The sequence below is a fragment of the Micromonospora sp. NPDC047738 genome, assembly GCF_040642675.1.
In the GTDB taxonomy this organism is placed as follows: Bacteria; Actinomycetota; Actinomycetes; order Mycobacteriales; family Micromonosporaceae; genus Micromonospora.
Genome location: NZ_JBEYSO010000007.1, coordinates 57,028 through 157,400 on the forward strand (window position 1 = coordinate 57,028; position 100,373 = coordinate 157,400).

The 100,373-nt window shown below is 72.7% G+C and carries 105 protein-coding genes, 2 tRNA genes and 1 pseudogene (1 of these 108 running past the window's edge); 68 read left to right on the plus strand and 40 right to left on the minus strand.

Translation table 11 applies throughout. The annotated features are described in order from the left end of the window. On the plus strand, positions 1–137 hold the end of the coding sequence (locus tag ABZ783_RS13725; protein WP_357437291.1) for an SDR family NAD(P)-dependent oxidoreductase. It extends 754 nt beyond the left edge of the window; only the last 137 of its 891 coding nucleotides appear in the window; its start codon lies off the left edge, out of view; its stop codon occupies positions 135–137. Positions 138–140: 3 nt separating this feature from the next. On the opposite strand, the gene ABZ783_RS13730 is transcribed toward ABZ783_RS13725, so the two are convergent. Continuing rightward, positions 141–554 (minus strand): DUF4190 domain-containing protein, encoded by a 414-nt coding sequence (locus ABZ783_RS13730; RefSeq protein WP_357437294.1) that lies wholly within the window; start codon positions 552–554, stop codon positions 141–143. A gap of 180 nt (positions 555–734) precedes the next feature. Here ABZ783_RS13730 and ABZ783_RS13735 point away from each other — a divergent pair, with 180 nt between their 5' ends. Further along, the gene (locus tag ABZ783_RS13735; RefSeq protein WP_357437296.1) at positions 735–1,931 is read left to right on the plus strand and encodes an acyl-CoA dehydrogenase family protein; all 1,197 of its coding nucleotides are present in this window, start codon (positions 735–737) and stop codon (positions 1,929–1,931) included. Between the two features lie 12 nt (positions 1,932–1,943). On the opposite strand, the gene ABZ783_RS13740 is transcribed toward ABZ783_RS13735, so the two are convergent. Together ABZ783_RS13740 and ABZ783_RS13745 are read right to left on the minus strand one after the other, a co-directional pair. Next, on the minus strand, positions 1,944–2,696 hold the full coding sequence (locus ABZ783_RS13740) for a hypothetical protein (protein ID WP_357437298.1): 753 nt from the start codon (positions 2,694–2,696) through the stop codon (positions 1,944–1,946). A 106-nt stretch (positions 2,697–2,802) separates the two neighbouring features. After that, complete coding sequence (locus ABZ783_RS13745) at positions 2,803–3,429, minus strand: hypothetical protein (protein WP_357437300.1); 627 nt, start codon at positions 3,427–3,429, stop codon at positions 2,803–2,805. A gap of 127 nt (positions 3,430–3,556) precedes the next feature. Between ABZ783_RS13745 and ABZ783_RS13750 the strand changes: the two genes are divergently transcribed. After that, positions 3,557–4,204 carry a TetR family transcriptional regulator C-terminal domain-containing protein gene (locus tag ABZ783_RS13750; protein ID WP_357437303.1) on the plus strand — a complete coding sequence of 216 codons (648 nt, stop codon included), beginning with the start codon at positions 3,557–3,559 and terminating at the stop codon, positions 4,202–4,204. Positions 4,205–4,213: 9 nt separating this feature from the next. Here ABZ783_RS13750 and ABZ783_RS13755 read toward each other — a convergent pair whose 3' ends face one another. Together ABZ783_RS13755 and ABZ783_RS13760 are read right to left on the minus strand one after the other, a co-directional pair. After that, complete coding sequence (locus ABZ783_RS13755) at positions 4,214–4,621, minus strand: CoA-binding protein (protein ID WP_357437305.1); 408 nt, start codon at positions 4,619–4,621, stop codon at positions 4,214–4,216. Between the two features lie 85 nt (positions 4,622–4,706). Further along, positions 4,707–6,770: an intein-containing Rv2578c family radical SAM protein gene (locus ABZ783_RS13760; RefSeq protein WP_357437308.1), complete on the minus strand. Its 2,064-nt coding sequence runs from the start codon at positions 6,768–6,770 to the stop codon at positions 4,707–4,709. 92 nt (positions 6,771–6,862) lie between these two features. Between ABZ783_RS13760 and ABZ783_RS13765 the strand changes: the two genes are divergently transcribed. Then, entirely contained in the window at positions 6,863–7,243 is a 381-nt protein-coding gene (locus ABZ783_RS13765) for a DUF393 domain-containing protein (RefSeq protein ID WP_073840033.1), read from the plus strand. An 81-nt stretch (positions 7,244–7,324) separates the two neighbouring features. Here the strand turns inward: ABZ783_RS13765 and ABZ783_RS13770 are convergent, their stop codons facing one another. The 6 genes from ABZ783_RS13770 to ABZ783_RS13795 form a co-directional block, all read right to left on the minus strand. Then, positions 7,325–8,065: a cellulose binding domain-containing protein gene (locus ABZ783_RS13770; protein WP_357437310.1), complete on the minus strand. Its 741-nt coding sequence runs from the start codon at positions 8,063–8,065 to the stop codon at positions 7,325–7,327. 62 nt (positions 8,066–8,127) lie between these two features. Beyond that, positions 8,128–8,508 (minus strand): DUF742 domain-containing protein, encoded by a 381-nt coding sequence (locus ABZ783_RS13775; RefSeq protein WP_357437313.1) that lies wholly within the window; start codon positions 8,506–8,508, stop codon positions 8,128–8,130. After that, positions 8,486–8,911, minus strand: coding sequence for a roadblock/LC7 domain-containing protein (locus ABZ783_RS13780; protein WP_357437315.1), 426 nt, complete (start codon positions 8,909–8,911; stop codon positions 8,486–8,488). The genes ABZ783_RS13775 and ABZ783_RS13780 overlap by 23 nt, the downstream gene beginning before the upstream one ends. A 17-nt stretch (positions 8,912–8,928) precedes the next feature. After that, complete coding sequence (locus tag ABZ783_RS13785; RefSeq protein WP_357437317.1) at positions 8,929–10,980, minus strand: ATP-binding protein; 2,052 nt, start codon at positions 10,978–10,980, stop codon at positions 8,929–8,931. Next, a complete protein-coding gene (locus tag ABZ783_RS13790; RefSeq protein WP_357437319.1) occupies positions 10,977–13,547 on the minus strand; it encodes a LuxR C-terminal-related transcriptional regulator in 2,571 nt (856 codons plus the stop codon). Before ABZ783_RS13790 ends, ABZ783_RS13785 begins: the two co-directional genes overlap by 4 nt. A gap of 8 nt (positions 13,548–13,555) precedes the next feature. Continuing rightward, positions 13,556–14,815 (minus strand): Hsp70 family protein, encoded by a 1,260-nt coding sequence (locus tag ABZ783_RS13795; RefSeq protein ID WP_357437322.1) that lies wholly within the window; start codon positions 14,813–14,815, stop codon positions 13,556–13,558. 291 nt (positions 14,816–15,106) lie between these two features. Between ABZ783_RS13795 and ABZ783_RS13800 the strand changes: the two genes are divergently transcribed. From ABZ783_RS13800 to ABZ783_RS13810, 3 genes are all read left to right on the plus strand, one after another. Further along, positions 15,107–16,069 (plus strand): IniB N-terminal domain-containing protein, encoded by a 963-nt coding sequence (locus tag ABZ783_RS13800; RefSeq protein ID WP_357437324.1) that lies wholly within the window; start codon positions 15,107–15,109, stop codon positions 16,067–16,069. Between the two features lie 106 nt (positions 16,070–16,175). Further along, complete coding sequence (locus ABZ783_RS13805; protein ID WP_357437327.1) at positions 16,176–18,035, plus strand: dynamin family protein; 1,860 nt, start codon at positions 16,176–16,178, stop codon at positions 18,033–18,035. Next, entirely contained in the window at positions 18,032–19,498 is a 1,467-nt protein-coding gene (locus ABZ783_RS13810) for a dynamin family protein (RefSeq protein ID WP_357437330.1), read from the plus strand. The genes ABZ783_RS13805 and ABZ783_RS13810 overlap by 4 nt, the downstream gene beginning before the upstream one ends. Here the strand turns inward: ABZ783_RS13810 and ABZ783_RS13815 are convergent. From ABZ783_RS13815 to trxA, 3 genes are all read right to left on the minus strand, one after another. After that, complete coding sequence (locus tag ABZ783_RS13815; protein ID WP_357437333.1) at positions 19,412–20,314, minus strand: MFS transporter permease; 903 nt, start codon at positions 20,312–20,314, stop codon at positions 19,412–19,414. The two genes, ABZ783_RS13810 and ABZ783_RS13815, sit on opposite strands and share 87 nt — an antisense overlap. After that, positions 20,311–20,751, minus strand: coding sequence for a hypothetical protein (locus ABZ783_RS13820; RefSeq protein ID WP_357437335.1), 441 nt, complete (start codon positions 20,749–20,751; stop codon positions 20,311–20,313). Before ABZ783_RS13820 ends, ABZ783_RS13815 begins: the two co-directional genes overlap by 4 nt. A gap of 159 nt (positions 20,752–20,910) precedes the next feature. After that, positions 20,911–21,273: a thioredoxin gene (trxA, locus tag ABZ783_RS13825; protein ID WP_357437338.1), complete on the minus strand. Its 363-nt coding sequence runs from the start codon at positions 21,271–21,273 to the stop codon at positions 20,911–20,913. 545 nt (positions 21,274–21,818) lie between these two features. On the opposite strand from trxA, the gene ABZ783_RS13830 reads away from it, so the two are divergent. The 11 genes from ABZ783_RS13830 (at position 21,819) to ABZ783_RS13880 (ending at position 30,287) form a co-directional block, all read left to right on the plus strand. Next, complete coding sequence (locus ABZ783_RS13830) at positions 21,819–22,334, plus strand: MaoC family dehydratase (protein WP_073840021.1); 516 nt, start codon at positions 21,819–21,821, stop codon at positions 22,332–22,334. Positions 22,335–22,509: 175 nt separating this feature from the next. After that, positions 22,510–23,001, plus strand: a complete 492-nt coding sequence (locus tag ABZ783_RS13835) for a hypothetical protein (protein WP_357437341.1) — start codon at positions 22,510–22,512, stop codon at positions 22,999–23,001. Between the two features lie 49 nt (positions 23,002–23,050). After that, positions 23,051–23,674, plus strand: coding sequence for an RNA methyltransferase (locus ABZ783_RS13840; protein ID WP_357437343.1), 624 nt, complete (start codon positions 23,051–23,053; stop codon positions 23,672–23,674). 74 nt (positions 23,675–23,748) lie between these two features. Then, positions 23,749–24,435 carry a DUF6758 family protein gene (locus tag ABZ783_RS13845; protein ID WP_357437882.1) on the plus strand — a complete coding sequence of 229 codons (687 nt, stop codon included), beginning with the start codon at positions 23,749–23,751 and terminating at the stop codon, positions 24,433–24,435. 114 nt (positions 24,436–24,549) lie between these two features. After that, positions 24,550–24,708, plus strand: coding sequence for a hypothetical protein (locus ABZ783_RS13850; RefSeq protein ID WP_007455302.1), 159 nt, complete (start codon positions 24,550–24,552; stop codon positions 24,706–24,708). 6 nt (positions 24,709–24,714) lie between these two features. Then, positions 24,715–25,590 (plus strand): PH domain-containing protein, encoded by an 876-nt coding sequence (locus ABZ783_RS13855; protein ID WP_357437346.1) that lies wholly within the window; start codon positions 24,715–24,717, stop codon positions 25,588–25,590. Positions 25,591–25,694: 104 nt separating this feature from the next. Then, positions 25,695–26,387, plus strand: coding sequence for a SigE family RNA polymerase sigma factor (locus ABZ783_RS13860; RefSeq protein WP_357437348.1), 693 nt, complete (start codon positions 25,695–25,697; stop codon positions 26,385–26,387). A 67-nt stretch (positions 26,388–26,454) separates the two neighbouring features. Continuing rightward, complete coding sequence (locus tag ABZ783_RS13865; RefSeq protein ID WP_357437351.1) at positions 26,455–27,723, plus strand: hypothetical protein; 1,269 nt, start codon at positions 26,455–26,457, stop codon at positions 27,721–27,723. 55 nt (positions 27,724–27,778) lie between these two features. After that, a complete protein-coding gene (locus ABZ783_RS13870; protein WP_357437353.1) occupies positions 27,779–28,645 on the plus strand; it encodes a PHP domain-containing protein in 867 nt (288 codons plus the stop codon). 31 nt (positions 28,646–28,676) lie between these two features. Then, on the plus strand, positions 28,677–29,291 hold the full coding sequence (locus tag ABZ783_RS13875) for a MarC family protein (RefSeq protein WP_357437356.1): 615 nt from the start codon (positions 28,677–28,679) through the stop codon (positions 29,289–29,291). Positions 29,292–29,459: 168 nt separating this feature from the next. Then, complete coding sequence (locus ABZ783_RS13880) at positions 29,460–30,287, plus strand: PD-(D/E)XK nuclease family protein (protein WP_357437884.1); 828 nt, start codon at positions 29,460–29,462, stop codon at positions 30,285–30,287. A 35-nt stretch (positions 30,288–30,322) separates the two neighbouring features. On the opposite strand, the gene map is transcribed toward ABZ783_RS13880, so the two are convergent. After that, positions 30,323–31,105 carry a type I methionyl aminopeptidase gene (map, locus tag ABZ783_RS13885; protein ID WP_357437358.1) on the minus strand — a complete coding sequence of 261 codons (783 nt, stop codon included), beginning with the start codon at positions 31,103–31,105 and terminating at the stop codon, positions 30,323–30,325. A gap of 66 nt (positions 31,106–31,171) precedes the next feature. On the opposite strand from map, the gene ABZ783_RS13890 reads away from it, so the two are divergent. Beyond that, a complete protein-coding gene (locus tag ABZ783_RS13890) occupies positions 31,172–31,474 on the plus strand; it encodes a helix-turn-helix transcriptional regulator (protein ID WP_357437361.1) in 303 nt (100 codons plus the stop codon). A 129-nt stretch (positions 31,475–31,603) separates the two neighbouring features. Here ABZ783_RS13890 and ABZ783_RS13895 read toward each other — a convergent pair whose 3' ends face one another. Next, the gene (locus tag ABZ783_RS13895) at positions 31,604–32,458 is read right to left on the minus strand and encodes an oxygenase MpaB family protein (RefSeq protein WP_357437364.1); all 855 of its coding nucleotides are present in this window, start codon (positions 32,456–32,458) and stop codon (positions 31,604–31,606) included. A gap of 93 nt (positions 32,459–32,551) precedes the next feature. Further along, entirely contained in the window at positions 32,552–32,980 is a 429-nt protein-coding gene (locus ABZ783_RS13900; protein WP_357437366.1) for a Fur family transcriptional regulator, read from the minus strand. A gap of 205 nt (positions 32,981–33,185) precedes the next feature. On the opposite strand from ABZ783_RS13900, the gene ABZ783_RS13905 reads away from it, so the two are divergent. The 3 genes from ABZ783_RS13905 (at position 33,186) to ABZ783_RS13915 (ending at position 34,498) form a co-directional block, all read left to right on the plus strand. Next, entirely contained in the window at positions 33,186–33,668 is a 483-nt protein-coding gene (locus ABZ783_RS13905; protein WP_357437368.1) for a DUF2231 domain-containing protein, read from the plus strand. Between the two features lie 133 nt (positions 33,669–33,801). Continuing rightward, a complete protein-coding gene (locus tag ABZ783_RS13910; protein WP_357437371.1) occupies positions 33,802–34,116 on the plus strand; it encodes a hypothetical protein in 315 nt (104 codons plus the stop codon). 220 nt (positions 34,117–34,336) lie between these two features. After that, positions 34,337–34,498 (plus strand): hypothetical protein, encoded by a 162-nt coding sequence (locus ABZ783_RS13915; RefSeq protein ID WP_357437373.1) that lies wholly within the window; start codon positions 34,337–34,339, stop codon positions 34,496–34,498. Between the two features lie 52 nt (positions 34,499–34,550). Here the strand turns inward: ABZ783_RS13915 and ABZ783_RS13920 are convergent, their stop codons facing one another. Continuing rightward, a complete protein-coding gene (locus tag ABZ783_RS13920; protein WP_357437375.1) occupies positions 34,551–35,048 on the minus strand; it encodes a flagellar biosynthesis protein FlgA in 498 nt (165 codons plus the stop codon). 294 nt (positions 35,049–35,342) lie between these two features. Between ABZ783_RS13920 and ABZ783_RS13925 the strand changes: the two genes are divergently transcribed. Beyond that, positions 35,343–35,501 (plus strand): hypothetical protein, encoded by a 159-nt coding sequence (locus ABZ783_RS13925; protein ID WP_357437919.1) that lies wholly within the window; start codon positions 35,343–35,345, stop codon positions 35,499–35,501. A gap of 14 nt (positions 35,502–35,515) precedes the next feature. Here ABZ783_RS13925 and ABZ783_RS13930 read toward each other — a convergent pair. Beyond that, a pseudogene (locus ABZ783_RS13930) lies at positions 35,516–35,722 on the minus strand (FmdB family zinc ribbon protein); the annotation flags it as partial. A 31-nt stretch (positions 35,723–35,753) separates the two neighbouring features. Beyond that, complete coding sequence (locus tag ABZ783_RS13935) at positions 35,754–36,383, minus strand: 5-formyltetrahydrofolate cyclo-ligase (protein ID WP_357437378.1); 630 nt, start codon at positions 36,381–36,383, stop codon at positions 35,754–35,756. A gap of 83 nt (positions 36,384–36,466) precedes the next feature. Between ABZ783_RS13935 and ABZ783_RS13940 the strand changes: the two genes are divergently transcribed. The 7 genes from ABZ783_RS13940 to ABZ783_RS13970 all read left to right on the plus strand — a co-directional run bounded on the left by ABZ783_RS13940 (position 36,467) and on the right by ABZ783_RS13970 (position 43,698). Then, positions 36,467–38,680: a diguanylate cyclase gene (locus ABZ783_RS13940; RefSeq protein WP_357437381.1), complete on the plus strand. Its 2,214-nt coding sequence runs from the start codon at positions 36,467–36,469 to the stop codon at positions 38,678–38,680. A 9-nt stretch (positions 38,681–38,689) separates the two neighbouring features. Beyond that, the gene (locus ABZ783_RS13945) at positions 38,690–39,682 is read left to right on the plus strand and encodes a UTP--glucose-1-phosphate uridylyltransferase (RefSeq protein ID WP_357437384.1); all 993 of its coding nucleotides are present in this window, start codon (positions 38,690–38,692) and stop codon (positions 39,680–39,682) included. Next, a complete protein-coding gene (glp, locus tag ABZ783_RS13950; RefSeq protein WP_357437387.1) occupies positions 39,679–40,992 on the plus strand; it encodes a gephyrin-like molybdotransferase Glp in 1,314 nt (437 codons plus the stop codon). Before ABZ783_RS13945 ends, glp begins: the two co-directional genes overlap by 4 nt. Before the next feature lie 52 nt (positions 40,993–41,044). Next, entirely contained in the window at positions 41,045–41,689 is a 645-nt protein-coding gene (locus ABZ783_RS13955) for a GNAT family protein (RefSeq protein ID WP_357437389.1), read from the plus strand. 180 nt (positions 41,690–41,869) lie between these two features. Next, positions 41,870–42,664, plus strand: a complete 795-nt coding sequence (locus ABZ783_RS13960; protein ID WP_357437887.1) for a hypothetical protein — start codon at positions 41,870–41,872, stop codon at positions 42,662–42,664. Positions 42,665–42,888: 224 nt separating this feature from the next. Beyond that, positions 42,889–43,446 carry a dihydrofolate reductase family protein gene (locus tag ABZ783_RS13965; protein WP_357437392.1) on the plus strand — a complete coding sequence of 186 codons (558 nt, stop codon included), beginning with the start codon at positions 42,889–42,891 and terminating at the stop codon, positions 43,444–43,446. A gap of 178 nt (positions 43,447–43,624) precedes the next feature. After that, positions 43,625–43,698 (plus strand) — tRNA-Ala (locus ABZ783_RS13970). Between the two features lie 227 nt (positions 43,699–43,925). Here ABZ783_RS13970 and ABZ783_RS13975 read toward each other — a convergent pair. Further along, on the minus strand, positions 43,926–44,141 hold the full coding sequence (locus ABZ783_RS13975; protein ID WP_357437396.1) for a GntR family transcriptional regulator: 216 nt from the start codon (positions 44,139–44,141) through the stop codon (positions 43,926–43,928). Between the two features lie 179 nt (positions 44,142–44,320). Here ABZ783_RS13975 and ABZ783_RS13980 point away from each other — a divergent pair, with 179 nt between their 5' ends. The 5 genes from ABZ783_RS13980 (at position 44,321) to ABZ783_RS14000 (ending at position 46,546) form a co-directional block, all read left to right on the plus strand. Then, the gene (locus ABZ783_RS13980; RefSeq protein ID WP_357437398.1) at positions 44,321–44,761 is read left to right on the plus strand and encodes a hypothetical protein; all 441 of its coding nucleotides are present in this window, start codon (positions 44,321–44,323) and stop codon (positions 44,759–44,761) included. Beyond that, positions 44,758–44,976: a hypothetical protein gene (locus tag ABZ783_RS13985; RefSeq protein WP_357437400.1), complete on the plus strand. Its 219-nt coding sequence runs from the start codon at positions 44,758–44,760 to the stop codon at positions 44,974–44,976. The genes ABZ783_RS13980 and ABZ783_RS13985 overlap by 4 nt, the downstream gene beginning before the upstream one ends. Further along, positions 44,973–45,146 carry a hypothetical protein gene (locus ABZ783_RS13990; RefSeq protein WP_357437402.1) on the plus strand — a complete coding sequence of 58 codons (174 nt, stop codon included), beginning with the start codon at positions 44,973–44,975 and terminating at the stop codon, positions 45,144–45,146. The genes ABZ783_RS13985 and ABZ783_RS13990 overlap by 4 nt, the downstream gene beginning before the upstream one ends. A gap of 87 nt (positions 45,147–45,233) precedes the next feature. Further along, entirely contained in the window at positions 45,234–45,776 is a 543-nt protein-coding gene (locus ABZ783_RS13995) for a DUF4396 domain-containing protein (RefSeq protein WP_357437405.1), read from the plus strand. A 131-nt stretch (positions 45,777–45,907) separates the two neighbouring features. Next, entirely contained in the window at positions 45,908–46,546 is a 639-nt protein-coding gene (locus ABZ783_RS14000; RefSeq protein WP_357437408.1) for a GNAT family N-acetyltransferase, read from the plus strand. Here ABZ783_RS14000 and ABZ783_RS14005 read toward each other — a convergent pair. Then, complete coding sequence (locus ABZ783_RS14005) at positions 46,512–47,450, minus strand: aminoglycoside phosphotransferase family protein (protein ID WP_357437411.1); 939 nt, start codon at positions 47,448–47,450, stop codon at positions 46,512–46,514. The two genes, ABZ783_RS14000 and ABZ783_RS14005, sit on opposite strands and share 35 nt — an antisense overlap. Positions 47,451–47,490: 40 nt before the next feature. Beyond that, positions 47,491–48,132: a hypothetical protein gene (locus ABZ783_RS14010; RefSeq protein ID WP_357437414.1), complete on the minus strand. Its 642-nt coding sequence runs from the start codon at positions 48,130–48,132 to the stop codon at positions 47,491–47,493. A 986-nt stretch (positions 48,133–49,118) separates the two neighbouring features. Here ABZ783_RS14010 and ABZ783_RS14015 point away from each other — a divergent pair. After that, positions 49,119–49,301: a hypothetical protein gene (locus ABZ783_RS14015; protein ID WP_357437417.1), complete on the plus strand. Its 183-nt coding sequence runs from the start codon at positions 49,119–49,121 to the stop codon at positions 49,299–49,301. A 91-nt stretch (positions 49,302–49,392) separates the two neighbouring features. Continuing rightward, positions 49,393–50,037, plus strand: coding sequence for a hypothetical protein (locus tag ABZ783_RS14020; RefSeq protein ID WP_357437419.1), 645 nt, complete (start codon positions 49,393–49,395; stop codon positions 50,035–50,037). A 167-nt stretch (positions 50,038–50,204) separates the two neighbouring features. On the opposite strand, the gene ABZ783_RS14025 is transcribed toward ABZ783_RS14020, so the two are convergent. Genes ABZ783_RS14025 through ABZ783_RS14035 form a run of 3 tightly spaced genes read right to left on the minus strand, consistent with a single transcriptional unit; the run spans position 50,205 to position 51,940 of the window. Next, a complete protein-coding gene (locus tag ABZ783_RS14025; RefSeq protein ID WP_357437421.1) occupies positions 50,205–50,486 on the minus strand; it encodes a GNAT family N-acetyltransferase in 282 nt (93 codons plus the stop codon). Beyond that, positions 50,453–50,998, minus strand: a complete 546-nt coding sequence (locus ABZ783_RS14030; protein WP_357437424.1) for a hypothetical protein — start codon at positions 50,996–50,998, stop codon at positions 50,453–50,455. Before ABZ783_RS14030 ends, ABZ783_RS14025 begins: the two co-directional genes overlap by 34 nt. 54 nt (positions 50,999–51,052) lie before the next feature. Beyond that, positions 51,053–51,940, minus strand: a complete 888-nt coding sequence (locus ABZ783_RS14035) for a LysR family transcriptional regulator (RefSeq protein WP_357437427.1) — start codon at positions 51,938–51,940, stop codon at positions 51,053–51,055. Positions 51,941–52,010: 70 nt separating this feature from the next. On the opposite strand from ABZ783_RS14035, the gene ABZ783_RS14040 reads away from it, so the two are divergent. Beyond that, positions 52,011–52,889 (plus strand): dihydrodipicolinate synthase family protein, encoded by an 879-nt coding sequence (locus ABZ783_RS14040; RefSeq protein ID WP_357437430.1) that lies wholly within the window; start codon positions 52,011–52,013, stop codon positions 52,887–52,889. Positions 52,890–53,057: 168 nt separating this feature from the next. Here ABZ783_RS14040 and ABZ783_RS14045 read toward each other — a convergent pair whose 3' ends face one another. After that, the gene (locus tag ABZ783_RS14045) at positions 53,058–54,092 is read right to left on the minus strand and encodes a DUF4352 domain-containing protein (RefSeq protein ID WP_357437433.1); all 1,035 of its coding nucleotides are present in this window, start codon (positions 54,090–54,092) and stop codon (positions 53,058–53,060) included. A 75-nt stretch (positions 54,093–54,167) separates the two neighbouring features. Further along, complete coding sequence (locus tag ABZ783_RS14050; RefSeq protein ID WP_357437436.1) at positions 54,168–54,824, minus strand: 4'-phosphopantetheinyl transferase superfamily protein; 657 nt, start codon at positions 54,822–54,824, stop codon at positions 54,168–54,170. A 189-nt stretch (positions 54,825–55,013) separates the two neighbouring features. On the opposite strand from ABZ783_RS14050, the gene ABZ783_RS14055 reads away from it, so the two are divergent. Further along, positions 55,014–55,283 (plus strand): hypothetical protein, encoded by a 270-nt coding sequence (locus ABZ783_RS14055; RefSeq protein ID WP_357437439.1) that lies wholly within the window; start codon positions 55,014–55,016, stop codon positions 55,281–55,283. Between the two features lie 54 nt (positions 55,284–55,337). Here ABZ783_RS14055 and ABZ783_RS14060 read toward each other — a convergent pair whose 3' ends face one another. From ABZ783_RS14060 to ABZ783_RS14070, 3 genes are all read right to left on the minus strand, one after another. Continuing rightward, positions 55,338–56,111, minus strand: a complete 774-nt coding sequence (locus tag ABZ783_RS14060; RefSeq protein WP_357437442.1) for a peptidase — start codon at positions 56,109–56,111, stop codon at positions 55,338–55,340. A gap of 2 nt (positions 56,112–56,113) precedes the next feature. Next, positions 56,114–57,391 (minus strand): VWA domain-containing protein, encoded by a 1,278-nt coding sequence (locus ABZ783_RS14065; RefSeq protein ID WP_357437444.1) that lies wholly within the window; start codon positions 57,389–57,391, stop codon positions 56,114–56,116. A gap of 556 nt (positions 57,392–57,947) precedes the next feature. Beyond that, positions 57,948–59,657, minus strand: a complete 1,710-nt coding sequence (locus ABZ783_RS14070) for a phospholipid carrier-dependent glycosyltransferase (protein WP_357437447.1) — start codon at positions 59,655–59,657, stop codon at positions 57,948–57,950. A gap of 83 nt (positions 59,658–59,740) precedes the next feature. On the opposite strand from ABZ783_RS14070, the gene rsmI reads away from it, so the two are divergent. Together rsmI and metG are read left to right on the plus strand one after the other, a co-directional pair. Continuing rightward, positions 59,741–60,589, plus strand: coding sequence for a 16S rRNA (cytidine(1402)-2'-O)-methyltransferase (gene rsmI / locus ABZ783_RS14075; protein ID WP_357437450.1), 849 nt, complete (start codon positions 59,741–59,743; stop codon positions 60,587–60,589). A gap of 83 nt (positions 60,590–60,672) precedes the next feature. Next, a complete protein-coding gene (gene metG, locus ABZ783_RS14080) occupies positions 60,673–62,475 on the plus strand; it encodes a methionine--tRNA ligase (RefSeq protein WP_357437452.1) in 1,803 nt (600 codons plus the stop codon). 59 nt (positions 62,476–62,534) lie between these two features. Here metG and ABZ783_RS14085 read toward each other — a convergent pair whose 3' ends face one another. Then, positions 62,535–63,386, minus strand: coding sequence for an alpha/beta hydrolase (locus ABZ783_RS14085; protein ID WP_357437455.1), 852 nt, complete (start codon positions 63,384–63,386; stop codon positions 62,535–62,537). 58 nt (positions 63,387–63,444) lie between these two features. Further along, complete coding sequence (locus ABZ783_RS14090) at positions 63,445–64,683, minus strand: hypothetical protein (protein WP_357437457.1); 1,239 nt, start codon at positions 64,681–64,683, stop codon at positions 63,445–63,447. A 158-nt stretch (positions 64,684–64,841) separates the two neighbouring features. Here ABZ783_RS14090 and ABZ783_RS14095 point away from each other — a divergent pair, with 158 nt between their 5' ends. The 6 genes from ABZ783_RS14095 (at position 64,842) to ABZ783_RS14120 (ending at position 70,999) form a co-directional block, all read left to right on the plus strand. Beyond that, positions 64,842–65,750 carry a TatD family hydrolase gene (locus ABZ783_RS14095; protein ID WP_357437459.1) on the plus strand — a complete coding sequence of 303 codons (909 nt, stop codon included), beginning with the start codon at positions 64,842–64,844 and terminating at the stop codon, positions 65,748–65,750. 67 nt (positions 65,751–65,817) lie between these two features. Next, positions 65,818–66,687 carry a 16S rRNA (adenine(1518)-N(6)/adenine(1519)-N(6))-dimethyltransferase RsmA gene (rsmA, locus tag ABZ783_RS14100; protein ID WP_357437461.1) on the plus strand — a complete coding sequence of 290 codons (870 nt, stop codon included), beginning with the start codon at positions 65,818–65,820 and terminating at the stop codon, positions 66,685–66,687. Positions 66,688–66,771: 84 nt separating this feature from the next. After that, entirely contained in the window at positions 66,772–67,725 is a 954-nt protein-coding gene (locus tag ABZ783_RS14105; RefSeq protein WP_357437463.1) for a 4-(cytidine 5'-diphospho)-2-C-methyl-D-erythritol kinase, read from the plus strand. A gap of 338 nt (positions 67,726–68,063) precedes the next feature. Next, a complete protein-coding gene (locus ABZ783_RS14110; RefSeq protein WP_357437465.1) occupies positions 68,064–69,863 on the plus strand; it encodes an ABC-F family ATP-binding cassette domain-containing protein in 1,800 nt (599 codons plus the stop codon). Positions 69,864–69,956: 93 nt separating this feature from the next. Then, positions 69,957–70,412, plus strand: coding sequence for a DUF4383 domain-containing protein (locus ABZ783_RS14115; RefSeq protein ID WP_357437467.1), 456 nt, complete (start codon positions 69,957–69,959; stop codon positions 70,410–70,412). A gap of 113 nt (positions 70,413–70,525) precedes the next feature. Further along, positions 70,526–70,999: a DUF4383 domain-containing protein gene (locus tag ABZ783_RS14120; protein WP_357437469.1), complete on the plus strand. Its 474-nt coding sequence runs from the start codon at positions 70,526–70,528 to the stop codon at positions 70,997–70,999. A gap of 12 nt (positions 71,000–71,011) precedes the next feature. On the opposite strand, the gene ABZ783_RS14125 is transcribed toward ABZ783_RS14120, so the two are convergent. Together ABZ783_RS14125 and ABZ783_RS14130 are read right to left on the minus strand one after the other, a co-directional pair. After that, a complete protein-coding gene (locus tag ABZ783_RS14125; protein WP_357437890.1) occupies positions 71,012–71,698 on the minus strand; it encodes a TetR/AcrR family transcriptional regulator in 687 nt (228 codons plus the stop codon). Positions 71,699–71,887: 189 nt separating this feature from the next. Next, the gene (locus tag ABZ783_RS14130; RefSeq protein ID WP_357437471.1) at positions 71,888–72,868 is read right to left on the minus strand and encodes an acyl-CoA desaturase; all 981 of its coding nucleotides are present in this window, start codon (positions 72,866–72,868) and stop codon (positions 71,888–71,890) included. Between the two features lie 121 nt (positions 72,869–72,989). On the opposite strand from ABZ783_RS14130, the gene ABZ783_RS14135 reads away from it, so the two are divergent. The 10 genes from ABZ783_RS14135 to cysN all read left to right on the plus strand — a co-directional run bounded on the left by ABZ783_RS14135 (position 72,990) and on the right by cysN (position 82,545). Beyond that, a complete protein-coding gene (locus ABZ783_RS14135) occupies positions 72,990–73,841 on the plus strand; it encodes a helix-turn-helix domain-containing protein (protein WP_357437473.1) in 852 nt (283 codons plus the stop codon). Between the two features lie 53 nt (positions 73,842–73,894). Next, positions 73,895–74,764, plus strand: a complete 870-nt coding sequence (locus ABZ783_RS14140) for a helix-turn-helix domain-containing protein (RefSeq protein ID WP_357437475.1) — start codon at positions 73,895–73,897, stop codon at positions 74,762–74,764. A gap of 15 nt (positions 74,765–74,779) precedes the next feature. Continuing rightward, positions 74,780–74,851, plus strand: a tRNA-Gln gene (locus ABZ783_RS14145). Between the two features lie 104 nt (positions 74,852–74,955). Then, positions 74,956–76,482 carry a bifunctional UDP-N-acetylglucosamine diphosphorylase/glucosamine-1-phosphate N-acetyltransferase GlmU gene (gene glmU, locus ABZ783_RS14150; RefSeq protein WP_357437477.1) on the plus strand — a complete coding sequence of 509 codons (1,527 nt, stop codon included), beginning with the start codon at positions 74,956–74,958 and terminating at the stop codon, positions 76,480–76,482. Between the two features lie 53 nt (positions 76,483–76,535). Next, positions 76,536–77,516 (plus strand): ribose-phosphate diphosphokinase, encoded by a 981-nt coding sequence (locus ABZ783_RS14155; protein ID WP_357437479.1) that lies wholly within the window; start codon positions 76,536–76,538, stop codon positions 77,514–77,516. Positions 77,517–77,813: 297 nt separating this feature from the next. Continuing rightward, entirely contained in the window at positions 77,814–78,512 is a 699-nt protein-coding gene (locus tag ABZ783_RS14160) for a 50S ribosomal protein L25/general stress protein Ctc (RefSeq protein WP_357437481.1), read from the plus strand. 219 nt (positions 78,513–78,731) lie between these two features. After that, positions 78,732–79,322, plus strand: a complete 591-nt coding sequence (gene pth, locus ABZ783_RS14165) for an aminoacyl-tRNA hydrolase (protein WP_357437484.1) — start codon at positions 78,732–78,734, stop codon at positions 79,320–79,322. 92 nt (positions 79,323–79,414) lie between these two features. Then, positions 79,415–80,248: a 3'(2'),5'-bisphosphate nucleotidase CysQ gene (locus ABZ783_RS14170; protein ID WP_357437487.1), complete on the plus strand. Its 834-nt coding sequence runs from the start codon at positions 79,415–79,417 to the stop codon at positions 80,246–80,248. Between the two features lie 75 nt (positions 80,249–80,323). Next, positions 80,324–81,235 carry a sulfate adenylyltransferase subunit CysD gene (gene cysD, locus ABZ783_RS14175; RefSeq protein WP_357437490.1) on the plus strand — a complete coding sequence of 304 codons (912 nt, stop codon included), beginning with the start codon at positions 80,324–80,326 and terminating at the stop codon, positions 81,233–81,235. Next, positions 81,235–82,545 (plus strand): sulfate adenylyltransferase subunit CysN, encoded by a 1,311-nt coding sequence (cysN, locus tag ABZ783_RS14180; protein WP_357437493.1) that lies wholly within the window; start codon positions 81,235–81,237, stop codon positions 82,543–82,545. Before cysD ends, cysN begins: the two co-directional genes overlap by 1 nt. A gap of 50 nt (positions 82,546–82,595) precedes the next feature. On the opposite strand, the gene ABZ783_RS14185 is transcribed toward cysN, so the two are convergent. The 3 genes from ABZ783_RS14185 to galE are packed head-to-tail and all read right to left on the minus strand — an operon-like array spanning position 82,596 to position 84,869. Further along, the gene (locus tag ABZ783_RS14185) at positions 82,596–82,730 is read right to left on the minus strand and encodes a hypothetical protein (RefSeq protein WP_357437496.1); all 135 of its coding nucleotides are present in this window, start codon (positions 82,728–82,730) and stop codon (positions 82,596–82,598) included. A gap of 19 nt (positions 82,731–82,749) precedes the next feature. Then, on the minus strand, positions 82,750–83,943 hold the full coding sequence (gene galK / locus ABZ783_RS14190; protein WP_357437499.1) for a galactokinase: 1,194 nt from the start codon (positions 83,941–83,943) through the stop codon (positions 82,750–82,752). Beyond that, positions 83,940–84,869: a UDP-glucose 4-epimerase GalE gene (gene galE / locus ABZ783_RS14195; protein ID WP_241825708.1), complete on the minus strand. Its 930-nt coding sequence runs from the start codon at positions 84,867–84,869 to the stop codon at positions 83,940–83,942. Before galE ends, galK begins: the two co-directional genes overlap by 4 nt. A 226-nt stretch (positions 84,870–85,095) precedes the next feature. Here galE and ABZ783_RS14200 point away from each other — a divergent pair, with 226 nt between their 5' ends. The 6 genes from ABZ783_RS14200 (at position 85,096) to ABZ783_RS14225 (ending at position 89,715) form a co-directional block, all read left to right on the plus strand. Beyond that, positions 85,096–86,106: a hemolysin family protein gene (locus tag ABZ783_RS14200; protein ID WP_357437502.1), complete on the plus strand. Its 1,011-nt coding sequence runs from the start codon at positions 85,096–85,098 to the stop codon at positions 86,104–86,106. Between the two features lie 33 nt (positions 86,107–86,139). Continuing rightward, positions 86,140–87,165: a tryptophan--tRNA ligase gene (trpS, locus tag ABZ783_RS14205; protein WP_357437504.1), complete on the plus strand. Its 1,026-nt coding sequence runs from the start codon at positions 86,140–86,142 to the stop codon at positions 87,163–87,165. A gap of 60 nt (positions 87,166–87,225) precedes the next feature. Beyond that, positions 87,226–87,771 (plus strand): 2'-5' RNA ligase family protein, encoded by a 546-nt coding sequence (locus tag ABZ783_RS14210; protein ID WP_357437507.1) that lies wholly within the window; start codon positions 87,226–87,228, stop codon positions 87,769–87,771. A 53-nt stretch (positions 87,772–87,824) separates the two neighbouring features. Continuing rightward, the gene (locus ABZ783_RS14215; protein WP_357437510.1) at positions 87,825–88,760 is read left to right on the plus strand and encodes a YhjD/YihY/BrkB family envelope integrity protein; all 936 of its coding nucleotides are present in this window, start codon (positions 87,825–87,827) and stop codon (positions 88,758–88,760) included. A 1-nt stretch (position 88,761) separates the two neighbouring features. Then, entirely contained in the window at positions 88,762–89,130 is a 369-nt protein-coding gene (locus tag ABZ783_RS14220) for a GntR family transcriptional regulator (protein WP_357437513.1), read from the plus strand. Between the two features lie 141 nt (positions 89,131–89,271). Then, positions 89,272–89,715 carry a hypothetical protein gene (locus tag ABZ783_RS14225; RefSeq protein ID WP_073839946.1) on the plus strand — a complete coding sequence of 148 codons (444 nt, stop codon included), beginning with the start codon at positions 89,272–89,274 and terminating at the stop codon, positions 89,713–89,715. A 171-nt stretch (positions 89,716–89,886) separates the two neighbouring features. Here the strand turns inward: ABZ783_RS14225 and ABZ783_RS14230 are convergent, their stop codons facing one another. Both ABZ783_RS14230 and ABZ783_RS14235 read right to left on the minus strand, forming a co-directional pair. Beyond that, positions 89,887–91,521: a glycoside hydrolase family 13 protein gene (locus tag ABZ783_RS14230; protein WP_357437516.1), complete on the minus strand. Its 1,635-nt coding sequence runs from the start codon at positions 91,519–91,521 to the stop codon at positions 89,887–89,889. A gap of 347 nt (positions 91,522–91,868) precedes the next feature. Beyond that, positions 91,869–92,954: a LacI family DNA-binding transcriptional regulator gene (locus tag ABZ783_RS14235; protein WP_357437520.1), complete on the minus strand. Its 1,086-nt coding sequence runs from the start codon at positions 92,952–92,954 to the stop codon at positions 91,869–91,871. 197 nt (positions 92,955–93,151) lie between these two features. Between ABZ783_RS14235 and ABZ783_RS14240 the strand changes: the two genes are divergently transcribed. From ABZ783_RS14240 to ABZ783_RS14260, 5 genes are all read left to right on the plus strand, one after another. After that, the gene (locus ABZ783_RS14240) at positions 93,152–94,402 is read left to right on the plus strand and encodes a maltose ABC transporter substrate-binding protein (RefSeq protein WP_357437523.1); all 1,251 of its coding nucleotides are present in this window, start codon (positions 93,152–93,154) and stop codon (positions 94,400–94,402) included. Continuing rightward, complete coding sequence (locus ABZ783_RS14245) at positions 94,402–96,042, plus strand: ABC transporter permease subunit (protein WP_357437525.1); 1,641 nt, start codon at positions 94,402–94,404, stop codon at positions 96,040–96,042. The genes ABZ783_RS14240 and ABZ783_RS14245 overlap by 1 nt, the downstream gene beginning before the upstream one ends. Beyond that, positions 96,039–96,950 carry a sugar ABC transporter permease gene (locus tag ABZ783_RS14250; protein WP_357437529.1) on the plus strand — a complete coding sequence of 304 codons (912 nt, stop codon included), beginning with the start codon at positions 96,039–96,041 and terminating at the stop codon, positions 96,948–96,950. The genes ABZ783_RS14245 and ABZ783_RS14250 overlap by 4 nt, the downstream gene beginning before the upstream one ends. A 141-nt stretch (positions 96,951–97,091) precedes the next feature. Then, the gene (locus ABZ783_RS14255) at positions 97,092–98,906 is read left to right on the plus strand and encodes a glycoside hydrolase family 13 protein (protein ID WP_357437531.1); all 1,815 of its coding nucleotides are present in this window, start codon (positions 97,092–97,094) and stop codon (positions 98,904–98,906) included. 193 nt (positions 98,907–99,099) lie between these two features. After that, positions 99,100–100,373, plus strand: a 1,274-nt coding sequence (locus ABZ783_RS14260) for a hypothetical protein (protein WP_357437534.1), incomplete at its 3' end; no start/stop codon positions are given.

A 100,373-nucleotide genomic window follows, 5' to 3' on the forward strand; every position in this document is an offset into this window, starting at 1 on the left:
CGGTCGGGCGCCCCGGCACGCCGGACGAGGTGGCCGCGGCGATCGCCTTCCTCTGCTCGCCGGCCGCCTCGTACATCACCGGGCAGATGCTGGTGGTCGACGGCGGCAACAGTGTCCGGGAGGCGCAGTTCCGCTGACCGTCAGCGGTAGCTGCCGTTGTCGGAGTTGGCCCAGATGGCCAGGCCGATCCAGCCGCAGCAGACGAGCAGCCCGAGCGCGGTGAAGATGTAGCTGAGGATCAGCCCCCAGGTGGCGAGCTGGTCGCCCTCCTCACCGGTCTGCCGGATCTGCCGCTTGGCGAGGTGACCGAGGACGATCCCGGCCGGTGCGAAGACGAAGGCGAAGACCAGCGACAGGATGGCGAGCACGTTGGGCCCGCCGCCGCGCGGTCGAGGCCCCTGCCCGGGCGGCCCGTACTGGCCGTACGGGGGCTGTGGGGCGTACGGCGGCTGCTGGCCCCACGGTGGCTGCTGCGGGTGCCCGTACGGCTGGCCGTAGGCCGGCGGCTCGTACGGCGACGGCGGCTGGTCCGGCTCACCGGGTGGTTGGCTCACGCCCGCTCGCCCCCTCCGTCGCAGGTCAACGACCCCTCTCTCTTGCGGACGCTACCCGCAGCGGTGAACCTTTTCACAGCGGTTGTGTGGACTGGTCACCTTGGCTCCGCCGGTCGCGGGACCGATACTGACCGAGCGTTCAGTTACCCACGAGTAATGCGCCGATCCCCGGAGGCTGAGATGGCCCGACTCGCCCAGACGCCCGGCCTGACCGACGTGCAGCGGTCGATCCTGGAGACCGTCCGGGAGTTCGCCGACAAGGAGATCATCCCGCACGCCCAGCGGCTGGAGCACGCCGACGAGTACCCCACCGACATCCTCGACGGGATGCGCGAGATGGGCCTCTTCGGCCTCACCATCGCCGAGGAGTACGGCGGCCTGGGTGAGTCTCTGCTGACCTACGCCCTGGTGGTCGAGGAACTGTCCCGGGGCTGGATGTCGATCTCCGGCATCGTCAACACCCACTTCATCGTGGCGTACCTGATCTCGCAGCACGGCTCGGCGGAGCAGCAGGCCCGGCTGCTGCCCCGGATGGCCACCGGCGAGGTGCGCGGCGCCTTCTCCATGTCCGAGCCGGAGTGCGGCTCGGACGTCTCGGCGATCAAGTCGAAGGCGGTCCGCGACGGCGACCACTTCGTCCTCAACGGCCAGAAGATGTGGCTGACCAACGGGGCGTACTCGTCGGTGGTGGCCACCCTGGTCAAGACCGACACCGGGGCCGACTCGGTGTACGGCAACATGAGCACCTTCCTGCTGGAGAAGGAGCCCGGATTCGGCGAGACGGCGCCGGGCCTGACCATTCCCGGCAAGATCGACAAGATGGGCTACAAGGGCGTCGAGACCACCGAGATGGTGCTCGACGGCGTCAGCGTCCCCGCCTCCGCCGTGCTCGGCGGCGAGACGAAGGTCGGCCGGGGCTTCTACCAGATGATGGACGGCATCGAGGTGGGCCGGGTCAACGTGGCCGCCCGCGCCTGCGGAATCTCCATCCGCGCCTTCGAGTTGGCCGTCGCGTACGCCCAGCAGCGCCGCACCTTCGGCCAGCCGCTGGCCCGGCACCAGGCCATCGCCTTCAAGCTCGCCGAGATGGGTACGAAGATCGAGGCGGCGCACGCCCTCATGGTCAACGCCGCCCGGCTCAAGGACGCCGGCCAGCGCAACGACGTCGAGGCCGGCATGGCCAAGCTGCTCGCCTCGGAATACTGCGCCGAGGTCGTCCAGGAGGCGTTCCGCATCCACGGCGGCTACGGCTACTCCAAGGAGTACGAGATCGAGCGGCTGATGCGGGAGGCCCCGTTCCTGCTCATCGGCGAGGGCACCTCGGAGATCCAGAAGACCATCATCTCCCGGGGCCTGCTCAAGGAGTACAGGCTCTGACCGGCGCCCCGGTCACCCGCCGGCCGGCTCCACGGCCGGCTCCGGTGCGGTGACCGGCAACCCCACCGCCAACATCTCCGGCCGGGTCCGGAAGTGCTCGATCGCGGCGACCAGCCGCTCCTCGGGCACCGCCGTGTCCCGGCCACCCACCACCGGCGCCGGCTCCAGCGAGACCCACCTCGCCGGCCGCAGCCGCACCCCGTCCACCCTGCCGTCCTGCTTGTGCGGGATGACCCGGTCGATGTTCGTCCATCCGTACGTCCGGCGGCCGTGCCGGATGCCGCTCGCGGTGAGCGCCAGCCGCCCGGTGAACCGGACCTCCTCGTGGACCGTCCGCCCGATCCAGGCGGCGACGCCGACCGCGAGCAGCGGCCGCAGGGGCACGCCCCACCACGACTCCTCGGGGAGCGTGCCGATCAGTCCCACCCCGAGCGCCGCCGTCGCAATCGTCTCGGTCACCAGGTCGGCCCAGCCGGCGAGGGACCGCCGCGCCACCAGGCCGGGCTCCACCGAGCGCCGGCCCGCCACCCGTGATCGCCACACCAGGCGGCCGTCGCGCCGGGGCCACCACCGCTGCGTCAACCACCGTGCACCCAGGAGCAGCCAGACGAAACAGCTGAGGTCGAAGTCGTCGCGGGGCGGCACCCGGAGCAGCCCGGCCGCGACCGGCACCGCCACCGCCGCTGCGGCGCCGAGGGCGAGCAGCCGGCGTGTCCAGAGGCCGTCGCCGGGCGAGGGCAGCCGGCCGCGCAGGGGGAGGGGCACCAGCGCAGGGTACGGACCCTCCGCCACCCTGAGCAGCACCCGCCCGTGCGCCGCGACCAGCCGGGACGCAGGCGGTCGCTCTGCCGGACAGCGGTGGTGAGTGGGGTCAGCCGTTGGCACCGGGCAGCCGTACCGCCAGGTGCTCGCGGGCCCGGGCGACCAGGGCGGCCGGGTCGTCGGCGTAGAGGCGGATCTCGTGCACCGGCCCGCTCGGGCCCTTCGGCAGCCGGACCGAGAGCGGCTCGCGTAGCACGACGTCGACGCTGGTCTGGCTGCCGACGCCGATGTTCAGGATCGTCCCCGCATCCGACTGCTCGAGCTGGACGGCGCGGCTGGACGGCAGCGACCGGTAGCGGTGCTCGACCCGGGCCACGGCCGACCAGGGCACCACGAAGTCGACCGAGATGCCGTTGCGGAGCCGCAGCCCCGCCGGGCCGACGACGTGCGGATGGATCCGCAGGCTGGCGAAGAGACCGAACATCCAGAGCAGTCCCCAGATGCCGAGCACGAGCGCGGTGTGCCGGACCGACGGCCACGGGACGGTGTGCCGGAGGATCAGGTCGAAGATCGGGATCTCGATCGCGGAGAGCACGATGAAGGCGACGAGGATCGGCTGCACCACGCCGACGTAGCTGAACGCCGCCGCCCCGGCCTCCAGCGCGGGGGGCCGCCGGAGCAGCCAGCGGGCGAGGCTGAGCCACATCCCCACCTCGTACGCGAGCACGCGACGCACTAACGCGACCGAAGGACTCTGCTTCCGCACGGCTCACCCGCCCTTCACTTCTTTTTGCATTGCAGTTGCAACGTAATCGGTTGACCGGCGGCGTGTCAATGCAGTCGCACTGTGAAAGCATGGGGGAATGCCGAAGCGGGTTGATCACGGGGAGCGGCGGAAGCTGATCGCCGACGCGCTGATGCGGGTGGCCGCGGAACGCGGGCTGGAGGCGGTCAGCCTGCGCCACGTGGCGGCGGAGGCCGGCGTCTCCTCCGGGATGGTGCAGCACTACTTCCGCACCAAGGACGAGATGATGACCTTCGCCCTGTCGGTGGTGCGTGACCGCAGCGAAGCCCGGGTGACCCGAGCCGTCGCCGCACTGGGGGACGAGCCGTCCCCGCGTACGCTGCTCCGGACCATGCTGGCCGAGCTGCTGCCGCTCGACGAGGCGCGCCGGGCGGACGGCCGGGTGGCGCTGGCGTTCCTGGCCTACACCGCGGTACGCCCCGCCGTCGCCGCCGGGCTGCATCAGGATTCGGCCGAGCTGCTGGCCTTCATCGCCGGGCAGATTCGCACCGCGCAGGCCGCCGGCGCGACGCACGTCGACCCGGACCGGGCCGCGGTGGCGCTGCTCGCCGTCATGGAAGGGCTGGGCGTCTACCTGCTCGGCGGGCACTACCCGCCGGAGACGGCGCTCGCCGCGCTGGACGCCCAGTTGGACCTGCTTTTCGGCCCCGAGCCTGCGGCACAGCGTGGCCGTGCGGCGCCGCCCCGGCGCTCGCCGGCGCCCTGACCTGGCTGGTCAGCTGAGCCGGGTCAGCCCCGCCGCGGCCCGCTCCACGATGAGGCAGCGGTCCTCGACGTAGTCGATCCCGGCCTCCTCGGCGATCCGCCGCGCCTCCGCCGATACGATCCCGAGCTGCAACCAGACCGCCGGTGCGCCGACCGCCACCGCCTGCCGGACCACGTCGACCGCGTCCGCCGCGGGACGGAACACGTCGACCAGGTCGACCGGGTGCGGGATGTCGGCCAGCGATGGGTACGCCTTCTCGCCGAAGAGTTCGTCCACCGTCGGGTTCACCGGGATGATCCGCCAGCCGTACTGCTGCATCTCGGCCGGTACCTGGTGTGCGGCCTTGTGCGGGTCGCGAGAGGCGCCCACGACGGCGATCACGGCGGAGTCGGCGAGGATCTGCTGGGCTGAGCGCACCACGCGAGCCTAACCCTGTCGTTCCGTGGTCGCCGGCTTGTCGGAGTCGTAGTCGACTCTTGCCCGCGTGGGTGGCCGGATACATCTAGAGCAGCGTCAACTGCTCCGCCGGGGGCGGTGGTGGCTCGGGCGACCGGCGGTTGTCGCCCCGCTCGCCCCGGTGCAGTCCGTGCCGGCGGGACGCGATCCGGACCCGCGCGGTCAGCTCCCGCTGATACGCCTGCGGCGCGTACGCGCCCGCCCGGTAGAGCTGGCGGTAGCGGGGGACCAGATGGGGGAACTCCCGGGCCAGCCAGTGCGCGTACCACTCCCGGGCACCGGGGCGCAGGTGCAGGGCGAGCGGCGTCACGCTGGTCGCCCCGGCCGCGGCGATCGCCGACACGGTCGCCTCGATCGACTCGTCGTCGTCGCTGAGCCCCGGCAGGATCGGTGCCATCAGCACCCCCACCTCGAACCCGGCGTCGGTGAGCTGCCGGACGGCGTCCAGCCGGCGGCGGGGGCTGGGCGTGCCCGGCTCGACCGCGCGCCACAGCGCCTCGTCGACGAAGCCCACCGAGTAGGAGAGCCCGACCCGGGTGACCTCGGCGGCCTGGCGGAGCAGCGGCAGGTCCCGCAGGATCAGGGTGCCCTTGGTCAGGATGGAGAACGGGTTCGCGAAGTCGCGCAGCGCCTCGATGATCGGCGGCATCAGCCGATAGCGCCCCTCGGCCCGCTGGTAGCAGTCCACGTTGGTGCCCATCGCGACGTGCGCGCCGCGCCAGCGCGGGGCGGCCAGTTCGCGCCGGACCAGCTCGCCGGCGTTGACCTTGACGATCACCTTCCGGTCGAAGTCCGCCCCGGCGTCGAGGTCTAGGTAGGTGTGGGTGTTACGGGCGAAGCAGTTGTGGCTGACCACGCCGTTGGCAATGAAGTCGCCGGTGCCCGTGGTGATGTCCCACAGCGGCAGCTCCAGCCCGAGGTCCTCGATGCTCACCACCCGCAGCGCCGCCTGGCACTTGAGCGCCGCCCCCTCGATGGAACGCTTGCGGGTGATGGCCGGGTCGGTCAGGTGGAAGAAGCGCAGCCGGGCGGTGAGACCGCCGGTCAGTCGGATCTGCCGCACCCGGTTCGGCAGGCCCGGATCCTCGAGCACCCAGGTGAACCCGAAGTGGTTCAGGGCGGCCCCGGTCGCCGCGAGGATCCGGTCGTCGCCGTTGCTGATCCGGAAGATGCCCCTGCTGCAACTGCCCTCGGCGTCGAAGATGCCGGCGAGAAAGCCCAGCCGCCAGTCGTCACCGGGAGCGTCCGGCCACCGGATCAGCTCCGTGATGGCCTCGACGTCGCGCCGCTTCGACGTCCGGATGGCGGTTATCGCCCGCCGGGTTGCACTGGCAGGGGCGAAGGAGAAGCGATTGGTCTCGACGCCCGCGTCGGTCAGGAATCGCTGCGTGCGGTCCAGCGCCTCGCCGTCGACGAGGGCCAACCGGAATTGGTGCACCGTCCCATAGGCGTACGAGTGGGCACCGAGGTGGGCGCCACCCCGCACCACTCCGCAGAGGTAGCCCCGGCGGTAGTCGGCCGAGGGCTTCGGCGGGGTCGCGAAGCGGCCGGTGCCGATCAGGCGGTTGTTGGTGGTCAGGTAGGGACGTTGCCCAGCACCGTTCATCGCGCCCGTCACGTACTTCCAGCCCCGGTCGGACAGGAAGCGATGGTCCCCGCTGGCGACCAGCGTGGTGCCGTCCGCCAGCGTGATCCGGTGGGCCCGCTTCACCGTCGACCACTTGTCAAGGACGGTGGTGACCACGTATCGCCGGTAGGCGCCCCGCCGCTCGGTGCCGTAGATCCGGTCGCCCGGCTCCAGTTCGCTGATCGGCCTTGTGCGGCCGTCCGCCATCAGGATCGGAGTGTCGCCAGCCATGCAGTAGACACACGCATGACTGCATCCCCGGTATGGGTTGATCGTCCACTCGAACGGCACGCGGGACGCGCCGGGCACCCGGTTGATGATCGACTTTGCCTGCACCTCGTAGAAGGTCATCCCGGCGAAGCCGGGGGTGTCGAAGGTGCGGGCAACCGCGCCGGGCAGCGCCAGCGGCAGGGGTGGAGTCGCTGGCGCTGCCCGACCAGGGACCTCCTCGTCCGGGGGAGCGGAAAGGTTGTCCCAGCGCACAGCCACTATTCGAACACGTGTACGAGGAGAGCGCAAGTGACTCGCCGGACACCGGGGCCCGAACCCGAGGCGGCGGGTGCAGGATGGAAGGCATGGAGACGTCGACCTTCGTCTACGACGGCGACTGCGCGTTCTGCACCCGCTGCGCGGAGTTCATCGAGCGCCGGATACCGACCCGCGCGCGGGTGCTGCCGTGGCAGTTCGCCGACCTCGCCGCGCTCGGGCTGACCGAGGCGGAGTGCGAGGAGGCGGTCCAGTGGGTCGGCGCCGACGGCGTACGCGCCGCGGGGCCGGACGCCATCGCCCGGCTGCTCGGGGAGAGCGGCCCGCTGTGGCGGATCGCCGGGGCCGGCCTGCGGTTCCCCCCGGTCCGGGCCGCCGCCTGGCCGGCGTACCGCTGGGTGGCCCGCAACCGCCACCGGTTGCCCGGCGGCACCGCGGCCTGCGCCGTGCCGTCCGCCAACCGGCCCTGACCGCGTCGCCGAGCCTCCCGCCGACCACCGCTCGTGCGCCCGCCGCCGGGCCGACCCGCCCGCCGGCTCCGGGCCGGCCGGTCAGCTCGGCAGACCGGTGCAGGCGGCACCGTCGATGGTGCACGTCCTGGGGGTGGCGCTGATCGCCGCGCCGCTCACCCGGAACGTCACCCGGACCGAGCCGCGGCCGGGCACCGTCGCGGTGCTCCCGTCCGGGGTGAACGTCCACGCCGCGCCGTCCCGGCTGGCCCGGGCCCCGGTGACGGAGCCGACCTCGAGCGACTCCCGGGGCAGCACGATGACGAGTTGCCAGTCCGGCGCCCCGGCCGTACCCGGGTTGGTGATCGTCACCGCGGCGCCGTAGCTGAGCAGAGCGTTGTCCTCGACGGCGAAGTCGGCGCGCAGCGCGGCCGGTGCGGGTGGCGGCGTGGTGGGCGCCGACGGTGCGCCGGCCGGCGGCGGGGCGGCCGGCGGCGCGGCGGTCGGTGCGGTGGTCGCGGAGTGCGTGGACGCCCGGGGTGTGGCGCTGGCCGACTCGGGTTGCCGGCCCGGCGTCCCGGTGGCCAGCGCCTCGGGCACCACCAGGTCCGGTGGCGGCTCGACGGCCACCGGGGTCAGCCGATCCGGCGTACGCAGCACCGTGACGGCCGCGTACGCCGTCGCCAGCAGCACCCCCAGTGCGGCGACGCCGGCCACCTGGGCGAGCCGCGACCCGTTCCCCCGGCCGGCGAGGGCGCGTCGCGCGGCCCGGGCTGTGGCGACGATCCCGTCCAACAGAATGATCGCCGTGGTCCGCCGTGGCTGGGACGGTGGTGCCGGCACTGGACCTTTCCCCCTTCAGATCGTCCGACGGACCGGCGTCCGCGCCCTCCGGTCCCGGCGGGTCAGAGCGCGCGGAGCCCGGCGAGAATCGCCTCAAGCAGTTCCATGGACGGTCGCCCGGACAGCGTCGGCGGCTCGTGCATCTCGATCAGCCCGGTCCCCAACAGATCACCGAGCAGCACCCGGACGGTACCCAACGGCAGGTCCAGTGCGGCAGCCACCTCCGCCACCGACAGTGGACGCTGGCACCGCTCGAGGATCCGGGCCTGCTCGGGAAACAGTTGCACGGCGGCGGGAACCGCCGGTCGGGCCACCACCAGGGAGATGACGTCGAGCTGGCCGTGGTCGGACGTGGTCCGCCCGCGCGTCATCGTGTACGGGCGAGCCACCGGTCCGGCCTCGTCGTCGTACCACGCCTCGTCATGGTCCCCAGTGGTCCGCACCGCTGTCCCCGCCTGTCGCCACCCGGGCCGGCTCAAGGTAGACCGGCAGGTCCCGCTCGGCCTGCGCCGCGAAGAGCGCCACCTCGTACGCCATGTCGCCGACATCGGCGTCACCGCCCATCCGGACGGTGAGGATGGCCCCGCCGCGGGTGGTGGCGATGAACACGAACGCGCGGGACATCTGCATGACGACCTGCCGCAGCGTGCCGGTGGCGCACACCCGGGTGACGGCCTGGCCCAACGCGTACAGGCCGCTGACCACGCTGGAGAGCTGCTCGGCCACCTCGTCCGACACGGCACGGGACCGGGCGAGCAGCAGCCCGTCGGGGGAGAGGACGACGGCGAACTCGGCGCCGGGCACCCGGTCGACCAGGCCGTCCAGGGCGACTGTCAGGCTGTCCATGGTGACCACTGGAGGTGTCATCTCGTCCTCTCGCTGCGTTCCCCGAACGGGATCCCGGCGGTGTCGGGGCCGGTGGCACCGGGTGCGGGCCGGCTCGCCCCGGGGCGGCGGACCCGCGTCGGCAGCCCGCCGCCGTCGGCGCCCTCCGGCGAGGTCCGTGGGTGCGGGAGGCCGCCCGCCGCCCGGTGCCCTGTCCCGGCAAGCCTGCCATCCTCGGGCCCGGCCCCGGTGACCAGCCCGACCGGAAGCACTACGACGGCCGCGGTCCCGCCGCGGGGGCCGGGACGGAGCGAGACCCGGGCGCCGCAGCGGGCGGCGAGCAGGGCGGCGACGTACAGCCCGGCCCGTCCGGTGGGCGGGCCGTCCGGTGGCGGCTGGGCCAGCAGTTCGTTCGCGTCGGCCAGCCCGGCGGCGGTGAGGCCGGGCCCGTCGTCGACGATCACCACGGAGCAGCCCTGCGGGCCGGGCTCACCGGCGACCCGTACGGTGGCGTGCTCCGGCGAGCAGGCCAGCCCGTTCTCGATCAGCTCGGCCAGCAGGTGGACGACGTCCGTGACGGCGGCCCCGGCGAGCGACCACGGCCAGTGCGGTGCGACCAGGACCCGGTGGTAGTCCGGCACCTCGGCGACCGCCCCGCGTACCACGTCGAGCAGCGGCACCGGTCGTCGCCAGCGGCGGGCCGGGGTCGCGCCGGCGAGGGTGACCACCTTCTCCACGTTGCGCCTGATCCGGGTGGCGAGATGGTCGAGCCGGAACAGATCGGCGGTCTCCTCCGCCGCGCGCTCGCGCCGTTCCATCGTGTCGAGCAGGTCGAGCTGGTCGCGCAGCAGGGCCTGGTTGCGCTGGGTGAGCCGCAGGAGCAGTTCCCGGGTGGCCGCTTCAGGCCCCGGGGCGCGCCGGTTGGCGGCACCCGGTCCCGGCCCGCCGTACTGGCCGGCCGGGCGGGCGTCGGGGGGCCCGGCGGCGACCGGCGGCAGCTGGATGGTCGGGGCGTCGGCGAGGCGGAGCCCGCCCGGCCGGTCGTCCAGCCCCGTGATGAGCCGGCGTACCGTGCCGGGCCAGCCGAGAAGTACCACGAGCACCGCGACGAGCCCGAGCCCCACCACCGCGCCGGTCCGCGCGACCACCAGTGCCGCGCCCGGCGCGGCCCGCTCGGCGCTGCTGTGCGCGGTGGCGATCACCAGCTCGCGTAGACCGCTCAGCGCCGGGTCGACCGCGGCCCGCCAGCTCTGCGCGCTGATCCCGGTCGTGGCGCCGGCCTCCGCCGTCCGCAGCAGCCGGTCCTCGAGTGCGAGCAGACCGGCGAACCGGGGGCCCTCCACCAGCCGTCGGTGCTGGTCCCGCCCGGTGGCCGGCAGCTGCGCGGCGGCCGTCGTGCGGGCGTACCGCTGGGTGGCCACCAGCTCGGCCAGGTGGTGCCGCTCGTCGGCGCTGAGCCGACCGCCGGTCAGGGCGGCGGTGAGCAGGGTGTCCTCCCGGGCGAGCAGTTCCCGGGCGCGGGCCAGCGCGATCACCGCCCGGGTCTCGTCGGCCAGCGCGCCCTCGCGCCCGCCCCACTCCGGGCCGTACACGGCGAAGGCGGCATCTACCAGCTGGTCGTAGCCGGCGACCGCGCCGACCCGGTCGAGCCGCCCGGCGTCCACCTCGGACCGGAGCGCGGCCAGCCCGGCCATCCGGTGGACGAGCTCGCCGGCCCGGCCCTGGACCGCGTCAGCGGTGAGCAGCCGCAGGTCGTGGCCTTCGGTGAACGCGTGCACCGGGGCGGCGGCGCGGTCGGTCCGATCGCGCGCCCCGGCCAGATCGGCGCGGGCCCGGCCGGCCCCGGCCAGCGCCTCGGCGGTGAGCCGGCGCTCGGCCTGCAGGTTGAGGATCAGCAGGTCGGTGGGCTGGCCGAGGGTTTCCGCCAGGACCCGGACCCGGACCAGCTCGGCCGCGTCCCGGCCGGTCAGGAACGCCGCGTACGCCCAGAGGGTCAGCAGCACCGCCGCCAGCGCGGCGAGCTTGAGCCGGATCCGCCTGTCACCGGGCTGCCGGGCGCCCTGCTCCGTCCGGTCCACCGGGTGGCTCACCGGGCGGACCGTTCCGGCCATGGCTGCCGGCCGGCGGTGCTCGACCGGTCCGCGACGACGGTGCGTAGCAGCGCAAGCAGCTCCGCCCGGTTGGCGCAGTTCAGCCGGGTCCGCATCCGCGCCACGTGGTGCTCCACCGTCTTGGCGGAGATGAAGAGCCGGTCGCCGATCTCCCGGTAGGTCAGGCCGGCCAGCACCAGCTCGGCCACCTCGTGCTCCCGGTCGCTGAGCCGGTGCTGCGCGGGGCCGGTGACAGCGTCGGCGACCGCGGCCCGGCCGTCGCCCGATGCGGGCGGCTGGCCGCCCCGGGGCGTGGTGGGCCGGCCCTGGAGCACCCGGGCGCACTCCAGCAGGCTGGTCATCGCCCGCCGGTCGGAGGTGCGGATCGCGGCCTGCCCGGCGAGGCGGGCGGCGTCCCAGCACAGTCCGGCGTCGTACAGCCCGCGGGCGGCGGCCTCCACCCGCACCGGGTCGACCACGCCACGGAGCACCTCGACCCAGCTCGCGGCGGCGGCGGCGACCACCGCGGCGTACCGGCTGTGGTCGGCTGCGGCGAGCAGAGCGGCGACGTGCTCGTCGGCGACCACCGGCTCCTCGGTCAGGATCGCGGCGTGCAGCCCGGTCCAGTGCAGCGGGGCGCTCCACAGTGCCGGGCCGCCGAGCCGGTCCAGCAGCGACCACGCCTCCCGCAGGTACGGCTCCAGCCGGGCCAGGTCGCCCAACCGGGCGCCCACGACTGCGAGTTCGCCGAGCGGCAGCAGCGTGAACAGGTCGACGGGGTGTCGGACCACCGCCTCCAGCGCGGGTACCCAGCCCTGGTGGAGCGCCCCGAGGTCGCTGTTGCGCCGGGCGATGCCCAGCCGGAGCGCGCTGGCCAGGAGCAGGTCGCGGGACTCCAGCGGGCGCTGGTCGGCGGCCACCGCCGCGAGGCACTCGGCCGCGGCGGCCGTGTGGCCCCGGACCATCAGGATCCAGGCCTGCAACAGCCGGTGGCGGCGGGCCATGAGCGGGCCCCCGATGCCGGTCGCGACGGCCCGGTCCAGCACTCCTTCGGCGATGTCCAGCTCGGCGCAGTGGATCGCGGTCAGCGCGGCGAGCGCGGCCGGACTGTCCGGCAGAAGCACCGCCCGCCCGTCCGGTTCCAGCAGCGCGGCGGCCTGCACGAGAGTGGACAGGGCGGTGGTCGGCGGGCCGGTGAGGCTCTCCCGTACCCCCTCGGCCATCAGCCGGGCGGCGCTGGCGTGCAGGGTGGGCGGTCCGCCGGCCCGGTCGTCGCCGGGTCCGTCCCCGGCGGCGGTCGGGCGGCCGACGGCCAGCGCGCCGACGGCGGCGAACGCGGCGGCCGAGGGGCTGCCCGACCACCGGTACAGCTCGACGCTGCGGCTCACCTGGCCGCGGTGGGCGAGCGCCGTCGCGGCCACCGTCGCCGCCGCCACCCGCTCTTCCGGAGCGGCCGTCGCGAGCAGCCGGTCCGCCAGCCGCAGGGCGGCGTCCAGGTCGCCGGCGAGCGCCGCGGCGAGCGCCTGCTGGGCGCCGGCCGGCAGCCCCGCCGCCGTGGCCGCCGCGAACAGCTCGGCCGCGAGTGTGGGCTCCCCGCTGAGCGCCTCCTCGGCCGCGGCCCGCAGCGCCGGGGCCGGGCAGTCGCCGAGTACGCCGGCCGCGCGCAGCGACAGGACCAGCGGGAGCACCGCGGCACCGCGGCCGAGCTGCAGTTCGGTGAGCCGGCGCCAGACCGCGGTGCGTTCGGTGGCCGGGCTGAGCGCGATGACGGCTCGCCGTACGAGCGGCGAGAGTCGGCCGTCGGCGCCGAGCAGGCCGGCGGCCCGGGTGGCGGTGACCAGCTCGTCCACCGCCTCGGGCGGCCGATCGAGCAGCACGCCGAGCAGGTCCACCGGGAGCGGTACGCCGGCGGCGAGGGCCAGCAGCAGTCGCCGGATGTCGGGCGGCAGCTCCTCCAGGTCCGGCCCGAACTGGAGGACGGCCGGCCGGGGCGGCTCGGCCGAGACGGTGACCGGTTCCTCCTGCCCGCGCAGCCCGCGGACCAGCCGCTCGACGTCGCGCGGGACGCCGCCGGTCTGCGCGTGCACGAAGGCGACCAGATCGCTCCGCCGGCCCAGTTCGGGCACGCCGGCGAGGTACGCGCCGGTCTGCTCGGGGGTGAACGGGGTGAGCGCGACCTGCTGCCCGTCCCGCTTCACCGCGTCGGCCAGGTCGGCGAGCGCCGCCGACCGGGGCCACGGGCGGTAGCCGACCAGCAGCCGGTGCCGGCGGGCGTCCACCAGTCGGCGCAGCGTCTCCAGCCGCGCGTCGTCGAGCAGGTGCGCGTCGTCGACCAGCAGCACCGCCTCGGGGTCGACCTGGCCGGCCGGGCTCGGGACGCCCTCCAGCACGGTGACCCCGGCTCGCTGGTGGGCCCGCGCCAGCTCGGTGAGCAGGGCGGTCTTGCCGTGGCCGCCGGGACCGGTCACGCCGACGGCGAGCGGCGTACCCAGGTCCGCCGCGACCGCCCCGAGCAGGGCCGTCGAACTCTTGCCCAGCACGAGCCGGGCCTCCGCCACGCTACTCATGATCATGGTCATCCTTCGCGTCCCCGGCCCCGGGCCAGCGCCAGGCGGGACGGCTTCGGCAGGTTCAGCGGGGCGATCCGGATCGGCGGGCGGGGTGGTGGCTCGCCGTGGGGGGCATGATGCGGCTCGCTGTGCCGCGCCGGGACGCCCGCCGTCCCGGCGCCGCTGACCGGCGTGGACGGGGGCGCCGGCACCGGCCGGCGGCGCGGGGACACCACCTGGCAGGCGGCGAGGGCCGCCCCGGTGGCGGCGGTCAGCTGGGGATCCGGCTCCACCTCGACGGGGACCGGAAAGGCCGCGGCGAGCAGCTCGCGGACCAGCGGGATCCGGGCGGAGCCACCGGCGAGGAGGACCCCGTCGAGCTGCGCGGGGGTCAGGCCGGCGGAGTGTACGGTCCGCACCAGCAGGTCGACGGTCGCCCGCACCGCCGGTCGGATCAGGTCCTCGAACTGCGTCCGGGTCACCGGCACCCGGACCGGTCCCGTCGGCAGGGCCAGCATGACGTCGGTCGCCGTACCGACGGTCAGCTCCCGCTTGACCCGGTCGCACTCGCGTAGCAGCCCGTGCGGCGTCGGGTGGGTCTCCCGGCGGGCCGTGCCCGTGAAATCCCGGCCGAGCACGGCACGGACGTGCTCGGCGAGCGCCTCGTCGAAGTCGGTGCCGCCGAGGGGGTCCAGGCCCTGGGGAAGGCCGAACGCCTCGTAGGTGCCCTGCGGGTTGCGGCGGACCAGCGCCGCCTCGAAGGTGCTGCCGCCCAGCGCGTAGACCGCGGCGGTGGTGCCCGGGAAGCCGCGTGCCGCGTGGTTCTCGGCGACCGTGACCGGGTGCGGGAGCAGCGTCACGTTGCGCAGGTCGAGGTGCCACAGCGCCCGGCGCAGCAGGTCGCGCCGGTGCGAGCCCCACCCGGCGGGGTGGCTGAGCACGACCGCCTCGGCGAACCCGCCCTCCCGGGCCGCGACCCGCTCCACCACCCACGCCGCCAGCTCCGCGATCAGGTTCTCCGGCGGGCACGGCTCGCCGCCGAGCAGCAGGGGCACGTCGTCGCCGATCCGGCGGACGAAGTCCCGGGTGGTGCGGGCGGGGTCGTCGACGGCGGGCTGGCCGACTGTGAGCGACCCGTCCGGCGACAGGTGCAGCACCGACGGTACGACGGGTTCCCCGGCGTCCAGCGCGACCACCTCAGGTCGGGCCCAGGTCTCATTCCGCCGTCGGGCGACTGCCGCGACTGTGCTGGTGCTTCCGATGTCCATCCCGAGGACGTACGGCATGTGTTTCTTCCTCCACCGTGAGTGGCCCTGGCGACGGTGTCGGTAACCGTGGCGACCCACCCCCGGCGAGCCCCGTGGGCTCCTACTTTCGTACCAGAGATCGCTTCCGTCCCGGTACCCTAACTCTGGCCGGCCCGGCTCCCCCTCTCCCCCTAACGAACGAGGGGGGGAAGGCCCTAATCCGCTCCCGGCCGGTTTCGGGTCGCTCCCCGATGACCACAGCGGCCCCCGCTCATAGCGTCACTGTGGAAGCACGACGGTGCTGACGCTACGTTCGAGGAGAACTCCCCCATGGATTCGCAACAGAGCCTGCACGTCAACTCGCAGCAGTCGGTGGACTCGTCCCAGACGCTGCACGACTTCGTGCTCAACCTGCTCACCGACCCGGACGCCCGGTCGGCCTTCGACCTCGACCCGGAGGGTGCGCTGCAGGCCGCGGGGCTCACCGACGTCACCGCCGCCGACGTGCAGGACGTGGTGCCGCTGGTGGTCGACTACGCCGCCCCCGGGGCGGGCCTCGCGCCGCTGGCGCCGGTGGCCGGGCAGCTCGGGCTCGACCCGCTGGCGAGCGACGCCACCGACGTGGTCGGCCAGCTCGCGGCCGCGCCGCAGCAGATCAGCGTCAACAGCACGTACGCCGGGGTGGACGTCTCGGCGGGTGCGCTGGGCGCCATCGCGGTCGACCCGGCCGGCCTGTACGCCGGGGCGGCCGTGCTGCCGGGGATCGGGCTGGGCGTCGGGCCGGGCGGCCTCGCGACCGACCTGACCGGGGCGCACGACGTCGCGCACACCCTCGACTCCGACGTGGTGGGCGCGGTGGACACCGCCGTCGACCCGGTCGTCGGGGACCTCGCCGGTACGGCGGGCGACCCGCTCGGCACCGCCACGGGCACCGGTGTGCTGCCCGGCGACGGCGCGCTCGGCGGTGACCTGGGCGTCCTCTCCGGCGCGCACGCCCAGGTCAACGGCGTGGTCGGTTCGCTCGGCGTCGACCACACCCTGGGCGGGCTCGGCCTCGGTGACGGCGCGGGCGGGGTCGTCCCGCCGGTCCACGTGCCGGCCACCGTGGACGGCGTCACGCAGCAGGTGAACGGCACGCTGTCCGGCGTCACCGGCACGGTCAACGGGGTTTCCGGCACGGTCGGCGGCCTCACCGCCGGGGTGACCGGTGACTCCGGGGCTCACGGCAGCGCCACCGTCCACGGCGACGTGCACGCCTCCTCCGACGGCGGTCTGCTGGGCGGTCTGCTCTGACGGAGGGCCCCCGAACAGGAGCGGAAGGCCGGCTCGCCGGCCTTCCGCTCCTGTGTTGGTTCGGGCCCCTCTTGATAATTGAGCCGAAATCCGCACACTTGGTGCGGTGATCGCGGCGATCTGGCTGGACGTACTCGACGAGATCGCCCGTACGTGCAGCGCACACGGGCGAGGTGACCTGCTCCAGACGGTGCGGCAGAAGCGGGTCCAACTGCTGGACCCCAGGTTGCGGGTGCTCATCATCGGCGAGTCGCACCAGGGCAAGAGCCAGCTGATCAACGCCATCATCAACGCGCCGGCCTGCCCGGTCGGCGACGGCCGCACCACCGTGCTGCCGACCGTGGTGCAGCACGCCGAGGTGCCGTCGGCCGCCGTGGTCCAGGCCCCGCCGGCGACCCCGGGCCGGTCCGCCGGCAGCGCGGTCCCGGTGACCACCGAGCGGATCCCGGTACCGCTGGACAAGGTCGCCGCGGGAGTTGCCGGCACGCTCGGCCGTCGGGCCGGCGGCGGTCCGGCGCATGTCGAGATCGGACTGCCCCGGGCCCTGCTCGGCACCGGACTGGTGCTGGTGGACACACCCGGCACCGACGAGGTCGCCGCGCTCGGCGCGGCCGGCCCGACCGCCGCGCCGGCCTGGGCGGACACCGTCCTGCTGGTCTCCGATTCCACCCGGGAACTCTCGGCCGGCGAGCTGACCATGCTGCTGCACCTGGCCCGGTCGCACCCGAACGTGGTGGTGGTGCAGACCAAGACCGATCTCGTACCGGACTGGCGCGCGGTCGCCGAGCGCAACCGGCAGCACCTGGCCGACGCGGGTGTGCCGGCGCCGGTCATCCCGGTCTCGGCGGTCCTGCGGCTGCGTGCGGCCGTCGTCGACGATCGGGAACTCAACGCCGAGTCCGGCTTCCCCGTGCTGATCGCCCGGTTGCAGCGGGACCTTGCCGGCAAGTCCGACCGCCTGGCCCGGGCCGCGGTCGGCGTGATCGCCCGGACCGTGGTGGAGCAGCTCGCCGCACCGCTGCGGGCCGAGTTGGCGAGCCAGGAGGCCGAGGAGCAGTCCGGTCCGATCTCCCGGCTGCACGCGGCCCAGCGCGAGGTCGACGAGCTGCGTCGCTGCTCGATGAGGTGGCAGAACACGCTCGCCGACGAGATGGCCGACCTGCTGTCCGACATCGAGTACGACCTGCGCGACCGGACCCGGCAGATCCTGCGCCAGGTCGAGGAGGCGTTCGACGAGGCCGACCCGCTGGTCGGCTGGGACGCCTTCCAGGAGTGGCTGGAGCGCAGCCTGGTGGAGGCGGCGGAGGCGAACCACGAGTGGCTGGTCCAGCGCTGCGACTGGGCCGCCCGCCGGGTGGCCGACACCTTCGCCCGGTACGGCGGTGACGTGCTGCCGCCGTGGTCCCTGGCGGCACCACCGGACCTCGCTGACCGGCTGCCGGAGATCGAACGGCCGCAGATCGACCGCTTCACCCCGAGCCAGAAGCTGATCACCGGCATGCGCGGCTCGTACGGCGGCCTGCTGATGGTTGGTCTCGCGACGACGCTGGCCGGGATGCCGATGATCAATCCGCTCTCGATCGGCGTCGGTGCCCTGTTCGGCGGCAAGAGCATCCACGACGAGAGTCGACAGCTGCTCCGCCGCCGCCAGGCGACCGTCAAGACGGCGATCCAGCGGCACGTCGACGACTTCTTCGTCCGGGTGACCAAGGAGCGCCGGGACGGTGCCCGGCAGGTGCAGCGGATGCTGCGGGACCACTTCAGCGCGCTCACCGAGGAGCTGCAGGAGGCCATCATCCGGTCGTTCCGCAGCGCCAAGCAGGCCGCCGACACCGACGCGGCCGCCCGCGACCAGCGGCAGCGCGAGATCCGGCTGAAGATGACCCGGCTGGCCACGCTCTTCGAGCAGGCCCAGCAGTTGACCGGCGGGCGGCCCGCCCCGGCGTCGCTGGGGCCTCGGGCATGACCGTCGGGCTGCGGCTGGACGAGGCGGTGTGGGGGCTGCTGAACCAGGCCCTCCAGCTCTACGGTGACGACCCGCGGGCGGTCGACCATCTCCGGCACCAGCTGGCCAGGCTGGAGGAACCGCTGCGGATCGCGGTCGTCGGCCCGTGGCGGTCCGGCAAGTCGACGCTGCTGAACGCGATCATGGGCGAGGAGGTCGCGCCGGTCGACGGCGTGGACGGCAGCACGGTCTTCACCTGGTACGAGGACGGACCGCAGCCGAGCGCCACCGCGTACTCGACCAGCCATCCGCCGCAGGAGCTGGCGATCGCCAAGTCGGCCACCGGGATGCGGGTGGACCTCGTCGGCTGGCGGGCGGGCGAGCTGCGGGACATCGTGGTGCAGTGGCCGACCCGGACCCTGCGCCAGGTGACGCTGATCGACACGCCGGCCACCGGCCTCGACGAGCAGGGCCGGGCGCCGGTGATGGAGCGCGTGCTGCGGGACGCGGACGCGGTGCTGTACCTGACCCGCGACGGCCGCGAGAGCGACCTGCGGGCGCTGGAGACCAGCCGGGAGAGTGCCGTCGGGCAGGCCGCCGCCGTGAACGTCGTGATGGTGCTGTCCCGGGTGGACGAGACCGGCGGCGGGCGGATCGACGGGCTGCTCACCGCCCGCCAGCTCGCCCGGCGGCAGCAGCGCGACCCGCGGGTGAACGCGCTCTGCGTGCAGGTCGTCCCGTGCAGCGGCCTGCTCGGCCTGGCCGGTCGGATCCTCAGCGAGTCGGACTACGCCGTGCTCGCGGCGCTGGCCCGGGTGGCTCGTCCGGAGCTGGACCCGCACCTGCTCTCCGCCGACCGCTTCGTCCGCGGCGAGCTGCCGATCCGGCTGGACCCGGGGGTACGCGCCGCGCTGCTGGACCGGCTCGGGCTCTTCGGGCTCCGGCTGGCCACCACGCTGGTCCGTACCGGCTGCGACAGCCGGGCGAAGCTCTCCGCCGAGCTGATCCGGCGTAGCGGCCTGACCGAGCTGCGCGAGTCGATGGCCCGCTCCCTCATCGACCGCCGGGACACGCTCAAGGCGCGCTCGGCGCTGGCCGCCGTGGAGGCGCTGCTGCGGGCCGAGCCCGTCCGGGGCGCGGACGAGCTGCTCGGCCGGGTCGAGCAGATCCTCGCCGGGGCGCACGAGTTCCGTGAGCTGCGCCTGCTCGCCGCGCTGCGCACCAACCGGCTCGGCTTCGACACCGAGCTGGCGGCCGAGGCGCAGCGGCTGGTCGGCGGCGACGGGGTCGGGCTGGCGGCCCGGCTCGGCGTCGAGCACGACGCGACCGTGCAGCGGCTCTGGGAGGTCGCCGCCGAGGCGCAGTGGCGGTGGCGGAAACGCGCGGAGGACCCGCTGCTACGACTGGGCCAGCGGCGCGGCGCTCAGGTCGTCGTCCGTAGCTGCGAGGGGATGATCGCCGAGCTGGCTGAGGGGGGCCGGTGACCGCCGGCGGCGCAGCAGGCTGAGCGGGCGGACCCGCTCCAGCGGCAGGAAGCTGGTCATCGCCACCAGGTGCGGCGCGAACGAGATGGTGATCGTCGCGATGGTCACCAGGTGGAACGAGTAGAAGAAGCCGACCACGGCCAGCCGCCACCGCTGCGGCAGCACGAAGACCAGCGGGCTGAGCAGCTCGAAGGCGAGGATGCCGAACTGGGCGACGATCAGCAGGTGCGGCACCTGGGCGATCAGGTCGGCCAGGTCGGTGCCGCGTCGGATGATCGCCCGGGCCAGCACCGAGCCGGTCGCCCAGTCGAGGCCGCCGAAGCGGAACTTGGCCCAGGCGGCCAGGAAGTACGTGCAGATCACCGCGATCTGGGTGACCCGCAGCGCCCAGCCGCCCGCCTGGGTACGCGTGGGGTCGCCGTGCCGGGCCCGGCCGGCGGTGGGCAGGGCGGCCAGCGCGACGAGGAGCCCGAACCGGTCGTGGTCGACCTTGCCGTAGCTCATCGCCACGATCATCCACTCGAAGTAGAGGGCGAAGACCGTCCAGCCGAGCAGGCGCGGCGCCCGCCCGGTCGCGGCGAGCAGGGAGACCACCAGCAGCACCCAGAAGATCACGCCGACCAGGGCCGGGGTGGGGGTGGGCAGCGGGAGCAGCCGGCCGATCAGCAGCGGCTGGTAGAGGTCGTCGGGCACGTCGACGCGCGTGCGTACCCAGGGGGTGAAGACGACCAGGTCGGCGGCGACGAAGAGGTAGACGAGGGTCCGGAAGGCGGCGACCCGGCCGCGCGGGACCGCCTCGGTCAGCCAGCGGGTCACGGGTTGGCCTGCCAGCGGACGGCGGTCTGGTCGGTCCAGCGGCCGGTCGGGCGGCCGCCCTGGATGTCGTACCAGCGGATCACGATGCGGACCTCGACCACCGCGGGGGCGGCCGGGTGCCGCTCGGCGTACGCGTCGGCGACCCGGCGCAGCAGACTCGGGTCGGCGGCGTAGCGGTCCTGCTGGCCCTCGATCTCGGCGCGGCGGATGCCCGTGGCGTCCTGGCCGAGCGGGACCACCGCGCCGGTGCGGTCGACCCCCTCGACCCGGGTGTCCGGGGCGGGTGCGTCCGGCGGGTCGGAGGTGGAGTACATCCGGAACGGCCCGAACGGAAAGTCGTCGTCGGTGCCCCGGACGGTGCCGGCGAGGAGCAGCGCCAACCCGAGCACGGTGGCGCCCAGCCGGACGGCGCTGCCGCGGGTGGTCAAGGTCTCCATCGGCTGGTCACGATACGGGACCGGACCCTCCCGGGGCCTCCATCCGTCGTCCAGTCCTCGCTGGCCGTGTCGCTGCCTGTCGTACCCGCTCTAGGGCGTGTGACGGCGACGGCCGGGCCCCGGGAGCGGGACCCGGCCGTCGCCGGAGTCAGCGGTGGGTCAGTGCTTGTGCTCGGCCATCTGCTTGCGGACCTCGTCCATGTCCAGCTTCTCGACCTGCTCGATCAGGTTCTCCAAGGCGGACTCCGGCAGTGCGCCCGGCTGGGCGAAGACGATCACGCCGTCCTTGATCGCCATCACCGTGGGGATCGAGCGGATGTTGAACTTGGCGCCGAGCTCCGGCTGCGCCTCGGTGTCGACCTTGCCGAAGACGATGTCCGGGTGCTTCTCGGACGAGCGCTCGTAGACGGGGGCGAAGCGCTTGCACGGACCGCACCAGTCTGCCCAGAAGTCGAGCAGGACGATGCCGTCGCTCTCGGTCACCTCGTCGAAGTTGGCTGTGGTCAGCTCAACCGTTGCCATTGCACTCTCCGATCAGCGCGGATTGCCTACGTCCGGTGGAACCAGGGCGGACGTCCTTCCATTCCCGTGACGTACGCGACGAAACGCAGCGCAGTGCCTCGGTGACCCTGGGGGTATCGAACCGAATCTCTTCCATCGGGCGTGCGGATCGCAAGTGCACGTCGCATTTGCGTGACCACGCGTGATGGGAGCGCTTCCAAAGGAATCGACGCGATCGAGCTTCGCAGATCAGCAATTTGCCGCTTGACAAGGAGCTATCCGACGTGCAGAGATCGCTTCCGGAGCGTACGTCGGTCACGCACGGTGTTGTTACAAAAAGGTAAATGTGACCTCCATCTCTGTCGGCGCGGCATTGCCGTACGGCAGAATCTTGGGCATCAGAGCGTGGGCGGCGGGTGCCGGGGAGGGCCCCGCCGCTCATTGCGTCTCCCCCCGGGCGGAGCCCGGTGTGACATTTCCTCGCCGCCAGCGCCCCTGTCGCCGCCTTAACAAGCGGTAAGGCATGCTGTGCCGAACTCCATCGCCGCCCGTCGAAGGGGACAAGGATGCAGTTCGGCCGCTACTACGAGGAGTTCGAGGTCGGTGCGGTCTACCGGCACTGGCCGGGCAAGACGGTCACCGAATACGACGACCACCTCTTCTGCCTGCTCACCATGAACCACCATCCGCTGCACCTGGACGCCCACTACGCGGAGTCGGCGACCCAGTTCAAGCGGAACGTGGTGGTCGGCAACTACATCTACTCGCTGCTGCTGGGCATGTCGGTGCCGGACGTCAGCGGCAAGGCGATCGCCAACCTGGAGATCGAGTCGCTGCGGCACGTCGCCCCGACCTTCCACGGCGACACCATCTACGGCGAGACCACGGTGCTGGACAAGCGGGAGTCCTCCTCGAAGCCGGACCGCGGCGTGGTCGCGGTGGAGACCCGGGGCTACAACCAGGACGGCACCCTGGTCTGCGTCTTCCGCCGCAAGGTCATGGTCCCCAAGAAGGAGTACGCAGCCGCGGCCGTGCCCGAGGGCGTCGATCCGGAGCGGCCCAGCTTCCCTGAGCCGCGCTGACCTGCCGACGTATGGCGCGAAGGACCCCTTTCCGATCCGTGGGGAAGGGGTCCTTTTCCCGTTCCGGGGCATATGCTGGCGCCGGAGGTCCCCCGATGAGCGAGCGCAGCGAGCGAATCATTTGGCTCAGCGCGTCGGTGCCTCATGGTGCCGCGGAGCGGAGCGGAGCAGCGGCATGAGGCCCTCCGTCGCCGGAGAGCCCCCCTCCTCCGGACGTCGGGTCGCCCCGCTGACCACCGCCGTCTACTCCACGGCGGAGTGGGACCTGTTGACCGACCTGCCGGGTCGGGTCCTCGTCGCCGCCGCCTCGCCCGGGCCCGGACGCCCGCCGCGCGGGGTCGCCGCCGGGCTCGCCGGCCTGGACGCCGTGGCCGCCGGCCGGGCCTTCGACAGCGACCTGGTCCGGGCCGTGGTCTCCGCGATCTACGCCCGCCACGACGGTGCCGCCGACCGCGACGAACGCCTCACCGACCTGGTCGACCTGCTCGCCGCCTGCCGGGCCGCGGTCCGGGTGCTCCGGCGGCGCGCCGATCCCGCCGACGGGGCGGCCTACCGGCAGTGGGTGGAGTCCGTCGCGGCCCGGGTCTGCCGGGCCGGGGACGCCGGGGCGAGCCCCGCCGACCGGCGCTTCCTCGACCGGCTCGCCGGCGCGCTCGACCTGCGCTGACCGGGGTCACCGGCGGCGCGGCCGGTCCGGGCCGTACGCTCTGGAAACCGTGACCGACGACCAGCTCGACGTGGGTGTGGGGCCGTGGCCCGGCGACCCGCCGGACGACCCGCGGTACGACCCGGAGCTGCTCGCCGAGGGCGACCGGCGCAACGTGGTGGACCGCTACCGCTACTGGCGGCGGGAGGCCGTGGTGGCCGACCTGGACCGGCGCCGGCACGACTTCCACGTGGCCATCGAGAACTGGCAGCACGACTTCAACATCGGCACGGTGGTCCGCAACGCCAACGCCTTCCTCGCCGCCGAGGTGCACATCGTCGGGCGGCGGCGGTGGAACCGGCGCGGGGCCATGGTGACCGACCGCTACCAGCACGTCCGGCACCACTCGACGATCGACGAGTTCGTCGGGTGGGCGGCGGCGCAGCGCCTGCCGGTGGTCGGCATCGACAACCTGCCCGGCTCGAAGCCGCTGGAGAGCAGCACCCTGCCGCGCCGCTGCGTCCTCCTCTTCGGCCAGGAGGGACCGGGGTTGTCCGACGTCGCCCGTGCCGCCTGCGACCAGCTCTTCTCCATCGCCCAGTACGGCTCGACCCGGTCGATCAACGCCGGAGTGGCCAGCGGCATCGCCATGCACGCGTGGATCCGCTCGTACGCCGGACCACCGCCGGACTGACCGGTTTCCCGGATCCCGCCGCTCCGCTTGACGCCCCGCCGCCCTGGGGTGACGGTGGGAACGTGAGTGTCGCGGTGAGTTGTCCGAGGTGCGCGGGCCCAGTCCGGGAGCCGGACCTGATGCACGGTGAGTCCCGGTGCCTGCGCTGCGGTCCCGTGCCGCCGCTGCACGTTCCCGAGCGCATCGGCGCCGGGATCCTGACCAGCGTGGTGGAGCGGGTGGCCGCCGACGGTGAGTCGACCGACCGGCGGGGGGTGCCGCTGTGGTGCCCGTGGCCGCTGCCCGCCGGGTGGACGTTGACCGGGGTGGCCTGGGCGGGGGACGACCGGAGCGGGGTGCGTGCCACGGCGGTGGCCTGCGCCGGACCGGCTCCCCTCGACGGTGGACCGGCCGACCTGCTCTTCGTGGCCGAGGAGCCGGGCGTCGGGCTCGGGTCCCGGTTCGCCGGGCTGCCCGGTCCCGATCCGGGGCCGCAGGTCGCGGAGGCGCTCACGGACCCGGGCCCTGGCCACCCCGAACGCGTGCCGCACGCCAAGATCCGGGTGGGCGGCCATCCCACTCCACTGTGGCTCGTGAATTCCCCCACGGATCGAAGTGCGTACGCCGGCGAGGCTCGGGGAATGTGGCTGCATGCGATAGCCTGGCCGGCGAGTGCGGGTCACCTCCTCGCGGAAGAAGTCGTGCTGCGCGACCTCACCGAGTGGACTCCGCCCGAACTCGTGTACGGCGCACCATCCCCGTACCTGCACGGGCGGGCCTGACCGGCCAGCACGGACGGGTCGGGGAACGTACGCAGATATTCACTGTACGACACCATACTGATACTCTGGGTGCCACTGCGGTAAACCCGGCGCCGCGCGAGAGGATGGCCCGCCATGGTCAAGAAGGTCCTCACCTGGGCCGGCATCGCATTCTTGATCTTCTTTGTTGCCTACCGGCCGAACTCCGCCGCCGACGTCTTCAAGTCCCTCGGCGGCGGCATCATGGACATCGCCCAGGGCTTCGGCGACTTCTTCACCAGCCTGGTCGCCTAGCCACCGATGGGAAGCCCCTCCGGTCCGCCCTACGACCCCGACGACCCCGATCGGGAGCGCCGGGAACGCGACACCGAGCCCATCCCCCGAATCGACCCCGACGACGGTCCCGGCTTCGCCGCGGGGGCCGGCTACGGCGAGGGTCCCTCCCTTTCGGAGGACGCCGCCTTCGGTGACGGCCCCGGCTACGCCGGCGAAGGCCGCTCCGGCCGCGCCTGGATCCGCGACCCCGAGGGTGGCTACCAGCCGCCCCCGATCAGCGAGGAGGAGTTGGCCGGCCTGCGGGGCGACGCCTCCGGCGGGGCACCCCGCCGGGTGCTGCCACTGGAGGACGAGCCGAGCCCGCTGGCCGCGCGCTACCTGTTCCCCACCGAGCGGTTCCGGGGCGAGTGGAAGCGGCACTGGGTCTACATCGCCAAGCCGCTGATCATCGGCATCCTGGCCACCTTCATCCTCGGCTACCTCTCCGGCTTCCTCGCCGGGCGGCAGACCGGGGCGCTGACCACCGTCGCCGTGCTGCTCTGGTTCCTCGTGATCGGCTGGGTCGCCTGGCAGGTCGCCGAATGGTGGTACAACCGCTTCATCCTGACCAACAAACGGGTGATGGTGGTGGACGGCATCGTCACCCGGCGGGTGGCCATGATGCCGCTGGTCCGGGTGACCGACATGAAGTACGAGCAGTCCCCGGCCGGCCGGGCGCTCAACTACGGCACCTTCGTGCTGGAGTCGGCCGGTCAGGAGCAGGCGCTCCGTGAGATCAAGAGCCTGCCCAACCCGAACGAGCTCTATCTGCGCGTCGTCGAGGAGATGTACGAGCCGCAGGCCGTCGAGGCCCGGTTGGGCAAGGAGGCGGACGAGGCCAAGGCCGACGACGGCGCCTGAAACTTTTCGTCCGAACATCGGATGAACTGCAACACCATTTGCCGTCGACCCGGCACCCCGACACGTGGCAACCTGCCAGGCAGGACGGGGGCGCGGAGGTGAGCGTGGCGAGCAGGGACCCGCTGGAGGAGGAGTTCCGCGAGTTCGTCGCGGCCCGCTCCGGCGCTCTGCTGCGCACCGCGTACCTGCTGACCGGGGACTGGGCGACGGCCGAGGACCTGCTCCAGACCGCGCTGACCAAGACGTACCTGGCCTGGAAGCGGCTCGGCGGGATCGAGGCCATCGAGCCGTACGCCCGCCGGGTCATGGTCAACACCTCGACGAGCTGGTGGCGGCGCCGGTGGCACGGTGAGCGCCCGACCGAGGTGCTGCCCGAACGGGCCGGGGCCGACGAGATCGAGCAGCAGCTCGACCGGGACGCGCTCTGGCGGCACCTCCAGGCGCTGCCGGCCCGGCAGCGGGCCGTGCTGGTGCTCCGCTTCTACGAGGACATGTCCGAGGCGCAGACCGCCGCACTGCTGGAGATCTCGCCGGGCACCGTGAAGAGCCAGACCTCCCGCGCGTTGAACACCCTGCGCCGCCGGCTGGGCTCCGAGGCGGCCCTGGGCCTGCCCGCCGAGCCGGCGGAGGCGGCGCCGGTCCGGCCCGCGCCGCGTACCGCCGCCGCACCGGTGCGGCCGTCGCCGCCGGTCGAAGCACCGGCGGCCAGCCGCCCGCCGGTGGTCCGGCCGGCCCCGCTCTCCGGCGGCCCGGCCGCCGTCCGCCGTGCCGCCACCGTCCCGGTGGAGACCCGATGAGCGAGCGATCCATCAGGCTCAGCGCGGTGATGCCGCACGGCGCTCCCCAGCGCGGCGAGGAAAAGTCATGAGCAGTACGCCGAACTCCTGCGACAACCGGACGGGCGGCCCGGAGCGTTCATTCCCCGTGAGCGAGGACGAGCTGGAGCGGGCGCTGCGGGAGACGTTCACCCGTCGCGCCGAGACGCCGCGCCCGCTCGCCGCCGATCCGGCCGGGTTGGCCATCCGGCGGGCCCGCCGGACCGGCCGGCGTCGCGCGCTGACCGGCCTCGCCCTGGCCGGGATGGCCACGGTGCTGGTCACCACCGGCATGGCCCAGCTCGGCGGGCCGGCCGGCCAGGGGACCACCCCCACCGTGGTGCTCGGCGACCCGCGCGGCTTCACACCCTCCCCGCTGTCCACCGCGTCCACCGCCGTGCCGGCCCCGCCGGATCCGGTCCGCGCCGAACTGGACCTGCTCGTCGGCTCCTGGCTGCACACCAGCGGGGGCGAGCGCCGCGAGCTGACCGGCGCGGGCCCGATCGAACGGGCGCAACGCGTCCCCGACTACGGCGGCTGGCTGATCACCTCGGCGGCCACCGCGGCCGGCCGTACCCTCTGGTGGGTGCCGCCCAACGGCAGCCCTCCGCAGGTGCTGCTGGCCGGCGCGGACGCCGTCGCGGTCGCGGTGGACGGGCGGCAGGTGGCCTGGCGCGACGGCGCCGAACTCCGCGCCGCCGGCCTGGTCGGTGGCCAGCTCGTCGCGACCACCGGGGCGGCGGCCCCGGACGGGGCGGTGCCGGTCGGCTTCGCCGGCGACGCGGTCCTGATCCGGCAGCCCGGCACGGGCGGATTCAACGTCTGGCGCCGGGCGGCGGGCGGCGTGCCGGGCGCCGCGAACCGGGACGTGCTGAACGTCTACGGCGCGCTGCCCGACGGCCGGGTGGTCGGGCAGGTCTCCGCCGGTACGCCCCGACGCCCCTGCCTGGCCCTGCTCGACCCGGCCCGCGCCCTCAGCACCGTCCGCACCGGCTGCGGGCCGGCACTCGCCACCGACGGCCTCGGCGGGGTCTCCGCCGACGGGCGGTGGCTGCTGGTGAACGGCACGCGGAAGAACGCCCTCCTGGTCGACCTGAACACCCTGGGCGCGACCGTGTCGGCCCGCCCGGCCGGGCCGGCGGTGGCCGGCGCGGTGGCGTGGAGCCGTGCCGGGGTGGCCCTGCACGTCGACGCCGCCGGCCAACTGGTCCGGGTACGCCCGGACCGGGTGCTGGCCGGCGAGCGCCCCACCGGGTTGCCGGTCGACGGGGTCGCCGCGGGCGAGCGCCCGGTGGTGGTGGCCGACACCCGCTCCTGACCCGGCTTACCGCCCGCAGCGGCGGGTGGCGTGGTCGGGCGGTAGCGTCGGCGGGGTGACCTCGGCCGCCCGGATCGACCTGCACGCGCACTCCACCGCCAGCGACGGCACCCTCAGCCCCGCCGAGTTGGTCCGGGCCGCCGCCGAGGCCGGTCTCGACGTCGTGGCGATCACCGACCACGACACCACGGCCGGCTGGGACGCCGCGGCTCGCGCGCTGCCGTCCGGGCTCACCCTGGTCCGGGGCGCGGAGGTCTCCTGCCGCTGGCACGGCGTCGAGCCGGCGCTCCCGCTGCACCTGCTCGCGTACCTCTTCGACCCGGCGGAGCCGGAACTGGTCGCGGAGCTGGCCCGGGTCCGGCGCGCCCGGGAGGAGCGCGGCGAGCGGATCGTCCGGCTGCTGCAGGCCGACGGGATCAACGTGAGCTGGCGGGAGATCCTGGCCGGCGCGGCCGGCGGGGCCGTCGGCCGCCCGCACATCGCCCAGGCGCTGATCCGGGCCGGGCTGGTCGCCACCACCAGCGAGGCGTTCGGGCCGGACTGGTTGGGGGAGCGGTACCGGCTGCCCAAGGAGGACATCGACGTGTTCCGGGCGGTGGCGCTGGTCCGGGCGGCCGGCGGGGTGCCGGTCTTCGCCCACCCCCGGGCCAGCCGGCGCGGCCGGATCGTGCCGGACGAACTGGTCGCGGAGCTGGCCGCGGCCGGGCTGGCCGGCCTGGAGGCCGACCACGAGGACCACACGCCGGCCGAGCGCGCCCACGTCCGCGGGCTCGCCGCCGAGCTGGGACTGCTGGTCACCGGGTCGTCGGACTTCCACGGGACGCACAAGACCGTCCGGCTCGGCGCGCACACCACCGATCCCGAGGCGTACGAGCGGATCGTGGCCGCTGCCACCGGAGTGACCCCGATCGCTTCAGGCTGAAGCCCCCGGGCGGCGCGGCTACCGTGTCCGCGTGGATCTCAAGCTCTTCGGCGAGGTCTTCGTGACCCTGCTGGTGATCGTCGACCCGCCCGGCATGTTGCCGATCTTCCTGGCGCTCACCGGTCCGCTCGCCGCCCGGGACCGGAACCGGGCCGCCTGGCAGGCCGTGGCGCTGGCGCTCGGGGTGATCGTGGTGTTCGCCGTGGCCGGGCAGACGCTCCTGGCCTACCTGCACGTCTCCCTGCCGGCATTGCAGGCCGCCGGCGGGCTGCTGCTGGTGCTGGTCGCGTTGGAACTGCTGACCGGCAAGGCCGACGACCCGAGCCAGCCGGCCACGTCCAATATCGCCCTGGTTCCGCTGGGCACCCCGCTGCTGGCCGGACCGGGCGCCATCGTCGCCACCATGCTCTTCGTGCAGCGGTCCGGCGGGCCCACCGACTACCTCGCGATCGCCCTCGCGATCGTCGCGGTGATGGTCACGGTCTGGCTGGCGCTGCGCTTCTCCGGCGTGATCGTCAAGATCCTGCGGCCGGGTGGCATCGAGGTGCTCACCCGGATCGCCGGCCTGCTGCTGGCCGCCATCGCGGTGCAGCTCATCGCCGACGCGATCGCCGCGTTCGTGACCCACTTCATCACCACGGGCTGACCCCCGAGGCCTTGCTGCCGGCTGCGTCGCCGGCCCGCCGGCGGCGGGCTGTCGTACCGGGATGGCAGGATCGCAGGCGTGCGACGACCCTCCCCGACCGGACGACCGACCGGTGGCCACCCGCCCCGGCCCCGCGCCGAGCAGGCCGAGCAACTCGGCTTCGAGGGCATGCCGGAGCGGCTCTTCGTCTGCACCCCCAGCAAGCTCGGGGCGTATGTGGACTGTCCCCGGCGCTACCGCTACGCGTACGTCGACCGGCCCGCGCCGCCCAAGGGCCCGCCGTGGGCGCACAACTCGCTGGGCGCCAGCGTCCACACCGCCCTGAAGAACTGGTACGCGCTCGCGCCGGAGCGCCGCCGCCCCGAGGTGCTGGCCACCCTGCTCAAGGGCACCTGGGTGCGCGAGGGCTACCGCGACGAGGAGCAGGAGCGGGACGCCTTCCGCCGGGCGCTGGCCTGGCTGGAGTCGTACGTCGCCGGCCTCGACCCGACTGACGAGCCCGTCGGGGTGGAGCGGGTCGTCGCCGTGAAGACCGCCGTGCTCGCGCTCAACGGCCGCGCCGACCGGATCGACTCGCGTCCCGGCCCCGACGGGCGACCCGAGCTGGTCATCGTCGACTACAAGACCGGCCGCACCGGGCTGGACGCCGACGACGCCCGCGGCTCGCAGGCCCTGGCCCTCTACGCGTACGCGGCCGAGCGGGTGTTCCGCCGGCCGTGCCACCGGGTCGAGCTGCACCACCTGCCCACCGGCACGGTCGCCGCGCACGAGCACACGCCCGAGTCGCTGCAGCGGCAGCTGACCCGGGCCGAAGAGACCGCGCGGGACATCATGGCCGCCGAGCGGGCGGTCGCCGACGGCGCCGACGCCGACGAGGAGTTCCCGGCCACCCCGGGGCCCCGCTGCGGCTGGTGCGACTACCGGCGCACCTGCCCAGCCGGCGCGCAGACCCCGGGCAAGGACCCCTGGGCGGCCATGGACCGCCATTCCAGCTGAACTTTTGGGAGCGGGGGACGCGGATGGCCGTCACCTCACGGTCGCGCCTGCTTCGGCAAGGTGAGGACTTCGGCGCCGTCGTTGGTGATAGCGATCGTGTGCTCACTGTGCGCTGTCCGGCAGCCTGTCGCGCTTCGGAGCGTCCAGCCATCGGCATCGGTGACGAGCTCGGCGGTGTCCGCCATGACCCAGGGCTCCAATGCCAGCAACAGCCCAGGGCGCAGCCGGTATCCGCGACCGGGCCGCCCCTTGTTCGGGACGTGCGGGTCCTGGTGCATCGTCGACCCGACGCCATGACCGCCGAACTCGGTGTTGATCGAATATCCCGCCTCGCTGAGGACCGAGCCGATGGCATGGGAGATGTCACCGATGTGGGCCCCTGGTCCGGCCGCGGCAATCCCTGCGCTCAATGCGCGTTCGGTCGCGCTGATCATCGCAACGCTCTCCGGGGGGTTCGAGTCGCCCACGATGAAGCTGATGGCGGAGTCAGCGACGACTCCGCCTTTGCAGACGGCGAGGTCGAGCGTGAGCAGGTCGCCGTCGGCAAGCGGGTAGTCGTACGGCAGTCCGTGGAGCACGGCGTCGTTGACTGACGTGCAGATGTAGTGGCCGAACGGCCCACGTCCGAAGGACGGCTCGTAGTCGACGTAACAGGACTGTGCTCCGGCCTCGGTGATCATGGCCTGGGCCCACCGGTTGATGTCCCGGAGGTTCGTGCCTACCTCGCAGCGACTCCTCAGCGTCTGCAAGATGTCGGCGACCAGGGCGCCTGCCTCTCTGGCTCGGGGCAGTTCGGTGGGGTTCAGGATCTCGATCATGCGGTGCCCTTACTCGTGCAACCAATAAATATCCCGGCCATATTATCCCGGTACTAGAATCGGGCCATGGTCAGGTTGCCGCTCACTCCCGCGGAGGTCGAACGCGGACAGCGCCTCGGCGCCCTCCTGCGTCGAGCCAGGGGAGAGCGTTCGATGCTCGGCACCGCGCTGGACGCAGGTGTCTCGCCGGAGACTCTTCGGAAGATCGAGTCCGGTCGCGTAGCCACCCCTGCCTTCCCCACCATCGCTGCGATCGCCGACGTCCTCGGCCTTTCCCTCGATGCGGTGTGGTCGGAGATCAACCAGTCAGACGGCGGGGTCGGGCTCGCAAGATCAGGGCGATACGAAGGTGAGCGGTTGGCCTCGTGAGTCTCGATCCCGCAGCTTCGTTGCCGTTGCCGACGATGGAGATCACCTGGCGAACGCCTGCGAGGACTCGCCGTCGAGGCGCCGGCCGAGCGCGACGCCGTTCTCGACCAACGTCCCCGGTCCGGACAACTAGGCGGCGAGGCCGAGGCGGGCGGCGCGTTCCTTCGCGGCCTGCTGCAACGGCCCCACCCGGTAGCGGCGCGGCAATGCCGCCAGGGCGAGCCGCAGCGCGCGGACGCTGAGATCCGCCGAGAGCGCGGTGGTGGGCAGGCCCAGGCCGCCGTACAGCCGGCGGGCCCACGCCGGCAGCAGCGCCATCGCGGTGCCGGCGATCCCCAGGTACGCCCAGCGCGCCGGGCCGAGATGCAGGCCGAGCTTCACCGGCCGGCTGAGCTTCCACGGGATCGGCGGAGCGGTCAGGAAGAGGGCCGTCTCCGCCGCCTCCCTGGTCATCCGCAGGTCGGCACGGATCCGCCGGTAGTAGTCGGCCACCTCGGCGGCGGTGCCCGGCACGTCGGCCGGGTCCAGCCCGACCAGGGCCGCCGCCCGGCGCTGCTCGGTGTAGTAGCCGTCGATCTCGGCGTCGGTCAGGGCGAGGCCGGCTCGCCGGGCGGTGCTGACGAACGACTCGACCTCGGTGACGTGCACCCAGCGCAGCAGCTCCGGGTCGTCGATCCGGAACTCCTCCCCGGTGGACGGGTCGGTGGCTCGCATCCGGGCGTGCAGCGTACGCAGCCGCCGGCCGGCGGCCTCCGCCTCGGCGGTGGTGCCGTAGATCGTCGTCGCCACGTAGGTGGCGGTACGCACCAGCCGGCCCCACGCGTCGGTGCGGTAGTTGCTGTTCTGGGCGACCCCGGCCATCGCCCGGGGGTGCAGCGCCTGGAGGTAGAGCGAGCGCAGGCCGGCGACGATCAGGACCGGCTCCTCGTGCACCTTCCACGTGACCGATCCGGGACCGAAGAGGCCGAGGTCATCCGAGTCCACCGCCCAAGAGTGCCACGCTCCGGGCCACCCTCGCGGTCCCGGGCCGCAGTCGCCGAGCAGCAGGGACGGCGGCCCGACGAGCGTGCATCTCTGTCAGTCGTCGGCGGAGCGGCGGCCCTGGCAGGCGGGGCAGAGCCCCCAGAAGGTCACTTCCGCCTCGTCCACCTCGAAACCGTGCGCGGGGCTCGGGTCCAGGCAGGGTGCCAGGCCGGTCGCGCAGTCGACGTCGGCGATCTCGCCGCAGCCCCGGCACACCACGTGGTGGTGGTTGTCGCCGGCGCGGGCCTCGTACCGGGCCGGGCTGCCGGCCGGCTCGATCCGGCGGGAGAGCCCCGCGCGGGAGAGCGCGCCGAGCACGTCGTAGACGGCCTGGGTGGACACCGAGTCGAGCCGCTCGCGGACCCGACGGGTGATCTCGTCGACCTCCAGGTGACCGCCGGCGGCGAGCACCTCCAGCACGGCGAGCCGCGGTCGGGTGACCCGCAGGCCCTTCGACCGGAGCAGTTCCTCACCGCTGGACATGCAGCAATGACAGCACGGGCCCCGACGGCCGACAAGTGAAGTCCGGTAGGGGGTGGCCGCGACCACAGGCCGGGCGGGGACGTCGCCGGGGTGGACTGAACCGGTCGGACGGGTTGCGCGTGTACCGGTTCGTCAGCTCCGTCACGCGCATTTGATCGACGTACGCTGGCTGCCGCGGAAGCCGCATCCATTGCCGGAGGTGTCGGTGTTCAAGGAAATCAACGGTCTGCCGGGCCACGTCCTGATCGTGCACGCCGTCGTGGTGTTCGTCCCGCTGTTGGCGCTGCTGGCCGCCGCCTACGGGCTGTTGCCCCGGTGGCGGCCCCGCTTCGGGTGGGCGGTCGCGGTCCTCGCCGTGGTGGCCCCGATCGCGACCTTCCTCGCCACCGAATCGGGCGAGGCGTTCGAGGAAGTCCAGCGGAAGAGGGGCGTGGGTGGCGAATTCCTCCAGAAGATCCACGAGCATTCCGAGTACGGCGACACGCTGCTCTGGTTCACGCTGGGCCTCGCGGTGGCGGCCCTGGTGCTGTTGGCAGTGACCTGGAACACCCCCTGGGTGGCCCGGCTGCCTTCCTGGCTCAGCTGGCCGGTGACCGGTGTCGTGATCGTGCTGTCCGTGTTCGCGCTGGTGTATGTCTATCTGACCGGCGACAGCGGTGCCCAACTGGTGTGGAGCGGCCAGGTCTGACACCGGACGGCCGGGTCAGAAGATCACCCGCGAGCAGAGCAGGCACATGAGGATCACCAGCACGACCCCGGCGACCGTCCCGATGCCGTAGGTGAGTCGCTGGGCCTGCTGCTCCCCCTGATCCATGGCGGCCATGTCCTGGGGAGGCAGCCGCCGGGGCGGCGGGGGCTGCACGTGCACCGGGGGTCGCCAGCCGGGCGGGGGTGGCGTGGTCGGCGGCGGGCCCGGGTATCCGCCGGCCGGCGCGTTGCTCGCGGGCCGGCCACCTGCACCTGGCTGGCCGCTGCTGCCGGCCGGCGCCGGGCCTGTTTCGCCGGTCGCGGCCGGCCTGGACCACGGACTTGCCGACGCGCCGGACCAGGGACTGTCGTCCGGGCTCGCGCCGGTCAACTCGGGGGTGCCCGCCCCGGCGGACGGCCCGGAACTCGACGCCGGCTCGCCGGACTGACCGCCGTTGACCTCGCCAACTGTTTGGTCCGGTGTCGGGCGTCGCCAGAACTCGTCCTCGGGGCTGCCACCGCTCGGCGTCGTCACGCCGTCCGACGCTACCAACGCCCCGGCCGCTCGGCCCGCCGGACGCGACGGGCGAGCCACGCCCGGGTGGTGCGCGGGCTGGTCGAGCCGTGCCGATTTCGCCGGTATCCTTGCCGCTCGTGGAGGATCCCGGGATGCGTGGCGCGCGGGGCGACGACGACCGTGTGGTCGACCTCAGCGACGACTTCGTGGTGCTGCCCGAGCAGACCACCGACGACACGGACCGTGGCTGGGGCGAGCGGCCCAGCGGCAACGACGACTGGCTGCTGGCCGAGCGGCCGCCGCACTGGGGCTGACCGGCCTCTTCGAGGACCGGCGCCGTGACGTCCGGCACGGGTTGCCGACCGGTCATCCGCGTACCACCACCGCGAAGCGGCTGCCCTCGGGCACGCCGACGGCCTGCTGCGCCTGCTCCGGGCGGAGCGCCAGGTAGAGCGCGGAGGAGCCGTCGACCGACCCGGCACCGACCACGTCGAGCACCAGCGCCCGCGGCGCGAGGAGGGTCGCCTCCCTGCCGGCCCCATCGGCGGGTACGACCAGCAGGTCCACCCGGGCACCCGGGCGGAGCACGGCGAGGGCGGCCGGCTCGGCCAGCCGGACCGGTACGCCGACCGACCCGCTGGGCAGGGGCAGCGCGACGCTCGGCGGCCTTGCGGCAGGGCTCGCGGGACTCACGGCCGGGGTGGGGCCGGCCGGGGCGGTGCCGGGCGGACAGCCGGCGGGTGTCTGGAGGACCGCGGCGGCCAGGCCGAGCAGCACCGCGACCAGCGCCACCCGGAGCAGGGTCCGGCCGCGCGGCAGCCCACGCCAGCGCACCGGCTGCAGTGATCCCTCGCCCGTCGCCACCCGCGCCCCTCCCACCCGCACGACACCCGATCAGATGCCAGCAGGCTAGGAACTCGATGTGCGCAGCGGCCGTCTCCGCAGGCCGCCCTGTGGAAAACCCACCCGCCTGTGGATAACCCCCAAACCCGGCCCGGCTCTGCTAGCGCCCGGCCGAGCCACCACCCACCCCGGCGGCCTCAGTCACGAAAGAGTGGCCATTCCCGCAGGAACAGCCACTCTTTCGGGGAACTTGCGGATCTTGGGTCCGCGGCGCCCCCACGCGAGGGCGCCTCGGGTCAGGAGGAGGAAGAAGAGGTGCTCGCGGCCGGGGTCTTGGCGGACGAGCCGTTGCTCGAGCCGTTCGACGTGCTCGACGAGCTGGTCGAGCTGCTGGACGACGACTCGGACGTGGCCGGCTTGCTCGTGCTGCTCGTGCTGCTGTCGGAACCCGACGAGCGCGAGTCGGTGCGGTAGAAGCCGGAGCCCTTGAACACGATGCCGACCGAGTTGAAGAGCTTGCGCAGCTGCCCCTCACACGCCGGGCACTCGGTCAGCGGCTCGTCAGAGAAGGACTGCACCGCCTCGAGCTGGTGGCCGCACGCGGTGCAGGCGTACTGGTACGTGGGCACGTTCTCCTCCGGATCTTGGCACGGTCGGTTGGCACTCGACGCTTCCGAGTGCCAATGGTGCGTCATCGGCGAGGATTCGTCCAGCGGAAGTGTGCCGTCAGACAACCGTCGCCCGGGCCAGGGTACGCAGGCCGTCGGTGGGGGTGATCACGGCGCGGACCGGTCGGTCGTGCGGCTGCGCGGGCAGCGCCTCGACCAGCTCACCGTCGTGCAGCAGCGCCACGGTCAGGGTGTCCGCCGGCACCCGGGCGAGCGCCCGGTCGTACGAGCCGCCACCCCGGCCCAGCCGGATCCCCCGGCGGTCCACCGCCAGAGCCGGGACGATCACCAGCGCGGCCTCGGCCACCGCGTCCGGGCCGCGGCGGGGCCCGGCCGGCTCCCGCAGGCCCCGCCCGGCGGCCCGCAGCGACCCCGGGTCGGTGTAGCTGGCCCAGTCCAGGTCCAGGTCGTCGCGGAGCACCGGGAGCAGCAGCTCCGCCTCGGGCGGCAGCGCCGCGCGCAGCACCGCCGGCAGATCGCTCCCGCCCGGCTCCGAGCCGACCGGCACGTAGGCGGTCATCCAGGCCGGGCGGAGCCGGCGTACCAGGGAGGTCAGCTCGGCCTGGACGCGCGCCGCCGCTGCCGCCCGCGCCGGCGCCGGCAGCGACCGGCGGTGGGCGAGCAGGGTGACCCGCAACTCCCGCTTCGCAGCATGCGTCGCATCCACTTCATCCGAAAATTCCGGCACGCAACACTCCTGACGCAACGCTTGTCTCCCCGTCGCTCTGTGTCAGCATCGCAGCAAGGGGCGCAGAACTTCCGGGAGGAAGCTTGACGCTACGCGGGCGGTTGACGGCGGCCTTCCTCGCGGTGGTGCTCGGCCCCGTCCTGCTCGGCGCCTTCTTCGTCGGGGCCACGATGGCAGCGGTCGATGACAGCCGGGCCACCGAGCGGCTGGGCCTGGCCGCCGCCGGGGTGCGTACCTCGGTGGACGCCCTCTGCCAGCAGTTGCGCGCCGCGGCCGACGCGGTCGCGCTGGTCACCGACCCCGCCGCCCGCCACCGCGCGGCCGACCAGGTGGTGGGCCGCGGCCTGGCCGCCGCCGTGCTGACCATCGACAGCGCTGGCACGACCAACTACGCCACCCCCGGCGGCCCGGCGCGGCCCTGGCAGGAGTGCTCCAGCGACCCGCCCGCCACCGGTCCGGTCCGCGCCCTCGCCGCCGAGGTTCAGCTCCGTGACCCGGCCGGCGCCGACCTGGGCACGGTCACCGCCGCGCAGTCCGTCGACCCGGCCTTCGTCGCGCGGCTCGCCGCGGTGACCGGGGTCGCGGTCACCCTCCTCGACGACCCCGCCGGCACCGACCCGGTCACCCTCACCACCGAGACCCGGGAGGTACGCGCCGCGGTGCTCGCCGCCGCCCGCACGGTCGACGGGGACCGGGTCACGGAGACCGTCGACGGGCGGTACGTGCGCCGGGTCGGCCCGTCCCCCGGGCAGCCGCTGCCGCTGGTGCTCTCGGTGCCCGCGGAGCGCCCCCCGGGCCTGCACGTCGCCCTGGTCGGCGCGGTGGTGCTGGCCGCCCTGCTGGCCGTGCTGGCCGCCTGGCGGCTGGCCCGGGTGACCACGCGGCCCCTGATGGAGCTGGCCGGCGCGGTCGATCGGGTGGCGCACGGCGACCTGACCGCCCGGGTGCCGGTACGCAGCCGGGACGAGATCGGGCGGCTGGCCGGCGCGTTCAACCGGATGACCCGGGAGACCGGCAGCTACGTGGCTGCCCTGACCAGCAGCCGGGACCAGTTGCGCGGGCACCTGGCGGTGCTCGGCGACACCCTGGCCAGCACCCACGACCTGCAACGCATCCTGCGGGTGATCCTGCACAGCGCGATCGCCGCGACCGGCGCCAGGGCCGGTGCGGTGCTGCTGCTCGACGGCGACGGCGTGCTCGTCGGCCAGTGCGTCGAGGGGCTGGACGGGCGCCGGCCCGGCGACGACGGGTCCGACCCGGCGACGCTGCGGGTGCCGGCCGGCACGGGGGTGGTCGGCACGGTGGCCGCGACCGGGGAGCCGCTGTGCGGCCGGTGGGAGCCGGCGGACCCGCCAACCGGGGAACCGACCTGCGAGACGTACATCGCGGTGCCCTTCGCCGCGCCGGGGGCGGCGGAGCTGGCCGGGCGCGGCGACCCGGACCGGCCCGGGCACCCGCCGGCCGACGACGACGCGACTCCGGCGGGTTCCGGCGCGCTCGGCGTGCTGGCACTCTACGACCGGCTGGGGGCCGAGGAGTTCGCCGACGACGACCTGGTGACCCTGCGGACCTTCGCGGCCCACGCGGCGGTGGCGGTGGAGAACGTCCGGGTGCACGAGGAGACCCAGCGGCTCTCCCTGACCGACCCGCTCACCGGGTTGTGGAACTACCGCTACCTGCGCGAGTCGATCCGGCGGGAGGTGGAACGGGCCAACCGGTTCGGCCGGATGCTCAGCGTCCTCGCGCTCGACCTGGACCGGTTCAAGGACGTCAACGACACCTGGGGGCACGCCGCCGGGGACGCCGTCCTGGTGGAGTTCGCCCGCCGGGTACGCGGCGAGATCCGCGAGGTGGACCTGGCGTTCCGGCAGGGCGGCGAGGAGTTCGTGGTGCTGCTGCCGGAGACGGACGCCCGGGGCGCGACGATCGTCGCCGAGCGGCTCGGCGCGGTGGTCCGGGACCAGCCGGTGCCGGTGGACGGGCACGGCGGCGAGCCGGTCCGGGTGGCGGTGACCGTCTCCATCGGCATCGCCGTCTACCCCGACCACGCCGCCGGCGGGCAGCAGGTGCTCGACGCCGCCGACGACGCCCTCTACGCGGCCAAGGCGGCCGGCCGGGACGGCTACCGGCTGGCCCAGCCGCCCGACCCGCCACCCACCCGGGAGATCCCCGTGGTGGTCGCCACGGTCAGCCCGCCCGACGGACTGCCCCGGGCCGGCACCCCGGACACCTCCGGCGGAGGGCAGGGCGGCGCGTCTTCCGGTCCTCACCCGCCGCGGCAGAGCCGTGGCCGATAGTCTCGCGACATGTCGGAGCACTCAGCGAACCCCTCAGCGGCCGCGACCGGTCGCCCCCGTGCGGTCAAGGCCGTGATCCCGGCGGCCGGCCTGGCCACCCGGTTCCTGCCGGCCACCAAGGCGGTCCCGAAGGAGCTGCTGCCGGTCGTGGACCGGCCGGTGTTGCAGTACATCGTCGAGGAGGCCACCCAGGCCGGGCTCAACGACGTCCTGCTGATCACCGGGCGCGGCAAGACCGCCATGGTGGACCACTTCGACCGCCGGCCCGACCTGGAGGAGCGGCTGGCGAACAAGCCCGAGCTGCTGGCCGCCGTCAAGCGCACCGAGGACCTGGCCGAGATCTACACCTGCCGGCAGCCCGAGCAGCTCGGCCTCGGTCACGCCGTCGGATACGCCGAGTCCCACGTCGGCGACCAGCCCTTCGCGGTGCTGCTCGGCGACGAGTTCGTCAAGATGGACGAGCCGCTGCTGCCGGCCATGCTGGAGCTTCAGGCCCGCACCGGCGGCATCGTGCTGGCGTTCTTCGAGGTCGACCCGGCCGAGACCAAGCGGTACGGCATCGCCTCGGTCGAGCCGGCCGAGCCGGAGTACAACGACATCGCCGACATCGTCAGGGTCACCGGCATGGTGGAGAAGCCCAAGCCGGAGGACGCCCCGAGCAACCTCGCCGTCCTCGGCCGGTACGTGCTCCCGGGGCGGATCTTCGACGCGATCCGGCGTACCGAGCCGGGCAGTGGCGGGGAGATCCAGCTGACCGACGCGATGGAGATCCTGCGCACCGAGGGGGTGCCGGTGCACGCCATCGTCTACCGGGGCACCCGCTACGACACCGGCATGCCGCTCGGCTATCTCCAGACCGTCGTCCAGATCGCCGCCGAGCGGGAGGACCTGGGCGCCGAGTTCCGCAAGTGGCTGGCCGAGTTCGTCAACCAGGGCGACGAGACCGTCACCTCGGCGATCCTGGACCGGGTGCGCGACGCGTCGGGCGGTCCCAATACATGACCGCGACGGCCGACGCCGAGGCGGCCGCGAACGAGCTGACGCCGCTCGCCGACTACCTGGGCAGCGTGCTGCGCAGGTTACGCGCGCTGCCTCCGCTCGACCTCGACCTCACCCAGGCCTACGGCAACGTCCTCGCCGAGGATGTCGTCGCGCCGCACTCGTTCCCCGCCTTCGACCAGGCGGCGGTGGACGGGTACGCCGCGCGCTGGGAGGACATCTCCGGAGGAAGCCGGGGGCCGGGCTACGTCCCGGCCCCCTCCGGTACGCGTGGTGGGCGCAGCATCCGCCTGAACGTGGTCGGCGACCTGGGCGCGGCGAGCTGGCGGCCGGTCCGGCTGACCCCCGGCTCGTGTTTCTCGGTGGCGGCCGGTGCGCCGCTGCCCATCGGCGCCGACGTGGTGGTCCCGGTGGAGTGGACCGACCAGGGCATGGCCGCCGTGGAGATCTTCCGCGCCCCCAAGCGCGGGTACGGCGTCCGCCGCGCCGGTGAGGAACTCCCCGCCGGCACTCTGCTCGCCCGCGCCGGCACGTACGTCTCGCCGGCCCTGGTCGCCGTCTTCGCCGCCACCGGCATCGGGCACGTGGTGGTCCGGCCCAGCCCGCGGGTGGTCATCGTGGCCACCGGCGACGAACTGGTCGACGTCGGCCGGGGCAGCCAGCCCGGCCAGGTGGTGGATACCAACTCGCACGCGCTGACCGCCGCCGCGGCCGAGGCGGGCGCGCTCGCGTACCGGGTGGGGATCTGCGACGACGACCCGGAAGGGCTGCGCGGCCTGCTGGAGGACCAGACCCTGCGGGCCGACCTGATCATCACCACCGGCGGCACCGGCACCGGCCCCGGCGACATGGTCCGCCGGATCATGTCCCGCCGCGAGGGCGGCCGCGCCGGACCGGTGACCTTCACAGAGGTGGCCCTCTATCCCGGAACGGCCCTCGGATTCGGTACGGTCGGCGCCGAGGAGGTGCCGGTGGTCTGTCTTCCCGGTGAGCCCGGCGCGGCGCTGATCGGCTTCGAGGTGCTGGCCCGCCCGGCCATCCAGCTGCTCGCCGGCGCCGAGCCGGTGTTCCGGCCCAGCGTCCGGGCCCACCTGCTGGAGACGGTCTCGTCCCCGGGTGGGCTGCGCGAATTCCGCCCCGCCCACGTGGCCGAGCGGCGCGGCGGCGGCTACACGGTCCAGCCGCTGGCCGGCGGGCCGTTCACCCTCTCCGGCCTGGCCGAGGCGAACGGCCTGCTGGTCCTCGGCGAGCGGGTCACCACCGCCGCCGCGGGCTCCACGGTGGACGTCCTCCTGCTGGATCGCCGTAGGTGAGCGCGAGGAGTGAGCTTGCGAGCCCCGCGATCGCGAGCGCAAGGCTAGCCCGGTGAGCCTGTTTCGGCGGTCGCCCGGGTGGCCGGCGGTGCTGGTGGACGGTCCGGTGGTGCTGCGGCCCTACCGGCGTTCCGACGCGACCGCCTGGTCGGAGATCCGGCGCGCCAACCGGGCCTGGCTGTCCCCGTGGGAGTCCCACCTGCCGGGAAGCTGGGACGAGATGAACTCGCCGGCCGCGTTCCGCCTGGTCCATGCCGACCAGCGCCGTTCGGCGCGGATCGGCGAGGGCATGCCGTTCGCGGTCTGCCTGCGCGAGGACGGGCAGGAGCGGCTGGTCGGCCACCTCAACGTGGGCAGCATCGTACGCCGCGCGTTCTGCTCCGGCTACGTCGGCTACTGGGTGGACTCCCGGGTGGCCGGTCGCGGCGTGATCCCCACGGCGGTGGCGCTGGCCGTGGACCACGCGTTCGGGCCCGGCGGGCTGCACCGGATCGAGGTGAACATCCGGCCGGAGAACCGGCCGTCCCGGCGGGTGGTGGAGAAGCTGGGCTTCCGCGAGGAGGCGTACCACGTCCGCTACATGCACATCGACGGCGCCTGGCGGGACCACATCGGATACGCGATGACCAGCGAGGAAGTGGCGGCCGAGGGTGGGCTGCTGGTCCGCTGGCACCGCGTACGTGACAGCCGCGGGTGAAGCGTCCCACCCGGCGCGCCCGGCGCGGCGCACGGTCAACTCGGTCGGCGGCCCGTAACCTCAAGTAACTGCAAGCTGTGGGCAAGCGCGGCGGGCCTCGCACGATCTGCGTCGTGAACGACGTACGGCGGAACAAGGTGCGGTCGAGTGGCGCTCGCCTCGAATCTGGTGACGGGAGGGGTGAGGGTGCCGACCTCGGTGCTCCTCGCCGTCCTCGCCGCCGCCGGCCTGCTCGCCCTCGCGCCGGCGCTGGTCCGTCGGTACGACGCCACCGAGCGGTTGGTGGCGGAGCGGGCGCAGTCGACGGCGCGGGTGCTCCAGCGCCGCCGGCGGCAGCGCACCGTGCCCGGGCGGCGGCCCATCCACCCGCCCCGACACCTCGTCGTCACACTCAGTGAGAATGCCGACACGGGGAGTCTGACCAAGCCGGTCTCCGCGCCGCCCGCTCCGCGCCGGTCGAGCCGGCTCCGGTCGGTGCCGCCCGCCCCGGCGAAGTCCCGCCGGCGGCACCCCCCGAAGCGTCGCCGGCACACCCCGGCGATCTACCGCCGGCGCCGGGTGCTGGCCGCGCTGCTGCTGCTCAACTTCGTCGAGCTGATCGGCGTGGTGGCGGTCGGCCCCGGGTTCTGGATCAGCTTCTCGGTGACCGGCACCCTGCTCGTGACGTACGTCGTACACCTGCGGAAGCTCGCCCTGGCCGACCAGCGGCGGCGGCGCCGGGAGGCCCGGGAGGCGGCCTGGCTGGCCGCCCGCCAGGCCGAGGTGCGCCGCGAGCAGGCGAGGCGCGCCGCGGCCCGCCGGGAGGCGCAGCGGCGCCTGGCCGCCCAGCGCGAGGCGGTCCGGCGTACGGCGATGGGGCTGGACCGACCGACGGACCTGCCGCCGGCGGCCAGCGGCGGCTCGGTCTCCTACCGCCGGGCGGGCGGCCTCCGGGGCCGCGCCTACGAGGCCGGCCGCGGCTCGCACAGCGCCTGATCCCCTTCGGCCCCCACCTCGGGGGCGATGGTCGGCCCCACTTCGGGGGCGATGTTTGCCCCACTTCGGGGACGTTGCGGTATCCGGGTGGCCGGGACACCGCAACTTCCCCGACCTGGAGCGGAAAATCTTGGACCGGGTTGTCGAATCCGGCGGGGGTCGTCCGACGGGATGGTGAAGGCCGGCACAGGGCCGGCTGCCACCGACGCACAGGAGCGCCCATCATGGCCAAGATCGTGTCGAACTTCTTCATCTCGCTGGACGGCGTCGTGGAGCGGCCCGACCAGTGGCACTTCCCCTACTTCGACGACGACATGGGTGCCGCCGTCAGCCGTGGGGTGGATCAGGCGAGGGCGTTCCTGATGGGGCGCCGGCAGTACCAGGAGTGGGCGGAATACTGGCCGAACCACTCCGGCGACGGCTTCGACGCCGACTTCGCGAACTTCATCAACTCGGTGCCGAAGTACGTGCTGTCCAACACCCTCACCGAGGCGACCTGGCAGAACTCGACCCTGCTGTCGGGCGACTCGTCGCAGGTCGCCGCCCGGCTGCGGGAGGTCAAGGAGCAGACCGACGGGGAGATCGCCATGTCGGGCAGCCCCACCACCGTCCGATGGCTGCTGGCCAACGGGCTGCTGGACGAGTTGCGGCTGCTGGTCCACCCGATCGCCGTGGGACGCGGGCAGCGGCTGTTCGAGGAGACGCCGACGTACCCGTTGCGGCTGCTGAGCCAGGAGACGTTCAAGAGCGGAGTGCTGAACCTGGCATACGCCCCGGCCTAGCTCGCCGGTCGCGGCCGGCATGGAGATCTTGGTAGGTTTCGGCCCCTCTGAGGGCCTCTTCCTGCCAAGATCTCCTCGTCCCGTGGGGCGATTCGCACCGGGGGCCGGTGACCTGTTAGCCTTGTCGCCGGCCCGCCCGGTGCAAGCCGGGTGGGACCGACGCTGGTACGCCAGCGGAGGGGCTGTGGCGCAGACCGGTAGCGCACCTCGTTCGCATCGAGGGGGTCAGGGGTTCAAATCCCCTCAGCTCCACCCCAGATCAAAGGCCGTTTCCCGTAGTGGGAGACGGCCTTTTCCAATCTTGCGCAGGATTTGGTTGCAGGGGACCTGCTCCGGCTCACATGGAGAGCTGGGCGTACAAGTCGAGGGCGTTGCGGACGAACCTGGCACCCATCCGTTCCGCCACTGGACCATCCAAGCTCTGGGTAGCTAGATTGGACGAGGGTAGGTGCTCCCCTCCCGTGATGCGGGATGGTGAGCTACTCGGCGACGAAGACGCCCACACCTGGCAGGGTTTCGGTCATCCCCTTGATCCGTAGGACCTGCATGGCTCGGTCGATCACCGGCTCGGTGACCCCGTAATGCTCGATCAGTTCTCGCCGGCTGGGCAGCTTGGAACCGGGCGGGAACTCCCCTGACGCGATGCGTCCGGCGAGGTCATCGGCGATCTGCTCGTAGCGGTAACGCGGTGGCACTGGGTTCCCCTCGGTTGGCAACACGAGTAGACCACCTATGCCAGCCCTTGACTACCCAACGGTACCTATGGGAGGTTGCCGAGGAGGTCGATTCCCTCGGTTGGCGCTGTTGGGTCGTCCTCGCCGGCGTGGATGTTCGACGCATCCCCTTGATCGGGCATCCACGCCTCCGGACAGCTGTGGCACGAGGAGGAAGCAGTGCGGCAAGCGCGGCGGGCTCTCGACTCAGTCAGCACCGGTGGGCCGATGAAGCGCGTCTCGTATGCGGAGTACCTCCTGGCGGTCGCGCTCACTTTCGCTCGGCGGCACCGGCCGGTCTGGTGCTGGCGGCGCTGGCGGCGGGTCTGCCGGTGTGGCGCCGACCTGCCCTGCCGTGCCCGCCACCGCATCCCGATCCGGCGCGACCACTGGCCGAGCGAGCCGGTCGAGTCGACAGGAGCGGACGAGTGAGCCAGGAGCAGCGCATCCTCGGCGTACATCGGCGTGGGCCGGACGGGATGTGCACAGGGTGCCGGGTGTGGTGGGCGCTGCTGCTGCCGTACCCGTGCTGGCAGGTGGAGTGGGCGACGAGCCGGCAGGCCCGGACGCGGACCGCGCGCTTCCTGGGCGATGGGCGGTGACCACACACGGGCCGGTGTTGCCGATCTGGATCTGCGGCGGCTGCGGCGGGCCGTGGCCGTGCGGGACGCGGCGGCGGGAGCTGAGGGCGGAGTACGCGGACGCGCCGGTGTCACTGGCGCTGTATCTGGGGGCGCAGTTGGTGCGCGCCTCCGCGGATCTGCACTGGGTGCCGGCTGGCGCGCTCCACCGCCGGTTCCTCGGTTGGCTGCGGTGAGCATCCTGCGGGCCGGGGACGAGAAGTTTCACTACAGCGACGGCTCGCACCGGTGGATCCCGCCGGACCCGGACTACGAACAGGAGGTCTGGGACGAGCAGGTACGCCAGCACAAGCATCAGCATCTGCGGAACGAGCGACCCAAGGTGCGGCTGCGGCGCCTCGTCTGACGACAGCAGTCAGGCCGAGTGGCGGCGCACACCTTGATGCCCATACCCCCTAGGGGTATGGTGAGGTCGACTCAGGGAGGTGCGGACATGGATCTTCACAATCACCAGCAGCACGACCCGGCGGGCGTGAGCCCCGCGGTGACAGCGGGCCACCCACACGCTCACCACGGCCAGCGCGAGAAGACGACTGCGACGTGGGCGATGGCGGCGGCGGCGACGCTGCACTGCCTCACCGGCTGCGCGATCGGTGAGGTGCTCGGCATGGTCATCGGCACCAGCCTGGGACTGCACAACGCCGCCACCGTGGTGCTGTCGATCGCCTTGGCTTTCGTGTTCGGTTACGGGCTGACCATGCGTGGGGTGCTGCGCGCCGGGGTCGGCGTTCGTACCGCGCTGAAGGTCGCCCTGGCCGCCGACACGATCTCCATCGCCGTGATGGAGTTGCTGGACAACGCGTTCATGGTGGCCGTGCCCGGCGCCATGGATGCCGGCCTGACCAGCCTGCTGTTCTGGACCGCGCTGGCCGCGTCACTGCTGGTCGCGTTCCTGCTCACCACCCCGATCAACCGGTGGTTGATCTCGCGGGGCAAGGGCCACGCCGTGGTGCACCACTACCACCACGCCCACTGACCGCTACCCCAAAGGCGGCCGGGCGTCGCCGCGCTCGTGGCGCCCGGCCGGAATCGGCGTCTGCACGGGTGCCGTCATCGTGGCGGGGATGGCCGAGAGCGGCCGGGGTCTGGAAGCATCATCCGGGTCAGGTGGTCGCGATTGACGTCGCCGGTTGGGCAGCGCTGCTGTTGATCGGCACCAGGGCTGCAACTCCAGAAGGGCTGGCCAGCATGAACGGCTCACTCTTGGTGCGTGAGGCCACGCTCGCGGATCTCGACGTCGTCGTAGCTGTGCACAGCCAGGCCCGCGCCGCCTACTACGGTGCCGGAGGCATCGCGCTCGACGTCATCAGGGATCCGGCCGTCGAGCAGCAGCAGCGGTCGGGGTGGACCACATCGCTGCAGTCGTCGGAGAAGCGGGTGCTGTGCGCGGTCACTGACGATCAGGTCGTGGGTACCGCTGCCATGGGCCCTCCGCTGTCATCCGACGTGGACGCGCGGGCAGTGGGCCAGCTCTACCAGATCCACGTGGTCCCCAACAGGTGGCGCAGTGGCATCGGGAGCGCCTTGCACTCTGCCTTCGTGATTTTTCTGGCGGACGCATCTCTTCGCACTGGCTTGCTCGAAGTCTGGGAGCGCAACACGCGGGCCCGGGCCTTTTATGCGAAGCATGGCTGGAAGCCTGATGGGCAGCGCCGAGCCGGCGGCCCGGACAATTCCGATTACCTCTACTTCCGGCTTGAGGCAGAACCCTCTACGGTGACCAGTCGGACCACAGCGCCTCGGTGATGTCCGGCCGGTTGAGCGCCGCCGCGCACCAGGCGAAATGCCCGTCCTTTCCCTCCGCGTCGTAGGAGTTGCTGGTCAGCAGCGCGTAGATCGCGCGATAGACGAGCAGCTCGTGAGGGGTGTGGCCGAACAGCCGGCACAGGGTCTCGACCCATTCGTCGTCCAGGCTGCGGGCGGCCGGCCCGTACATGTCGAAGACGCCCGCGGCGATGCTCGCCTCGAAGGCCGGGTCCGCCTCGGTGGACAGGAAGCCCCAGTCGAGCAGGGCCGCCGGCTCGCCGGCCGGCGTGACCAGGACGTTTGCCGGTACCAGATCGCCGTGGATGGTGATGGTGCGGGACGGACGGAGGCCGTCGATCAGGTGGCGGACGCGGGCGACCTTCTCGTCGAACCGGTCGACGGCGTCCCGCAGGTAGGGGTGGGAATTGGCGACCCGTCGGTCCACGAGGGCGCGTAGCGCAGCGGCCCAGGTGTCGTGGCCGTGCCACATCGACGCGGGCTCGTCGAGTACGGTCAGCCGGCGGGCCTTCTCGCTGCCCGTCGTCTCCGCTAGCGCCGTGACCACCGCCAGCATGCAGGTGGCCGCTGTGTCGACCGAGACGGCACCCGCCCCCACGGCCTCCCTCAGGTTGCGGCCGGCCAGCTCCCGCTCGATGGTCACCCCGCGGCCGTGCAGCTCGTCCACGTCGACCATCCGGGGTACGGCGAAGGGGAGGCCCTGCGACCCGAGGTGCTCGTAGAAGTCTTTGATGACCAGCAACTCGGCCGGCTGTCGGCGGAACCACAGCTTGCCGACGTGCCCGTCGCCGAGGGCGAAAACGACCCCTTCCATGCCCTCGCCGAGCAGGTCGAACCGGCGGTAGCCCAGCTTCGCGACGTGGTCCTTCAGCTGGTCGGTCGTCATGGGCGGCAACTCTGACCTCGACAGGTGATCGTCATGCGACTCAACGCGGGAGTTGTTCGCACATTCCATTGAATGCGAACTGCCAGGGCGTGGCTGCCATTCTGGAGGTGACCTGACGGGTCGTTCCGTCCTCGGTGCGGACCGATATCACGACCGGGACCGGTTCGTTCGGCACTCTGGCCGTGCAATTTAGCGTCAGCCGCACGCTGAAGGATTGTGCCCCTGGCCGCACCACATCGGGTCTGACCGAGGAGAGGCCGAGGTCGCCCTTCGACGCGCGAATGTCGGTGACCTCCACCGGCAAGGGGCCGTGGTTCACCACGATCACCGATGATTCCGCCCGGACCTGAGAACCCTCGCGCTCGCCGCCCGCCACCTCGTTCTTCCCGAGCACCAGCACCGCGGCAGCCGACTCATCCGCCAGGCGTTGTTGCCGCGCCTGCCACTGGTAGGTGCCGACGCCAGCCACGGCTCCCGCGCCGGCAAGCAGCGCCAGGACCAGTGGCAGCGGGACATGCGCCGATCGGAAGCTGTGCCAGGGGTGCCGTAGCCGGTCCTGGCGGGAAAGCGGAGGCTGCGCCTGCCTGGACGGCGCGTCCAGGTCGATCACGGGCGCGTCGCCCGTGCCGGGCGGCTGGCCGGCCGACCCAGACACCTGCTGCCCGCCCGTCTCCTCGCGCACGATGCGCACGCTACCGGTGTCCGGCAATCTTCGCGGTCCCGGTCGCGGATGCCCGCTATCCCTGGCTGCAATGCCGGGCGATTGCGGGCGGGGTCGGTGAGCTGCCGGCCGGCTAGGCCGCGCAGAGTTGGCGGTGCAGGGTGAGGCCGCTGACGGGTACGGCGGTGGGATGGCGGTGGGATTGGGCCGCCCGGACGGGGGCGGCCGCCGCGGAGGAATTCCGCTGCTATGAACTCAAGCGGCGCTCCAGCGCAGCCGGCCGTCCTTGGCCGACCTCTGGCACCGCATCAGCCTGCCCTTGTCGGTGAGCCCGTAAGCGCCCTCGGGACTGCAGAACGCGCCGGAACGGACGCCGACTTGAATTGGTGGCGTCGTCGGCTTGGTCGTGCGGGACGTGCTGGGGGTCGGCGTCGGCGCCGGTTTGGGGCTGCTCCGCGTCGGCTTCGGCGTCGGGCTGGGCTTGCTGGTCGTAGCCCTGGGGCTCGGCGACCTGGTGGTGGCCGTCGGGCTCGGCGACTCGGTCGTGGGCGCGGCGCTCAGCGAGTCGGACACAGCAGGGTCAACCATGGCCTGCTCGGCCGAAGCGGACGGCTTCGTGGCTGGCTTGTCGTCGCCGGGACTGCCGATGGTGGCCAGGCCGCCACCGCAGCAGCACAGCAGGGCCAGCCCGAGGAAGCCCAAGGCGACCTTCTGCCCGGAGGTGACGCGTCGCTTCGGCCCGTTGTCAGGAACGGCCTCGGTCGGACCTGGGGCCGCTAGCCAGCCCTGCTGCTCGTTCCCGCCAGCAGCCGGATGCTGCGCCGTCGGGTCAGGCGGGATTGCCTCGAACTGGGCGGTTGGCGCCTGGTAGGGCGGGGGCGGCGGCAGTTGCCGGTACCCGGGGTCCTGCGGGGGTTGGTGCGTCACCGACTCAGTGTGCTTGCGGACGAAACAATCGGCAGCGGCCGATCGGACAGCATCTGCGTTCGCGCTCCGACCGGAGCGGCATGCCGGCCAGCCGGCTGCGCGTCGCGGTGGGCCTGACTCAGGCCGGGCGCGATGCGGAGTTCACGCTCCACGGCTACACCTTCACCGACCATGCCTGTCTGGAGACGGTGCTGACCGACGTGGCGGGCGACGATCCGGCCTGGTTGTTCGCGGCCTGGCGATCGGTGACCCGGTCTGAATGACGAAAGAGGCCGTCCCCTAACGGGAACGGCCTCCGTAAACGAAACCGGACTCTGCACAGCTCAGGCGGCACGCCAGCGCAGCCGGCTGTCCGTGGCCGACGTCTTGCACTGCATCAGTTTTCCGGTGCTGGTATACCCGTATGCGCCGGCTGGCTTGCAGAAAGCGCCGGGATGGACGCCCTTCTGGGTTGATGACGTCGTCGGCTTGGTGGTGCGCGGGGCGCTGGTGGTGCGCTTCGGCGTCGGCTTGGGGCTGCTCCGCGTCGGTTTCGGCGCCGGGCTCGGCCGGCTGGTCGTGGCCGTGGGACTCGGCGATCCGGTCGTGGGCGCCACGCTCGGCGACTCGGTCGAGGGCAGGGGGCTTTCCGGCTGGGAGACGGCGGGCTCGGCCAGCGCTCGCGCCGCTGCTGCCGACTCCTTGGCGGCCGGCTTGTCGTCACCGGAGCTGCCGACGGCGGCGAGGCCGCCACCGCAGCAGCAGAGCAGGACCAGTCCCAGGACGCCACCGGCGATCTTCTGCCCACGGGTGACGCGTCGCTTCGGACCGTTGCCAGGAGCGCCGTTGACGCCAACCGGAACCGTTGCCCAGCCGTGCACCTCGTGCCGGCCGGCAGCCGAGGTCTGCGCCGTCGGGCGCGGCGGAACCGGTCCGAACTGGGCGGTCGGCTGCCACGGTGAGGGAGGCGGCGGCGGGGGAGGCGGCACCGGTTGCCAGGGGTCCTGCGGGGGCTGGTAGGTCACCCCTCTCAGTGTGCTTGCGGCCTCAATTATTGCCAGAGGCTAATCGGACACCACCTGTGTCGGCGCTTCGGCGCCGGGTGATATCCGGATTGCCAGATGAGCTGACCGACCGTGGGAGTGCCGGTCGGGCAGCGGGAGGAACGATCGGCAGGCCGAGCCGATCTACGACGGCTTCCAGCCGAGCAGGCGTTCGTCGTGCTGGAAGCCCAGGCGCTCGTAGAAGCGCACCGCCCGGTCACTCGCGTGGACGGTCACGTGCTCCAGCGCCAACCCGCCCGCCTCGGCCAGCACGGCCTCCAGCAGCGCCGCACCGATCCCGCTGTCGCGCAGCTCAGGCACCACGTACACCGACTGGACATCGCCGCTGCGCCGATGTCGCCGCGCCGGAGTGGGTACCCGGTCGGCCACCATCAGCCAGGCCATACCCACCGCCTCATCGTCCACTTCGGCGAGGAACGGCCGGTGGGCCGACAGATGATCGGCGATCCAGGCGGAGAACGCCGCCAGGAACGCCCGTACGAGCAGTGGTACCGCTCCCTGGTCCGTTCCGCTCCCAGCGCCCGTGCGAATAGAGAGCCTTTGGTCGCGCTGACCACGCATTCGTCGCCGCCGACGGAACACGACAGCGGAACCAGCACGTCCTCCTCCGCCAGGCCGGCCACGTCGGTGGCGAACTCGGTGACCGCCAACTGCATCCCGCCGCAGGTGCCCAGCAGGGGGATGCCGGCCCGGCGGGCGATGCCGGCGGCGGCCGTGATCCCGGTCTCGCTCTGGTAGGGACTGCCAGTCAGCCACACCCCGTCGAAGCCCGCCAGGGACTCGTCGACCCTGGTGGTCGGGATCCAGGTTGCCTCGACGTCCGGCCCGAGCCCGGCGATGGCGCGGGCGACCGGAGCCTGTCCCGCGGCATCGAGCAGGTGATCTCCGACCAGCGCGAGACGAGCGGGGGAAGCCATTCGGCAATCATGCTCGAATCGGACGCACCCACTGCCCCGCCGGCCGCCTGTTCGTCACGTGTGCCTGACGGCCCGCAGTGCCGCGACGCAGGCAGCCACCGCGGGGTGGCCGCCCGCGCCCCTCCGGTACGCGACCCGGGTGCGTCGTTTGATGGCGAGGGGTACGAGGCGGACCCCGGCGGGCGGTTGCCCGACGGCGAGCTGGGGCACCAGCCCGACGCCCTGGCCGGCGGCCACCAGGGCGAGCATGGCGGCGAAGTCGTCGGCGTGGTGGCGCACGGTCGGGTGGAAGCCGGCCAGCTCGCAGGCGTGCAGGGCAAGCGAGTGGCACAGCGTTCCCTGGCTACCCACGATCCACTCCGCGTCGCGCACCGAGTGCATCGGGTCGCCGTCCGGGTCGCGGTCCATTTCGGCCGGTAGGGCGAGGAACACCAGCTCGTCGAGGAGCGGCGCCGAATCCAGCGCCGGGTCCGGCTCGACCGGCACGATGTCGTAGTCGTGCAGGAGGGCCACGTCGAGGCGGCGGTCGCGCAGCGCGTCGGGCACGGCGACCGGGTCCAGCTCGGTGACCATCAGGTCGAGCGCGGGATGGTCGCGGGCCAGCGCGACCAGGGCCGGCAGCAGCAGAGTACGCACGGCGCTCGGATACGCGCCGATGCGTACCGTGCCGGAGAGCCCGCCGCGGGCGGCAGCGAGGGTGGCGTCGGCCGCCTCGAGAGCGGCGAGGACAACCTCGGTGTGCCGGACCAGCGCCTCGCCGGTCGGGGTGAGGTTGACCCGGCGGCCGGCGCGTTCCAGCAGCTGGACGCCGGTCTCCCGTTGCAGCGTGGCGAGCTGCTGGGAGACGGCCGACGGCGTGTAGGTGTGCGCCTCCGCGACGGCGGCGATCGTGCCGAGCCGGGCCAGGTCACGCAGCAGGCGCAGGCGGCGGACGTCGAGCATAAGCTCAGCTTACGTATCCGTTGAGTAACCGGAACTGGTTCTTCACTGTCCACGGTCGCACGCTGGAGGCATGAGACCGACGGGACTGTACGTACCGCTGATCACGCCGTTCGACGAGCGAGGCGCCGTCGCCGTCGACGTGCTGACCGCCCTCGCCCACGAGGTGCTGGCAGCCGGGGCCGCCGGCCTCGTCGCCCTGGGCACCACCGGCGAGCCGCACGCGCTCGATGACGCCGAACGGCGTCGCGTGGTCGACGCCGTCGCCGCGGTCTGCCGGGAGCGCCCGGCCGGCCTCCTCGTCGGCGCGCACACCATCGACGCGCTGCGGGCGCTCGCCGAACGGCCCGAGGTCACGGCGGCGCTCTGCCTGGTGCCACCGTTCCTGCGGCCCGGCGAGGAGGCCGTGCTCGCCCACCTCGCCCGGCTGGCCGAGGCGTCCCCGCTGCCGCTGGTCGTCTACCACGTCCCGTACCGCACCGGGCAGCAGCTCTCCGCCGGCGTGCTGCACCGGCTGGCCGGACTGCCCGGGGTGGTGGGGATCAAGCATGCGGTCGGCGGCATCGACGCGGACACCGTCGCCTTCCTCGCCGACGTACCGCCGGGCTGCGCGGTGCTCGGCGGCGAGGACGCGTACATCTCGCCGTTGCTCGCCCTCGGCGGACACGGCGGCATCCTCGCCTCGGCGCACGTCGCCACCGCCGACTACGCCGCGCTGATCGCGGCCTGGCAGGCCGGGGACGTCGCCCGCGCCCGGCCGCTCGGCCACCGGCTCGCCACCCTCTCGGCGGCGCTCTTCGCCGAACCCAACCCGTCGGTGATCAAGGCGGTACTGCACGCCCGAGGACGCATCCCGACGCCGGCGGTCCGCCCGCCGCTGCTGCCGGCGACGCCGGCGGCCACGGCGCGGGCCCTGCGGTGCGTGGACGAGCTGACCGGGGTGCCGGCGTGACCGCGATCGACGGCACCGGCGCTGGTCCGGGCCCTGGTGCGCCGGATTGCCGACGAGGCGGCGGTCGTGCTCAGCGGGCTGGCTCCCGCCCGGCTGGACGTGCCGCGGGGGGACGGCGACGGGGGCCGGTCCCAGGATGGGACCGGCCCCCGTGCGGGGCGTCGCGGCTTAGGGCTTCCAGGAGCCGGCCGTCTCCAGCCGGTGCTCGTACTCCAGGGTGCCGTTCTTGTCCTTGACGTCGAAGACGAGCTGGCCGGTGCGCTTGCTGCCGCTCGCCAGGTCGTTGCCCGAGCCGAGCAGCTTGCCGCACCCGGAGAGCGCCCCCGCCACGCCGTTCGCCTCGCTGCCGTCGGCGCCGATCCACTTGAAGTAGAACGGGTTGATCGAGCCGGTGCCCTTGGTGACCTCGGCGGTCACGTCGGCGATCAGGTACATGCCGTTCTTCGGCCCCGGCATGTACGCCTGGCAGGCCTTGTCCTTGGTCCGGAAGTTGCTGACAGTGATCTCGACCGTGCCGTCGTCGTCGTTGATGATCAGTGTGTCGCCCGGCTTCATGTTGAACGTCTCGCCGTCGGTCTGCCCGGCCTCCGGCGTCGGCTCCGACCCACGCGTGGGCGCGTCGTAGGACACCGCCGGGGTGGGCAGGCTCTCGACCGCGTCCTGGGCCTTCTTGGCGCCGCTGTAGATCGCGAAGATGCCGCCGCCGCAGCAGAGCAGCAACAGGACCGCCGCGATGATGCCGACGATGATCCAGACGTTCTTGTTGGACTTCTTGGCCGGCGGCGCGCCGAACGGCTGGCCGGGCGCCGGCGGGTACGCCCCACCCGCCGGGTAGGCCCCACCCGGCGGGTACGGCGTCCCGGAGCCCGGCGGCTGCGGCGGGTAGGGCGTCCCGGAGGTCGGCGGGTACGGCGGTTGCGGCGTGCCGGCGACCGGCGGGAACGGCGTGGTCGGCGGCTGCGGGGCGGCCGGCGGCGGGTACGGTGCCCCCGACATCGGCGGCTGTGGTGCCCCGGAGACGGGCGGCTGCGGTGCTCCGGAGACCGGCGGCTGTTGTGCCCACGGGCTGTCCGGCGCGGGCGGGGGCGCGTACGGGCTGTCCGGCACCGGCGGCATCGGCGCGGTGGGGAACGGCTGGGTCGGCGGTTCCGGGGGCTGCTGGTTCGGGTCGTGCGGCCCGAACGGAGGCTGAGGGTGGCTCACCGGTCTCCTTGGCGCCTTCGAAGCTCTTCAGTCGGGAAGACGGTACAAGCCGCCGCCAAGCTGTCCGTCAGGACGTCACCGGGGTCCCAGGACGGCGGCGCTGCGGACCAGTTCGGCGTCCACCGCGAACCGGCCGGTGACCGATGCCGGTGGATCGGTGGCCGGGGCCGCGGCGAGCCGCGCCGGGGCGATCCGGGCGGTGAACGTCCTGGCCTCGGGGTCGATCGTGACCCGGGCGTCGTGGAAGTCCAGCCAGGTCCCGACGACCGGGTGCCAGACCTTGTAGACGGTCTCCTTGATGCTGAACAGCACGGTCGGCCAGGGGACGCCGGCCGGCAGCCGGGCCAGGTCGGCCTCCTCCTCGGGCAGGCAGATCGCCCGGCGTACCCCCGGGTTGAGCTCCCGGTGGCGCTCGGCGTCCATGCCCACCGAGCGGACCTCGGTGGCCCGGGCGGCGGCCGCCGCGCAGTAACCCCGGGTGTGGGTGATGGTGCCGACCACCCCGGCCGGCCACACCGGGGACCGGTCGGGTGCCGACGGGACCGGGGCGGCCGGCAGCCCGAGTCCGGCCAGGGCCCGGCGGGCGCACATCCGGCCGGCGGTGAAGTCCCGGCGCCGGCTCTCCACCGCGTGGTCGCTGAGGCAGGCCGACTCGGCGGGGAGCAGTGTGCCGGACCAGTCCCCGGGGCCGGCCACGGCCACCGCGACCGCCGGTGGCAGGAGGTCACGCATCGTTCGCCCCCGATGCGCGTTGGCACAGGTAGGGAGGGACTTCTGCCCCCTCGGGGAAGTTGACGGCGGCCATGGACGGTGAACGTACCGCAACGATGTAACGCCGGAGCGTCCCGGGACGCTGTAGGGGAGTCAACGGGGCGGGGAACCTCTCAGGAGCAAATACGTCCACATGGGAAGGAACAGCCGATGACGCCTGGTGCGGAGGCGTCGGGACCACAGCCGGACGAGCACACGCCGGTGACCCCCGACTGGACTTGCAACTCCTGCGGCGACGACTGGCCGTGCACCACCAAGCGGAGCCGGCTGCTGGCCGAATACCGGGTGGACCGCGCCTCGTTGACCGTCTATCTCGGCTCCTGCCTGGCCGCCGCCACGCGGGACCTGCGGGCCGTGCCGGTGTCGTCGCTTCAGGACCGGTTCATCGGCTGGGTGCCGCGGAGCCCGCGCACCACCTGACCGTCGCCTCCGGTAGCCGCCGCGTTCGGGTCCGCGGCGGCCACCGGGTGCGGGTCAGGGTCGGCGGGGTCGCCGGGTGAGCGCGAAGCCGACCACGCCCGCCACGGCGGCGAGCACGCCACCGGCGGTGGTCCAGACCCAGCGCGAGCCGGCCTCGGGGAGCCAACCGGTGAGGCTGAGCTCCTCCTCGGCGACCGGCTCGGGTGTCGGCTCGGCGGTGAGCAGCGTCCCGGCCCGGGTGTTGGGCACCAGCGGTGCCGCCAACTTCCCGTCGTCGCCGGACGTGCCGCCATCGCCGTCGACGCTGATCAGCAGGTCCACGTCGATCGGCAGGCCCAGGTCGGGCTCGGGCAGCTCGGTCACGGAGAGCCGGACGTAGTAGGTGCCCGGCAGCGGGTCGCCGGACCACGGCTCGGCCCAGGGCCGGACCCGGCGCAGCGTGCAGCCGAGGGTGACGCCGGTCGCGGTCGCGTCGGCGGTCGGGGTCTGCGCGCCGGCCGTGCAGGCCTGCCTGCGGCGCAGCCCGTCGAAGACCTCGACGGTCCAGGTGGACGGGCCGGTGCGGCCCTTCGGGAAGGCGACGTTGGCGCCGATCTCGTGGGTCTGCCCGGCCTCCGCGCGGAACGACCAGTAGAGGTGGTCGCCGGTCGACGCGCCGACCTGGACCGGCTGGCCGGCGGCGATGGCGGTGGCGGTCAGGAACGAGGTGCCGGCCTTGGTGACCGTGGCGGCGCCCGGCGACGGGGTGGGCTCGGCCGAGGCGGCGGCCGGGGTGAGGGTCAGCCCGATGGCGGCCAGCGCCGCCGCGGAGCGGATCAGGGTACGCATCCTCAGTTCTCCCTCCAGGTGGCGACCCACCAGCGGGTGAGCAGCCCGGCGACCAGCCCGGTGACCAGCCCGGCCAGGGTGAGCAGGAGCAGCAGTGTCCAGCCGCGGCCGAGGTCCGGCCCGTCCGGGGCGGGGGACGCGGCGACCACGTCGACGTTCAGCTCCACCGGCATGCCGGGGGTGACCTGGGTGCCGGGGCGTGCGGCGAAGGAGTTGCTGACCACGAGGCACACCGTCTCGGCGGTCTGCGTACCGCTGGGGCTCGGGGTGGGGGTGTCCTCGGCCGCGGACCAGCGCAGGCCGGTGGAGATCACGTCGGTCCGTCCGCTGCCGGCGTCCACGCCCCGGACGAGTTCCCGTCCGTCCGGGGCGGTGGCCCGCAGCAGTACGCCGTAGTCGGGGTTGACCGGCCGGTCCAGTGCGACGCTGACCGAGGCTCGCAGTTCCTGGCCGGGACGCACCGGCACCCGGTACCAGCGGTGCTCGGAGAACGCCTCCCGGTCGGTGTAGACGCCGGGGCCGAGCAGCGGCGCGTTGGCACACTCGGCCGACCCGCCGACCACCGTCGGGGTGGCGGTGTAGGTGTCCCGGGCCCGGTCCACGAGCTGCTTGATCCGGCCGGTCAGTTCGTCCGCGCTCTGCGCCGCCGTGTAGGTGCCGCCGGTCGCGCCGGCGATGCAGAGCAGCTGCCGGCGTACCTTCTCGTCGGGGGCGAGGCCGAGGGTGTCGACGACCAGCTTGGTGCCTTGGGCGGCCAGCTCGCGGGCCACCTCGCAGGGGTCGGGCGGGGCGCAGGTGTCCTCGCCGTCGGTGATCAGCACGATCCGGCGGGCGGTGCTGCCGGTGCCGAGGTCCTGCGCGGCGGAGCGGAGCGCCAGCCCGACCGGGGTGAAGCCGGTCGGCCGGAGGGTGGCCACGGCCGCCTTGGCCTGCGTACGGTCCACCGGGCCGACCGGCACGATCTGTTGGGTGTCCAGGCAGCCCTGCTTCTTGTCCTTGCCCCGGTAGGTGGCCCCGAGCACCCGGATGCCGAGCTGGGTCTCGTCCGGCAGCGCGTCCACGACTTCGTTGAACGCCTGCTGGGCGACCGAGATCCGGCTGCGCCCGTCGATGTCGCGGGCCCGCATCGAGCCGCTGACGTCGAGGACCAGCTCGACCTTGGGCGGCTCGGCGGGGGTTTCGGGGGTGTCGTCGCCGGCCCGGGCGGGCGCCGGACCGATCAGCGCGGTCGTCGCAAGCAGTCCAATGAGGACAGCTGCCGATCTGCTCTTGTTGATCACCGGCCGAAGTGTAGTGAGATCCACTTTGGATGATCATCCGGGTGGTGGCACCCGGATGATCACCCAGCTGGTCATTGGCTGTCGGTCATCGCTGGGACATCACCCCTCCCGTGGCTGGCCGACGACGAATATTTCATCATTCGCATATCCGGATTGCAGGCCATAGAGCCGACTTAACAGACAAGCGGGAAGTTTCAGCCCTATAAGCCGTCAACGATGACGAAAGCTCCGGAGATCAACACCGGCCACGGGCCCGAGCGGTCTGGAAAGCGCTCCCCTCGGCGGGTCGGCCGGGCGGGCGCCCCCTCGGCCGGCGCGGAACGAAGCCGTAAGGCTCTCGTAAGGTCTTCGCGCCAGGCCCGTCGGCGCCACCTGCGGGCGAATCATCCTCGTGGGGGCTCGCCGGTCGGGAATCTGACCGGAGACGACCAGTTGTGCCGCTGATCCGGGGTGGTTAAGCTTCTTCTGCGCGCCCCAATCGCCCGCTTCCCCCGTGGCAGGCGATCGGGGCGCGCTTCTTTGTGTTCTCCAGCCCACCGCCGGTAGCGCCAGGGCGTCAGATCCAGCGCCCGTCCAGCCACATCCGGGCGGACCAGTCCGCGTATGTGATCAGGCGGCCCACGAAGACCGGGTAGAAGTAGGCGAAGCAGAGGCCCACCAGCAGCACGTACGCGCCCGCGATGATCCCGCCCACCAGCCGGCGGTCGGCGACGTCCGGCCCGCCCGGTGGCGCCCCCGTGCTCAGGGCGGCGGCCGGTGCCGGCGAGATGATCGCGCCCAGCACGTAGGTCACCGCCAGCACCAGGAACGGCAGCGCCGGCGCGGCGTAGAAGGAGAACATCGTCCGGCCGTCCAGCGCGAACCAGAACCAGGGCAGCAGGCCGGCGGCCACGCTCAGCAGGATCGCCCCGGCCCGCCAGTCCCGCCGGGCCAGTCCGAGCCAGGCCAGCGCCGCCAGCGCGGGCAGGAACGACCACCAGAGCAGCGGGGTGCCCAGCAGCAGGATCTCGCTCGCGCACTGCGGCGCGCCGCAGTTGCCGTCGCCGGACCAGTAGAAGGCCACCGGCCGGCCCAGCAGCAGCCACTGCCACGGCCAGGACTGGTACTTGTGCGGCTCGTCGAGCTGGGTGTGGAAGCCGTACGCGGCCTTGTGGTATTCCCACAGGTTGATCAGCGGCCCGATCACCGGGGTGTCGCTCAGCCCCGGCGTGTTCGGGTAGCGGCTGGCGAGCCGGTAGTAGCCGTCGTCGGTGAACAGCCAGCCTGACCACGTGGCGACGTAGGTGGCCACCATCAGCACCCCGGCCAGCAGCAGCCAGGGCAGCTCGTCCAGCAGGGCGTCCCGCCACGGGTGGCGTACCCCCGCCGAGCGCCGGACGCCGACCTCCCAGAAGATCACCAGCAGCGCGAAGGCCGGCACGAAGTACACGCCGCTCCACTTGACCGCGCAGGCGCAGCCGAGCAGCACCCCGGCGGCCAGCCGCCACCACGGCCAGTTCCGCCAGCCCGACGGCGGCCGGCCGGCCCGCCCCGGTGTCGACGGGTCGAGCCCCGCCGCCAGCGCCCGGGCCCAGCGGCGGCGCCGGGCGTCCCGGTCCAGCACCAGCGCGCCGAACGCGGCCAGCACGAACAGCAGCAGGAAGATGTCGAGCAGCGCGGTGCGGGAGAGCACCAGGTGGAAGCCGTCCAGGGCGAGCAGCAGGCCGGCCGCGCAGCCCAGCGCGGTGGAGCGGAACATCCGCCGGGCGATCCGGACCAGCAGCAGCACCGACAGAGTGCCGGCGACGGCCGCCGCGATCCGCCAGCCGAACTCGGGGGCGGTGGTGGTCAGGTGCCCCGGCACGGAGATCTTCGTCTCCGCGTCCTGATAGCCGAAGGCCCACTCACCGAACCCGATCAGCCACTTGCCCAGCGGCGGATGCACCACGTACGACGGGCCGTTGTCCTTGTAGTTCCACTCGACGCCCTTGTCGACCAGCCCGTAGGCGTCCCGGGCGTAGTAGATCTCGTCGAAGATCTTGCCCTTGGGGCCGCTCAGCCCGACGAGGCGCAGGATTGCCGCGATCGCCACCACGACGGCGGTGGCCAGCCAGGCGTGCCCGTCGAGGCGGGCGTCGACGGTGGCGAGCCGCCGCCGGACGACGGCCGGGACCCCACCGCCACCGGTCGTCGCTGCGGCCTGATCGGTGGCCGGCTGACCGGCGGCCGTCCGGTCCGATCCGGCCCGGCCGGCGTCCGCGCTCTGTGCTGTCGAGGCACTCGTCACCCGGCGATCGTAGGCTGCGAAGGTGCCCGGTGGCGCCCGTCGTCCCCGAGATTGGTACGGCTGTCGATGAAGGAGCGCACTCCGTGGGTGAAATGTCCGAGGTCGGACGGGTCGTGCTGCTCGGCGCCCCGCTGGGCAACCCGGCCGACGCGTCGGCCCGGTTCCGCGAGGTGCTCGCCACCGCCGACGTGGTCGCCGCCGAGGACACCCGGCGGCTCACCCGGTTGGCCCGGGACCTCGGCGTCACCGTGGCCGGCCGGATCGTCTCCTACTTCGAGGGGAACGAGGAACGGCGTACCCCGGAGCTGGTCGAGGTGCTCGCCGCCGGCTACACCGTCGCGCTGGTCACCGACGGCGGCATGCCCAGCGTCTCCGACCCCGGCTACCGGCTGGTCCGGGCCGCCCTCGACGCCGGCTTCCCGGTCACCGCGGCCCCCGGGCCGAGCGCGGTGACCACCGCACTGGCGCTCTCCGGGCTGCCCTGCGACCGGTTCTGCTTCGAAGGCTTCCTGCCCCGCACACCGGCCGCCCGCCGGTCCCGGCTGCGCGCTCTCGCCGCCGAGGAGCGCACCCTGGTCCTCTTCGAGGCCCCGCACCGGATCGCCGGCGCGCTGGCCGACCTGGCCGCCGCGTTCGGCCCGGACCGGCCGGCCGCGCTCTGCCGCGAGCTGACCAAGACCTACGAGGAGGTGGTCCGCCGGCCGCTGGGCGAGCTGGCCGAGTGGGCCGCGGCGGGCGAGCCGCGCGGCGAGATCACCCTGGTCGTGGCGGGTGCGCCGCCGGCCGCTGCGGTCCGCCCCGACGACGACACGCTGCGCGCCGCGGTGGCCGCGCGGGAGGCGGCCGGCCTGTCCCGGCGGGACGCCATCACCGAGGTGGCCGCCGAGTACGGGCTGCGCCGGCGCGAGGTCTACACCGTCGTGCACAGCTGACGGAGCCCGGTGTCTGAGTCGATGCGTGGGACGCGTCCTATTGGTTCGCGGCTGCCCTCGGGCACTCACTAGGCTTGCTGCTCATGAGTCACGTTCTCGCCGCGGTCGCCTGGCCCTACGCCAACGGTCCGCGCCACATCGGCCACGTATCCGGATTCGGCGTTCCCTCCGACGTCTTCGCCCGGTACATGCGAATGGCCGGTCACGACGTGCTCATGGTCTCCGGCACCGACGAGCACGGCACCCCGATCCAGGTGCAGGCCGACGCCGAGGGGGTCACCCCGCGCGAGCTGGCCGACCGGTACAACCGGGTGATCGCCGAGGACCTGCGGGCGCTGGGGCTGTCGTACGACCTGTTCACCCGTACCACCACCCGCAACCACTACGCCGTGGTGCAGGAGCTGTTCCTCGGGCTGCACCGTAACGGCTACATCGTCCCGGAGGTCACCACCGGGGCGATTTCCCCGTCCACCGGCCGCACCCTGCCCGACCGCTACATCGAGGGCACCTGCCCGATCTGCGGGTACGACAGCGCCCGCGGCGACCAGTGCGACAACTGCGGCAACCAGCTCGACCCGATCGACCTGATCAACCCCCGCTCGAAGATCAACGGCGAGACGCCGGAGTTCGTCGAGACCGAGCACTTCTTCCTCGACCTGCCCGCCCTGGCCGAGGCGCTGCGGCAGTGGCTGGACACCCGGGAGGGCTGGCGCCCCAACGTGCTCCGGTTCTCCCGGAACCTGCTGGACGACCTGCAGCCCCGGGCCATCACCCGGGACCTGGAGTGGGGCGTGCCGATCCCGCTCGACGGCTGGCGCGACCGGGCCGACAAGCGGATCTACGTCTGGTTCGACGCGGTCATCGGCTACCTGTCCGCCTCCATCGAGTGGGCCCGCCGCACCGGCGACCCCGAGGCCTGGCGGAAGTGGTGGTCCGCCGACGCGGAGGGCAAGGACGCCCGCGGCTACTACTTCATGGGCAAGGACAACATCGTCTTCCACTCGGTGATCTGGCCGGCGCTGCTCGGCGGCTACTCCGGCGAGGGGTCGCGCGACGGCGAGCCGGGCGAGCTGGGCCGGCTCAACCTGCCCACCGAGGTGGTCTCCAGCGAATACCTGACCATGGAGGGCCGGAAGTTCTCCTCCTCCCGCAAGGTGGTCATCTACGTCCGGGACTTCCTCGAGCGGTACGACGCCGACGCGCTGCGCTACTTCATCGCGGTCGCCGGCCCGGAGAGCAACGACACCGACTTCACCTGGTCGGAGTTCCTCCGCCGCAACAACGACGAGTTGGTCGCCGGCTGGGGCAACCTGGTCAACCGGTCCGTCTCGATGGCGGCGAAGAACTTCGGGGCGATCCCACCGGTCGACCCGGCCGGCCTCACCGAGGCCGACGAGGCGCTGCTCGCCACCGCCCGGGCCGGCTTCGCCGTCGTCGGTGACCTGATCGCCAAGCACCGGCAGAAGCAGGCCATCGGCGAGGCGATGAAGGTGGTCGCCGAGGCCAACAAGTACCTCTCCGAGCAGGCCCCGTGGAAGCTCAAGGGCGAGGACGACAAGCCCCGGATGGGCACCATCCTGCACGTCGCCCTCCAGGTGGTCAGCGACGCCAACACGCTGCTCACCCCGTTCCTGCCGCACGCCGCCCAGAAGATCCACGAGCTGCTCGGCGGCACCGGCGTGCACGCGCCGATGCCGGTGATCGAGGAGGTGCGGGACCTCGACGGTGGGCCGGCGTACCCGGTGCTGACCGGCGACTACACGGTCGGTGCGCGCTGGGAGTCCGTACCCCTGGCGGTGGGTCGGCCGCTCGCGGCGCCGAAGCCGGTGTTCCGCAAGCTCGACCCGTCCATCGTCGACGAGGAACTGGCCCGCCTCGCCGGCTGAGCCCGACGGACGACCGCGGCCCCGGGGACACCTCCCCGGGGCCGCGCCGTCCGCGCCGGTCAGGCGCGCGCCATCGACGGCGCGCCGATGAACTCCATGATCGCCTTGTTCACCTCGGCGGCGTTGGTCCACGGAATGCCGTGCGGGGCGCCCCGCAGAGTGATCAACTGGCTGCCCGGCAGCATCGGCTGCAACCGCTGCCCGGTCACCGGATACGGCAGCACCGCGTCCTTGTCGCCCTGCACGATCAGCACCGGCACGTCGATCCGGCCCAGGTCGCCCCGGAAGTCCGTCAGCCAGGCGTCGACACAGTCGTGGGTGCCCTTCGCCGACGCCCGGGTGCCGATCTCCCAGTGCGCCCGGAACGCCTCCTCGCTGACCGACTTCCCCTTGTTCTCGTCGTAGTTGAAGAAGCTGTTGCAGAACTGGGTCAGGTAGGCGAAGCGGTCGTTGAGGATGGCCTGCTGGAAACCGTCGAAGAGGCTCTTGTCCACGCCCTCCGGGTTGTCCGGCGTCTTCAGCAGGAACGGCGCGATCGGGGCCAGCAGCACCGCCCGGTCCACCCGGCTCGACCCGTACGTGCCCAGGTAGCGGGTCACCTCGCCGGTGCCCATCGAGTGTCCGACCAGGATCGCGTTGCGCAGGTCGAGCTCCGTCATCAGCACGTCCAGGTCGGCCGCGAAGGTGTCGTAGTCGTACCCTGCGGTCGGTTGGGCGGAACTGCCGAAACCGCGCCGGTCGTAGGTGATCGTCCGGTATCCGGCGTTCAGCAGTGGGATGGACACCTTCTCCCAGGTCGCCCCGTTGAACGGGAAACCGTGGATGAGCACGACCGGCTGCCCGGTGCCGTGGTCCTCGTAGTACAGGTCGATGGGCGCGGAGTTTTCCGTGCCGACGGTGATGAAGGGCATCTCGGGTCTCCTGAGCTGGGGTGCATCGGACCCCGGCGGATTCCCGCGCCGACGGCGGTTATGCCGTGCGGTACGGCAGGTCGACCACCCGGTCGTCGGTCACCTCGGTGCCCGGTGCCCACGCCTCGTAGACGCCCCGCTCGTGGCACTGCGCCCCGGTGGTGGCCACCGTGTCCGGATCCGGCCGGCACAGCCGCAGCCGCAGCCAGCCCGACTCCTCGCGCAGCACCAGGCAGGGCACCCCGCGCCAGGTGGCGTACCGCAGCCGCCGGGCCGCCGACTCCACCGGGTACCGGGCCGCCCGGGTCATCGCCAGGACGCGGAAGCCGCCCGGCTGGTCGGCCACCGCCTCGTACTCGTTGCCGCCGTACGCGCCGACGAGCCGGGTGGAGCGCGGCGCGTCACCGGTCGGCACGTACTCCTGGTCGGGGGAGAGCCCGGGCACCGCCGCGAGCAGGTGCCGCCACTGCCGGCCGACCAGGCGCAGCCAGCCCCGCTGCTCCGCCTGGTAGGTGTAGAGCACCACCTCCACCCCGTCCGCCGGATAGGCGAGCAGGGTGGCGTTCGCCGGCATCGGCAGGTCGGCGAAGTCCCGGGTAACGAACTCCGGGACGAGTTGGCCGTTGCTCGGCACGAAGCCGGTACCCAGCACCGGCGGCCCCAGCCGGTCCCGCGGCGGCAGCGCGGTGAGCCCCTGGTGCGCCGGGCCGACCGGCACGTCGAAGTCGGTAGGGTCGGCGGCCCGCCAGCGCAGCGCGTAGGCCACGTCGCCGCCCTCGCCGTCGCCGCGCAGCACCGCCATCCCGCCCGGGGTACGCAGGTGCGCCACGTCGTGCTCCCGGTAGCAGAAGCCGTGCGGCAGCCAACCCCGCACATAGCCGGCGAGCTGGCGGGCGGAGAGCACCTTCACCATCCGGGTGCCCGGCCGGATCACCGCCGAGGCGCGTACCGCGGCGAGCGTCGGGTCGCCGGCCGCGGCCGGCTGCTGGCTGAGCTGGTGCAGGTGGGCCCAGCCGTGCGTGCGGTGCACCGGCATCAGCAGCGGCGGGTCCGCGTCCTCGGTCGGCTCGGCCGCCCCGTGCACCGCGCTCACCTCGCTGACGTGCACGAACTTCCGCCACGGGTACGCCACACCCGGCCGGGGCGCCCACTCGAAGCCGGGCACCTCCTCGGCGCTGAACAGCTCGTACGCCGCGCCCCGCGCGATCTCCTCCGCCGGGTGCACCCGGCCCTCGTACGTGACGTGCAGGCCGGTCCGCTCGGAGGCGGCCCCGCCAGCCTGAGGGGTCACACTCATGGCGTCACGATCGCTGCACGGATCGTCCGCCCGCTCCGGTGCCCGATGGTTCGCGCGTTCCGCTCAGTCACGCTGCGACGGTAGGTTCGCGCTGGGTAGTGGAGATGAACACGAGGTGGCGGGCGGGTGGACCCGGCCAGTGTGTGATCCTCTGGTTGATGACCGAGCCAACCGAACAGCTGAGCGAGCGGACCGAGACCCGCAAGCAACGGGCCGCCCGCCGGGCCGGGGAGTTCCCGCCCGCCCCCGAGGCGCTGCCCCGTCCCGTGCTGGACAGCCACACCCACCTCGACATCACCGTCAGCGAGGCCGGCGTACCCGGGGGTGGACCCGCCGACGACCCGGTCGGCGCGGTCATCGCGGTGGCCGCGGGCGTCGGCGTGGACCGGCTGGTCCAGGTCGGCGTGGACGTCGAGTCGTCCCGTTGGGGCGCCGACGTCGCCGAGCGCTACGGAGCCGTGCTGGCCACCGTCGCGCTGCACCCGAACGAGGCGCCCCGCCTGGCCGACCTGGACGAGGCGCTGCGCGAGATCGAGGCCCTGGCCGCCCGCGACCGGGTACGCGGCGTCGGCGAGACCGGGATGGACTTCTTCCGTACCGGGGACGAGGGGCGGGCCGCCCAGGAGGAGAGCTTCCGCGCGCACATCGCCATCGCCAAGCGGTACGGCAAGGCCCTCGTCATCCACGACCGGGACGCGCACGCCGACGTGCTGCGCATCCTCGACGACGAGGGCGCCCCGGACACGGTGGTGCTGCACTGCTTCTCCGGCGACGCCGACTTCGCCCGCGAGTGTGTCCGCCGGGGCTACCTGCTCAGCTTCGCCGGCACGGTCACCTTCGGCAGTGCCGGCGCGCTGCGCGAGGCCGCCACGGTGACCCCGGTCGACCAGCTGCTGGTGGAGACCGACGCCCCGTACCTGACCCCGATGCCGCATCGGGGGCGGCCGAACGCGTCGTACCTGATCCCGCTGACGGTCCGGTTCCTGGCCGCGACCACCGAGACCGACGTCGACGAGCTCTGCGCCGCGATCTCCGCGACCGGCGATCGCGTCTTCGGCCCGTGGTGACCGGAGGGGCCCGTTCTTGACCGGGGCCCCTCCTTGCCACCCGGCCGGGCCGCATACGCTACGGGGCGTGACCGGCCTCCTCGGCCCGGCGGAGATCCGGGAGCTCGCCGCGCGCCTCGGCGTGACGCCGACCAAGAAGCTCGGCCAGAATTTCGTGCACGATCCGAACACCGTCCGCCGGATCGTCACCACCGCCGGGCTCGCCCCGGACGACGTGGCGCTGGAGGTCGGCCCCGGGCTCGGCTCGCTCACCCTGGCCCTGCTCCCGGTCGCCGCGCACGTGCACGTCGTGGAGATCGACCCGGCGCTGGCCGCCGCGCTGCCGGAGACCGCCGCCCGGTTCGCCGGCCCGGACGCCGCCCGGCTCACCGTCCACCCCGCCGACGCGCTCCGGGTCAGCGCCGCCGACCTGGCGGAACCCGCCCCCACCGCGCTGGTGGCGAACCTGCCGTACAACGTCGCCGTGCCGGTGGTGCTGCACCTGCTCGCCGAGCTGCCCACCCTGCGGCACGGCCTGGTCATGGTGCAGAAGGAGGTCGCCGACCGGCTCGTCGCCGGTCCCGGCTCCAAGGTGTACGGCGTCCCGTCGGTCAAGCTCGCCTGGTACGCCAGGGCCCGGGCCGCCGGCAAGGTCCCGCCGAACGTGTTCTGGCCGGTGCCGAACGTCGACTCCGGGCTGGTCGCCTTCACCCGCCGGGAGCCGCCCCGCGCCGACGTCCGCCGGGAGGCGGTCTTCGCGGTGGTCGACGCGGCGTTCGCGCAGCGCCGCAAGACTCTGCGCGCCGCCCTGGCCGGCTGGGCCGGCGGCGCCGACCGGGCGGCCGCGGTGCTCACCGCCGCCGGCGTCGACCCGGGTGCCCGTGGCGAGTCGCTGACCGTGGAGCAGTTCGCCGCCATCGCCGCGTCGGCCCCGGCCGTCCCCGCCGTCGCCCAGTAGGCTGGGCGCCGTTGCCCGACCCGCCGAGGAGTTGATCGTGGAGAAGCCGTTCGACATCCGCCTGCGCCCACGGGACATCGCCCCGTGACCGAGGCCTGGCGACCGGACGACGAGGACGGGCAGCGGCGCGGGGCCAGCGGGCCGGTGAAGGTCCGGGTGCCCGCCAAGATCAACCTGCATCTCGGGGTGGGGCCGCTGCGCCGGGACGGCTTCCACGAGCTGAACACCGTCTACCACGCGATCTCGATCCACGACGAGTTGACCGCCCGCCGGGGCGACACGCTCACCCTCACCATGGAGGGCGAGGGCGCCGGCGAGCTGGCCCTGGACGACACGAATCTGGTGATCCGAGCCGCCCACGCCCTCGCCGGGTACGCGGGCGTCCCGCCGCACGCCCGGCTGCACCTGCGCAAGCAGATCCCGCTCGCCGGCGGGCTGGCCGGCGGCAGCGCCGACGCGGCGGCCACCCTGGTCGCCTGCGACGCGCTCTGGGGCACCGGGCTGTCCCGCGACGAGCTGGCCGGCATCGCCGCCGACCTCGGCTCGGACGTGCCGTTCCTGATCCACGGCGGCACCGCGCTGGGCACCGGTCGGGGCGAGGCGGTCAGCCCGGTGCTGGCCCGCCCCACGTCGTGGCACTGGGTGGTGGCGATCGCCGAGGGCGGCCTCTCCACCCCCGCCGCCTACCGGGAACTGGACCGGCTGCGCGACACCGGCAGCGCCGGGGAGCCGCTGGGCAGCACCGACACGCTGCTCGCCGCGCTGCGCCAGCGCGACCCCCGGGTGCTGGCCGCCGCGCTCGGCAACGACCTTCAGGCCGCCGCGCTCACCATGCGCCCCACGCTCGCCGAGACCCTCAAGGCCGGCGAGGCGGCCGGCGCGCTCGCCGGAATCGTCTCCGGCTCCGGGCCGACCTGCGTCTTCCTCACCGCGAACGAGACCGACGCCGGGCGGATCGCCGCCGAGCTGGCGGCCGCCGGGGTCTGCCGGGAGGCCCGGGTGGCCCACGGCCCGGTGGCCGGCGCCCGCACCGTCTGAACCTGCCGGACGTCCGACCCGGCCTGGCCCGACCCGGCCTGGCCCGACCCGGCCTGGCCAGGTCCGGCCCGTTCGGTTCGGCCCGTTCGGTCCGGCCCGCCCGGTCGAGCAAGATCGACTTGGCGTCGCCGATGTGGCGGTGTCCCGGCGGCCCGGACACCGCCGGGTCGGCGACCTCGTGCACCGGACCATCCGGCGGCCGGAACAAACCGGGCGGCAGCGGTCGTTGACCCGCGTCGGGGCCTGACGTCCGTCGGGCGGACCCGCGTACCCTGAGGGGCCAGGCGTCCCGAGGTGCCCGCCCGCACCGGGACGCCTTGATCATGGAAGGTGGGGAAGTGGCCAACATCGTCAACCTGGACCGGGTGTCCAAGGGGTACGGCGCTGCCGGGCCGCTGCTCACCGACGTCTCGCTCGGTCTCGACGACGCCGACCGGGTCGGCGTGGTCGGCCTCAACGGGGCCGGCAAGTCCACCCTGCTGCGGCTGCTCACCCGCACCGAGGAACCCGACGACGGCCGGGTCACCCACCGTCGCGACCTGCGCGTGTCCTGGCTGCCGCAGAGCCTGAACCTGGCCCCCGAGGCCACCGTCCGGGACGTCGTCCTCGGCACCGCCTGGCTCGGCGAGAGCATGGGCGCCGAGCACGAGTGGGCCGGCGACGCCGGCGTGCGGGCCATCCTCGACGGCCTCGGCATGCCCCACCTCGGCCTCGACGCGCCCGTCGGCCCGATGTCCGGCGGCGAGCGCCGCCGCGTCGCGCTCGCCGCGCTGCTGGTCCGCGACGCCGACCTGCTCATCCTCGACGAGCCCACCAACCACCTCGACGTCGGCGGCGTCGACTGGCTGGCCCGGCACCTGGTCACCCGCAAGGGCGCCCTCGTCGTGGTCACCCACGACCGGTGGTTCCTCGACGCCGTCTGCACCACCACCTGGGAGGTCGCCGACCAGACCGTCCGGGCGTACGAGGGCGGCTTCGCCGCCTGGATCCTCGCCCGGGCCGAGCGGCAGCGGGTCGCCGCCGCCACCGAGGCCCGCCGGCAGAACCTGCTCCGCAAGGAGATCGCCTGGCTGCGCCGCGGCGCGCCCGCCCGGACCTCCAAGCCGAAGTTCCGGATCGACGCGGCCAACGCGCTCATCGCCGACGTCCCGCCGCCGCGCGACACCATGTCGCTGCAACGGCTCGCCACCGCCCGGCTCGGCAAGCAGGTGTACGACCTGGACCAGGTCACCCTGCACGCCGGCCCGAAGGAGATCCTGCACGACGCCACCTGGCAGGTCGGCCCCGGCGACCGGATCGCCATCCTCGGCCGCAACGGCGCCGGCAAGACCACCCTGCTGCGGATGCTGGCCGGCGTCACCCGGCCCGACGGCGGGCGCCTCACCACCGGGCAGACCGTGCGGCCCGCCTTCCTCTCCCAGGAACTCGCCGAACTCCCCGGTCACCTGCGCGTCCTCGAGGCCGTCGAGGAGGTGGCCCGGCGCGTCCAGTTCGGCGACCGGGAGATCAGCGCCGCCCAGCTCGCCGAGATCTTCGGCTTCGACGACCGCCGGCTCTGGACCCCGGTCAGCGACCTCTCCGGCGGTGAGCGCCGCCGCCTGCAGATGCTCCGCCTGCTCGCCGGGGAACCCAATGTGCTCCTCTTCGACGAGCCCACCAACGACCTGGACACCGACACCCTCGCCGCGCTGGAGGATCTGCTCGACTCCTGGCCCGGCACGATCGTGGTGGCCAGCCACGACCGGTACCTGATCGAGCGGGTCGCCGACGTCGCGTACGGGATGTTCGGCGACGGGCGGCTCGTGCACCTGCCCGGCGGGGTCGACGAGTATCTGGCCCGGGCCGCCGCGGGCAACGGACCGGCCCCCGCCGACCTCACCCCGGCCGGGGCCGCCCCAGCCCGCGAGGGCATGTCGGCCGCGGAGGTGCGCACCGCGAAGAAGGAACTCGGCAAGCTGGAACGGCAGATCGCCAAGCTGGAGCAGAAGGAGGCCGACCTGCTCGACCAACTCGCCGCGCACGCCACCGACTACGCCCGGGTCGCCGACCTGGACGCCCAGCTGAAGGAGCTGCGGGCCGAGCGGGAACGCACCGAGGAGGCCTGGCTGACCCTCGCCGAGGAACTGCCGACCGGCTGACCTCGACACGGGTGGGGGGTGTGCGGCGTCACAGTTCGCCGTGCGGGACAATCACCCCCGACCCCTTTTCCGTTCGGTCTTGGAGACGCAGAGATGGCCCACACCCCCGTCAACCACCCCGCGCGGCCGATCTACCGGGCGATCGGCGGGCTCGTTGGTCTGTACTTCGTCGTCTTCGGCGGGCTCGGCGTCATCGTCAGCCTCGGCAACGACTTCCTCGCCCAGGACGACACCACGGTCCTCGGCCAGGGCACCAACCTCGGCTTCTCGCTCGTCTCGATCATCGTCGGCGCGCTGATCCTGCTCGGCACGGTGATCGGCCGGAACCTCGACGTGATGATCAACCAGTGGCTGTCGTACGCCCTGATGGCCCTCGGCCTGGCCGCACTGGCGTTCCTGCGCACCGACGCGAACATCCTCAACTTCAGCGTCGCGACGGTCATCGTGGTGCTGGTCCTCGCCCTGGTGCTGCTGATGGCCGGCATGTACGGCAAGGTCGGCACCGACGAGGAGCGGGAGGCCTTCGAGAAGGCTCGGCTCGTGCTCTGAGCCCCACCTGTGAAAAGGCCCGGCTCCGGCCGGGCCTTTTGCGTTTCCGGGGACGAGGTCGAACGGCGCGGGTGACAATTGCCGGAAATCGGTCACCTTGGCGGGAGGATCCCATGCCGCACCTACCGGTGAACCATCCCGCCCGGCAGTTCTACCGGGTCCTCTCCGGGGTCATCGGGCTGTACATCCTGGTCTTCGGCGTGTACGGCGTCTTCCTGACCGCGGGCGAGTCGCTCTTCGCCCGCGGCAGCCACTGGGCGCTCGGACTCCGGACCAACCTCGCGTTCTCGATCGTGTCGGTGCTGTTCGGCGCCTTCCTCCTGATCGGGGCGTCCCGCCGCACCAACCTCGGCCACTACATGAACCTGACCGCCGGGGTGGTCTTCCTGGTCACCAGCATCATCATGATGTCCGTGCTGCAGACCACGGCGAACATCCTCAACTTCTCGATGTCGACCGTCATCGTGTCGATGCTGTTCGGGCTGATCCTGCTCGCCACCGGCCTCTACGACAAGATCGGCCCGCCCGAGCACGCCGAGGCGGAGATGCGCCGCCGCCGCCACGCGGTCGCAGAGGGCAACCACTGACCCCCCGCCGGCTCAGCCCGGCTTGCGGGACGTGATCAGGCCGGGCTTCGCCTCCAGATGCGACAGGCCGTTCCAGGCCAGGTTCACCAGGTGCGCCGCCACCGTCTCCTTGCGCGGCTTGCGCACCTCCAACCACCAGCGGCCGGTCAACGCCACCATCCCCACCAGCGCCTGCGAGTACAACTCGGCCAGCTTCGGGTCGTACCCCCGGCTGGAGAACTCCGCGCCCAGGATGTGCTCCACCTGATGCGCGACGTCGTTCATCACACTGCTGAAGTTGCCCGTCGCCGACATCAGCGGCGACTCCCGGACCAGCACCCGGAACCCGCTGGTCTCCTCCTCGATGTACGTCAGCAGCGTCAACGCCGCCTGCTCCAGCAACTCCCGCGGATGCCCCGCGGTCAACGCCGTGGTGATCCGGTCCAGCAGCGAGCGGACCTCCCGGTCCACCACCACCGCGTACAGCCCCTCCTTGCCGCCGAAGTGCTCGTAGACCACCGGCTTGGAGACCTTGGCCCGGGCGGCCACCTCCTCGATCGAGGTGGCGTCGAAACCGCGCTCCGCGAAGATCTGCCGGGCGATCGAGATCAACTGCTCGCGGCGCTGCGTCGCGGACATCCGTACCCGGGAGGATGGCTTCGCCGCCGGCACCGCCCGCCGCCGGGCGGCGCCGGCGTCCTTGCCGGGAACCTCGGTCATCTCGTCACCTCGCCGGCGCTCGGTGCCGCCCTGGCGGGGGAGTTGCGCGCTCATGTCGTCCCCCCGCGGACCCGCGGCCCGGCGTCGCGGCCGCTGCGGATCCGGCCGCCGGGCGGGCCGGCCGGTCGGCGGCGCTGAAGGTCGGTCATCCGGCCATCCTGCCAGGCCGCGACGCGCCCGACCGACCGGTTATCGCTCCCGCCCCGCCGACCGGGCCCGGATCCGCTCCGGCTCCACCAGCTTCGCCGTGATCCGCTCCGGCTTCGGCCACCGCACCGCCCAGACGACCCCGGCCTTCTCCAGCAGCCAGATCGCCCGCGCCGACGGGTCGAGCTGACCCCGCAGCACCCCGTGCCGCGCGCTGGTCGGATCGGCGTGGTGCAGGTTGTGCCAGCTCTCCCCGAACGACAGCAGTGCCAGCGGCCAGAAGTTCGCCGCCCGGTCACCCTGCCGCACCGCGAACGGGCGCTCCCCGTAGACGTGGCAGACCGAGTTGATCGCCCAGGTGACGTGATGCAGCAGCGCGATCCGGACCAGCCCGCCCCAGAAGAGCGCGGTCAACGCGCCCTGCCACGACCAGGTGAGCAGCCCGCCCATCGCCGCCGGCCCGAGCAACGAGACCGCCACCAGCACCGGGAACAGCCGATCGACGCGGCGGGTGGCCGGATCGGCGAGCAGGTCCGGGGCGAACCGCTCCCGGTTGGACAACTCCCGGTTGAACAGCCAGCCCACGTGCGCGTGGAACAGCCCCCGGGTGAGCCCCCCGACGCTCTCCCCGAACCGCCACGGCGAGTGCGGATCGCCCTCCAGATCCGAGAAGGCGTGGTGCCGGCGGTGGTCGGCCACCCACTGGATGACCTCGCCCTGCACGGCGAACGAACCCGCCACCGCGAGCGCCGTCCGCACCCACGGCTTCGCCTTGAACGAGCCGTGGGTGAAGTAGCGGTGGTAGCCGACGGTGACGCCGAGTCCGGACAGCATGTACCAGAAGCCGGCCACGAGCACGTCACTCCAGCCCAGCCAGCCGCCCCAGGCCATCGGCACGGCAGCGAGCAGAGCGAGGAACGGTACGACCACGAAGGCCCAGAGGGCGATCAGGATGCCCCGGGACTGGTGGCCCTGGGTCAGCGGCTTGGGTCCGGTCTCCGGGCCGGTCAGGGCGGTCGACATGGCACCTCCCAGCGGAACGGGTTACGCCTACGTCACCGTAACCAGCGGCGGCCTAGATCGCAGTGGACAGTTCCGTCTGTGAATGGACTTCCTTGTCGTACGCGCGTTCTAACCTGCGACCGTGACCGATCCGCTCGCCGACGAGGCGCGCCGTCTGCGCGTCCAGGAGCAGCTCTCCGTCCGTGCGATATGCGCCCGCCTGGGTATCGGCCGCGACCGGGCGTCCGCGTTGCTGCGTGGCGTTTCGCCGCCTGAGTGGACCCGGCGCCCGAACGCCAAGGACGCGCTGCGGGCCGAGGCGGTGCGGCTGCGCGCCGACGGGCGATCGGTCAACGAGATCGCGCAGCAGCTCGGCGTGGCGAAATCGACCGCGTACCAGTGGGTGAAGCACCTGCCGTTGGATCCGGACGACGCGGCGGCGCAGCGGCGGCGGGCCCGGTCGAAGCTGATGACCGACGCCCGATGGTCGGCGCACCGCGAGGCGCGCGACGCCGCGCAGGCGGCCGAGCAGGCGCGCGGGGCGGCGGTGGTCCGCACACTTGATGAACGAGACCTTCTGCTCCTTGGGGCGGCGATCTACTGGTGTGAGGGCACCAAGTCGAAGCCCTGGCGGCGGGACGACCACCTCCAGTTCATCAACAGCGATCCCGGCATCGTCGCGCTCTTCCTGCGTTTTTTGGCAGCGTGCGGGATCGATCGGGGAGTGCCCACCTACCGGGTGAGCATCCATGAATCGGCCGACGCTGCGGCGGCGGTCCGATGGTGGATGGAGAGACTCGAGCTTCCCGCCGACCGCATCAAGCGTTCGACCATCAAACGACACCGGATCGCCACGTTACGGCGGAACACGGGTGACGACTACCACGGCTGTCTGGTGATCAATGTGCCGGGCAGTCGCGAGCTGTACTGGCGGATCGAAGGACTGGTTTCCGGAATCTTCGCCGCCACGCACAACGAGTCGACGAGCGATTGAGGATCCGCTGCCACGTGCCGGTTTCGTCGTACGGCTGTTCTAGCCTGCCGAACATGACCGAGTCACTGGCGGCAGAGGTCCGTCGTCTCCGTGCCGTGGAGCAGCTGTCGATCCGTCAGATCTGCTCACGTCTGGGCCTCGGTCGGGTCCGAGTGCAAGCGATGTTGCGGGATGTTCCGCCACCTGCATCTCTCCGACGTCGAAATGCCAAGGACGACCTACATGCGACGGCGCTGCGGCTGCGGGCCGACGGCCACACGGTCAACGAGATCGCGGAGCGGCTGACGGTCGCCAAGTCGACCGCCTACGAGTGGGTCAGACATCTTCCGCTCGACTCATCGTCCGAGGTTGCCGCCGAGCGGCAACAGGCCGCTGACGCGCGCCGAATGCTCAGCCGTGCGGGTCGGCGAGAGCGGCGCGAGGACGCGGAACGTGAAGCGCGCGGACTGGCGGCCAAGTGGGCCGGGGCGCCGGACCTGCGGGAAACACTCCTGATCGGCGCGGTGCTCTACTGGTGTGAGGGCACCAAAAGTAAGCCGGACAATCCTCGTTATGACCTCACCTTTACGAACAGTGACCCTTGTCTGGTCGAACTGTTCATCAGGTTCGTCGAGGCCATGGGCAGGTCCCGGGAGGACCTCCGGTATCGCGTGAGCATTCATGAGAACGCGGACTCCGAGGCTGCTGGCCGGTGGTGGGCTGCGACACTCGGGGTCGGACTCGACTGCTTCCAGCGTCCGACGTTGAAGCGGCACAATCCTACGACGGTGCGGACCAACGTCGGTGAGGACTACCGAGGTTGTCTGGTGGTGCGAGTGCCGAGGTCCCGAGAGCTGTATCTCTGGATAGCCGGCGTGGTGGAGGGCCTCGCGGCCGGTCCGCGGCCCGGTGTGGGCAACCTGGCACCGGACACCAGGCGCTAAGCTGTGAACGATCCTTCGGCCGTGGTGTAATTGGCAACACCCGGGTCTTTGGTACCCGTGTTTCAGGTTCGAACCCTGGCGGCCGAGCAGCTTTATGGTGCGGATGCCCCTTGTCGGGGTATTCGACAGCTTCGGACGCGGTCTGGTTAGCATGGCCGCGAGACTGTCGCCGTCCCGACGGGAGCCACGTCGTGTCCCAGCCCCGCCTCCGCACCGTTGTCGTGCTCGCCGCCGGTGAGGGCAAGCGGATGAAGTCGGCCCTGCCCAAGGTGCTGCACCCGCTGCTCGGTCGTACCCTCCTCGGACACGTGCTGGCGGCGGCCGAGCCGCTGCGCGCGGATCGCACGGTGGTGGTGGTCGGGCACGGTGCCGAGCAGGTCCGGGCGCACCTGGCCGAGATCGCCCCGGAGACCACCCCGGTGCTCCAGGAGCGGCAGCTCGGCACCGGCCACGCGGTACGCATCGCGCTGGACGCCGTCGCCGAGGCCACCGGCACGGTCGTGGTCATCAACGGCGACGTGCCGCTGCTGCGGCCGGAGACCGTGGCGGCCCTGGTCGAGGCGCACGAGAGCGCCGGCGCGGCGGCGACCGTGCTCGCCGCCGAGGTGCCCGACCCGACCGGCCTGGGCCGGATCGTGCGGGACGCCGAGGGGCGGCTGGCGCAGATCGTCGAGGAGCGCGACGCCACCGCGGAGCAGCGCGGGCTGCGGGAGATCAACGCCGGCATCTACGCGTTCGACGTGGCGCGGCTGCGGGAGGCGCTGGGCAAGCTCTCCACCGAAAACGACCAGGGCGAGGAGTACCTGACTGACGTCTTCGGGTTGCTGCGGGACGCCGGGGAGCCGGTGGCGGTGCACTGCGCCCCCGACCATGTGGAGACGCTGGGCTGCAACGACCGGGTCGAGCTGGCCGGGCTGCGCAGGCTGCTGCGGGACCGGGTGAACGAGGGCTGGATGCGCACCGGGGTGAGCATCCTCGACCCGCACACCACCTGGATCGACGTGACGGTGACCGTCGAGCGGGACGCGGTGATCGACCAGAACACCCAGCTCCAGGGTGCGACGGTGGTCGGGGCGGGCGCGCTGGTCGGCCCGGACACGACGCTGGTCGACACCACGGTCGGTGCGGGCGCGAGCGTGGTGCGCAGCCACGCGGTGGGTGCCGAGGTCGGCCCGCAGGCCAGCGTCGGGCCGTACGCGTACCTGCGGCCGCAGTCGAGGCTGGCCCGCAAGGCGAAGGTCGGCACGTTCGTGGAGACCAAGAAGGCCACGATCGGCGAGGGTTCCAAGGTGCCGCACCTGACGTACGTGGGGGACGCGACGATCGGCGAGCACAGCAACATCGGCGCGGCGTCGGTCTTCGTGAACTACGACGGGGTACGCAAGCACCACACGACGATCGGCAGTCACGCGCGTACCGGGGCGGACAACATGTTCGTCGCGCCGGTGCGGGTGGGTGACGGCGCGTACACGGCGGCGGGCTCGGTGATCGTCGCGGACGTGCCGCCGGGCGCGATGGCGGTGGCCCGGGGCCAGCAGCGCAACGTCGAGGGCTGGGTGCTGCGCAAGCGCGCCGGTACGGCGGCCGCGGAGGCGGCGCAGCGGGCCCGCGAGGATGCGTCGGGTTCGGCCTCGCCCGCAAGGGAAGGTGAGCCAATCCACGAGGGGCCGGAGACCGTGGGAGGACCGGTTAACGCGGGGGATACTGCAACCGAATAGTCCCCGGCTCCACCGCCGCCGGGAACCACCGACAAACGGGAGCAGACGGGCCCATGGGCAGCATCGTCGCCGAAAACCGCAAGAGCCTGATGCTCTTCTCCGGACGTGGCTTTCCGGAGCTGGCCAAGGAGATCGGTGAGGTGCTCGGCGTCGCGCCGACGCCCACCGACTCGTACGAGTTCGCCAACGGTGAGCTCTTCGTACGGTACAAGGACTCGGTGCGCGGTTCGGACGCCTTCGTGGTGCAGTCCGTGACGCACGGGGTCAACACCTGGGTCATGGAGACCCTGATCATGGTGGACGCGCTGAAGCGCGGTTCGGCGAAGCGGATCACGGTGGTACTGCCGTACTACCCGTACTCGCGTCAGGACAAGAAGCACCGGGGCCGGGAGCCGATCTCGGCGCGGCTGGTGGCCGACCTGCTGAAGACCGCGGGCGCGAACCGGATCCTGACGGTCGACCTGCACACCGCGCAGATCCAGGGCTTCTTCGACGGTCCGGTGGATCACCTGTTCGCGATGGACGTGCTGGCCGAGTACGTGGAGCACAAGTACGCGGGCCGCCCGATGACGGTGGTGGCGCCGGATTCGGGCCGGGTGCGGGTGGCCGAGCGGTGGACGGACCGGCTGGGTGGCTGCCCGCTGGCGTTCATCCACAAGACGCGGGACCCGCTGAAGCCGAACCAGGTGGTGGCGAACCGGGTGGTCGGTGAGGTCGAGGGTCGGGTCTGCCTGATCGTCGATGACATGATCGACACGGGTGGCACGATCACCAAGGCCGCCGACATCCTGAAGGCGTCCGGTGCGGCGGAGATCGTGGTCGCCTCGACCCACGCGTTGCTGTCGGACCCGGCGACGGAGCGGCTGAAGAACAGCCCGATCAGCGAGGTCGTGGTGACCAACACGCTGCCGCTGCCGCCGGAGAAGCAGCTCGACAAGATCACCGTACTGTCGATCGCGCCGCTGCTGGCCCGGGCGATCCGGGAGGTCTTCGACGACGGGTCGGTGACCACCCTGTTCGGTGGCCTGAGCTGACCCACCGCCGCCGCCCGGCGGTCGTCGCGGACGGTCGCCGGCGGTGTGGCGGTTGTCCTGCGGGCCCGTCTGAACGGTGATATGGGGACTGCCGGATTGCTGGGAAACGGCTCGGGTAGACTGGTGCGGTTGCCACGGCGAGGGTGCCCGGCGGGCCGCTGAAAAGCACCGCACGGAGGCGCCGTCATCGACGCGGTGCTCCGGGCAGTCGACTAGACGCATGAGCCCCAGCGAGCCCCTCGCCCCAGCACCGCAAGACGACAAGCCGCCGCAGCGAAAAGCATCAGGAGTTTCCCCGTGTCCGAGGTAAAGATCAGCGCCGAGCCCCGCACCGAGTTCGGCAAGGGTGGTGCCCGTCGTACCCGCCGGGCCGGCAAGGTGCCCGCCGTGCTGTACGGCCACGGCGAGAAGCCGAAGCACATCGCGCTTCCGGCGCGTGAGTTCGCCGCCGCGATCCGCAAGGGCGGTGCGAACCAGCTCTTCGCGATCGAGGTCAGCGACGGCACTCAGGTGCTGGCGCTGCCGAAGGCGATCCAGCGTGACCCGATCAAGGACACCTTCGAGCACGTCGACCTGCTGCTGGTCCGCCGTGGCGAGAAGGTCACCGTGGAGGTGCCGGTCGAGCTGACCGGTGAGGCCGCGCAGGACACCCTGATCGTGCACGACCACGACACCCTGTCGGTGACCGCCGACGCCACCCGGGTGCCGGACCACCTGGAGGCCTCGATCGAGGGCGCCCAGCCGGGCGTCCAGGTCACCGCCGCCGACGTCAAGCTGCCGGCCGGTGTCGAGCTGGCCGCGGACCCGGAGCTGCCGGTCGCCACGGTGACCGCCGCCCCGACCGCCGAGCAGCTCGAGGCCACCCTGCCCGAGGTCGAGGCGGCCGAGGAGGAGGCTGAGGCTGAGGTCGGCGAGGAGACCGCTGAGGCTCCCGAGGGCGCTCCGGCCGCCGAGGGCGCGGAGGCTCCGGCCGAGGAGCAGCGGACCGAGGCCTGATCGGTCTGCAGGCTGTGCGACAGGCGTCCCCGGTTTCGGGGGCGCCTGTCGCTGTATCGGAGCCGGCCGCCGGGTGGCGGCTTCGCGCGCGACGGCGCCAGGTCGTGGCGCGCTGGCAGACGCGCCGAGTTGGTGTTGTCGCTCGACGGCTCCGGGCGGTGGCGGGTCGGTGGACGCGCCAGGCTGGAGTCGTCGTGGTAGGAGCGGAAGGGACGTGGCGTGACGGACGAGGCGGGGCCGTGGCTGGTGGTCGGCCTGGGCAACCCCGGTCGGGAGTACGCGGGCAACCGGCACAACGTCGGCTTCATGGTGGCGGACCTGCTGGCCGGCCGGCTGGGCGCGAAGTTCGGCCGGCACAAGCGGGCGGTGGCGGAGGCCGCCGAGGGGCGCCTGGGGTTCGGCGGCCCGAAGCTGGTGCTGGTGAAGCCGCTGACGTACATGAATCTCTCCGGCGGGCCGGTGGTCGCGCTGGCGCAGTTCCACAAGATCCCGCCGGGGCGGGTGATCGCCGTGCACGACGAGCTGGACATCCCCTACGGGCAGCTGCGGGTGAAGTGCGGCGGCGGCGAGGGTGGCCACAACGGCCTGCGGTCGATGTCGAAGTCGCTGGGCACGAAGGACTACGTACGGGTGCGGTTCGGCATCGGCCGGCCGCCGGGGCGGCAGGACCCGGCAGACTACGTGTTGTCGGACTTCTCCTCACTGGAACGCAAGGAGTTGGAGTTCCTGGTGGACCGGGCGGCGGACGTGGTGGAGTCGGTGGTCACCCGCGGGGTGGAGCCGACGCAGAACCTCTATCACGGCGCCTGAGTGCCGGGCGGGGCGTACCGGGTTCGGCTTGTCGGGGCCGGTAGTCTGCGCCTTTCTGACGTGGCGGATGCCTGCGACGGGAGCGGGAGAAGATGGCTAATCCTCCGATGATCGACGGTGCCTTCGCCCGGTGGTTGGCGGCGCGGGCCGGGCAGGCGCTGATGAACCTGCGCGCGGAGATGGGCTTCGCCGATCCCGGGGCGTTGAAGTCGGCCGGGGACAAGGTCTCGCACGACCTGATCCGTACCGAGCTGGCGAAGTGGCGCCCGGGCGACGCGGTGCTGTCGGAGGAGGACGAGGGGTCGCGGCTGGCCTGGACGGCGGAGGTGAGCTCCGAGGCGGTGTCCCGGCTGAACGCGGACCGGGTGTGGATCATCGACCCGCTGGACGGCACCCGCGAGTTCTCGGAGGACGGCCGGTCGGACTGGGCGGTGCACGTGGCGCTCTGGGCGCGGAACGCGCCGACGTCGCACGGCCTGGTGGCGGGCGCGGTGGGGCTGCCGGCGCAGCACCGGGTGCTGGCCACGGACTACCCGCCGGCGTACCCGCCGATGACGTTGGAGGCGGCCACGTCGGGCGGCGGGCGGACCATCCGGTTGGCGGCTAGTCGTAGTCGTCCGCCGGTTTTTCTGACCGATCTGGCAGAGGACGTCGGCGCTCATCTCGTTCCGATGGGCTCGGCGGGGGCGAAGATCGCCGCGGTGGTCACGGGGGAGGTCGACGCGTACATCCACGCCGGTGGTCAGTACGAGTGGGACTCTGCTGCTCCGGTCGCTGTGGCGACGGCCACCGGCCTGCACGCTTCCCGGATCGACGGTTCTGCGCTGAAATACAACGAGGCCGACCCGCGCCTGCCCGACCTGCTGGTTTGCCGCAAGGATCTCGCCAGCCGGTTGCTTGCAGCGCTGCAGAGGCATTCCGGGTAGCCTGAGTTCTTCACGAGTCCGACCGGAAAGGTCTGGAATCCCGATGTGCGGATCTGAGCGAATCGAGTTCGTGTCATGACGGCCCCGGCCGCGTACCGGGTCTCCCACCTCGACGCGCTGGAGGCGGAGAGCATCTTCGTGATGCGCGAGGTCGTCGCCGAGATGGAGCGGCCGGTGCTGCTCTTCTCCGGCGGCAAGGATTCGATCGTGATGCTCCGGTTGGCCCAGAAGGCGTTCGCCCCGGCCCACATCCCGTTCCCGGTGATGCACGTGGACACCGGGCACAACTTCCCCGAGGTCCTGGAATACCGGGACCAGCGGGTCGCCGAGCTCGGCCTGCAGCTCATCGTGGCCAGCGTGCCCGAGGCGCTGGCCAAGGGGCTGGTCCGTGAGTCGGCGGACGGGATGCGCAACCGGATCCAGACGCCGGTGCTGCTCGACGCGGTGGAGAAGCACCGCTTCGACGCGCTCTTCGGCGGTGCCCGCCGGGACGAGGAGAAGGCCCGGGCCAAGGAGCGCGTGTTCAGCTTCCGCGACGAATTCGGCCAGTGGGATCCGAAGAACCAGCGCCCGGAGTTGTGGGCGCTCTACAACGGTCGGCACCACCCGGGCGAGTCGATCCGGGTGTTCCCGTTGTCCAACTGGACCGAGCTGGACGTCTGGCACTACATCGCCCGGGAGCGGATCCCGCTGCCGTCGATCTACTACGCGCACGAGCGTGAGGTGATCGAGCGGGACGGCATGCTCTACGCGGTCAACGAGTTCTTCCGGGCACGCGCCGGTGAGGATTCGTTCAAGGCCCAGGTGCGCTACCGGACCGTGGGTGACGCCTCCTGCACCGCGGCGGTCCGCTCAGAGGCGGACACGGTGGAGAAGGTGATCGAGGAGGTGGCCGCCACCCGGATCACCGAGCGCGGTGCGACCCGCGGCGACGACCGGGTCAGCGAGGCCGCCATGGAGGACCGCAAGCGGGAGGGCTACTTCTGATGAGCGCGGAGACGCTGGCGCCGGACGCGACGGCCTCCGGGCCGGAGGTCCGGCAGATGGACCTGCTGCGGTTCGCCACCGCGGGCAGCGTCGACGACGGCAAGTCGACCCTGATCGGCCGCCTGCTGTACGACACGAAGTCGCTCTTCACCGACCAGCTCGCCGCGGTCGAGGCGGTCAGCGCGGCCCGGGGCGACGAATACACCAACCTGGCGCTGCTCACCGACGGCCTGCGGGCCGAGCGGGAGCAGGGCATCACCATCGACGTGGCGTACCGCTACTTCGCCACGCCGCGGCGGAAGTTCATCATCGCCGACACCCCGGGGCACATCCAGTACACCCGGAACATGGTCACCGGCGCCTCCACCGCCGACCTGGCGCTGATCCTGGTGGACGCGCGCAAGGGCCTGGTCGAGCAGTCCCGCCGGCACGCGTTCCTCTGCTCGCTGCTGCGGGTGCCGCACCTGGTTCTCTGCGTCAACAAGATGGACCTGGTCGACTGGTCGCAGGAGGTGTTCGAGCGGATCGCCGACGAGTTCACCGCGTTCGCCGCGAAGCTCGACGTGCCGGACCTGACCGTGGTGCCGATCTCCGCGCTGAAGGGCGACAACATCGTCGCCCGCTCGGAGAACATGCCCTGGTACGAGGGGTCGTCGCTGCTGCACCACCTGGAGCGGGTGCACATCGCCTCCGACCGCAACCTGGTCGATGTGCGCTTCCCGGTGCAGTACGTGATCCGGCCACAGTCCACCACCGTCACCGACTACCGCGGCTACGCGGGTCAGGTGGCCTCCGGGGTGCTCAAGCCCGGCGACGAGGTGATGGTGTTGCCGTCCGGCTTCACCAGCCGGATCGCTTCGGTGGAGACGGCCGACGGCCCGGTGAACGAGGCGTTCCCGCCGATGTCGGTGACGGTCCGGCTGACCGACGAGATCGACATCTCGCGCGGCGACATGATCTGCCGGCCGAACAACGCCCCGGCGGTCGCGCAGGACATCGAGGCGATGGTCTGCTGGATGGACGAGACCCGCCCGCTGCAGGTCGGCGGCAAGTACGCCATCAAGCACACCACCCGCTCGGCGCGGGCGATCGTGCGTGGGCTGCACTACCGGTTGGACATCAACTCGTTGCACCGCGACGAGGCGGCCGGCGAGCTGAAGCTCAACGAGATCGGCCGGGTGCGGCTGCGCACCACGGTGCCGCTGCTCGCCGACGAGTACCGCCGCAACCGCACCACCGGCGGCTTCGTCATCATCGACGAGACCACCAACCGGACCGTCGGCGCCGGCATGATCGTCGAAGCCACCTGACCCCACCCCACCCCCGCCCCCACCCGGCCGGCCCCCATTCGCCAGGTTGATCAATTTGCGTCAAAGTCGATCTTCGCTTGAGGCGCAAACTTCTTGATCAACGCTGTGTCGGCGCGGCGGCGGAGCTGCCACCAGAGCCGGAACGCCAGCACCGCGCCCGCCGGGATCAGCAGCAGGGTGGCCACGCCGCCGGCCGGACTCTCCTCAATCGAGGCGGGTGGCGCCGCCGACCGGGAGGGCGGTCAGGGTGCCGGGGGCGGCGAAGCCGCGCTCGGCGTACGCGGCGGTGACGGCGTCGGCGACCGCCGGTGCGCGGTCGGCGTCGACCAGGGCGAGCACGCAGCCGCCGAAGCCGCCGCCGGTCATCCGGGCGCCGTACGCCCCGGCGGCGAGGGCCGCCTCGACCGCGGTGTCCACCTCCGGCACGGTGATCTCGAAATCGTCGCGCATCGAGGCGTGCGAGGCGGTCAGCAGGGGGCCGATGTCGCGTACCCGGCCGGCGCGCAGCAGCGCGACCGTGTCGAGCACCCGCTGGTCCTCGGTGACCACGTGCCGGACCCGGCGTCGGGTCTCCTCGTCGGGCAGCCTCGCCAGCGCCGCGTCGAGGTCGGCGACGGCCACGTCGCGCAGGGCCGGCACCCCGAGGATCCGCGCCGCCCGCTCGCACGACGCGCGGCGGGCGGCGTACTCGCCGTCGGCGTGCCGGTGCGGGGCCCGGCTGTCCACCACCAGCATGGCCAGCCCGGCCGCCGCCAGGTCGAAGGGGATCTGTTCGACGTCCTCGGTGCGACAGTCCAGGAAGAGGGTGTGCCCCGGGCGCCCGCGGATCACGGCGGACTGGTCCATGATCCCGGTGGGCGCCCCGACGTAGTCGTTCTCGGCCCGCTGGGCCAGCCGCGGCCACCGGTCGGCCGGCAGGTCCAGCCCGCCCAGCTCGACCAGGGCGGCCAGCACCGCCGCCTCGACGGCCGCCGACGAGGAGAGCCCGGAGCCGACCGGCACGTCGGAGGCGACGGCGAGCCGGGCCCCCGGCACCCGGTGCCCGGCGGCCCGCAGCGCCCAGACCACCCCGGCCACATAGGCGGCCCAGCCGGTGACCCGGCCGGGCTCGTCGGCCTCGGCCGGGCCGAACTCGACCGGCTCGTCGGCCAGCTCCGACCAGACCGTCCAGCGTTCGTCGTCCCGCGGGGCGGCGGCGACCACGGTACGCAGCGGCAGCGCGAACGGGAGCACGAAGCCCTCGTTGTAGTCGGTGTGCTCGCCGATCAGGTTGACCCGACCGGGTGCCGCCCAGCGGCCGGCCGGCTCCCCGTCGTACCGCTGCCGGAAGCCGGCGGTGGCGCGGGCGGCGACGTCGCCGGACGGCGCGGTGGCGGTGGTGGGGGCCGCGGTGGTCACCGCTGTCCCAGGACGTGCGCCTGGTAGAAGGCCCAGGCGTCGCCGACCATGTCGTGCAGGGTGGGCTTCTGCGGCACCCAGCCCAGTTCCTCGCGGGCCAGCGCGGAGGAGGCGACCAGCTCGGCCGGGTCACCCTCGCGGCGGGGGGCCACCTCGACCGGTACGGGTTGGCCGGTGACCTCACGGACCACCTCGATCACCTGGCGGTTGGTGAAGCCGTTGCCGTTGCCGAGGTTGTAGATCAGGTGCCGGCCGGGGACGGCGGCGGTCAGCGCCAGCAGGTGCGCCCGGGCCAGGTCCTCGACGTGGATGTAGTCCCGGATGCAGGTGCCGTCGACGGTGGGGTAGTCGTCGCCGAAGAGCTGGAGCTTCTCGCGCCGGCCGGCCGCCACGTCGAGGGCGAGCGGGATGAGGTGGGTCTCCGGGTCATGCCGTTCGCCGATGGCCTGCCCGTCGTGCAGGTACGCCCCGGCGACGTTGAAGTAGCGCAGCGAGACGGCGGCCAGGTTGTGCGCGATCGCCTCGGAGGTGAGCGCCATGTCGACGGCCAGCTTGGTCGCCCCGTACGTGTTGGTGGGGGCCTTCACGGCGGTCTCCGGGATGGGCACCTCGCTCGGGTTGCCGTAGACGGCGGCGGTGGAGGAGAAGACCAGCCGGGGCACCCGGGCGGCGCGGGCCGCGTCGATCAGGGCGAGCGAGCCGACGGTGTTGGTCGCCCAGTAGAGCTCCGGCTTGACCATCGACTCGCCGGCGGCGATCAGCGCGGCGAAGTGCAGCACGCCGTCGAAGCCGGCGTCCGGGGTGAGCACCCGGGCGACCTCGTGGACCGGCAGGTCGACGTGGGTGGCCTCGGGGGCGAGGGCTGCTCGGTGGCCGGTGCGCAGGTCGTCCAGGACGGTCACCTCGTGGCCGTGGTCCAGCAGCATCCGGGTCACCACGCTGCCGATGTAGCCGGCGCCGCCGGTGACGAGCAGTTTCACGTCGGGTCCTCCTGCCTGGCCGCGCCCCGTGGCGGCCGTCCGTGGTCACCCTAAGGCCGCCGGTTGGGCCGTGGCTGTGCATGGCTTCCTGCCATTCCACCATGACTCGCCATGATTGAACAGATCCGAACATTGCCCGCCGCCCGGTTGCCCGCTGTCTACCATCCTTGTCATGCGGGAGGCAGGCGGCCGCGGGCCCCGGCGACGACCTCCGGGGCGACCGCGACGCGAGCCCGGCCCCCTCGCGCGCACCGTGGCCCGGCTCGTGGTCCGCGCCGCCGACGGCGCCACCCGCCTGGTCACCGACCTGCTCGGGGCCAGTCCGACGGCCGGCCGCGAGCGGATCAGCGAGGCCGAACTGCGTGACCTGGTCGCCGCCAACACGGTGCTCGACCCGGACGAGCGGCGGATCATCGACGAGGTGCTGGTGGCCGGGGCGCGCCTGGTCCGCGAGGTGATGGTGCCGCGCACCGAGGTGGTGTTCCTGTCCGCCGGGCTCACCGTTGCCGAGGCGGAGCGGTTGGTCCGGGTCGCGACCCACACCCGCTACCCGGTGGTCGACGGCACCCACGACGACGTGGTCGGCTTCGTGCACCTGCGCGACGTGCTGCTCCGCCCCGAGCGCGAGCGCCACGGCACGGTCGGTGAGCTGATCCGCGAGGTGAAGCGGTTGCCGGGCAGCAAGCGGGTGCTGGCCGCGCTCACCGAGATGCGCCGGGAGGGGCACCACCTGGCCGTGGTGGTCGACGAGTACGGCGGCACCGCCGGCATCGTCACCTGCGAGGACCTGGTGGAGGAGCTGGTCGGGGAGATCCACGACGAGTACGACGGCCCACCCGACCCGGCTCACGCCGGCCTGCCCGCCGTGGTCGACGGCCGGCTCAACCTGGCCGACTTCGCCGAGCGCACCGGGGTGCCGCTGCCCGCCGGGCCGTACGAGACGGTCGGCGGGTTCGTGATGGCCGCCCTGGGCCGGCTGCCGGTGGCCGGGGACGAGGTGCCGGTGGCCCCGGGCGGGCCCGACCCGGACGACCCGCCGGGCGGCTGGCTGCTGCGGGTGCTCGCGCTGGACGGGCGGCGGGTGTCCCGGCTCGCGGTCGCCGCCGCGCGGCTGCCCGAGCAGCGGCGTGAGGTCCCGACCCCGGTCGCGCCCGCCGAGCGCCGACCCGCCGGCCCGTCATGACGTACGCCGGGCCTTGCTGACAGAATTGCCGGCATGCCCGACGTACCCGCCCGCCCCCGCGTCTTCTCCGGCATCCAGCCGACGGCCGACTCGTTCCACCTCGGCAACTATCTGGGTGCGGTGCGGCACTGGGTGGCCCTGCAGGACAGCCACGACGCCTTCTACTGCGTGGTCGACCTGCACGCGATCACCGCCGGGCACGACCCGAAGGTGCTCAAGCAGCGCTCCCGGATCGCCGCCGCGCAGCTCTTCGCCGTCGGGATCGACCCGGAGCGCAGCACCCTCTTCGTCCAGTCGCAGGTGCCCGAGCACCCGCAGCTGGCCTGGGTGCTCGGCTGCATCACCGGCTTCGGCGAGGCCAGCCGGATGACCCAGTTCAAGGACAAGTCGCAGAAGCAGGGCAACGAGCGGGCCAGCGTCGGCCTCTTCACGTATCCGATCCTCCAGGCCGCCGACATCCTGCTCTACCAGGCGCACGCGGTGCCGGTCGGCGAGGACCAGCGGCAGCACCTGGAACTCTCCCGCGACCTGGCGCAGCGGTTCAACACGCTGTTCGGCCCCACCTTCACGGTGCCCGCGCCGCACATCGTCAAGGACACCGCGAAGATCACCGACCTGCAGGACCCGACGGCCAAGATGTCGAAGTCTTCCTCCTCGCCGGCCGGCATCATCGACCTGCTGGAGGATCCGGCCCGCTCGGCCAAGAAGATCCGCTCCGCGGTCACCGACACCGGCCGCGAGATCGTCTTCGACGCCGAGGGCAAGCCGGGCATCGCCAACCTGCTCTCCATCTACTCGGCGCTCTCCGGTCGCAGCATCGACGATCTGGTCGCCGCCTACGACGGCAAGGGCTACGGCGACCTCAAGAAGGACCTGGCCGAGGTGGTCCGGGAGTTCGTCACTCCGATCCAGGAGCGCACCCGCGGCTACCTGGACGACCCGGCGCAGCTCGACAAGCTGCTCGCCCAGGGCGCCGAGAAGGCCCGGGCGGTCGCCGCCGCGACGCTGCGGACGGCGTACGAGCGGATCGGGTTCTTCCCCCCGGTCCGCTTCGAGTAGCGGCCCGGGCGCGACGGGAACGGGTGGACGCAGTCGGTGGCCGGAGGGGTGGCGCGGAGCGTGGATCGCAGGGACGGGGCGCCGGACGCCGACGACTCCATCCAGATCGGGATCGCGGTGGACATCCCCGAGCCGTGGGGTGGGATGCTCACCCGCCGCCGGGTCGAGGCCGGTGACCCGCAGGCCGTCCCGGCCCACGTCACCCTGCTCGGGCCGACCGAGATCCCGGTACGCGCGCTGCCCGCGGTCGAGGCGCACCTGGCCCGGGTGGCCACCACCCACCTGCCGTTCACCCTGCACCTGCGGGGCACCGGCACCTTCCGCCCGGTCACCCAGGTGGTCTTCGTGGCGGTGGCGGCCGGGATCAGCGAGTGCGAGCTGCTCGCCGCCGCCATCAACGCGGCCCCCGAGCTGCACCGGGAGGCCCGCTTCCCGTACCACCCGCACGTCACGGTGGCCCAGGACGTTTCGCCCGAGGTGCTCGACAAGGTGTACGAGGATCTGGCCGACTTCTCGGCGCTGTTCGAGGTGGAGGGGTTCACCCTCTTCTCGCACAGCGGGGCCACCCGGTGGCAGCCCCGCCGCGACTTCCGGTTGGGCGGTTGAGCTGAGCGCGTGGCCGGCCCGCGGTCGGGCGGGGAATCGGTGAGGATGACGTGGTGAACGTGCTCGGCCGGATCGAGGCCGCGGTGGGGCGCCGGATCGACGTGGCCCGGCACCGGTCGGCGGCCTTCGACCACCTGTGGCGGGCCGGGGCACTCTACGCCGAGGTGCTCGGCGGCCGGCTCGCGGCCGCGATCGCCTACTACGGCTTCTTCGCGGTCTTCGCGCTGGCCCTGGTCGGATACTGGGTCCTCGGCGCGATCATCGAGGACAACGACGAGGTCAGCAGGGCGGCGGCGGATTTCCTCCGGGAGAACCTGCCGTTCCTCAAGCCGGACCAGATCGAGCAAAGCAGCGGCACGGTCGGGGTGGTCGGCCTGGTCATCCTGGTCATCACCGGGATCGGCTGGGTGGAGGCGATCCGCTCCTCGCAGCGGCTGATGTACGGCTTCAACCAGCAGCCCGGCAATCTGGTGGTCCGCCGGCTGGTCGACCTGGGCGTGCTGGTGGTGGTCTTCCTGATGCTCGGCATCTCGGTCGCCGCCGTCGACGCGCTGGAGTCGCTGCTGCGCTTCCTGCTGCGCAGCACCGGGTCGGTCGGACTGACCACGGTGAGCGCCGTGCTCAGCGTCGTGATCAACGCGGTGCTGGCGGTGGCGCTGCTGGTGGCGGTGCCCCGGCTGCGGATGAGCCGTCGCCGGCTGCGGCCGGTGGTGCTGGTGGTCGCCGTCGGCATCACCCTGCTGAACACGGTCGGTCGCTACTACGTGATGCGCACCGAGCGGAATCCGGCGTACACGGTGGTGGCCACCGCGGTGGGGCTGCTGCTCTACCTCTACCTGCTCAACCAGTTGGTGCTCTTCGGCGCGGCGCTGGCCGCCACCAGCCGGTACGGCCGGGTGGTGGACCTGGCCGAGGGCGGCGCGGCCCGCGAGGTGGACGTGGAGGCCGACGAGGTGCCCGAGCCGGGTACGCCGGGAGGAGCGGGCTGAGATGCGGATCCGGATCGACCCGGGCTCGGCGGTGCCCCCGTACGAGCAGGTGCGCGGGCAGCTCGCCCAGATGATCGGTGACGGCCGGTTGCCGGTCGGCACCCGGCTGCCCGCGGTCAGGCAGCTCGCCGGCGACCTGGGCCTGGCGGTGAACACCGTCGCCCGGGCGTACCGGGAGCTGGAGGGGGCCGGGCTGGTGGAAACCCGGGGGCGGCACGGGACCGTGGTGGCACCGGGGCGCGACGACGCCGCCGACCGCCTGCACCGCGCCGCCACCGAGTACGCCGCCGAGGCGGTCCGACTGGGCGTCCCACCGGACCGCGCGCTCGCCCTGGTCCGCGCCGCCCTCGACGCCACCCGTCCGGCCTGACGTCGGCGGACCCCCGGGCAGGGCCGCCGCGGGCTCGACCGGGTCCGCTCGCTCCCGGGAAATGGGCCTCCCGACATGCGGAGACCACACTTTCCGTGAATCTGCGCGGATCTGCCGGGCGGGAGCGACCATGATGGGCCGGTGGGCGCACTCGTGACACTCGACCTGCCGGACGACTCGCCGATGCTCGGCCTGCCGTGGATCATCACCTTCGGCCCGCTCGGTGACGCCGACGAGTGGGAACCGGTGGTCTGCGGCCCGTACGAGCGGCCACACGCGCTGGCGCTGGCCGAGGCGGTGGTGGCCGAGGAGCAGCTGATGGCGGTGGTCGAACCGCTGCTGCCGGCGCTGACCGCCGAGGAGATCCGCGGCGAGATCGCGGCGTCCCAGCTCGCCGCCGAGGAAGAGACGGCCCAGGTCGACCAGGCGGACCTCTACGGCGACTTCGAGGACACCATCGACGAGGAGTTGGAGCTCGCCGCCGAGCAGGAGCCGGCGGCCGAGCCGGTGACCCCGCCCAGCCGGGACGAGGTGCGGGCCGGTTTCGCCCGGATCGCCGAGCTGCTCACCAGCAAGGGGGACTGACCTCGCTGGACCGGCGCTGAACGTGGCGTCCCAGATGGACACCGACGCCTCGGGGAGCGGACTCCCCGAGGCGCCGGCGCCACCTCACCCCCCACCACAAGGGGTCGGTAGCCCAGCCGCCCGTCGGCGCGGAGCACAACGGACGACCAGGTCAATGGCGGGTTACCCGGCTCAGCGCCGTTCGAACCACGCAGCCGCGTCCACCGGCAGGACGTGCCCGTCGCCCTGCTCGGTGAGGTCGGCGCTGGCGACGATCGGCCGGCCGTGGCCGGCGACCGTGACCTCGGCGCCGCTGATGTTGATCACACAGGTGAACTCGGCGTCCCCGGCGGTACGGCGAAACGCCAGCACCCCGGGCTCGGTCTCCAGCCAGGTGATGCCGTCGGTGCCGGCCAGCGCCGGGTGCTCGTGCCGGATCCGCAGGGCCGCCCGGTAGAGCTCCAGCGTCGAGCCGGGCACCCCGGTCTGGGCGGCCACCGACAGGGCCCGCCAGGTCGTCGGCGCCGGCAGCCAGCTCAGCTCGCTGCCGGCCGGCCCGAAGCCGTACGGGGCCAGCTCGCCGCTCCACGGGATCGGCACCCGGCAACCGTCCCGGCTCTCGCCGGTGCGCAGGAACGCCGGGTCCTGGCGCAGCTCGTCGGGGAGGTCCAGCACCTCGGGCAGGCCCAGTTCCTCGCCCTGGTAGACGTACGCGCAGCCGGGCAGGGAGAGCATCAGCAGGGCGGCGGCCCGAGCGCGGCGCAGGCCGACCTCGCCGTCGCCGTACCGGGTGACGTGCCGCTGCCGGTCGTGGTTGGAGAGGACCCAGGTGGTCGGCGCGCCGACGATGGTCGACTCGGCGAGCGCGGTGTCGATCACCTTGCGGAACGAGTCGGCCGACCAGGTGGCGTCGAGGAAGTCGAAGCTGAACGCCTGGTGCAGCTCGTCCGGGCCGATGTAGCGGGCGAGGCGCTGCGGGGTCTCCGCCCACGCCTCGGCCACCGCCATCCGGCCGCCCGGGTAGCTGTCCAGGATCGGCCGCCAGGCGCGGTAGATGTCGTGCACCTCGTCCTGGTCGAAGTACGGCAGCCGGCCCTTGCCCAGCAGCTCGGACTGGCGCTGGCCGGTGGTCATCGAGTTGAAGCCGACGTCCGGCAGCCCCTCGGCCTTGATCATCCCGTGCGCCACGTCGATCCGGAAGCCGTCCACACCCCGGTCGAGCCAGAACCGCAGGATGTCCTCGAACTCGGCGCGTACCTCGGGGTGGCGCCAGTTCAGGTCGGGCTGGGCCGGGTCGAACAGGTGCAGGTACCACTGGCCGTCGGCGACCCGGGTCCAGGCGGGACCGCCGAAGATGCTCTCCCAGTCGTTCGGCGGCAGCTCACCCGCCTTGCCCTGGCCCTCGGCGAACAGGTAGCGCTCGCGCTCGGTCGAACCGGGGCCGGCCGCGAGCGCCGCCTGGAACCACGGGTGCGCGCTGGACGTGTGGTTGGGTACCAGGTCCGCGATGATGCGCAGGCCCAGGGCGTGCGCGTCGGTGATCATCGCGTCGAAGTCGGTGAGGGTGCCGAAGAGCCGGTCCACGTCCCGGTAGTCGGCCACGTCGTAGCCGGCATCCACCTGCGGCGAGGTGTAGAACGGCGTCAGCCAGAGCGCGTCGACGCCGAGGTCGCGCAGGTACGGCAGGCGCTCCCGGATGCCCTGGAGGTCGCCCACGCCGTCGCCGTTGGCGTCTGCGAAGCTGCGGACGTAGACCTGATAGACGACCGCGGATCGCCACCAGTCGTCGTCGGAGGTCAGCGGCGTGGGGTTGGTGGCGGCGGTCATCGGTGACGATCCCCGTTCTCTGTCGCGGGAGGGCAACACCCCGCGCGGTGTGGGTGACGGCGCGGTGTCTGAGCAGGATGCCGCCCGAGCGCTGCAAGAGTCAAGCATTCCTTGCGCAAGAAATGACAGCAGGAGCGCGGATCGGACCCATCTCCCACCCCCACCCGTCCCACCAAACGGGACCCACCAACCCGCACGCCACCCGAGCCGTGGACCGCGACGGCAGGCCCGCGCGGGTCCGCCTGCCGTGATCCACTCCGGTTCGCCGAAGTGACGGTGTTCGCCGGCCGGGACCGCGCCCCCTCGCCGACCTGGTGGCGTCGAACCACCGCCGCTCGCTCGGCGGGTCAGGCCGGAACGGCGAGGGAGGAGGCCGCCGGACGCTGGCGCCCGGGTCCGCCGCCCGGGTCGGCGTCGGCCGGGCGGACCACGGCGGTGGAGCCGCGTACCACCAGCTCGGGGCGGAACAGGTATTCGGAGTGCGGGGCGGGATGCCCGTTGATCTCGTCGACCAGGGCCCGGACCGCGGCCACCGCCATGGCGGCGACCGGCTGGCGCATGGTCGTCAGTGGCGGGTCGGTGAAGGCCATCAGCGGGGAGTCGTCGTAACCGACCACGGAGACGTCGTCGGGGACGGCGAGCCCGCGCTGGCGGGCGGCCCGGATCGCGCCGAGCGCCATCAGGTCGGAGCCGCAGACGATGCCGGTCACCCCGCGCTCGATCAGCCGGCCGGCGGCGGCCTCCCCGCCCTCGACGCCGAAGAGGGAGAGTTCGGCCAGTTCCCCGACCTCCACCTCGGTCGCGCCGGCCAGCCGGGTCAGGGCCGTCCGGAAGCGGGCCACCCGGCGCTGCACCGGCACGAAGCGGTCCGGGCCGGTGATCAGGCCGATCCGCCGGTGGCCGAGCGCGACCAGGTGGGCGATGGCCAGCTCGGTGGCCTCCCCGTCGTCGCATGAGACGAAGGGTGCCGCGATGCCGGGCGCGTACCCGTTGATCATGACGATCGGCAGCGGTCGGGCGATCAGCGCGCGGTACCGATCGTGGTTGGCGGCGGTGTCGGCGTGCAGGCCGGAGACGAAGACGATCCCGGACACCTGCCGGTCCAGCAGCATCTCGACGTACTCGTCCTCGGTGACGCCGCCGGGGGTCTGGGTGCAGAGCACCGGGGTGAAGCCGCTCTGCGCCAGAGTGGACTCGATGATCTGGGCGAAGGCCGGGAAGATCGGGTTGTCCAGCTCCGGCACGACCAGGCCGACCAGGCCGGCGCTGCGCTTGCGCAGCCGGGCGGGGCGCTCGTACCCGAGCACGTCGAGGGCGGTGAGGACGGCCTGCCGGGTCTCCGGGGCCACTCCCGGGCGGTCGTTGAGCACCCGCGACACCGTGGCCTCGCTGACTTCGGCCTGTTGGGCGATGTCGGACAGTCGAGCGCGCATGGCGGCACTTTAGCTCACGGGAAAGTTCTTGCGTACACTCCTGCAATACCTTCCATTCTCTGCAACGCCTTGCTAACGTCCCCGCAACACGCGAGAGCAGCGGCGCGGCACCCAGCGCCGGTCAGCAAGAAATTTCAGAGGTTTCCACTGGCGGGCCGCCCTTCCCCCGGCGGGCCGCCATGACGACAGGAGTACCGATGCGCATCCGTACCGCGGGTGTGGTCGCTGTCCTCGGCCTGGCGCTCGCCGCCTCGGGCTGCGGTGGCAGCGACAGCGACAAGCCGGCCGCCAAGGAGTCCGCCAAGGCGGCGGGCGGCAAGCTGGTCATCTGGGCCGACGACAAGCGGACCGCGGCGCTCAAGCCGTTCGCCGAGGAGTTCGGCAAGGAGAATGGCGTCACCGTCGAGGTCAACGCCGTCTCCAAGGACCTGCAGACCAACTTCGTCACCGCCTCGCAGCAGGGCAGCGGCCCGGACGTCGTCGTCGGCGCGCACGATTGGATCGGCAACCTGGTCCAGAACGGTGCCATCGACCCGGTGCAGCTCGCGGCCGACCAGAAGGGCGGGTTCAGCGAGGTCGCCGTCAAGGCCGTCACCTTCAACGGCCAGCTCTACGGCGTGCCCTACGCGCAGGAGAACCTGGCGCTGATCCGTAACACCGAGCTGGCCCCCGAGGCCCCGAAGACGATCGAGGACCTGGTCGCCGCCGGCAAGAAGCTCAAGGCCGAGAAGAAGGTCAGCGAGATCCTCTGCCTTCAGGTCGGCCAGAACGGCGACGCGTACCACATCTACCCGCTGTACACCTCGGCCGGCGGCTACCTCTTCGGCACCGCGGCCAACGGCGACTACGACCCGAAGGACCTGGGCGTGGGCAAGCCGGAGTCGATCGCGGCCTTCCAGAAGATCGGGAAGCTCGGCGAGAAGGGCGAGGGCGTGCTGAAGCGCTCCATCGCCGACACCAACTCGATCGCCAACTTCACCGGCAAGAAGTGCGCCTACCTGGTCTCCGGTCCGTGGGCGACCGCCGACGTGAAGAAGGCTGGCGTCAAGTACGACATCTCCCCGGTCCCCGGCTTCGCCGGCGGCAAGGAGGCCCAGCCGTTCGTGGGCGTGCAGGCCTTCTACGTAGCCGCCAAGGGCAAGAACAAGGCCCTGGCCCAGGAGTTCGTGGCGAACTACGTCACCAAGCCCGATCTGGCCGTGGCCCTGTACCAGGCCGAGCCGCGCCCGCCGGCGCTGACCGCAGCGCTGGACCAGGTCAAGGGCACCGACCCGGACCTGGCCAAGTTCCAGGAGGCCGGTAAGAACGGCCAGGTGCTTCCGGCGATCCCGGCCATGGCCGCGATCTGGGACCCGTTCGCCAAGGCGGAGGCCGCCGTCATCGGCGGTGCCGACCCGGCCACCACGATCACCGCCGCCGGCAAGACCATCGCGGGTCAGATCAAGTAATGAGCACGTCGCTGTCCGGCCCGGGGTCTGCCAAGCAGGCCCCGGGCCGGGAGCCCGTTCGCCGCGGGCTCCCGCCCAAGTCCCGTACCACGCGGAACCACGCGCCGATCACCGCGACCGGCCTCCTCGTCAAGGTGATCCTGCTCGGCCTGGTGGCCGGGATCGCGATCTGGGCGGCGTTCCCGCTGATCGAGGCCGAGCACTGGATCGGGCTGGCGATCCTGGCGATCACCACCGCCGGTCTGTTCTACCTCTACCTCGGCCGCCGGCACGTCCCGGCCAAGTACCTGGTCCCCGGCACGCTCTTCCTGATCGCCTTCCAGGTCTTTCCGGTGCTCTACACCGCGAGCACCGCGTTCACGAACTTCGGCGACGGCCACCGCGGCAGCAAGGACGACGCGATCGTCGCCATCCAGAGCTCCTCCGTGCAGCAGGTCCCCGGCTCCACCGAATACTCCCTCTCCATCGCCACCACGGGCGATCCGGCCGCCGACCCGCTGGTCTTCCTGTTGACCGACCCGAAGACCAAGGAGGTCTCGGTCGGCGACGCGGGCGGGCTGCGCAAGCTCGACGCCGGCCAGGTCACCGTCAGCCCGACCGGCAAGGTCACCGCCGCCGACGGCTACACGGTGCTCAACTTCGGTCAGGCCAGCGTCCGGAGCAGGGAGATCACTGACCTGATCGTGCCGACCTCCGGCGGCGCCATCCGCTCCAACGGCCTGTCCCGCGCCTATGAGGGCAAGGCAATCCGGGCGTACGACACGGGCTGCGACTGCATCAAGGACGGCGAAACCGGTAAGACCTGGACCGCGGACGAGGCGACGGGCTCCTTCGTCGCTGCCGACGGCGAGCGCCTCGCCCAGGGCTGGAAGGTCAATGTCGGCCTGGCGAACTTCACCCGGGTGCTCACCGACGACAACATCTCCGGGCCGTTCCTCGGCACACTGATCTGGAACTTCGCCTTCGCGATCGCCTCCACCGGCGGGACGTTCGTCCTCGGCCTGCTCATCGCACTGGCGCTGCACTCGCCCCGGATGCGGGGCACCAACCTCTACCGGGTGCTGCTGATCCTGCCGTACGCCATGCCGTCGTTCGCGATGCTGATGGTCTGGCGGGACATGTTCAACACCGACTTCGGACTGCTCAACAACCTGTTCGGGCTGGGCGTCGACTGGTTCGGCGGAAGCTGGACCGCCCGCTTCGCGGTGATCCTCGTGCAGCTGTGGCTCGGCTACCCGTACATGTTCCTGGTCACCACGGGAGCGCTGCAGGCGATCCCGCGCGAGCTGACCGAGGCGACCTCGGTCGACGGCGCGTCCCCCTGGCAGTCGTTCCGCGCGGTCACCCTGCCGCTGCTGCTGGTCGCGCTCTCTCCGTTGCTGATCTCGTCGTTCGCGTACAACTTCAACAACTTCAACGCGATCTACCTGACCACAGAAGGGGCGCCGTTCCCGGCGGACAACCCGACGAACGGCGCGACCGACCTGCTGATCACGTACACGTACCGGCTCGCGTTCGGCGCGCAGGGCGCGGAGTTCGGGTTCGCGGCAGCGATCTCGCTGTTCATCTTCACCATCGTCGCGGTGGTGTCCGCGGTGAGCTTCCGGCGCACTCGCAAGCAGGAGGAGGTGTACTCGTGACCACGTCCACCGCCGTCCCGGCCACGCGGAACCCGGCCGGCACCGCCCGCCGGCGGGGCAACCGCTGGCTGACCCAGGTCGGCTGGCGGCACCTCGTCGGCGTGCTCGGGGTGCTGTTCAGCCTCTTTCCGATCGTGTTCGTGCTCTCCGCCGCGCTCAACCCGCTGGGCACGCTGTCGTCCACCGAGCTGGTGCCGACTGCGGGGGTGACGTTCGACAACTTCGGCGAGCTGTTCCAGCGCACCGCGTTCGCGCGCTGGTTCCTCAACTCGCTGCTGATCGCCGGGGTCGCGTCCTTCGCGTCGGTCTTCCTCTCGGCGCTGGCCGCGTACGCCTTCTCCCGGATGCGCTTCCGGGGCCGGCGGGTCGGGCTGCTCTCGCTGCTGCTGATTCAGATGTTCCCGCAGTTCCTGGCGATCGTGGCGATCTTCCTGATCTTCGGCACCATCACCGAGCTGTGGCCCGGGATCGGCTTCAACACCCCGTGGGGCCTGCTGCTGCTCTACATGGGTGGCGCGCTGGGCGTGAACACCTGGCTGACGAAGGGCTTCTTCGACACCCTTCCCCGGGAGTTGGACGAGTCGGCCACCATGGACGGCGCCAGCCACTCCCAGGTGTTCTTCCGGATCATGCTGCCGCTGGTGGCCCCGATCCTGGCAGTGACGGGCCTGCTGGCGTTCATCGGCACGATCAACGAGTTCCTGATGGCGAACGTGTTCCTCACCAGCACCAACTCGAAGACCCTCGCCGTCGGCATGTACGGCATGCTTCAGGGCAACGAGCGCAACGTCAACTTCGGGATCTTCGCGGCGGCGACCCTGCTCACCGCGATCCCCACGGTGCTGGTGTTCCAGTACCTCCAGCGCTACATCGTCTCCGGCCTCACCGCCGGAGCGGTCAAAGGCTGAGCCTCCTCGGCTCACGCTGCGGCAAGGGCGTCGGGTGGACGTACACCGGAGCGGTTCACGGGCTGACCGCCGCGGTTGGAGAGACCGGCCGCGGCGGGCGACCCTTCCCCTCCCCGTCCGGACGACGCGAAAGGTCTTGCCATGTCCCTCCAGCCGCACCACGACGGATCCGCCACCTACGTGCCGGAGCAGGAGCCCGCGCTCGGGCAGCGCGTCCCGGTATTCGTCCGGGTGCCGGCCGGCATCGACGTCCACCAGGTGCACGTGCGGACCACCGGCGACGGCGAGCCGCGGTTCGCCGAGGCCGTGGTCGACCGCACCGAGGGCGGTGACGTGTGGTGGCGGGCCGACGTCGAGGTCCGCAATCCGGTCAGCAACTACCGGTTCCTGCTCGACGGGCGGGCGGGCTACCGCTGGCTCAACGCCGCCGGCCTGGTCGACCACGACGTGCCGGACCACGGCGACTTCAAGCTGGTCAGCTACGCTCCGCCGCCGGCCTGGGCCCGGGACGCGGTGATCTACCAGATCTTCCCGGACCGGTTCGCCCGGTCCGCCGCCGCCGACGGCCGGACCCCACCGGAGTGGGCGATCCCCTGCGACTGGGACACCCCCGTCGTCGGGCGCGGGCCGGAGACGCCGCGCCAGTTCTACGGCGGTGACCTGGATGGCGTCACCGAGCACCTGGACCACCTGGACCGGCTCGGCGTCAACACCGTCTACCTCACCCCGATCTTCCCGGCCCGCTCCAACCACCGGTACGACGCGTCCAGCTTCGACACCGTCGACCCGCTGCTCGGCGGGGACGTCGCCCTCGCCCGGCTGGCCGACGCCGTGCGCGCCCGGGGCTGGCGGCTGCTCGGCGACATCACCAGCAACCACACCGGCGACGCCCACCACTGGTTCACCGCCGCCGCCTCCGACGTCACCGCGCCGGAGCGGGAGCTGTACTACTTCGACGAGGCCACCGGTGACTACGAGTCCTGGAACGGGGTCAAGTCGCTGCCGAAGCTCAACTGGGGCAGCGCCGAGCTGCGCCGCCGCTTCGCCACCGCCGAGGACTCGCTGCTGCGCCGCTGGCTGCGCCCGCCGTACGGGCTGGACGGCTGGCGGGTGGACGTGGCGAACATGACCGGCCGGCGAGGTGCCGACGCGTACACCCACGAGGTGGCGCGCCTGCTGCGCGAGGTGGTGGCCGAGACCCGGGCGGACGGGCTGCTGCTGGCCGAGCACGGCCACGACCACACCGGCGACCTGGACCGGGACGGCTGGCACGGCACGATGAACTACGTCGGCTTCACCGACCCGGTCTGGTCCTGGCTGCGCCACGGCGACGACCCGCTGCCGAACTTCCTCGGCACGCCGGGCGGGGTGCGGCGGCGGGACGCGGGCACCGTGCTCGCCACCATGAACAGCTACCGGTCGCTGATCTCCTGGCGGTCGTACGTGCACTCGTGGCAGCTGCTCGGCTCGCACGACTCGGCCCGGATCCGGACGGTGGTCGGTGACGCGGCCCGGCAGGAGGTGGCCGCCGGGCTGCTCGCCACCATGCCGGGCACCCCGGTGGTCTTCGCCGGCGACGAGCTGGGGCTGACCGGCACGAACGGGGAGGGGTCGCGTACCCCGATGCCGTGGCACCGGCCGGAGAGCTGGGACCGGCGCACGTTCGAGGCGTACCGGTCGTTGCTGGCGCTGCGCCGCGGCGAGCCGGCGCTGCGGCACGGCGGCCTGCGCTGGCTGCACGCGGACGCCGACACCCTGGTCTTCCTGCGCGAGGCGCCCACCGGCACGGTGCTGGTGCTGGCCCGCCGCGCGGCCGGCACCCCGGTGCGGCTGGCCGGCCTGCCGGCCGGGGAGAACGCGTACGGCGGCGCGCCCGCCCTGCGGCCCGCCACCGACGGCGTGGTGGCGCTGCCCGCCGACGGCCCCACCTTCCAGGTCTGGCGGCTGAACGGCTGACGGAATCCTCCATCACTCATGGTTGCCACGTCGTCGCTCATTGACACAATCGATCGACGGCTGCGAGTATCGACTTCTGTGATAGCTCTGGCTCGCGGGGGAGTCGAGATCTGTCGGCCGGACAGCGGGGCCGGCCCGTTCCCGGAACGGTCCGGCCCGACCATCCCCCGGGCCACAAGGGGATGGAGACCTTATGGCTGCACCCATCGCAGACCTGTCTCAACTCGCTATCGTCCTGGCCGTCCTCGCGTTGCTGATCGTCCGGGCGCGACGACGCGGCTCCCGATTCCGCCAGGCGTTGTTCGTCGTGGGGGCCGGCCTCTGGCTGGCCCTCGCAGCGGGGAGCATGTGGACAGTCAGCCAGGCCACCGCGGCACAGACGGTCGCCGTGGTCGACCCCGGGAATCCCTGCGCCAGCGGGCAGACCCCGAAGCGGTTCAACGTCTCGCTGATCAACATCCCGATCTTCCTGAACCGGTTCGGGGATGTGGTGCCAGAGGGGCGGATGTACGTACTGGACGGCGACATCTCCGCGGTCCGGTCGTCGTTCACGCAGGCCGCCAACCCCGCCAAGGCGGGGGAGACGGACCTGATCGAACCGCTGACCCTGCGGGTCAACCAGGGCGACTGTGTGGAGGTCCGGTTCACCAACCGGCTCAACGAGGCGGCACCCTCATACACCCGGAACAACTCGATCTTCACCTTGCCGGGCGAGGTGCTCAGCGCGCCCGGCACCGTGACGCCGAACCCCCGGGAGTTCGCGCCGGCCGCCACCACGCCGGACAACGACTTCGACCCGAGCGCCGCGCCGAACGCCTCGATGCACTTCGACGGGCTCGACTACGACGTCACCGGCTCCGATGGCACGGTCGTCGGCAACAACCCGGACTCCACGGCGGCGCCCGGGCAGACCGTGATGTACCGGCTCTTCGCACAGACCGAGGGGGAGTTCCAGTTCAAGGACGGGGCGGACTTCTCGTCCCAGCAGACCCGACCGGTGGACGCCAACGGCAAGGTGCGGTTCATCGGCTCGCACTCGTTCGGGGCGTTCGGCGCGATCGTCGTCGAACCGCCCGGCGCCACCTGGGTGGACGCCCGCACCGGGGAGCCGCTCGCATCCGGTACCCGGGCCGTGATCAAGCAGCCGGACGCACCGGATTTCCGCGAGCACGTCGTTTTCATGCACGACGAGGTGGAGGCCGAGCCCGGCATCCTAACCCGGTTCTGCCGTACCGAGTCTGGTGGCGAGCAGGGCGGCAACGAGTGCGTCGCGCCGAGCGCGGCGCAACTGGAGAAGCTGACCAAGGGCACCCTACCCGGCCTCGGCGGCGGCGACGCGGACGCTCTGGTGCAGGGCGAGATTCCGGTGAAGCCCGGCATCCTAACCCGGTTCTGCCGTACCGAGTCTGGTGGCGAGCAGGGCGGCAACGAGTGCGTCGCGCCGAGCGCGGCGCAACTGGAGAAGCT

Coding starts and splice junctions, on each gene's coding strand:
- ABZ783_RS14050 (WP_357437436.1), bottom strand. CDS start 54,824: ATGCGTGACCTCCTGCCACCGGCGGTCGCGGTGGCCGTGGCCGGCCCC.
- ABZ783_RS13810 (WP_357437330.1), top strand. CDS start 18,032: ATGACCGTCGGGCTGCGGCTGGACGAGGCGGTGTGGGGGCTGCTGAAC.
- ABZ783_RS14235 (WP_357437520.1), bottom strand. CDS start 92,954: ATGCGCGCTCGACTGTCCGACATCGCCCAACAGGCCGAAGTCAGCGAG.
- ABZ783_RS13835 (WP_357437341.1), top strand. CDS start 22,510: ATGAGGCCCTCCGTCGCCGGAGAGCCCCCCTCCTCCGGACGTCGGGTC.
- ABZ783_RS14130 (WP_357437471.1), bottom strand. CDS start 72,868: ATGTCGACCGCCCTGACCGGCCCGGAGACCGGACCCAAGCCGCTGACC.
- ABZ783_RS13910 (WP_357437371.1), top strand. CDS start 33,802: ATGTCCTGGGGAGGCAGCCGCCGGGGCGGCGGGGGCTGCACGTGCACC.
- ABZ783_RS14095 (WP_357437459.1), top strand. CDS start 64,842: ATGACCGAGCCAACCGAACAGCTGAGCGAGCGGACCGAGACCCGCAAG.
- ABZ783_RS14115 (WP_357437467.1), top strand. CDS start 69,957: ATGGCCCACACCCCCGTCAACCACCCCGCGCGGCCGATCTACCGGGCG.
- ABZ783_RS14240 (WP_357437523.1), top strand. CDS start 93,152: ATGCGCATCCGTACCGCGGGTGTGGTCGCTGTCCTCGGCCTGGCGCTC.
- ABZ783_RS14120 (WP_357437469.1), top strand. CDS start 70,526: ATGCCGCACCTACCGGTGAACCATCCCGCCCGGCAGTTCTACCGGGTC.
- ABZ783_RS14040 (WP_357437430.1), top strand. CDS start 52,011: ATGAGACCGACGGGACTGTACGTACCGCTGATCACGCCGTTCGACGAG.
- ABZ783_RS14230 (WP_357437516.1), bottom strand. CDS start 91,521: ATGACCGCCGCCACCAACCCCACGCCGCTGACCTCCGACGACGACTGG.
- ABZ783_RS14030 (WP_357437424.1), bottom strand. CDS start 50,998: ATGGCTTCCCCCGCTCGTCTCGCGCTGGTCGGAGATCACCTGCTCGAT.
- ABZ783_RS13965 (WP_357437392.1), top strand. CDS start 42,889: ATGGCCAAGATCGTGTCGAACTTCTTCATCTCGCTGGACGGCGTCGTG.
- ABZ783_RS14005 (WP_357437411.1), bottom strand. CDS start 47,450: ATGACGACCGACCAGCTGAAGGACCACGTCGCGAAGCTGGGCTACCGC.
- ABZ783_RS13790 (WP_357437319.1), bottom strand. CDS start 13,547: ATGAGTAGCGTGGCGGAGGCCCGGCTCGTGCTGGGCAAGAGTTCGACG.
- ABZ783_RS14220 (WP_357437513.1), top strand. CDS start 88,762: ATGCGGATCCGGATCGACCCGGGCTCGGCGGTGCCCCCGTACGAGCAG.
- ABZ783_RS14155 (WP_357437479.1), top strand. CDS start 76,536: ATGGGCAGCATCGTCGCCGAAAACCGCAAGAGCCTGATGCTCTTCTCC.
- ABZ783_RS14015 (WP_357437417.1), top strand. CDS start 49,119: ATGCCGGCCAGCCGGCTGCGCGTCGCGGTGGGCCTGACTCAGGCCGGG.
- ABZ783_RS13945 (WP_357437384.1), top strand. CDS start 38,690: ATGTCGGAGCACTCAGCGAACCCCTCAGCGGCCGCGACCGGTCGCCCC.
- ABZ783_RS14035 (WP_357437427.1), bottom strand. CDS start 51,940: ATGCTCGACGTCCGCCGCCTGCGCCTGCTGCGTGACCTGGCCCGGCTC.
- ABZ783_RS13780 (WP_357437315.1), bottom strand. CDS start 8,911: ATGGACAGCCTGACAGTCGCCCTGGACGGCCTGGTCGACCGGGTGCCC.
- glp (WP_357437387.1), top strand. CDS start 39,679: ATGACCGCGACGGCCGACGCCGAGGCGGCCGCGAACGAGCTGACGCCG.
- ABZ783_RS14170 (WP_357437487.1), top strand. CDS start 79,415: ATGGCTAATCCTCCGATGATCGACGGTGCCTTCGCCCGGTGGTTGGCG.
- trpS (WP_357437504.1), top strand. CDS start 86,140: ATGCCCGACGTACCCGCCCGCCCCCGCGTCTTCTCCGGCATCCAGCCG.
- ABZ783_RS14060 (WP_357437442.1), bottom strand. CDS start 56,111: ATGCGTACCCTGATCCGCTCCGCGGCGGCGCTGGCCGCCATCGGGCTG.
- ABZ783_RS13880 (WP_357437884.1), top strand. CDS start 29,460: ATGCCGGAGCGGCTCTTCGTCTGCACCCCCAGCAAGCTCGGGGCGTAT.
- map (WP_357437358.1), bottom strand. CDS start 31,105: ATGATCGAGATCCTGAACCCCACCGAACTGCCCCGAGCCAGAGAGGCA.
- ABZ783_RS13915 (WP_357437373.1), top strand. CDS start 34,337: ATGCGTGGCGCGCGGGGCGACGACGACCGTGTGGTCGACCTCAGCGAC.
- ABZ783_RS13820 (WP_357437335.1), bottom strand. CDS start 20,751: ATGGAGACCTTGACCACCCGCGGCAGCGCCGTCCGGCTGGGCGCCACC.
- cysD (WP_357437490.1), top strand. CDS start 80,324: ATGACGGCCCCGGCCGCGTACCGGGTCTCCCACCTCGACGCGCTGGAG.
- ABZ783_RS14085 (WP_357437455.1), bottom strand. CDS start 63,386: ATGCCCTTCATCACCGTCGGCACGGAAAACTCCGCGCCCATCGACCTG.
- ABZ783_RS14055 (WP_357437439.1), top strand. CDS start 55,014: ATGACGCCTGGTGCGGAGGCGTCGGGACCACAGCCGGACGAGCACACG.
- trxA (WP_357437338.1), bottom strand. CDS start 21,273: ATGGCAACGGTTGAGCTGACCACAGCCAACTTCGACGAGGTGACCGAG.
- cysN (WP_357437493.1), top strand. CDS start 81,235: ATGAGCGCGGAGACGCTGGCGCCGGACGCGACGGCCTCCGGGCCGGAG.
- ABZ783_RS13995 (WP_357437405.1), top strand. CDS start 45,234: ATGGATCTTCACAATCACCAGCAGCACGACCCGGCGGGCGTGAGCCCC.
- ABZ783_RS13855 (WP_357437346.1), top strand. CDS start 24,715: ATGGGAAGCCCCTCCGGTCCGCCCTACGACCCCGACGACCCCGATCGG.
- ABZ783_RS13765 (WP_073840033.1), top strand. CDS start 6,863: ATGGAGACGTCGACCTTCGTCTACGACGGCGACTGCGCGTTCTGCACC.
- ABZ783_RS13850 (WP_007455302.1), top strand. CDS start 24,550: ATGGTCAAGAAGGTCCTCACCTGGGCCGGCATCGCATTCTTGATCTTC.
- ABZ783_RS14125 (WP_357437890.1), bottom strand. CDS start 71,698: ATGACCGAGGTTCCCGGCAAGGACGCCGGCGCCGCCCGGCGGCGGGCG.
- ABZ783_RS14245 (WP_357437525.1), top strand. CDS start 94,402: ATGAGCACGTCGCTGTCCGGCCCGGGGTCTGCCAAGCAGGCCCCGGGC.
- ABZ783_RS14200 (WP_357437502.1), top strand. CDS start 85,096: ATGCGGGAGGCAGGCGGCCGCGGGCCCCGGCGACGACCTCCGGGGCGA.
- ABZ783_RS13900 (WP_357437366.1), bottom strand. CDS start 32,980: ATGTCCAGCGGTGAGGAACTGCTCCGGTCGAAGGGCCTGCGGGTCACC.
- ABZ783_RS13750 (WP_357437303.1), top strand. CDS start 3,557: ATGCCGAAGCGGGTTGATCACGGGGAGCGGCGGAAGCTGATCGCCGAC.
- ABZ783_RS13800 (WP_357437324.1), top strand. CDS start 15,107: ATGGATTCGCAACAGAGCCTGCACGTCAACTCGCAGCAGTCGGTGGAC.
- ABZ783_RS14090 (WP_357437457.1), bottom strand. CDS start 64,683: ATGAGTGTGACCCCTCAGGCTGGCGGGGCCGCCTCCGAGCGGACCGGC.
- ABZ783_RS14140 (WP_357437475.1), top strand. CDS start 73,895: ATGACCGAGTCACTGGCGGCAGAGGTCCGTCGTCTCCGTGCCGTGGAG.
- ABZ783_RS13795 (WP_357437322.1), bottom strand. CDS start 14,815: ATGCCGTACGTCCTCGGGATGGACATCGGAAGCACCAGCACAGTCGCG.
- metG (WP_357437452.1), top strand. CDS start 60,673: ATGAGTCACGTTCTCGCCGCGGTCGCCTGGCCCTACGCCAACGGTCCG.
- ABZ783_RS13735 (WP_357437296.1), top strand. CDS start 735: ATGGCCCGACTCGCCCAGACGCCCGGCCTGACCGACGTGCAGCGGTCG.
- ABZ783_RS13890 (WP_357437361.1), top strand. CDS start 31,172: ATGGTCAGGTTGCCGCTCACTCCCGCGGAGGTCGAACGCGGACAGCGC.
- ABZ783_RS13865 (WP_357437351.1), top strand. CDS start 26,455: ATGAGCAGTACGCCGAACTCCTGCGACAACCGGACGGGCGGCCCGGAG.
- ABZ783_RS13830 (WP_073840021.1), top strand. CDS start 21,819: ATGCAGTTCGGCCGCTACTACGAGGAGTTCGAGGTCGGTGCGGTCTAC.
- ABZ783_RS14255 (WP_357437531.1), top strand. CDS start 97,092: ATGTCCCTCCAGCCGCACCACGACGGATCCGCCACCTACGTGCCGGAG.
- galE (WP_241825708.1), bottom strand. CDS start 84,869: ATGCTGCTGGACCACGGCCACGAGGTGACCGTCCTGGACGACCTGCGC.